The sequence below is a fragment of the Rhizobium sp. FKL33 genome, from assembly GCF_005222915.1.
In the GTDB taxonomy this organism is placed as follows: Bacteria; Pseudomonadota; Alphaproteobacteria; order Rhizobiales; family Rhizobiaceae; genus Rhizobium_E.
Genome location: NZ_STFX01000038.1, coordinates 57,672 through 141,672 on the forward strand (window position 1 = coordinate 57,672; position 84,001 = coordinate 141,672).

Genomic DNA, 84,001 nt, shown 5'->3' on the forward strand with positions numbered 1-84,001 from the left:
GCGATCCGGTGCATCGAAAGCACCACCACAACGAGCTGACCTTCGGCCTGCTCTACGCTTTCTCGGAAAACTTCGTGCTGCCGCTCAGCCATGACGAGGTGGTGCATGGCAAAGGCTCGCTGATCGCCAAGATGGCGGGCGACGACTGGCAGAAATTCGCCAATCTGCGCGCCTATTACGCCTTCATGTGGGGCTATCCCGGCAAGAAGCTATTGTTCATGGGTCAGGAATTCGCGCAATGGAGCGAATGGTCCGAAGCCCGCGGACTGGATTGGGGCCTTCTCGATTATCCCAACCACGCCGGAATGCGGGATCTCGTGCGTGATCTGAACCATCTCTACAAGGACAAGCCCGCGTTGCACGCTCGGGATTGCGAGCCGGAAGGCTTCGAATGGCTGATGGCCGACGCGCATGAACATTCGGTCTATGTCTGGCTGCGAAAGGCGCCGGGCGAAAAACCGATCGCGGTCATCACCAATTTTACGCCGGTAGTCCGGGAGAACTACCGGATCCCGCTGCCTGAAACGGGCACGTGGCGGGAGATCATGAATACCGATTCCGAAGTCTATGGCGGCTCCGGCATCGGCAATATGGGCGCGGTCGAGGCCGGGCCCGGGGAACTCGGACGGGCTGCGGCGCATTGCACGCTCCCGCCGCTGGCCACGCTGTGGCTGGAATTGGCAGACTGACGAAATAATACGGGAGGACTTCAAATGGCGGAAAAACGCATTCAACCCCTGGCGCGCGACGCCATGGCCTATGTTCTCGCCGGCGGCCGCGGCAGCCGGCTCAAGGAATTGACCGACCGGCGCGCCAAGCCCGCCGTCTATTTCGGCGGCAAGACCCGCATCATCGACTTCGCTTTGTCCAACGCGCTGAATTCCGGTATCCGCCGCATCGGCGTCGCCACCCAGTACAAGGCGCATTCGCTCATCCGCCACCTGCAGCGCGGCTGGGACTTCTTCCGTCCCGAGCGAAACGAGAGCTTCGACATCCTGCCCGCCTCCCAGCGCGTCTCCGAGACGCAATGGTATGAAGGCACCGCCGATGCGGTCTATCAGAACATCGACATCATCGAGCCCTATAACCCGGAATATATGGTCATCCTGGCTGGCGACCACATCTACAAGATGGACTATGAGCTGATGCTGCGCCAGCACGTCAATTCCGGCGCCGACGTTACCATCGGCTGCCTGGAAGTGCCGCGCATGGAGGCCACCGGCTTCGGCGTCATGCATGTCGACGACAAGGACGTGATCATCGACTTCATCGAAAAGCCCGCCGATCCGCCCGGCATCCCCGGCAACGAGGAATTCGCGCTGGCCTCGATGGGCATCTATGTCTTCCACACCAAGTTCCTGATGGATCTCCTGCGCCGCGACGCCGCCGATCCCAATTCCAGCCGCGATTTCGGCAAGGACCTGATCCCCTACATCGTCAAGAACGGCAAGGCCGTGGCCCATCGCTTCGCCGAATCCTGCGTGCGCGCCGAGACCGAGACGCATGCCTATTGGCGCGACGTGGGAACGGTGGACGCCTATTGGCAGGCCAATATCGACCTGACCGACATCGTCCCCGAACTCGATCTCTATGACGGCAACTGGCCGATCTGGACCTATGCCGAGATCACCCCGCCGGCAAAATTCGTCCATGACGAAGAAGGACGCCGCGGCGCCGCCGTCTCCTCGCTGATTTCCGGAAACTGCATCGTCTCCGGCGCGTCGATCAACCGCACGCTGCTGTTCACCGGCTGCCGGGTGAATTCCTACTCGCATCTCGACCACGCCGTGGTGCTGCCCGAGGTCACCGTGCATCGCAATGCGCGGCTGAAGAACTGCGTCGTCGATCGCGGCGTGATCATTCCTGACGGCCTCGTCGTCGGCGAAGATCCCGAACTCGACGCCCGCCGCTTCCGCCGCACCGAAAGCGGCATCTGCCTGATCACCCAGGCGATGATCGACCGACTTGGCTGAGGCGCAGATGAAGGTCCTTTCGGTCGCTTCGGAAGTCTTTCCGCTCATCAAGACCGGCGGCCTGGCCGATGTCGCGGGCGCGCTGCCGCTCGCGCTCGCGCCGCTCGGCGTGGAGATGCGCACGCTGCTGCCCGGCTATCCCTCCGTGCTCGGCAAGATCGGCGAGGCGACGGTCGTCGCCGAGCTGCCGAGCCTGATCGGCGCGCCGGCGCGGATCCTGTTTGTGCGCCATGCCGGGCTCGATCTCTATGTGCTCGATCAACCCGTCTATTTCGACAGGCCGGGCGGTCCCTATACGGATGCTGGCGGTCGCGATCACGAGGACAATTGGCGGCGCTTCGCGGCGCTGTCCATGGCCGCGAACCGGCTCTGCAACGGGCTCGACCCGGATTGGACGCCCGAGCTGCTGCATGGCCATGACTGGCAGGCGGGCCTCGCCCCGGTCTATCTGAAATACAGCCCCGCGAGCGCCCGCGTGCCCTCGCTGATGACCATCCACAACATCGCCTTTCCCGGCCGCTTCTGGGGCGGGATCTTCGGCGGGCTGGAACTGCCGGCTGAAGCCTATCATTCCGGCGATGTCGAATATTACGGCGACGTCGCCTATCTCAAGGCCGGGCTCCGCACCGCCTGGGCGATCAATACGGTCAGCCCGACCTATGCGGAAGAGATCAAGACCCCGCAATACGGCATGGGCCTCGAAGGCCTGATGCAGGCCCGGGAAGCCAATCTGAGCGGCATCGTCAACGGCATCGACCCCTTGGTCTGGGACCCGTCGAGCGACGGCGCGATCGCGGTGAACTACACACCGTCGACGCTGGAGCGGCGAACCGAGAACCGGCTGAAGCTCCGCAAACGTTTCGGCCTGTCGCCGAGCGAAGGGCCGCTCTTCTGCGTGATCTCGCGCCTGACCCATCAGAAGGGCATCGACCTCATCGCCGCAGCGGTCGACCGCATCGTGGCGGACGGCGGCTCGCTCGCCGTTCTCGGCGCCGGCGACAGCGCGCTCGAAGCGCAGTTGCGCGACGCCGCAGAACGCCATCCCGACAAGGTCGGCCTGGTGCTGGGCTACGACGAGCCGCTTTCGCATCTGATGCAGGCCGGCGCCGACGCGATCCTCATTCCCTCGCGCTTCGAACCCTGCGGACTGACGCAGCTCTATGGCCTGCGCTACGGCTGCATTCCCATCGTGGCGCGCACCGGCGGGCTTGCCGATACGGTGATCGACGCCAATGGCGCGGCGCTCACCGCCGGCGTCGCCACAGGCATCCAGTTTTCGCCCGTCACCGAGGCGGGCCTGAACGGCGCGCTGACCCGGGCCTTCAAACTTTTTGCCGACCATCCACTCTGGACGGGCATGCAGCGGGCGGCCATGCGGTCGGATGTCTCCTGGATCGCCAGCGCCCGCCAATACGCCCATATCTATGAAACCCTCCGAGCGAAGGTATGACCGCGATGATCAAGACCGTTGCCACCACCCCCTATTCCGACCAGAAGCCCGGCACATCGGGCCTGCGCAAGAAGGTGCCGCATTTCCAGCAGCCCAATTACGCCGAGAACTTCATCCAGTCGATCTTCGACTCCCTTGAAGGCTTTGAGGGCAAGACGCTGGTGATCGGCGGCGACGGCCGCTATTTCAACCGCGAAGTCATCCAGATCGCCATGAAGATGGCCGCCGCCAACGGCTTCGGCAAGGTGATGGTCGGCCAGGGCGGCATTCTCTCGACGCCCGCCGCCTCCAACATCATCCGCAAATACGGCGCTTTCGGCGGCATCATCCTGTCGGCCTCGCATAATCCGGGCGGTCCGACCGAAGATTTCGGCATCAAATACAACGCCTCCAATGGCGGTCCTGCGCCGGAAAAGATCACCGACGCGATCTATGATCTGTCCAAGAAGATCTCCAGCTACAAGATCTCCGACGCAGCCGACGTCGATCTCGACACGGTGGGAACCGTGACGCTCGAAGGCATGCAGATCGAAGTCATCGACCCGGTCGCCGACTATGCCGAACTGATGGAGAGCCTGTTCGATTTCCCGGCCATCCGCGCCAAGATCGCCTCGGGCTTCCGCGTCGTTTTCGACGCGATGAGCGCCGTCACCGGCCCCTACGCCAAGGAAATCATCGAAGGCAGGCTCGGCGCGCCGGAAGGTTCGGTGCGCAACTTCATTCCTCTGCCCGATTTCGGCGGCCACCACCCCGACCCGAACCTCGTCCACGCCAAGGAACTCTATAACGAGATGATGAGCGGCGATGGCGCGCCCGATTTCGGCGCCGCCTCCGATGGCGATGGCGACCGCAACCTGATCATCGGCAAGGGCATTTTCGTCACCCCGTCGGACAGCGTCGCCCTGCTGGCGGCCAACGCCCACCTCGCTCCCGGCTACGCCAAGGGCATCGCAGGCATCGCCCGCTCCATGCCCACCTCCGGCGCCGCCGACCGCGTGGCCGAGAAGCTGGGCGTCGGCATCTATGAGACGCCGACCGGCTGGAAATTCTTCGGCAACCTGCTCGACGAGGGCATGGCGACCATCTGCGGCGAAGAATCCGCCGGCACCGGCTCCAACCATGTGCGGGAAAAGGACGGCCTCTGGGCCGTGCTGCTCTGGCTCAACATTCTCGCGGTGCGCAATGAACCGATGAAGGACATCGTCACCAAGCATTGGGCAGCCTTCGGCCGCAATTACTATTCGCGCCACGACTATGAGGAAGTGGCGAGCGACGCCGCCAACGGTCTGGTCGACAATCTCCGCGCTCAGCTCGCCAGCCTCCCGAGCAAGAGCTTCGGCGATCTCAAGGTCCAGGCGGCAGATGATTTCGCCTATCACGATCCGGTCGACAATTCCGTCTCCAAGAACCAGGGTATCCGCATCCTGTTCGAAGGCGGCAGCCGCGTGGTGTTCCGTCTGTCCGGCACCGGCACGTCGGGCGCGACGCTGCGCGTCTATATCGAACGATACGAACCGGACGCCAGCCGCCATGATATCGACACGCAGGAAGCGTTGGCGGATCTAATCGCCGTCGCAGACGAAATCGCGGAAATCAAAAAGAGAACCGGCCGCGATGCGCCGAGCGTGATAACCTGAGGCCACGTTTAAATCCCAATATTGAGGGGCGCTGAATGCGCCCCTCAATTAGCGCAAACTAAACGATCTCCATCTAAGATCCCTGCTCATTGATGGGGGAACGTATGCAGGACGAAAGCGAAGCAACAAGCGCCGAGGAACTACGGCTTCAGGCGCTTGCCAGCTATTGCATCTTGGACACCGAGCAAGAGGCTCATTTTGGCAGGATCGTCGAGCTCGCGCGCGACATTTTCGACATGCCGATTTCACATATTTCCCTGATCGACCGGGACCGCCAATGGTTCAAGGCCGAAAGCGGCACGGCGCTTTGCCAGACCAACCGCGCGGATTCATTCTGTCGCTTGACGATCCAGGAGAAATCGACGCTGGTTTTTCGAGATCTGAGCCTCGATCCCCGAACGGCGTCGAACCCCTTCGTGACAGGGGACCCACATATGCGGTTCTATGCCGGCGCGCCGCTGATTTCGCCGGATGGTTTCGCGCTCGGCGCGCTCAGCGTGATGGACTACAAGACCCAGGAGTTCACCGAGGCCAATGCACGAGTGCTTGCAGGGCTTGCCGCAATCGTCATGGACCAGATGGAGCTTCGCCTGCGCTCGAGCCTTGATTGGCTCACGGGCGCGGCCTCAAAAGGCGCATTCTACAGTTTCGCGCGCGAACTCATGTTGCCCAGCCCCGGCGCGAAACCCTTCGTGGCCCTCATTTCCTTCGATCTCGACCATTTCAAGCAGATCAACGACCGGCACGGACATCTCGTTGGCGATCAGGTTCTGACCCGCGTCACCCAGGCCTGCCGGCGGACGCTCCGAAACCGAGATGTGATCGCGCGGATGGGGGGCGAGGAATTCGCCGTCCTGCTGGAAGGCGCGACGCCGCAGGTGGCCATGGCCGTGGCCGAACGCTTGCGCCAGGCGATCTCCGCCATCGATTTCGGCGATCTCGATGTCGATCTCACTGTCAGCGCCAGCTTCGGCGTCGCCATGGCCTCGGCTGCGACCGCCCATATCGACGATGTGCTGAACGAAGCCGACAAAGCCCTCTATCAGGCCAAGGCGGCAGGACGAAACCGCGTTCATTTCGCCGGCGACGACGGCCATATCCCGGACATCCGCGGCGTCAGCGCCGCCTGAAACCCTTAGCCTCTTGGCTAATGGCGAGCCATGGCCTCCTCTGCTAAATTCATGGTGGAGGAGGACCGCATCGTGCTGATCGCGCTGTTGTCGGACATACATGCCAATCGCGAAGCCTATGAAGCCTGTCTTGCGGCCGCAGACCGGCTGGGCGCGGAGCGTCTGGTAATCCTGGGCGACATTGTCGGCTACGGGCCGGATCCGGAATGGTGCGTGGAGAAGACCCGCGCGCTGCAGGACGCCGGCGCGCTCGTCATTCGCGGCAATCACGACCAGGCCTGCAAGGAGGCCTCCGAGACCATGACCGACGCCGCCCGGCGCGCCATGGACTGGACGCGCAACCAGCTCTCGGACGACGCCCGCCGCTATCTCGGTTCGCTGCCGATGAGCCTCAATGACGAGGACCGTCTCTACATTCACGCCGAAGCCAGCGAGCCGGCGCGCTGGCGCTATGTGCTGTCATCAGACGAAGCCGCCCGGCATCTCGGTGCCTGTAAAGCGACTGTGAGCTTCTGCGGCCACACCCACCGCCCGGCCCTCTATTCGCTGTCCCCAACCGGCAAGGTCACGCATTTCACGCCCTGTTCGGATCAGGCGATTCCGCTCTCCGCCTCCCGCCGCTGGCTGGCGGTGATGGGCGCGGTCGGCCAGCCGCGCGACGACAATTCCAAGGCCGCGATCGGGCTCTATGACACCGAGGCCCGCACGCTGCGCTATCTGCGCGTCAGCTACGACATCGACAAGACCGTGGGCAAGATCCACGCCGCCTGCCTGCCGGAAAGCCTCGCCGGACGATTGATGGCGGGACGCTGACATGGCGAAATCCGCCCTTGTCCCCGGCGACATCATCGACGGTTTCGTCGTCGGCGACCTCAAGCACAATGGCGGCATGGCGCGGCTCTGGAGCGTGACGCATCCTGATCAAGCCTTTCCCATGCTGATGAAGACGCCGAAGATGAGCGAGGGCGACGACCCCGCCGCGATCGTCAGTTTCGAGATGGAGCAGATGATCCTGCCGCGCATCTCCGGCCCGCATGTTCCGAAATTCGTGGCCAACGGTGATTTCGCCCGTCAGCCCTATATCGTTCTGGAGCAGGTTCCCGGCCCCTCGCTCTATCCGATGCTGGAAAAACTGCCGCTGCCGCCGCACGAGGTCGCGGATCTCGGTCGCCGGATCGCGCTGGCGCTCGACGACCTGCATCGCCAGAATGTGGTGCATCTCGACATCAAGCCGTCCAACATCCTCTTCCGCGACACGGGCGAAGCGGTGCTGATCGATTACGGGCTAGCCTGCCACACGCAATTGCCGGATCTGATGGCCGAGGAATTCCGCCTGCCCTATGGCACCGCGCCCTATATGGCGCCGGAACAGATCCTGGGCAAACGCACTGATTTCCGCAGCGATCTCTTCGCGCTCGGCGCGCTGCTCTATTTCTTCGCCACCGGACGGCGTCCGTTCGGCGATCCGCAACGGCTGAAAGGGCTCAAGAAGCGGCTCTGGCGCGATCCCTATGCGCCCCGGACGTTGAACAAGGACATCCCGCCGGCGCTGCAGGAGATCATCCTCAAATGCCTCGAGGTCAATCCCGCCTGGCGCTATCAGACGGCGGCGCAACTCGCCAATGACCTCAAGGATCTCGGCCAGGTCAAACTGACGGCGCGATCGGAGAGGATCAAGCGCGACGGCCTCGCCGCCGTGCTGCGGCGGCGTTTCAATCCAGAGCCCTGGGATCGGGTCGAGCCGCAGGTGGTCGCCGGCCAATATGCCGACGCGCCGATCGTGCTCGTCTCCATCGATCTGGCCCGCGCCGACCAGGATCTCCTCGACGCGCTCCGGCTGAACGTCTCCCGCATCGTCGAGAAATCGCCGGGCGCGCGCATCGCCTGCCTCAATATCCTGCGCATCAACCGCATCAGCCTCGACACCACCCTTGATGAAGAGGGCAACAACAAGCATGTGAGCCGGTTGGTGGAGCTCAAGGGCTGGGCAGCGCCGTTACAGGCGCGCGATGGCGCGATCACCTATCACGTGCTGGAAGCGGTCAATCCGGCCGACGCCATTCTCGACTTCGCCCGGGCCAACAATGTTGATCACATCGTCATGGGCGCCCGCGCCGCCTCCGCCATCCGCTCGCTGATCGGCAGCGTTTCGGGCGAAGTGGCGGCGCATGCGCCCTGCACAGTGACCGTGGTGCGCAAGCGCGCGCTCAAACCGTCAGCGGATCAGGCTTGACGTCAGAAAAACCGAGAAGGCGGCCAGGATGACTGCGCCCAAACGGCGCATATGCGCGCGCTTGAACCTGCCGCCAGCGCTCAGCGCAAAAGCCCCGAAGGCGATCCATGACAGGGACGCCGCCGCCACCAGCCCTGCGAACAAGGCGAGACGGGGTCCGATGTCCAAAAGCGTCCCATGCGGCATGATCACCAATCCGATGATGACCGCCTTGGGATTGAGAAGCGTGGTGATGAACACATGCCGGGCGCCGACGGCGCGCGCCTGTCCGCCTTCCGGCAACCACAGGCGGATGGCGAGATAGAAGATCCACATCGCCGCCCCCGCCTTGAGCGCGGCGGTCGCCATCGGATAGTCCGACAGTAAAGGCGCGGCCACGGTGGCGAGCGGAATGACCACGATGAGATAGGCGAGGACTTCCGCGACCATATAGGGCAGCGAGGCGCGAAAGCCGCCCGCTGCGGCGCCGACGGCCAGCAATGTGTTGGTCGGCCCCGGCGTCAACAAAAGGGCGAGAATCGCGAAGATGAATTCTATCGTGGTCATGTCGATCACCTGAAAGCCTATGCCCCTCGCTTTTCGCGCGCGAAACTGCCTCCCGCCTTGATCGACGTCAAGCTTCGCCTGTTTGCCGGGCCCGATCACGCACTCGTATTTTAACGCATGTCTCGTAAGATAGGATCAGGAATCGCAGGGACCGCCTCATGACCCACCATCCACTCGGAGCCACGCTGACTGAGCACGGCGCGCATTTCAGCGTCTTCTCGCGGCATGCCGGCAAACTCGACCTCTGCCTGTTCGACAAGGAGGGAGCCGAGCGTCGCGTGGACATGGTCTGCGGTCACGACCATGTCTGGCGGTGCGATGTCGAGGACGTCCGCGCCGGCCAGCGCTACGGCTTCCGCGCCCATGGCGACTACGCCCCCGGCCACGGCCTCTGGTTCGATCCGTCCAAACTGCTCGTCGATCCCTATGCGCTGGAGCTCGACCGGCCCTTTGCGCAGGACCGCCGGCTGGCGGCCTATGGCGTCGACACTGCAGACATCGCGCCGCGCGCGGTTCTCCAGCATCTGTCGCCCATCCATGCCCAGCCGCCGCATTGGAAGCCGGGCGGGCTGGTCTATGAAGTCAATGTCCGCGCCCTCACCATGCTGCATCCGGATATCCCCGCAGCAGAACGCGGCACGATCAAGGCCCTTACCCACCCCGCCATTCTCGCCCATTTCGAGACGCTCGGCGTCGCGGCTCTCGAGCTGATGCCGATCACCGCCTGGCTCGACGAACGGCATCTGCCGCCGCTCGGATTGAGAAACAGCTGGGGTTATAACCCGATCGCGCTGATGGCGCTTGATCCCCGGCTCTGCCCCGGCGGCGTGCGCGAACTCGCCGAAACCGTGGCGACGCTGCACAGCCATGGCCTCGGCGTGATCCTAGATCTCGTCTTCAACCATACCGGCGAAAGCGACGCCGAGGGCGGCACGCTCTCCATGCGCGGGCTCGACAGCCTGACCTATTACAGCCATCCGCCGGGAAAGCCGGGCGAATTGATCAACGACACCGGCTGCGGCAACACGCTGGCCTGCCATCACGCGCCGGTGCGCAATCTCGTTCTCGACAGTCTTCGCCATTTCGTGCGGCACGCCGGCATCGACGGCTTCCGCTTCGATCTCGCACCGATCCTGGGGCGCGGCCCCCAGGGCTTCACCTCTGACGCTATGCTCTTGTCGGACATGCGCGCCGACCCGATCCTGAAGGATCGCATCCTCATCGCCGAACCCTGGGATATCGGCCCCGGCGGCTATCAACTCGGCAATTTCCCGCCCTCCTTCCTGGAGTGGAACGACCGCGCCCGCGACGACATCCGCCTTTTCTGGCGCGGCGACAATCATCGCATCGGCCCGCTCGCCACCGCGCTATCAGGCTCGTCGAACATTTTCAGCCGGCACGAGGGTCGCCGCACCCGCACCGTCAATTTCGTCGCCGCGCATGACGGCTTCACGCTCTGGGACCTCGTCTCCCACGCCCACAAGCACAATGAAGCCAATGGCGAAGCCAATCGCGACGGCCACAACGAAAACTATTCCTGGAACAACGGCGTCGAGGGCGCGACCAACGACGCCACGGTCAACGCCAGCCGACGCGCGGATGTGATGGCGCTTCTCTCAACCCTGTTCCTGTCCCGAGGCGCGATCATGCTGACGGCGGGCGATGAATTCGGCCGCAGCCAACAGGGCAACAACAATGCCTATGCCCAGGACAATCCACTCAGCTGGATCGATTGGGACAGCCTCGATCGTAACATTTTCGAGCATGCCTGCTCACTGTCAGCGCTGCGTCGTCGCTTCACCATCTTCGAGGGCCAGGAATTCCTCACCGACCTCGACGTCTCCTGGCTGACCGCGAAGAGCGAACCGATGCAGGTGGCGGATTGGGAGGCCCATCACGCCGACCAGCTGATCATGGCGCTGCAGACCAATGACCGCGTCACCGGTCGCCCCGCGACACTGGCCGTCGCTTTCAATCGCGCCAGCGAAGCGAAACCCATCCGTCTGCCCGGCGGCGCGCGGCTTTGGAAATGCCTTGTCGGTGACGGCATGACTGTGGCTCCCCGCTCGGTGAGCCTCTATCTCGGTCCGTCCGCCTGAGCGTTTCGGCGCCAAAGTTGCAAGACGCCGGCATAGAAGCCGCCGTCAATCGGCTCTATCCTCGGTCGGTGAACACAGGGACATCTTGCATGACCATCAACGCCGTCCGCCACGCCTTCGAACGCCAGTCCGTCGCCTGCGAGGCGCTGGGATCGCCTTTCACCGCCCGTCTCTGCCGGCTGGCCGCAGCGCGTCTGACGCTCGGGGACACGGTTGCCGATCGCGTGCTCGGCTGGCCGGGCGACCCCTCGCCCCAGGCGGATTCCGTACCGCTGCGCCTGGCCGGTTGCCTGCATGCACTGGTGCTGGAAGGGCTCGCTCCGGATCTCATCTCCGTCTACCCGCCGCACGACGTGGCGGATGATCGGCTGTGGGACGCCGTCGAAAAGGCCCTCACCGATCATGCCGACTTCATTCTCGCGCGTCTTCAATCCGCGCCGCAAACCAATGAAGTGAGCCGCTCCGGCGCGCTGCTTCCCGGTTTCCTGACCATCGCCGAACTCATGGGCAAGCCGCTCGTCCTGTCAGAAGTCGGCGCGAGCGCCGGGCTCAATCTGCAATGGGACCGCTATCGTTACCGCCTCGGCGACCTTGCCTGGGGCGATCCGGCCTCCCCCGTCGAGATCGCGCCGGACTGGCATGGCGAAACGCCGCCCGAAGCGCGCATCTCGGTGCTGGAGCGCGCCGGCTGCGATCTCGCGCCCGTCAATGCCGCCGATTCCGCCCACCGCCTGCGCATGCTTTCCTACATCTGGGCGGATCAGCAGGATCGTCTGTCGCGCACCCGCGCCGCGCTTGACATCGCAGCAGGCCATGGCGTGACTGTCGAACAGGCCGACGCTATCGACTGGCTTGGAACCCGCCTCGCCTCACCGCGCCCCGGCGCCGTTCATGTGATCTTCCACACCATCGCCTGGCAATATTTGCCGGCTGCGTTGCAGGCGGAGGGAGAGGCCCTGATCGCCGCCGCCGGCGGGCGCGCCACCGATGACGCGCCGCTGGCCCGTCTTGCGCTCGAAGCCGACGACAGATCCCATGACGGCGCCGCCCTCACGCTCGAGATCTGGCCCGGCGGCGCAAAAAAAGAAATCGGCCGCGGAGATTTCCACGGCCGATGGATCAGGTGGGCGGGGTGGTGAATCGTATGCCTCCGGTGAAAGCCACAGGCAGGCGGCCTATGCTTCGAAGGTCCGTTTCGTCGTCAGTTTGATTGATGACAAGCGGACGCAATGAAGCCTTCTACTTACTTTTTTGCCGCCACTTCAGTATCAATTTGCGCTCAATGCCACTCATCCCAAAGGCGAGATAGAGCGCCATAATTATCACGAATATGTAGGGGTTTGAGGGAAATAGAACGCCATTGATGAGTGCCGCAACAAGCGCTGCGATAATCGTTCGATATCTGAATCCAAGTGGCCCCAGCAGAAAGTGGTATATAATTTTATCTCTACCAATCTTCATGATGAGACTTCCATTTTGGTTGCTTTCGTATTGAGCTTTACAGACCCCAAAATCAGGTTATACGCCCTCTTTCTGATCTGGACTCAATGCGTGGAAAAACAGTTGATATCCGCTTCCGGCGGAGGCAGCTCATCCGCCGTCCCCCAGCTGTCCACCCATGCATGCATCTTTGCTTGAGAAACGAAATAGCCCTTGTCCGCCTCCGCCGCAGCGGCGCGGGCGGAATTCAGGCGGACCTCCCGGAGATCCAGATAGTGCTCGACGGCGCGCGCGACGATTTCCGGGGCCGTCGTGTCGGTCTCGTCGGCGGCGGCTTTCAGCCGCTCTTCCAATTCGCCTGTCAGCGTCAGTGAAATCATTGAGCTTCGCCCCACGCAAGAATGTCGTCAGACAATAGCGCAGGGCGATGCCTATGCAAAGCGATCCGTCAGATCGCCGCGTCTTCCGCGCCTTCATTCAGCATGCCGAAGCAATAGTCGCCGAAGGAGCGCCAGCATTCGAGCCGGAAGCTTTCCTCGCCGGTGCGGTAGATCACCACTTCGGCCTTGCCGAACACCGTGCGCGAGGCCGCGCCGACCGGGAAGATCGCGTCGCCGAGATCCAGCGGGCAGGCCGAGGCCAAAGTGGCGCGGGCGCCCGGGCCGGAGATGACGAAGGCGACATTGCGATGCGACACATCCACCGCCGAATGCAGCGCGCCGGATTGGCCGGCGAGCGCCACGAAATCGACGCCGTCGGGACCGATCAGCAGCCATTCGTCTGGACCAAGCCACAGCGCATGCTTGCCATCGGCCGAAGCCGTGCCCTTGGGCCTGGTCGGTAGTTCCAAGCCGAGCGCCGAAGACAAAGCGGGGACGGCGTCGGCGCCGGCGCGCAGCGAGGCGCGGGAGGCGGCCGGAGCAAAAGTCACGGACGCGACCGCCGAGCCGCCATGGCCCGCCTTGATCGGCGACTTGCGGAGAGCAGAGAGAGCGTCAGCCATTGATGCGGCCTCCTTCCTTGTCATAGAACACGGCGTCGCAGACTTCGACGGCGACCACGCGGTCAGCCATCGGCACATACAGCGTCTGCCCCATCTTGGCGCGACCGTCGATAACAACGGCCATGGCGATCGAGCGTTCGCAATTTTCCGACCAATAGGACGACGTCACATGGCCGAGCATGGTCATCGGCTTCGGCTGGTTGGGATCGGCGACGATCTGCGCGCCTTCCTCCAGCACCTCGCGCGGGTCCTTGGTCTTGAGACCGACCAGCTGCTTGCGGCCGCTGCGGACGAGATCCGGGCGCTTCAAGCCGCGAATACCGACGAAATCGGTCTTCTTCTTGCCCACAGCCCAGGCGAGGCCGGCGTCATCGGGCGTCAGCGTGCCGTCCGTGTCCTGACCGACGATGATATAGCCCTTTTCGGCGCGCAACACGTGCATGGTTTCCGTGCCATAGGCGCAAGCGCCCATCGGCTCGGCGCCTTCCCAGATCGCTTCCCAGACGGCCTGGCCATAATCGGCCGGCACGTTGATTTCGAAACCGAGTTCGCCCGCAAAGGTCATGCGGAAGAGACGGGTCGGCACGCCGGCGATCTTGCCTTCAGCGACGCTCATATGCGGGAAGGCCTCGTTGGAAAGGTCGATGCCTTCGACGAGGGGCGCAATGATCTCGCGCGCCTTCGGGCCCTGTACGGCGATGACGGCCCACTGTTCGGTGGTCGAGGTCAGCCACACCTTGAGATGCGGGAATTCCGTCTGCAGATAGTCTTCCATGTGATGCATCACGCGCGGCGCGCCGCCCGTGGTGGTGGTGACATGGAAACGATCCTCCGCCAGACGGCCGACGACGCCGTCGTCATAGACGAAGCCGTCCTCGCGCAGCATGATGCCGTAGCGGCAGCGGCCGGGCTTCAGCGTATCCCAGGAGTTGGTGTACATCAGGTTCATGAAGGCGGCGGCGTCGGGGCCGACCACTTCGATCTTGCCAAGCGTCGAGGCGTCGAACAGGCCTGCGACCGAGCGCACCGTCTTGCATTCGCGATTGACGGCCTGATGCATGTCTTCGCCCGGACGCGCATAATACCAGGCGCGCTTCCAGTTGCCGACATTTTCGAAATCCGCGCCCTGGGCTTCGTGCCAGGCATGGATCGGCGTCTTGCGGGCCGGGTCGAAATGCGGCCCGCGCGAATGGTTGATCAGCGTCCCGAAAGTGACCGGCGTATAGGGCGCGCGGAAGGTGGTGAGACCCACTTCCGGCATCGCCTTGCCGAGCGCTTCCGCTGCGATCGCCAGACCGTGGATATTGGAGGTCTTGCCCTGGTCGGTCGCCATGCCGTTTGTGGTGAAGCGCTTGACATGCTCGATCGAATGCATGCCTTCGCGAACGGCGAGACGGATATCCTTGGCGCAGACATCGTGCTGGAAATCGACGAATGCCTTGGCCGAGGTATCGTCAGGGCCGGCGCCTTCGGCGCTGCCCGCCATGCCGCCGGTCCATTCAAAGGCCTGGGTTGCGGCGATGGAGAGGGTGGACTTGCCCTCGGCTCCGGCGGCGCGGGCGAGCAACTCGCCGACGCCCAACGCCTCGTCGATCGTGGCCTGGATGCCGTTCGTGCCGTTGCAGGCGCCGACCGACATGCAGTCCTCGAGATAGGTTCCCGGCAGGAAGCGTTGGTTGTCCGCATCGAAGGCCAGCTTGCCGCGCGACTGCGAGAAGAGATGCACGGACGGCGTCCAGCCCGAGGACATGATCAGCGCGTCGACGGCGATCTTTTCGCCGCTCTTCTGGCCGCGGCGCGCCACGACCATGGCGGAGACGCGCAACTTGCCCTTGGTGGTCAGCACCGCATGCCCGGTCAGCACATTGATGCCCATCGAACGCGCTTTTGCGAGCACCGCTTCGCCGGGCTTGTCGCGGCTGTCGACGATCACGGGAATCTCGACGCCGGCGGCCTTGAGGTCGAAAGCGGCTTCATAGGCGGAATCATGGGCGGTGTAGACGCCGACCTTGGCGCCGACGGCCACGCCGTAATGATTGAGATATGTCCGGGCCGCCGACGCCAGCATCACGCCGGGACGGTCATTGCCGTCGAACACCATGTGGCGCTCAATCGCGCCGGTGGCGATGACCACGCGCTTGGCGCGGACCTGCCACAGACGCTCGCGCGGCAGATGCGGCGCGGGCTTTGCCATGTGGTCGGTGACGCGCTCGGCGAGACCGATGAAATTGTGCTCATAATAACCGAACACGGTGGTGCGCGGCAGCACGGTCACATTCGGCAGGGCCTTGAGCCTGGCGATCGTCTTCTGCGCCCAGACGTAGCCGTCCTGGCCATCGATGGTGACGTTGGTGTCGAAATGCAGGGCGCCGCCGAATTCGGCGCGCTCGTCGGCGATGATCACGCTCGCGCCGGTTTCAGCTGCTGCAAGCGCTGCGGCGATGCCGGCCGCGCCGCCACCCGCCACCAGCACGTCGCAATGGGCGAAGCGGTTGGCGTAGTGATCGGGGTCGTCCTGCGTCGGCGACACGCCGAGGCCGGCGGCCTTGCGGATCTGCGGCTCGTAAAGCTTGTGCCAGGCGGCCTTCGGCCACATGAAGGTCTTGTAATAGAAGCCGGCTGCGAAGAAGGGCGCGAACAGGTTGTTGATGCCGCCGATGTCGAAGGCGAGCGACGGCCAGCGGTTCTGCGACGACACGGTTAGGCCGTCATAGAGCTCCTGCATAGTGGCGCGCACGTTGGGCGTCTTGCGGCTCGGATCGCGCGACACGTCCATCAGCGCATTGGGCTCTTCCGGACCGGCGGTCAGGATGCCGCGCGGGCGGTGATACTTGAACGACCGGCCGGCGAGATGAATGCCGTTGGCGAGCAGCGCCGAAGCGACGGTGTCGCCTTCGAGACCAGTCAGGATGCGGCCGTCATAGGTGAAACGGGCGGTCTTGGCGGGGGTCAGGCGGCCCTTGCCTGCGATACGGTTTGCTCCGCTCATTTCTGGCCTCCAATGCCGGCGAGTTTGGCCTGGACGGTCGCCTCGTCAGGACGCGGCTCTTCCTGCCGGTAGGTCATGACGAATCGATCGCTGACGGTGTGGCGAATGGCGCGGAAGAAGCGCCCGCAGCCATGGATATGGCGCCAGCGCTCGTAGATCAGGCCTTTCGGATTGTCGCGCATGAAGAAATACTCGGCGAATTCCTCGTCCGAAATTTCGGTGATGTTCTGCGCACGGTCGATATGGGCGTCGCCCACGCCGCGGAACTCGAGTTCCGAACGGTCTTCGTTGCAATAGGGGCAGTGGATGAGAAACATGGTCTTGACCTAACCTGTCAATGCGCAACGGCGGCGGCGGCGGCTTCGTCGACCAGGCGTCCGGAGCGGAAGCGGTCGAGCGTCAGGCCGGCGGCGAGCTTGTGCGGTTCGTCGCGCGCGATGAGATGGGCGAAGAGATGGGCCGAGCCCGGCGTGGCCTTGAAGCCGCCGGTTCCCCAGCCGCAATTCACATAAAGGCCCTTGACCGGTGTCTTGGACTGGATCGCCGAACGGTCGGGTGTGTTGTCGGTGATGCCGCCCCACTGGCGCATCATCTTCACGCGCCGGAAGATCGGGAAGATTTCGCAGATGGCGTCGAGCGTATGCGTGATGATCTGCAGACCGCCGGTCTGCGAATAGGACACATACTGGTCGGTGCCGGCGCCGATCACCAGTTCGCCCTTGTCGGACTGCGAGATATAGGCGTGAACCGTGTTCGACATCACCACGCAGGGGAAGATCGGCTTCATCGGTTCGGACACCAGCGCCTGCAGCGGGTTGGAATGCAGCGGCACGCGGACATCGGCCATGGACATGATCGCCGTGTTGTGGCCCGAGGCCGACACGCCGATCTTCTTGGCGCCGATAAAGCCGCGCGAGGTCTCGACGCCGATCACGGCGCCATCGGGTCCGCGGCGGATGCCGGTGACTTCGGTGTTCTGGATCACATGCACGCCGCGATCGGTGGCGGCGCGGGCGTAACCCCAGGCGACAGCGTCATGGCGGGCCGTGCCGCCGCGACGCTGCAGCGCTGCGCCATTGATCGGGTAGCGGGCGGAAGCGGCGATATCGAGCGGCGGGCAATAATCCTTGGCCTGCTCGGGCGTCAGCCACTCATTGTCGATGCCGTAGAGACGGTTGGCGTGGACATGGCGCATGAAGGTCTGCTTGTCATGCACCGTATGCGACAGCATCATCACGCCGCGCGGCGAATACATGACGTTGTAGTTCAGCTCCTGGGACAGGTTCTCCCACATCTTGAGCGAATGCTCATAGATGTCCATGCTCTCTTCATAGAGATAGTTGGAGCGAATGATGGTGGTGTTGCGGCCGGTGTTGCCGCCGCCGAGCCAGCCCTTCTCGATCACCGCGACATTGGTGATTCCATGCTCCTTGGCGAGATAGAAGGCCGCGCCGAGGCCATGACCGCCGCCGCCGATGATGATGACATCATATTCCTTTTTCGGCTCGGGCGACGTCCATTGCTTTTCCCAGCCCGTGTGCCCGCGAAGGGCCTCGCGGGCGACGGCGAAAACAGAATATTTGCGCATCGCGAATTTGCTCCAGATACCGGCGTCAGCAGCCTTGATGAGCCTGAGGAAATCGCAAAAAAGATGTTCTGACAACGTCCATTTTGCGACGCAGTCGGGCGGGTCTCCGCCAAAGCTGCGACACGCTGTATAACCGGCGCATGCGGTTCAAAATATGACGCGAACCACTGGACTTGCCGCGTTCGATCTGGTAGGTGCTTGCCTCAATCGCTTGGCCAGCCGGCCCAGCGAATTTATTTTGCTTGCTCCGCAGCCGACAAGGCCGGACTCAACTCGAGATAAGGAACGGGATTAACGTGCAGGTACTGGTTCGCGACAACAATGTTGATCAGGCTCTCCGCGCTCTGAAAAAGAAGATGCAGCGCGAAGGCATTTTTCGTGAAATGAAGATGCGCGACTACTACGAAAAGCCGTCGCAGAAGCGCGCTCGCGAAAAGGCCGAGGCTGTTCGTCGCGTCCGCAAGCTGGCTCGCAAGCGCGCCCAGCGCGAAGGCCTCGTGACGGGTCGCGCTGCTGCGCGCTAATCCGCCGTCGTCTTGACGAAATTCGATGCTGTCTGGCGGGGGCGATATGATTCGCCGCCGCCTTTTTACTTGTCCCCTGCTCCGGCAGCTTGCGCGAAGAACCGATCATGCTCCGACACAATAGCCTCGCCACTTCCCTCCTCGCACAGGCCGGCGGCCTGGGTCGAAAGGTCCGTATCGGCCTGGCCATGACGGGGCTGTCGCTGGCGCTCGCCGCCTGCAACACCACCGATACGACGGATACGATCCGCATCAACAAGGCGCAGGGCGGCGAAGAGAACATCGCCTCGCTGACCGCCGTGATCGACAGCAATCCGCAGGATCCCGAAGGTTACAACACCCGCGGTTCGGCTTACGGCCGCGCCGGCGAGTTCAAGCGCGCGCTGTCGGATTTCAATCAGGCTCTCACGCTCAACCCGCGTTTCTTTCAGGCCTACGCCAATCGCGGTCTGATCTACCGCAATATGGGCCAGCCGGAAGCGGCGCTGGCCGATTACAACATGGCGCTGAAGCTCAACCCGCGCTACGACGTCGCCTTCATTGGCCGCGGCAATGTCTACCGCCAGGCCGGGCAGCTCGACGCGGCGATGAACGATTACAACCAGGCGATCGGGCTCGACACCACCGATCCGCGCGCCTATCACAATCGCGGCCTGATCTATCAGAAGCGCGGCAATCACGCCAAAGCGATCGAAGACTTCTCGACCGCCATCTCGCTGTCGCCGAGTTCCGCCGAACCGTATAACGGCCGCGGCATCTCCTACGTGGCGATGAACGACGACGACAACGCCTTTGCAGACTTCAATCACGCCATCGAACTCGACGGATCGCTCGCCGAATCCTGGGCGAACCAGGCGCTGATCTACGAGCGCAAGGGCGACATGCGCCGCGCCTATAAATCCTACGCTCACGCCCTGTCGCTCGACCTGAAATATCAGCCCGCCCGAGACGGCGTCGCGAGAACGCGCGCAGCGACGGGCATGCCCGCGCAGTGATCGAATGAGGCCGCCGCGAGCGGCCTTTTTCATGCAGGCCCGTTCGAAGGAGGATCGGCGTGGCTGACAGCGTTGTCCAGACGCAACACCGACGGCTCTCGGCCGATCAGAGTTGCGCCGTCCATATCTTCGACGCCGATCGCGGCCAGACGACCGAAGTTTACCGCACCCGGAATCTCCTCCTGGAAGCGCCCAACTGGCCTTGGCCGGACCGGCTGCTTCTCAACGGCGACGGGCTGCTCTGGACGCTCGATCTCGACGGTGGAGAACTTCTACAACTCGACACTCCCGGTCTGCCCTTCGTCAACAATGATCACGTGCCAGCGCCGGACGGCGATACGGTTTACGTGTCCTGCTACGACTGGCGCATCTACGGCCTGTCGCTCTCCACCGGACGTTTCTGGCCCGTGAGCCGTCCCGATCCAGACAGGCCGCTCCGGCATTTCCTGCATGGCGTCAGCCCTGATGGGACCGAACTCGCCTTTGTCGGCGTTGCGCCCGGACCGCATGGCCCCTGGGGCGCCGCCAATATCTACGCCATGAATGCCGACGGCGGCGATTTGCGACAGCTGACCTATGGCGACAAGCCGGCCGACGGATGCGAATATTCTCCCGACGGCGACTGGATTTTTTTCAACACCGAGCGCTTCAGCGCCATGCCGGGCCATGCGCAGATCGCGCGGATGAGGCGGGACGGTTCGGCGCTTGAGCAGCTGACCTTCAACTCCCGGGTCAACTGGTTTCCCCATCTCGCGCCCAGAGGCGACCTCGCCTGCTACCTCTCCTATCCCGAAGGAACCCGAGGCCATCCGGAGAACCGTCCTGTCGAGTTGCGCCTCGTGCGCAAGGGCGACTGGGCGGCTCCGGAAACAGTCGCGAAGATCTTCGGCGGTCAAGGCACGATCAACGTCAACAGCTGGTCGACGGATGGCCGGCGCTTCGCCTTCGTTTCCTATCCCATGGAAAGCTAGACCTTCCCTTCTCCTCCTCCGGCGATAAGTTGGCGGCGCAACAGAGGGAATCGGGATGTCGGGCAAACAGATCATCGTCATCGGCGGCGGCGTCATCGGAGCCTCCATCGCCTGGCATCTCGCCAAGGCGGGCGCGCGGGTCACGGTGTTCTGCGGCGAGCCCGGCGGCGTCGCCACGCCCAATTCCTTCGCCTGGATCAACGCCAATTGGGGCAATCCCGAACCCTATTTCCGTCTGCGCATCACGGCCATGACCGGTTGGCGCAGGCTTGCCGCCGCCGTGCCCGGCGTTGCCCCCGAATGGTGCGGCTCGATCTGCTACGTCCTGCCCCCGGAAGAGCTCGAAAAATTTGCGGTGGAACAGACCGGCTGGGGATACGGCGTTAAGCGAATCCTGCGTGAGGAAGTCCAGCGGATTGAGCCGGCGATCAAGCACGCTCCGGAATGGGCGCTCAAGATCGATGAAGAAGGCATGGTGGAGCCCCGCCCCGTGGCGCTTGCGCTGCTGGCGGATGCCGAACGGCTCGGCGCGAAGATCCGCACGGGCGTCGAGATTTCCGCGCTCGCTTTGCGCGATAGGCGGGTCGTCGGCGTCGTGACAGAGGAAGGCGTGACGGAAGCCGACGAGATTATCCTCGCTGCCGGCGCGGCAACGGCCGATCTGGCCGCCACCGCAGGCGTCCGGATTCCGATGAGCGCCTCGCCCGGCCTGATCATCGACACCAAACCCGCGCCACCCATGCTCGAGCATATCGTCGTCGCGCCGCAAATGGAGATGCGACAGGCGCCGGACGGCCGCATCATCGCCTCCACCTCCTTCAACGGCACGGACCCCGGCGCAGATCCCGCCGCCACCGCCAGGCGCGTGTTCGACGACATGTGCTCGCGCCTCGTCGGTGGCGAACAGCTGGAACTCGAAGGCTACCGGATCGGCTATCGCCCGATCCCGGAGGATGGTTTCTCGATCGTTGGCCGCGCCGACGGGGTTGAAGGTCTATACGTCGCTGTCACCCATTCCGGCATCACGCTCGCCCCCGCGCTCGGTGAATTCGCGGCGAAGGAAGTGTTGGACGGAATATCCGAACCGCTGCTGGCTTCCTACCGCCTGTCGCGCTTTTCGTGATCAGAGACCGAGCGCCTTGCGGAGATCCGCATTCATGCGGCTCTGCCATCCCCTGCCGCCCGCCTTGTAGCGCGCCACGACATCGGCATCGAGCCTCAACGTCACCTGCTTCTTGGGGTTTTCGGACACCGGACGCCCCCGGCTGCGCTCGATCTCTGCGGCGAGTTCCGGAAACACCTCGCGGAACGGCCGCGCCAGCTTGAAATCTTCTTCCGTCCATTCGGGATTGTCGGACACCTCTTCCCAGATTTCCCGCGGGAAACCGTTGATCATGTCATCAGCGAGAGCTTTCTTGCCGTCACTCATCAAGCAGTCTCCTTTCACGCAAGCTGGCCGGACGCATGGAAATCACCGAGATGCCCTCACGCCCGAGATAAGCGAAGATGACCGCCACTGACCCATCTTCCAGACGCCCGATCGCCCTGTGACGACCGTGTTTCGCCGGCCGGATCACAGCAGTGAGGAAAAAACCTACATCCAACCCGGCGAAATCAAAACCGTGCTTGCGCAAATTCGCCTGCCGCTTCACCTCGTCCCAAACGATCTTCATTTAATGTAACTACATTTAATGACGAAAACAAGCGTATCGATGCTATCGGGATCGCGCAAAACGTGCAAATGAAAAACCCCGCCGTTGCGGGCGGGGTTTTGAGCAAACCGCGATGTCGGAACGTCAGTGGGCCAGCGCCTTGACGATGTCCTCCGTCACTTTCTTGGCGTCGCCCAGCAACATCATCGTGCCATCCTTGTAGAACAGCGTATTGTCGATGCCGGCATAGCCGGAGCCGAGCGAGCGCTTGACGAACAGGCAGGTCTTGGCCTTGTCGACGTCGAGGATCGGCATGCCGTAGATCGGCGAGGACTTGTCGTCGCGCGCCGCCGGATTGGTGACGTCATTGGCCCCGATGACATAGGCGACGTCGGCTTGGGCGAATTCCGAATTGATGTCCTCGAGTTCGAACACGTCGTCATAGGGAACATTGGCTTCGGCGAGCAGCACGTTCATATGGCCGGGCATGCGGCCCGCGACCGGATGGATCGCGTATTTCACCTCGACGCCGGCTTCCTTGAGCTTGTCGCCCATTTCGCGCAGCGCATGCTGGGCTTGGGCCACCGCCATGCCGTAACCCGGCACGATGATCACCTTGGAGGCGTTGGCCATCAGATAGGCGGCATCGTCGGCCGACCCCTGCTTCACCGTCTTGTCGGAATTGTCGGCCGCGGCGGAAGCCCCCGCATCGCCGCCGAAGCCGCCGAGGATGACCGAGACGAAGGAGCGGTTCATGCCCTTGCACATGATATAGCTGAGGATCGCGCCAGACGAACCCACCAGCGCCCCGGTGATGATCAGCGCCAGATTGCCGAGCGTGAAGCCGATGCCGGCCGCCGCCCAACCCGAATAGGAGTTGAGCATCGACACCACCACCGGCATATCGGCGCCGCCGATCGGGATGATCAGCAACACGCCGAAGGCCAACGACAGGGCCACGATCAGCCAGAATACGAAATGGCTTTCGCTCGCCACCAGCACGCCGATCAGCACCACGATCGCCGCGAAAATCGCGATGTTGATCAGATGCCGCATCGGCAGCATGATCGGCTTGCCGCTCATGCGCCCGTCGAGCTTCAGGAAGGCGATGATCGAACCGGTGAAGGTGATCGCGCCAATCGCGACGCCAAGCGACATTTCCACCAGCGCCTGGCCATGGATCTGACCCACTTCGCCGATGCCGAACGAGGACGGCGCATAAAGCGCCGCCGCCGCCACCAGCACCGCGGCCAGACCGACCAGCGAGTGGAAGCCCGCGACGAGCTGCGGCATCGAGGTCATGGCGATGCGCCGGGCGATGACCGCGCCCAGGCCGCCACCGATGGCGAGGCCGAGAATGATCAGCGCCAGCCCGCCGAATGTCGGCTTGGCGAGCAAAAGCGTGGTGACGATGGCGATGCCCATCCCCACCATGCCGTAGAGATTGCCTTGCCGGCTGGTGGAGGGATGGCTGAGCCCCCTCAGCGCCATAATGAACAGCACGCCGGAGACGAGATAGAGAAAGGCTGCGAAATTGACGGACATGGATTTCGCCCCTTACTTTTCTTTTTTCTTGTACATGGCGAGCATACGCTGGGTGACCAGGAAGCCGCCGAAAATGTTGATCGAAGCGAGGATCAGCGCCACGAAACCGAAGCCGGTGGCGAAACCGCTCGCCGACAGACCGACTGCGAGCAGCGCGCCCACCACGATCACCGAGGAGATCGCGTTGGTTACCGCCATCAGCGGCGTGTGCAGCGCCGGCGTCACCGACCAGACCACGTAATAGCCGACGAAGATCGACAGCACGAAGATCGCCAGCCGAAAGACGAAGGGATCGATCGCCCCGCCCGACAGCGCATGCGCCGCATCGGCGATGGACGGCTGCGTTTCGACGGCCTGATGCACGGCTGCCACCGCCGCGTCGAGATTCTGTAGAGCTTTATCCAGAGTTTCCGTCGCCATCTCAGCCTCCCTGCGCGCCGCCAAAATTGGGGTGAACCACCTTGCCGCCATGGGTCAGCATGGTCGCCTTGACCAGTTCGTCCTCGATATTGAGGTCAAGCGTCTTCGTCTCCTTCGACACCATGGTCTCAAGGAAGGTCACGAGGTTCTTGGCGTAGAGCAGCGAGGCGGACGCGGCGATGCGGCCGGCGACATTGAGGTGGCCGATGACTTTCACGCCCTCGACCTCGACAACCTCGCCCGCGACAGCGCCCTCGATATTGCCGCCGCGCTCGACGGCGAGATCGACCGCCACAGACCCCGGCTTCATCGCCTTCAGCATCTCGCGGCTGACGAGCCGCGGCGCCGGACGCCCGGGAATGAGCGCGGTGGTGATGACGATATCCTGCTTGGCGATATGCTCGGCGACCAGCGCGGCCTGCTTGGCCTGGTATTCCGCAGACATCGGCTTGGCGTAACCGGCCGCGGTTTCGGCCGCCTTGAACTCCTCGTCCTCGACGGCGATGAACTTAGCTCCCAGCGAGGCGACCTGCTCCTTGGCGGCGGGACGCACATCGGTGGCCGACACCACCGCGCCGAGGCGGCGAGCAGTCGCGATGGCCTGCAGACCCGCAACGCCAGCGCCCATCACGAAGACTTTTGCGGCCGGAACGGTGCCGGCGGCGGTCATCATCATCGGCATGGCGCGATCATATTCCGCCGCAGCGTCGATCACCGCCTGATAGCCCGCCAGATTTGCCTGGGACGACAACACGTCCATGGATTGGGCCCGGGTGATGCGCGGCATCAGTTCCATGGCGAAAGCGGAAACGCCGGCAGACGCCATGGCCGCGATCGCTTCGTCGGCGCCGTAGGGATCCATGACGCCGAGCACGATGGCGCCGGATTTGTAGCCGGCGAGTTCCGCTGTGGTCGGCCGGCGGACTTTCAGCACGACATCGGCGGACGCGGCGTCAGACCCAGCGCCGATCCGCGCGCCCATCTTCTCGAATTCCGCATCCGGGATGCGCGAGGCCGTCCCTGCGCCGGCTTCGACGATCACGTCGAAACCGAGCGACTTCATTTTCTTGACCGTATCGGGAGACGCCGCCACGCGCGGCTCGCCTCCCTCGATCTCCTTGGCCACAAACACCAGACTGCCCACGCGCCGGCTCTCCTCTTCACCAGATGATAGGCGCGCGAAAGGGTCCAGCCGCAGTCACGGCCGGCGAGATTTCGCGCGGATCGAAATGTCAGATCAAAAAGAAGCCGGCCAGCGTGAGCACGATGAACAGCAGGAGGGAGAAGAAGACGCCCGCGCCGGTGAAGAAACCGACCGTCATTGCGATCAGCAGCACGACAATGGCCATCGTGCCGAATTTGGCGGCCCAGAGGAAACCCTTATAGGTCTTCTCATGTTCGGCGTAATCCATGGAGGCGCCAACTTCTGCCGGTCCGGAATGATGTTCGGCCATTCAAATTCTCCCATTCATAAGGCGCTGAAACCTGTTTCACGCGCCTTGTCCTACTCCCCTGGGGCCACAGGCTGAACCTAGGCTCTGACTCTGGCCTTACACAAAGGTCTAGGGGCGCGCAATCTCACGCAGGCCGCCAGGCGACATAAAATCGATTAAACGCGACGCCGAAAAACAAAAAAACGGCCCGGAACCGCGAAGGCTCCGGGCCGGATGAATTCTCGCTTGAGTCTTTAGAGTTTGCCGGCGCGCTGCTGGATCATCATGAAGGTGTCGAAGGTGTATTCGCCGATCTGCGCCCAGAGATAGGCGTCCTTCTTGAAGGCCAGCTGGTGATCGTAGATCTTCTTGAAATGCGGGCTCTTTTCGCTGAGCTCGGCATAGGTCGTCAACGCGGCTTCATAGGCGGCATTGAGGATTTCCTGGCTGTAAGGCTTCAGCACCGCGCCGCCGCCGACCAGCTCCTTGAGCGCAACCGCGTTCTTGGCGTCGTATTTGGCGAGCATGATCGAATTGGCCGTCGCGCAGGCGTCGGAGAGAACAGCCTGATAATGCTTTGGCAGTTCGTTCCACTTGGCGAGGTTGACCACGGCGTGAACCACCGGGCCGCCTTCCCAGAAACCGGGATAGTAATAGTATTTGGCGACCTTGTTGAAGCCGAGCTTGGCGTCGTCATAGGGGCCGACCCACTCGGCCGCATCGATCGTGCCCTTTTCAAGCGCCGGATAGATGTCGCCTCCGGGGATCTGCTGCGGCACGACGCCGAGGCGCTCCATCACCTTGCCGGCCAGGCCGCCGATGCGCATCTTGAGACCCTTGAGATCTTCGAGCGTGTTGATCTCCTTGCGGAACCAGCCGCCCATCTGCACGCCGGTATTGCCGGCGGGCATGCCGTAGAGGTTCTGGGTGGCGAGGAACTCGTTCATCAGATCGCCGCCGCCGGCATAGTACCAGGAATTCTGCATGCGGGCGTTGAGGCCGAAGGGGATGGCGGCGCCGAGCGCATAGGTCGGCTCCTTGCCATAATAGTAGTAAAGCACGGTATGGGCCATTTCCACCGTGCCCGCGCCGGCGGCGTTGGCGGCTTCAAGGCCCGGCACGATTTCAGCTGCGGCGAAGACCTGGATGTCGAAGGCGCCGTCAGTCGCCGCGCGCACATGGTTGGCGACATCGACGCCGCCGCCATAGATCGTGTCCAATCCCTTCGGGAAGGACGACGTCAGGCGCCAGGTGATCTTCGGATTGGACTGCGCAATCGCGGGCGCAGCGAGCGTTGTGGCCGCGGCAGCGCCTGCGGCTGTAACACCGGCCTTCTTGAAAAATGAACGACGATCCATGTGACACCTCCCAGTAGAACGGATCTTGCAGTTTGGCTTTCCCCAGCGAGGTGGCCCTCGCCCGACGCGGATGTTAAGCATGGCCCCTCGGCGCCCGCAAGACGCGAACTCCTTATTTTCCTAATGCTTCCGTCGAAGTAAGATAGTGCTTACCGATAGTTAGGGTCTGGGATTTAAAATCGGACAATTGACATCGCAGAGCCGACGCGCCACTTGATGGCCGTTCAAAACGTCTTCGGAGACAAGCATGCCCAGCCCGATCATCGCCATTCCCGCCGACACGCGCGAAATCGAAGGTTATTACTGGCATGCGACGCCGCAGCAATATGTCAATGCCGTGGTGAAGGGCGCCGGCGCAACGGCGATCGTCGTTCCCGCGCTGGAAAGCGGCAACGACATCGACGCCATCCTCGACCGCGTCGACGGCGTGCTGATTTCGGGCTCACGCTCCAACGTGCATCCGTCGCTCTATGGCGGCGACGCCTCGGAAAAGAACGGTCCTTATGACCCGGCCCGCGATGCGACGAGCATGGAGCTGATCCGCCGCGCCATCGATCGCGGCGTGCCGCTGCTCGCCATCTGCCGCGGCATTCAGGAGCTCAATGTCGCGCTGGGCGGCACGCTTGAAACCGAAATTCAGGAAAAACCAGGCGTCTGGGATCACCGCCGTCCCGACGTGCCGGAACGCGACAAGATGTATGCGATCCGCCAGACGGTGAAGGTCAAGGAAGGCTCCTGCATCGCCGCCGCCCTCGGCGCCGGCGAATTCCAGGTCAATTCGCTCCATCGCCAGGCAATCGGCGTCACCGCGCCGCGACTGACTGTCGAAGCCGTCGCCGAAGACGGCACAATCGAGGCGGTCTCCGTGATCGACGCCCCGAATTTCGCCATCGGCGTGCAGTGGCACCCGGAATACTGGGTGGAAAGCGACGCCACCTCCGCCCGCCTGTTCAAATCCTTCGGCGACGCCGTACGGGCCTATGCCGAAGCGAAAGGCCGCTGAGCGGCGGTATACTTCGCCAGCCGATAGAGCAACAACACGGCGATGATCGCGATATAGACCAGCGGTCGCGGCGGCCAGCTTTTGACCGCCATGATGAAATGCGTGACGCCGAGAATGGCGGCCGGATAGATCAAGAGATGCAGCCGGCCCCAGTTGCGGCCCATCCTACGGATCGACCAGTTGTTCGACGTGACCGCCAGCGCGATCAGGCCCACAAACGCCGCCATGCCCACCATGATATAGGGCCGCTTGATCACGTCGGCGACGATCTCCGGAAACACCAGGGCGCGGTCGAGGATCGCATAGACCAGCACATGCATCAGCGCATAGTAGAAGCTCATCAGCCCGAGCGCCCGCCTGAACCGGAAGAGATTGACGCGGGTGAAATCCCGGATCGGCGTCACCAACAGCGTCGCGATGAGAAAACGCAGCGTCCATTCACCGAGCAGATGCTCGAAGGCCTGAACAGGATTGGCGCTGAGTCTCCCGGTCGCGCCGAGCCAGAAATACCAGGCAGCCGGGATAAAGCCGAGCCCGTAGATCCACCAGGGCGAAATCTTGGCGGCGACGCGGTTGATGCGTCGCGGCAGATCGACCGGCGCGTCGCTGGCGGGGGCCGCCATCAGAAATTCGCCTTCAGATCCATGCCGGCATAGAGCGAGGCGACCTCGTCGGCATAGCCGTTGAACATCAGCGTGTCCTTCTTCGGCGAATTGAAGAAGCCGCCGCCCTCGCCGATCGGCCGTTCCGTGGCCTGGCTCCAGCGGGGGTGATCGACCTTGGGATTGACGTTGGAATAGAAGCCGTATTCGTCCGGCGCCGCCGTGTTCCACGCCGTCGGCGGCTGAGCCTCGACGAGCGTAATGCGCTCGATCGACTTGATGCTCTTGAAGCCGTATTTCCAGGGAACCACCAGCCGGATCGGCGCGCCGTTCTGGTTGGGCAGGAGATCGCCGTAGATGCCGACCGCCATCAGCGTCAGCGGATGCATGGCCTCGTCGAGCCTGAGACCTTCTTTGTAAGGCCAGTCGAGAATGGGCGCAAAACCGCCCACGCCAAGCATTTCATCGGGCCGCAGCGCCGTCTGGAACGCCACATATTTGGCGCTGGCGAGCGGCTCCGCCATCTTGAGAAGATCGGCCAGCATGAAGCCGCTCCAGGGCAGCACCATCGACCAGGCCTCCACACAGCGGAAGCGATAGACGCGCTCTTCGACCGACATTTTGGAGATCAGCTGATCGACGTCGATTTCCAGTGGCTTGGACACGAGGCCGTCGATCTTGATCGTCCAGGGACGCGGCTTGAATTTGTCGGAATAGTCGGCCGGATCGCTCTTGTTGACGCCGAATTCGTAGAAATTGTTGTAGGTCGTGGCGTCTTCCTTCGGGGTGAGCTTATCGCTCACCTTGTAGGCGGAAGGCTTGGCTGCCAGCGCCGCAACGGACGGCGAGGCGCTCGCGCCTACCAAGCCGGCCGCCGCCGCGCCCGCCAGAAATTCCCGTCGGCGCAGGAACACGGAATGCGGAGTGATCTCCGAGGCTGCGATCTTGGGAAAGCGATAAGCCGGCATGACGGATCCTCTTCAGGTCAGGTCTCGCAAGCTTATACGGACAAGCGCGGCTTTTGTTACAGCGCCGCGCGTAAAATCACCGTGAACGGCGTTTTTGCCAGCGTGCGCGCAGCCAGAAGATCGCGAAGAAAGACAGGATGATCGCCACGCCGGCGGCAAAGCCGAGCCAGGGCGACACATTGCCGAGCCTCAGCACGATCTTGGGCATGAGAGCGAGAACGAGGCCCGCCCCCAGAAGAATGATGGCGGCGGCGATGGCGTTCTTGCGCGTCTCGCGCTTGTCTTCTGGCTGGGACACGTCAACCTTCCGTGATGGTTGTGCGAAGTTCGGAGAGACCATGCAGTTGCCGGCCTTCCGCATCGAAATTGGAGGGGGCGAGCCAGGCTTCGAACGCCATTTTCAGGCGCGGCCAGTCGTCGTCGATCATCGCATACCAGGCGGTGTCGCGATTTTCGCCGCGCGAAATCATATGTTTGCGGAACACGCCTTCGAAGGAGAAGCCGAGCCGCTTCGCCGCTTCATGGCTGGGCGCATTGTCATTGTGGCATTTCCATTCATAGCGTCGATAGCTGAGATCCTCGAACACATGCCGCGCCATCAGATAATGAGCCTCGGTGGAGATCGGGCTGCGCGCCATGGCGAGCCCATGCGCCACGCCGCCGACCTCGACCACGCCATTGGCGGGATCAGGACGCATGTAATGCGCCATGCCAACCACATCGCCGGTCTTGCTGTCGATGAAGACCTCACGCAGCCATCCGGCTTTTTCGACGGCGTCAAGCCAATCGGCGAAGGCTTCGGCCGTCTGGAAATCCGGCGCGGCGAAATATTTGAGCCGCGCATTGACGCCGGTTTCGCCGAGCGCTGTCCACAAAGCCAAACTATGCTCATCCCGCTTATAGGGCACGAGCGTCACATATCGCCCTTCGAGCCGCACCGCCTTCGGCGCGGGTCTGGGTGTCCAGTTGCTGAGATCTTCCTTTTTCATCCCCGTCTCCTTAACAGAACCGGGGATGATGTTCATCACCACGCCGAGAGATCGACAAATAAATTTCGGTGATGGGCGGAGGGTCAGCCGACCTTGGCGGAGGCCACGGTCGCCTCGATATGGTCGATCAATCCGTCCGCGAGACCCAAACGACCCGCTAGCAGATCGAGATAGCCGCGTTCGGCGCGGGTGTCCGGATCAATCGCGATCCGTGAGGCGGTGTAGAGCTCCACCTTCTGGCTCTCGGTCTTGGCCGCGCCGATGATGGCGTCGAGATCGACCGGATTGGAAAGTTCAGCGCTGAGGAAGGCTTCGGCGTCTGGATCGAGCCCCGCGAGCCTGACCTTGCCGAGGATCGCCTGGCGTTCGGCGTCGTCGATATGACCGTCAGCCCGGGCCGCCGAAATCATCGCCCGCACCAGGATCAGCGCGAAATCGTCATTATTTGCGTGATCTTCCAGCGAAAAGCCGGTGCCGGCGGGCGCGGGCAGCAGTTCCGGCGCAGGCTGGCCCTGAGCAGGCGCAGGCGCCCCGCCCACGGGCTGCGGCTGATTGCCGTCCTGCCAGTTCTTGTAGGCCTGGTAGCCGAGGCCGGCGATGGCTGCGAGACCACCGAGCTTCAGCACCGAACCGGTCAGTTCGCGGCCCGTGCCAGTGCCGAGCAGCACCGCGGCGATAGCGCCGGCGGCCAGAGGATTGTCCTTCGCCATCTGGGTGACCTGTCCGGCCCGGTCCTTCACCGACCCGCCGACCCCAGGCATGTTGGAGCCTAAAAACTGGTCGAGAATTTTCTTGGCGTCGAACATTCCATATCCTCCGGTTGAGATGATCTCGTCAGCAGATAGGTATGACGCGCCAATTATGCAAAGGGGATGACGCCGATCCGCCAATCGCCGAAAATTTTGCGCAATTTTCGGCATGAGCCTCTGGAAAAATCGAGACATCGGCGCAACCATGAAGGGATACTCACCACAACCGAAAAATTCTTCCGTTGAAAATTGATCCAAATATGGTACAAATCTCAAAAAGGATTGTTGCGAGGTTTTTCACGACCGAGACCGGCATGCAGCCTGTGAAAGAATGGCTGATGTCCCTCGGCAAAATAGATCGACAGGTGGTCGGGATCGATATCGCCAGGGTCGAATTTGGCTGGCCGATCGGCATGCCGACATGCAGACCGCTGCGCGGCGGAGTGCTCGAAGTGCGATCGAGCATCAAGAATGGTCAAGTCGAAGCAAGAACCTATTTCGGGATCGATGACGGCGTCATGCTGCTGCTTCACGGCGCGGAAGGCAAAGATGGCCAGCAGGCGGCAATCAAAGTCGCGATGAAGCGATGGAAAGAATATCAAATTCGCAAATTGAACTGAGGAACATCGAGATATGACGACAAAGGATGATGTTATCGGCGGCTCGTTAGAAGACTTTCTCGACGAACTCGGCGAGAAAGAGGCGGTGTACGGCGCTGCGATCAAGCAGGTTTTGGCGTGGCAGATCGAGGAAGAGAGAAAGTCTCAAGCGCTGTCAAAATCGGACATGGCAGCAAAAATGGGAACCAGTCGCTCCCAGCTGGACCGTGTTCTTGATCCATCCAATATCGGCATTTCTCTCGACACGCTGGAGCGCGCCGCGCGGTCGCTCGGCAAGCGACTAAAGATCGAACTGGTCGACACCTGACGCCGCCTCCCGTCCATGGGACATAAGAGACGGCGGCAGGCATTTCACTCCGGGATCAAGCAGAAACCCTGCGCGTCACCCAGCCAATGCCGCAGCTTCCGCCGCGAGCTTGGTGATCCCGGCCCAGTCGCCTTCCGTCACCATCGCCTTCGGCGCGACCCAGGAGCCGCCGACGCAGACGACGTTGGACAGGCTGAGATAGTCGCGGGCGTTCTTGAGCGAGACGCCGCCGGTCGGGCAGAAGCGGATGCCGGCCAGCGGAGACGCCAGCGCGCCGAGATAGGCGGCGCCGCCGGCCTGTTCGGCGGGGAAGAATTTCAGCACGCTGTAGCCGCGGTCACGCAGATGCATGACTTCGGTGGCGGTGGCGGCGCCCGGCAGAAGCGGCACGTCGCTCTGGTCGGCGGCGTCGAGCAGCGACGGGCCTGCGCCCGGAGACACGACGAATTTCGAGCCCATCTTCACCGCCTGTTCCCACTGGCGGGCGTCGAGCACCGTGCCGGCGCCAGCGACAGCGCCTTCGACTTCCTCGGCCACCGCCTTGATGGCGTCGAGAGCGGCGGGCGTGCGCAGCGTGATTTCGATGGCTTTCAGGCCGCCCGCGACCAGCGCGCGGGCCAGCGGCACCGCCGATTTCACATCGTCGATCACGATCACCGGCACGACCGGCTGCAGCTTGAGCGTGGAGAGAAGGTTCTCGGTCTTGGCGTTCATGTCGCCGCTCCCTTAAAACGATTGAATTTGATGCAGACCTACTAAACTCGGCTGTCGGTGTCGAGCAAAAAGGATATGACAGACGTGATCCGCAGGCGTCCCGACGGCGGTCAAACAGGTAATCCGATGTCCCGTTCCGCCCTTCCCCGTTCAGAGCGGCTGATGCAGCTGTTGCAGGCGCTCCGGCGTCACAGGCGGCCCGTCACCGGCCAGGCGCTCGCCGAGGAAACCGGCGTCAGTCTGCGGACGCTCTACCGCGACATCGCCACGCTGCAGGCCCAAGGCGCCGATATCGAGGGCGAAGCCGGTCTCGGCTATGTGCTGCGCCCCGGTTTTCTCCTGCCGCCGCTGATGTTTTCGGAAGACGAGATCGAGGCGCTGGTGCTCGGCGCCCGCTGGGTAGCGAGCCGGGCCGACGAAGGCCTGTCGGATGCGGCAGGCCATCTCCTCGCCAAGATCGGCGCCGTCTTGCCCGCCGATCTCGCTGAGCGCCTGGAGACGTCGAGCCTATTGGTCGGCCCCCCTCCCCGCGCCGGGTCGAGCGCCGATCTCAAGCTGATGCGCCGGCTGATCCGCGAAGAACAAGCCGCGGAAATCGACTATGCCGACGCGCGCGGTGCGGCCACTCGCCGCGAGATCTGGCCTTTTGCGCTGGGCTTCTTCGAAAATGTCCGCGTCGTCGTCGCCTGGTGCACGCTCAGGGATGGCTATCGCCACTTCCGCGCCGACCGCATCCACCATATGCGCCCGCTCGACCGTCGCTATCCGCGCCGCCGCGCCGCCATGCTCAAGGACTGGAAAAGCCGACAGGGGGTTGGCCCAAACGCTGCTGACAAAAACTGACAGCAGGCCGGGCTACATCGTCCGTCGAGGCCACGGGATGGGCCGAGGCTCAGACACCGGAAAGGACGACATCATGACCCCGAGCTACATTCTTCTCTACGTCGCCGATATGGCCGCCAGCCGCGCCTTCTATGACGCGCTGTTTGGTCTCGATGCGGTCGAAGCCGCGCCGACCTTCTCGCTCTATGTGCTGCCGAATGGCTGGAAGTTCGGTCTCTGGACCAAAGACGGCGTCATTCCCGCCGCCACCGCGCCGGGCGGGTCGGAAATCGGCTTCCCGCTCGGCACCGACGCCGAGGTGGACGCCACCGCCGAAAGCTGGGCTGCGCGCGGCGTCGAGATCATCCAGCCGCTGGCGGAGGCGGATTTCGGCCGCACCTTCACCGCCGTCGATCCCGACGGTCACCGGCTGCGCGTTTTCCACGTCTCGCGCTGAGATCAGGCGAGGCCGCCGGACTGGACCACGACGCGCGTTCCCACAGGCGTGCGGCCATAGAGATCGATGATGTCCTGGTTGAGAAAGCGGATGCAGCCCGAAGACACCATCGTGCCGATCGACCAGGGCTCGACCGTCCCATGCAGGCGAAACAGCGTGTCCTGGCCATCGACATAGAGATAGAGCGCGCGCGGGCCGAGCGGATTCATCGGCCCGCCCTCCATACCGTTCTGATATTGAAGATATTTTTCCGGATCCCGCGCGATCATGTCGGGCGTCGGCGTCCAGCGCGGCCAGGCCGCCTTGCGGCCGATCCGCGCCTCGCCCTGAAAGTTCAGGCCTTCCTCGCGCCCGACGCCGACGCCATAGCGGATGGCCTCGCCATTGCCGAGCACCGAATAGGCGAAACGTTCCTGAATATCGACGACAATGGTGCCGGCGGGCTCGTAGGTGTCGTAGACCACCTGCTGCCGCCAGAACCTTGGATTGACCTTCCGCAGATCGACGGCGGCGACAGGATAAGGCTCGTTGAGCACCGGCCCGTACATCGCCTGATAATAGGGATCGATGCGCGGCCCCGCCGGCCTTGCAATGCCGGTCACCCGTCTCTCGGTGGCGCAACCCGCCAACAGCAATGGCGCGCCCAGGATGAGGCTGCGCCGGGAAATTTTGGTCGTCATATACACCTCGTCTCGTCTGACACGCGCTTTGACGCTATGTCTCCGCCCGAGCAGGCAAACGTATGACGGTCGTTAGGGTTCCCCGTTCACGACTGGGTGAACAGACTCAATTGGTCAACCGGGTGGCGCGGTCGGAGACCTTCTTGGCGATAGCCTCGAATGCCGAGATCAATTCAGACGCATTGTCAGCCGTATAGGAATTGCTGGACGAACCCGAACACGACAGGAGCAGCGTCTTGCCGCGCGTCGGCGCCATGAAGGCGACGGTGTAAATGGTGATGCCCGCGTCCTTGGCCTTGGTGCAAGCGGTCAGCGTTTTGGTGTCGAGCGACGGCTTGTGCTTGTTGCTCGCGCCGGTGTTTTCGCCATCGGTCATCAATACGATGAACTTCTGCACATGGGTGTTGCCGTGGTTGGCGTGTTCTGTCGTTTCACCGGCGTCGGACAGCGCCTCATAAGCCGTGTTCATGGCGTCGGACATATCGGTTCCCCCAGAGGGATAGGCCGGTAGCGCATTGATGTAGGCGCGCGATGTGGTAGTGCCCCAAGCGAGGTTCGACGCCGTCTGCTGCTTGTCGGTAAACGTCACCGATCCCGTGCGCGTGACGAGATTGGTCGAATCGAGCGCCTCGATCGTGTCTATCGTATCGAAAAGGCTGGATGCGGCGTTTTTCAGCGCGCCTATCTTGTTGAGATAGCAGGGCGAAGTGAAGCCGATGTCCGGATAGTATCCCCAGTCGTCCAGGTCGACATAGTTCTGGCAGCTGACGGGTGTCGGCAACACGGAGTTGGTCACCCAGGACATCGATCCCGAACGGTCGACGACGAGGTAGAGCGACAGGGCGTTGCCGACCACCACGGACGACGTGGACGAACGTGCTGCGACCTTGCGGTTGGCGATGCCGAGTAGCCGCGACAGAGGCGTCATTTCAACCGTAATGCGCGCCGACATGGAGACCGTGTAGGTGATCTTCGTGCCGACCGTCTTCTTGTCGGGCGTCACGGTTGTGGAGGTCTTGAGTTCTTCGACCACATCGCTCGGCAACTGGCCAGACAGCTGCGCGACGAGAAAGTCGACGGCATAGCTGCGAACATTCGCGGTGGTCTTGTCCTTGGCCGCGAGCGCGCTGACCGACGAGAGAGACGCGGTGTCGAGTCCGTTCTGCAGCACCGTCCGCTGATTGACCATCGTCGCCATGTCGAAGGCCACGCCGACGCCGCCGACAAGCACAGGCAGCACGATCGCCGCCGTCAAAGCAAAATTACCGCCGCGAGCGCGGAAAAAACGACGAAACAAACCACACAGCATCGACAACACAGGCATCCGGCATTCACGCGCATCATTGCGCACCACCGATCTAACATGCTGACCTTTATGCCGTATTAACAAATACTAATGTGAATATGTGTCAGAAATTCAGGGCATCAACCTAAACTGTAAAGGGGATCCGCGCCGCCCTTCGCAAGGGGCGGCGCGGCGCGCATTACTGACCCAGCGCCGCGGCCAGCACCGTCTTCAGCGACGTGGTGGGGCGACCGATGATGCGGCTCAAGGCTTTGCCTTCATCAAACAAACCGCCCTTGGAAGCGCCGACATCCGAATCGGCCAAGAGGCCTGCGAAGGCTTCGGGAAGACCGACCTGCACCAGCATCGCCTTGTAGGCTTCTTCCGGCATATAGGCGTAGACGACGGGCTTGCCGGCGAGGTCGCCGATCGTGGCGGCGAGACTGCCCAGGGTGAAGGCTTCGTCGCCCGCAAGTTCCAGCACGGCGTTGATGTACTGATCGGAATTCACCAGCACCACGGCGGCGGCTTCCGCATAGTCTGCGCGGGACGCGGCGGAGATGCGTCCTTCGCCGGCCGCGCCGGCGACAGCGCCATGCTCCAGGGCGGGACCGATCGAGCCGAGATAGTTTTCGAGATACCAGGAATTACGCAGGAATGCGTAGGGGATGCCCGAGGCGGCGATGCTCTTTTCCGTGGCTGCATGTTCGACGGCGAGGCCCAGCGGCGAGGAATCGGCGCGCAGGATGCTGGTGTATGCGATGAATGCAACCCCGGCCTTCTTGGCGGCGGCAATGACATTTTCATGCTGCGGCAGACGCTTGCCGATTTCACTCGAGGAGATCAGCAACAGCTTGTCGACACCCGCGAAAGCGGCATCAAGGCTGGTCGGGTCGTCATAGGAGCCGATCCGCACTTCGACGCCGAGGGCAGCAAGCTCAGCTCCGGCTTCCGGCTTGCGGACGAGCGCGATCACCTGCGAAGCGGGGACCTTTTTGACCAGGCTTTGCACCACGAGTTGGCCGAGCTGGCCGTTTGCGCCGGTGATCAGATATTTTTTAGCGTCTTGGGACATCACATTCTCCTTGGGGATGGTCTAATTATGAAGACAGGTCTATAATAGAGACCACAATCCGCAATGAAAAGGAGGCAGTTTGCAATGCCCAGGTTACTTTCAAAGAACCAACCAGGACCGCTGCGGTCCGGCGACCGCGTGGAAAAGTGGCAAGCGCTCGGTTTCAGCCGCGAGAATTGTCCGGTCCGTGACGTGCTCGACCATATCGGCGACAAGTGGACGGTGCTCATCCTTCTGTCGCTTGCGACCGAGAACCGGCGCTTTTCGAGTTTGGCGCGCGATATTCCCGACATTTCCAAGCGCATGTTGACGCAGACGCTCAGAGATCTCGAACGCGACGGCCTCGTCAGCCGACAGGTGTTTCCAACCAAGCCGCCCAGCGTCGAATATGGACTGACCGAACTTGGACGCGACGCGATGATCCCGATTTCGGCGTTGATGGACTGGGCGGAGCGTCGCCACCCCGATATCCGCATCGCCCGCGCTAAATTCGATTCCGCGCAGGCCGTCGCGGCCTGATTTCGGCTTTTTCGGGATCTGCTGTCGCTTGGCGCGAAAAAAACTTAGCTTGAATAGGTTTTCCAGATTGACAAAAGTCTGGCGGGCCCCATGTAATGCGCCAATAAAAAGAACGATCGTTCGCAATCCTGCATGGACCACCGATGGCAAAAACGCGCAAAATTTCGATCGACGACGTGCTCGACGCGGCAGAGCGCGTGGTCGTGCGTCTGGGCGCGGTCGGCCTGTCGATCGACGAAGTCGCCCGTGAAGCCGGGATCAGCAAATCCCGCGTGGTCTATGACTACAAGACCAAATCCGGTCTTTTGAACGCGCTGGTCGAACGCCGCATCCGCATCGACCGGGAGCGTATCGCCGAAAGCGAGCGCCAGCAGCAGCAAACCGACAATCCGCCCCTTTTCGGACGGCTGGCCGTGGCCGGCGCCCAGACGTCCGATAGCGAAAGGGCGGTCGCGCTCGCCATCTGCGCCGCAAGCTCGCATGATGAAGGCGTACAGGCGCTGTTTCGCCAATGCACGGCCGAAGATCTGGCCGCCGTCACCCGGGACGCCCGGCGTCCGCGCGCCTCCCTCGTCGCCTATCTCGCCTATTACGGCATGACGATCATGGAATATTTCGACCTCTATCAATGGAGCGAGGCCGAGCGCGCCGGACTGCTCCGTGACATCGGGGTGATGTACGCTGCTTTTCCGGAACCCTGACCGCCTTTTCGGGCGCGCGCCCAACCCCAGAATTTCACTCTTTCAGACAAACGATTGAAGGTAAGACGATGAAAAAAATCGCCCTCGGACTGACGGCTTTCGCCATGTCCGCCATGATCGCCTCGCAAAGCTTCGGCCAGGCGCAGCAGATGCCGCCGGCCGCCGTCGGCGTCATCACCCTCAAGACCCAGCCCGTGCCTGTGATGAGCGAACTGCCGGGCCGCATCGCCGCCACCCGCACGGCGGAAGTGCGCGCCCGCGTGACCGGCATTCTGCAGGAACGCGTCTTCGAACAAGGCAGCCTGGTCAAGGCCGGCGACGTGCTCTACCGGATCGACCCGAAGCTCTTCAAGGTGCGCGTCGCCAGCGCCCAGGCCACGTTGCAGCGCGCCATCGCCACCGAGAAGAACGCGCGTCAGCAGCTCGAACGCCAGGACCAGCTGCGCAAGCGCAACGCGGTCTCCGAAGTCGAATATGACAACGCCGCCGTCGCCGCAGCGCAGGCCGCGGCCGATGTCGCCTCCGCCCAGGCCGCGCTCGATGAAGCGTCGATCAACCTCGACTATACCGAGGTTCGCGCGCCGATCACCGGCATCATCGGCGGCGCGCTGGTGACTGAAGGCGCGCTGGTGACCGCCGACAGCACCCAGAACCTGGCGCTGATCCAGCAGATCGACCCCGTCTATGCCGACTTCACCCAATCGGTCGACGAGATGCTGTCGCTGAAGCGCGCCGTCGAGGCCGGCCGGCTCGAAAGCCCCGCTCCCGGCCAGGCGCGCGTCGAGCTCGTCTTCGACGGCGGCGACATGTATGCCGAAAAGGGCAAGCTGTTGTTTTCGAGCGCCAGCGTCGATGAAACCACCGGCCAGGTGACGCTCCGCGCCGAATTCCCCAACCCCAAGGGCGACCTCCTGCCCGGCCAATATGTCCGCATCCGCATCGAACAGGCCGTCAACAAGGATGGCATCCTCATTCCGCAGCGCGCCGTCATCCGCACCCAGGATGGCCGCGCCCAGGTCTATGTCGTCGGCGAAGGCGATGTCGCCCAACTGCGCGACGTGACGCTCGGCCCGGTGATCGATGCGCAATGGACAGTCGAAGGAGGCCTAAAGGGCGGCGAACGCATCGTTGTCGACGGCGTCTCCAAGGTTCAGCCCGGCGCGAAAGTGGCTACCGAAGCCGCTGCCCAGCCCAAGAACTAAAGGCTCGTCCTGATGGCACAATTTTTCATTCAACGACCAATTCTGGCCTGGGTGTTCGCAATCTTCATTTCGATTGCCGGCCTCATCGCCCTGCCCTTCATGCCGATTGCGCAATATCCGAACGTCGCGCCGCCGCAATTGTCGATTTCCACGTCTTATCCCGGCGCTTCGCCGCAGGAAATCTACCAAAGCGTCACCCAGCCGATCGAAGAGGAGCTGAACGGCGTCGATGGCCTGCGCTATTTCGAATCGACGTCGGATTCGTCCGGCCAGATCTCGATCGATGCGACTTTCGTCTCCGGCACCAATATCGACCAGGCGCAGGTGGATGTGCAGAACGCCATCCGCCGCGTGGAGCCGCGGCTGCCGCAGACCGTCACCCAGCAGGGCATCGAGGTGCAGCAGGCCGGCTCGGGCTTCCTGATGGTGGTGGCGATCACCTCCACGGACGGCAAGCGCAACGCCGTGGCGCTCGGCGACTATTTCAGCCGCAACGTGATGGGCGAACTGCGCCGCATCGAAGGCGTCGGCAACGTCCAGCTCTTCGCCGCCCAGCGCGCCATGCGCATCTGGATCGATCCCGAGAAGATGGTCGGGCTGAAACTGACCGCTGACGACATCACCGCCGCAATCAGCGCTCAGAACGCCCAGGTCGCCGCCGGCCAGATCGGCGCGGCTCCCAATCCGATCAACCAGGATCTGACGGCGACCGTCCTCGTCAAGGGCCAGCTCACCGATCCCAAGGAGTTCGCCAATATCGTGCTCCGCGCCAATGCGGACGGCTCGACGGTGCGTCTGCGCGACGTCGCCCGCGTCGACATCGGCTCGGAAAGCTACAACTTCTCGAGCCGCCTCAACGGCCAACCCACCGCCGCCGTCGGCATCCAGATGAGCAGCGGCGCCAATGCGGTGGCCACCGCCAACGCCGTCAAGGCCAAGATGGAGCAGCTCAAGGGCTTCTTCCCGGCCGGCATCGATTACGCCGTGCCCTATGACACCAGCCCCTTCGTCTCCGCCTCCATCGAAAAGGTCGTGCATACGCTGATCGAGGCCGTCGCGCTGGTCTTCGTGGTGATGCTCATCTTCCTGCAGAGCTTCCGCTACACGGTCATCCCGACGCTGGTGGTGCCGGTGGCGCTGCTCGGCACGCTGTCGATCATGTATGTCAGCGGCTTCTCGGTGAACGTGCTGACCATGTTCGCCATGGTTCTCGCGATCGGCATTCTCGTCGACGACGCCATCGTCGTGGTCGAGAACGTCGAGCGCATCATGGCCGAGGAAGGCTTGTCGCCCAAGGAGGCCACCAAGAAGGCGATGAGCCAGATCACGGGCGCCATCCTCGGCATCACGCTGGTGCTCGCCTCGGTCTTCATCCCCATGGCGTTCTTCCCGGGCTCGACCGGCATCATCTATCGCCAGTTCAGCCTGACCATGGTCGTGTCGATCCTGTTCTCCGCCTTCCTGGCGCTGTCGCTGACGCCGGCGCTCTGCGCGACGTTCCTGAAGCCGATCCCGCAGGGTCATCATGAGAAGAAGGGGCTCGCCGGCTGGTTCAACCGCGGATTCGGTCGCCTGACCGACAGCTATGGCCGCGGCGTCACCGGCATCGTCGGCCGCGCCGGCCGCATGATGATCGTCTATCTGGCGATCGTGACCGGCCTCGGCTACCTGTTCATCCAGCTGCCGGGCAGCTTCGTGCCGAACGAAGACCAGGGCTTCCTGATCGTCAATGTCGAAGGTCCGGCTGAATCGAGCAGCAATCGCACGGTGGCGACGCTCGAACAGGTCGAGAAGATCTTCCGCGCCGAGCCGGCGGTCGAGAACATCGTCGCCGTCCAGGGCTTCAGTTTCTCGGGCAACGGCCCCAATGCGGCGCTCGCCTTCGTGACGCTCAAGGACTGGTCCGAGCGCGGCCCCGGGAACTCTGCCGAAGAGATCGCCGGCCGCGCCAATATGAAGTTGTTCGGCCTCAAGGACGCCATGGCCTTTGCGCTGTCGCCGCCGCCCATTCAGGGTCTCGGAACGGCGAGCGGCCTGTCCTTCCGCCTGCAGGATCGCGGCGGCAAGGGCCAGGCGGCGCTGCAAGCCGCAGCCGGCCAGTTGATGGGTCAGGCCGCACAGAGCGGCATGCTGGTCGGCGTTCGTCCGGAAGGTCTGCCTGACGCCGCGCAGGTGCTGCTGCAGATCGACCGCGAAAAGGCCAACACTTTCGGCGTCACCTTCGCCGACATCAACGACACGATCACCGCCAATCTCGGCTCGTCCTATGTCAACGACTTCCCGAACGAGGGGCGCATGCAGCGCGTCGTGGTGCAGGCGGGCGAGCGGAGCCGATTGCAGGCCGAAGACCTGCTGAAGCTCAATGTCCGCAACTCCAGCGGCGGCATGGTGCCGCTGTCGGCCTTCGCCGACGTCAAATGGCAGCGCGGTCCGGCTCAGATCATCGGTTACAACGGCTACCCCTCAGTCCGCATTTCGGCAATGGCGGCGCCGGGCGTGGCGTCTGGGGCCGCCATCGAGAAGATGCAGGAACTCGCCAAGCAATTGCCGGAAGGGTTCGGCTATGAATGGACGGGTCAGTCGCTGGAAGAGCTGGAATCGGGCTCGCAGGCCCCCTACCTCTACGGTTTCTCGCTCCTGTTCGTCTTCCTGCTGCTCGCAGGCCTCTATGAGAGCTGGTCGATCCCGCTGTCGGTGATGCTGGTGGTGCCTTTGGGCGTCATCGGCGCGGTGCTCGCGGTCTTCCTCCGCGACATGCCCAACGACATCTATTTCAAGGTGGGCCTGATCGCCATCATCGGTCTCAGCGCGAAGAACGCGATCCTGATCGTCGAATTCGCCAAGGACTATTTCGCCGAGGGTCGTAGCCTCAAGGATGCGGCGGTGGATGCGGCCAAGATCCGCTTCCGCCCGATCATCATGACCTCGCTGGCCTTCGCGCTCGGCGTCGTGCCGCTGGCGATCGCGACCGGACCGAGCGCCGCGAGCCAGAACGCCATCGGCACCGGCGTTCTCGGCGGCATGATCTCGGCGACGCTGCTGGCGATCATCTTCGTGCCGGCTTTCTTCGTCTTCGTGCTCCGGCTGTTCAGGACCAAGCGGCCGACCCACGTTTGAGACGATTGCGCAATGACTGCCGAAGGGCCGCCGCACAGGCGGCCCTTCGCATTTTTACCATTCGACAAGAATTGCTATGCATGCAATGCATATTTGCCGCGCGCTAGCGTCTGTTCATTCCTTGGGCGCCGGCGCCTATATGACAGGCGTTGGATAAATGCCGAAAAGGCCAAGGATAACAAAATGAGCATCATGAAAAGACTGAACGACTGGCGCAAATATCGCCAGACCCTCTCCGAACTCGGCCGCATCAGCGATCGCGAATTGCAGGATCTCGGCCTGCGCCGTTCGGATTTCGAAGCCGTCGCGCGCGGTGAAATCCGCCGCTGACGCCAGTACCGTCTTCGGATCGCCCTTTCAGACAAGGGCGATCCCTTTAAAACCTTCCATCCGTGCCTACTTGCCCGTGATCACCGTCTCGGTACGGGCAATGGCGGTCTGCCCGGCGCTATAACCGCCGCTTGCGGCGTTTGCCGATACCTGCTCGCGCCCCCAGGCCTCGATCCATCCCGCCGCCGCGTCGTCCTTCTTTTTGAGGATGACGGACAGGGTATAGGAATCGTCGCAGCCCTTCTTCCCGCAATTGAAATGCAGAACGCCGGCCGCACGGATCTTGCCGCTTTCGTCGACCACCACCGCGCCGCGCTCTATCGCGCTCTGATAGCGGGAGGCGGAAAACCGATAAACGCCGGCCGCAGCTTCCATGCGATCGTCGGGCACACCACTCATGGCCTCGCTGACGACCTCCCACAACGGCTTGGCCCGTCCCAGCCATGTGACTTTCTTTTTCCCTGCAAAGGCCTTCAAAGCCGGCTCGAAGTCCTTGGCCCAGACCAGCTGGTTTCCATCCTGACAGTTCGAGACGGAAGACAGGCGGCAATCGCCTCCAGCCTGGGCAGTTGATGCAGCGGCCAAAAGGCCGAATACCAGAACGAAACGTCGCATGAGGGGTCTCCGAAAAAGTGTAGAGTGTCTGACGAGCGGCGTTATCCTAGCCAAGCGTTCTGCTACGGCTACGGTCGAGACCAAAACACCTCGGATTTCATAGAAAAAAGAGGCCGCCCGATCAGCCGCCGGTGCACACCACACCTTAGGCCAATTCATCACCCTCGCCGACGACGGTTGATATGAGGGATATTTGACAATCAAGAATGAGACCGGCGATTTCCTCCCGGCTAACTTGCCAGTTGCGAGGGTTCGCCTGTATCCTCTTGTCCGGGAGGAAGCGAACGGCGGGGAGGCCGGGCGCGAAACATCATATGCTGGCAGGCCACAATCCCTATCTCGTGGCGCTTTCCCTGGCGATCGCGGTTCTGGGCGGGTATACCGGTCTCGGCCTCGCGGGCCGCATCCTGGGAAAGACCGATCTGCAACGTCGCGCGCTTCTGGTGGGCGCGGCCGTATTTCTGTCGACGGGCATCTGGACGATGCATTTCATCGGCATGCTGGCGGCGCCCTTGCCCGCCGATATCGCCTATCTGGTCTTGCCCACCATCATCTCCTATCTGATCTGCGCGCTGGTGGTCGGGGTGTCGATCTTCTTCGTGGTCGGCAGCCGGCCCGGGACGTTCGGAACCGGACTTGCGGCGCTGCTGCTCGGCGTCGGCATCTGTTCCATGCATTATGTCGGCATCCATGGGCTGGCGGGGCCCTTCGCCATCGAGCACGACCCGTTGAAGGTGCTGCTGTCAGTGGTGATCGCGATCGCCACCGCCTATGGCGCGCTGCGCATCTTCCTCGATCCACAAGTGGGCCTGCGGCTGGCGATTTCCGCCGTCGCTTTCGGGCTTGCGGTGTCGGGCATGCATTATACCGCCATGTGGGGCATGCATGTGGTTCCCGCGGGCTCCGGCCATGACATGGCGGCGATGGGGGCGAGCTTCCAGATGTCGTCGCAATTCGTGTCGCTGGTCGTCGCCTGTCTCTGTTTTCTCGTCACGGCGGGCTTCCTGTTGTTCCTGCTGCCGGAGCAATGGGGCCGCGCCGACACGCCGCCCCCGCTCGCAGCCACCGAGGGGCCTGAGATCGCGGAGGTTCCGGCGATCGAGCCCGACCCGGCGCCCGCGCCGGCGCAACGCGGCCGGATCGAGCGCATTCCGGTGCAGAGCGGCGGGGCGACTCAATTCGTCGCAATCCGCGAGGTCAGGTCCATTCGTTCGGACGCGCATTACACCTGGGTTCACGACGGCAATCGCGAGCGCATGTGCGGCTGGTCGATCTCGGAGGCCGAGGCTGCGCTCGACCCGACCATTTTCATCCGCGTCCATCGCAGTCATATCGTCGCCATGCCGCATGTGACGCTGGTGCGGAAGGAAGGCGACGCCGCGGTGGTGGAGCTCGACGGCGCTCATCCGCATCAGGCGCCGGTGAGCCGCGCCCGCGTCGCCGAGGTCAAGGCGCGGCTCGGACTGACCCGCAGCAGCGCCGGATGATCGAGCCTGCAGGATAGGTAAGAGAGACTGACGCAGTTCGTGCGCCAGCAACCGCATTTCGTGCGAAAAGTCGCGTTTCGTGACGTCGGCCGCCTGCCTGTCTTGCCGAAATCAGGGATGCGACACAGGCTCCTCCAACACCCGCGTCGGGAGCGCGGCGTGCCCATCATCTGGAGGAGAAGATGATCCCGGGTTCTTTCGACTATCACCGCCCGTCGAGCGTGGCGGACGCGATCAAGCTATTGGCCGATCTCGGCGAGGAGGCGCGACCGCTCGCGGGCGGCCACAGCCTCATCCCCATGATGAAGCTGCGCATGGCCTCGCCGGAACATCTGATCGATCTCGGCGGGATCGCGGCGCTGAAGGGCGTCTGTCGTTCCGGCGCCGACATCGTCATCGGCGCCATGACCACCCAGCACGAGTTGCTACAATCCACCGACATCGCGCAATCGCTGCCGATCCTGCATGAGGCGGCCAAGCTGATCGCCGATCCGCAAGTGCGCTATTGCGGCACGATCGGCGGCAATGTCGCCAATGGCGATCCCGGCAACGACATGCCGGCGCTGATGATGACGCTCGGCGCCCACTACCGCCTCGAAGGGCCGAACGGCGCCCGCGACGTCGCCGCCCGCGATTTCTACGAGGCGGCCTATTTCACCGCGCTCGAGCCGGGCGAGATCCTGACGGGTGTGTCGATCCCGTCGCCGGCCGCAGGTCATGGCTACGCCTATGAGAAGCTGAAGCGCAAGGTGGGCGATTACGCGACCGCCGCCGCCGCCGTGGTGTTGACGATTGAGGGCGGAAAGATCGCAACCTGCGCGATCGGCCTCACCAATCTCGCCGACACGCCGCTGCTTGCGGAAGAAGCAGCCGCTTCGCTGATCGGCTCCGGCCTCGACGAGGCGTCGATAGCCCGCGCCGCAGACCTCGCCCGGTCGATCATGGCGCCGGCGGCCGATGGCCGCGGCCCGGCAGATTACAAGATCCATGTCGGCGGCGTGATGGTCGCCCGCGCGATCAAGCGCGCCGCAGCGCGCGCGGCCTGAGGAGGACACAATGGCGAAAACCCATATCAAGATGACCGTCAACGGCGCCGAGGTGGAGGGACTGGCCGAGCCGCGCATGCTGCTCATCCATTTCATCCGTGAGACGCTGTCGCTGACCGGCGCCCATATCGGCTGCGAAACCTCCCATTGCGGCGCCTGCACCGTCGATATCGACGGGCGCTCGGTGAAGAGCTGCACCGTCTTCGCCGTTCAGGCGAACGGCGCCGACATCACCACGATCGAAGGCATGGCCAATGCCGACGGCACGCTGTCGGCGCTGCAGGAAGGCTTCCGCATGATGCACGGCCTGCAATGCGGCTATTGCACGCCGGGCATGATCGTGCGCGCTCACCGGCTGCTGAAGGAAAATCCGAACCCGACGGAGGAGGAAATCCGCTTCGGCATTTCAGGCAATCTCTGTCGCTGCACCGGCTACCAGAACATCGTCAAAGCGATCCAATACGCCGCCGCCAAGCTGAACGGCGCCGAATTCCAGGAGGCCGCGGAATGAACGACATGACACCCACGCGCGAACAGCGCGAAGCCCGCCTCGAAGGCATGGGCTGCAAGCGCAAGCGGGTCGAAGACATCCGCTTCACCCAGGGCAAGGGCAATTATGTGGACGATGTGAAGCTGCCCGGCATGCTGCATGGCGATTTCGTCCGCTCGCCGCACGCGCATGCCCGCATCAAGTCGATCAACACCGAAGCCGCGCTGAAAGTGCCGGGCGTTCTGGCGGTATTGACCGCCGAGACGCTGAAGACGGTCAATCTCGCCTGGATGCCGACGCTCGCCGGCGACGTGCAGATGGTGCTGGCCGACGGCAAGGTGCTGTTCCAGAACCAGGAAGTCGCTTTCGTGGTCGCCACCGACCGCTACGCCGCCGATGACGGCATCGCCGCCGTCGAGGTGGAGTACGAGCCGCTCGACGTGCTGGTCGATCCCTTCCAGGCCATGGCCGAGGACGCCATCGTTCTGCGCGAGGATCTCGCCGGCAAGACCGTGGGCGCCCATGGCCCCCGCAAGCATCACAACCATATTTTCGAATGGGCGGTGGGCGACAAGGATCTGACCGAAGCCGCCTTCCGCAAGGCGGATGTGACGGTGAAAGAGATGATCTCCTATCACCGCACCCATCCCTCGCCGCTCGAAACCTGCCAATGCGTCTGTTCCTTCGACAAGATCAAGGGCGAACTGACGATCTGGGGCACCTTCCAGGCGCCGCATGTCATCCGCACCGTGGTGGCGCTGATTTCCAAGATCCCGGAACACAAGATCCATGTCATCGCCCCCGATATCGGCGGCGGCTTCGGCAACAAGGTCGGCGCCTATCCCGGCTATATCTGCGCGGCGGTCGCCACCATCGTCACCGGCAAGCCGGTGAAATGGGTGGAGGACCGGATGGAAAACCTCACCACCACCTCCTTCGCCCGCGACTATCACATGACCACCGAAATCGCCGCCACCAAGGAAGGCAAGGTCACCGGGTTGCGGGTGCATGTGCTCGCCGATCACGGCGCTTTCGACGCCTGCGCCGATCCGTCGAAATGGCCGGCCGGCTTCTTCAACATCGTCACGGGGTCCTATGATTTCCCGGTCGCGCATCTCGCCGTCGACGGCGTCTACACCAACAAGGCGCCGGGCGGTGTGGCCTATCGCTGCTCATTCCGCGTCACGGAAGCCGCCTATTGCATCGAGCGCGGCATGGATATCCTCGCCCAGAAGCTCGGCATGGACCCCGCCGAACTCCGGATGAAGAACTTCATCAAGCCCGAGCAATTCCCCTATCACTCGGCGCTCGGCTGGGAATATGACTCCGGCGACTACCACACCGCCATGGCCAAGGCGATGGAGACCATCGACTATGCCGGCCTCCGCCGCGAACAGGCGGAGAAACGCGAAGCCTTCAAGCGCGGCGAGACGCGCGAGATCATGGGCGTCGGCGTGTCCTTCTTCACCGAAATCGTCGGCGCCGGCCCGTCGAAGAATTGCGACATTCTCGGCATCGCCATGTTCGACAGTTGCGAGATCCGCCTGCACCCCACCGGCGCCGGCATCGCCCGCGTGGGCTCCAAGAGCCAGGGCCAGGGACATGAGACGACCTGGGCGCAAATCATCGCCACCGAAATCGGCATCCCCGCCGACGACATCATGGTCGAGGAAGGCAATACCGACACCGCGCCTTATGGGCTGGGCACCTATGGCTCGCGTTCGACGCCGGTGGCCGGCGCCGCCATCGCCATGGCGGCCCGCAAGATCAAGGCCAAGGCGCAGATGATCGCCGCCTATCTGCTCGAAGTGCATGAGGACGATCTCGAATTCGACATTGACGGCTTCCGGGTCAAGGGTCTGCCGGAAAAGTTCAAGTCGATGAAGGAGATCTGCTGGGCGGCCTATCATTCCGTGCCGCCGGGCATGGAGCCGGGCCTGGAGGCGGTCAGCTATTACGATCCGCCCAATATGACCTATCCCTTCGGCGCCTATTTCTGCGTGATGGACATCGATGTCGACACCGGCGTCTACAAGGTCCGGCGCTTCTATGCGCTGGATGACTGCGGCACCCGCATCAACCCGATGATCATCGAGGGCCAGGTGCATGGCGGCCTCACCGAAGCCTTCGCCATCGCCATGGGCCAGGAGATCCGCTACGACGAGATGGGCAATGTGATGGGCGGGTCCTTCATGGACTTCTTCATCCCCACCGCCGTGGAAACCCCGCATTGGGAAACGGATTTCACCATCACGCCGTCGCCGCATCACCCGATCGGCGCCAAGGGCGTCGGCGAAAGCCCGAATGTCGGCGGCGTGCCGGCCTTCTCCAACGCCGTCAACGACGCCTTCGCCTTCCTCGGCGCGACCCATATCCAGATGCCGCATGACCACTGGCGCAACTGGAAGGCCGCCCGCGATCTCGGCGTGGCGGCGTAGAGTGCGGCCATGACTTGGCGGTCCGTCAAGATTATCGGGGGCCGGCTGGAAAAGAACCCCTCCCCAACCCCTCCCCACAAGGGGGAGGGGCTAAGCCCGCCTTGTCAGTGTCACTCATTGGCGGGAAAGACGCAGATGCAGGGTCTCTCCCCCCTTGTGGGGGAGATGGCCGGCAGGCCAGAGGGGGTTTTATCGCCCTGTTTTGCGTCATGACCCCACCCACCCGTCCCGACATCGCCTCGCGCCTCGCCGCCGCCGGCTACATCCCCGACGCCGATCTCACGACCGCCATCCAGCTGATGCAGATGCTGGGTCGTCCCTTGCTGCTCGAAGGCGAGGCCGGCGTCGGCAAGACGTCGGTCGCCACCGCGCTCGCCGAGGTCCACGGCGCGGAGCTCATCCGGCTGCAATGCTATGAGGGGCTCGATCAGGCCGCCGCACTTTATGAATGGAACTATCAGCGTCAGCTGCTGGCGATCGAGGCCGGCCGCGGCCGCGATGTCGACGCGCTCGCCGACGATGTGTTTTCCGAAAAATATCTGTTGGAGCGGCCGCTGCTGAAGGCCATCCGCAGGGCCTCGCCGCCGGTGCTGCTGATCGACGAGATCGACCGCGCCGATGAGGAATTCGAAGCCTTCCTGCTGGAACTGCTCTCGGACTATCAGGTGACGATCCCGGAACTCGGCACGATCAGGGCCACGTCCGTCCCGCTCGTCGTGCTGACCTCCAACGGCACGCGCGAACTGTCGGATGCGCTTCGCCGCCGCTGTCTTTATCATTATGTGGATTATCCCGATGTCGATCGCGAGGCGCGGATCATCCTCGCCCGGGTGAAATCCGCCGGCGCCACGCTGGCGCTCGCCATCGCCCGCATGGTCGAAGCGATCCGCAAGGAGGATCTGCGCAAGGTTCCCGGCGTCGCCGAAACGCTGGATTGGGCGGTGGCGCTCGTGGGCCTCGGCGTCGAAACCCTCGGCGACAATCCCGAGATCGTGCATGAGACGCTGCTCTGCCTGCTCAAAACCCGCGAGGACCGGGCGCGGATCACGCCTGAGGTCACCGCGCGTCTGCTCGGGAGGGTCGCATGAGCTGTTGCGGAACGCCCCTGACCTCAGACGAATCCGATCATGTCGACCGCGTGATCGCCGAGCGCCTCGCCGCCTTCCTCGCGACCCTGCGCGACAACGCCTTTGCGATCGGCCTCAGGGAAGCGCAGGATGCGGCGCTGCTGATCGCGAAGGGTTTCGCGGCTGCGCCCGGGCAATTCCGATCCGCGCTCAAGCATCTGCTGACCAGTCGGCGTGAGGAATGGCAGCGGTTCGACGGTCTGTTCGACGCCTTCTGGCTGGGCAAGCGGGTCAAACGCCGGAGCCTCGTTTCCGCGAGCCATGGCCCTGAGGCCAATCCGGCGATGAAATCGCTCGCAGACCGCGCCGCAAGCGCTTCGCAGGCGGGCGGCGCCGACCAGGTCCCCGCATCGGGAGAAACAGAAACGAAGGATGGCGCGACGGGCCGCATGGAGGGCGCGTCTTCGGTCGAGACAATCGACCGCATCGATTTCCGCAAACTCTCCGACCCCGACGACATCGCCCGCGCCCACGCCATCGCCGCCCGCCTCGCCCGGGTGATGCGCACGCGGCTGACGCGGCGCGACGAGATGCGGGCCAAGGGCAGGCGGATCGATCTCCGCCGCACCATCCACGCCAATATCAGCCATGGCGGGGCCGCGCTCGATCTCGTCTGGCGCCGGCGCAAGGTCAAGCCGCTCCGGCTCGTGGTGCTGCTCGACGCGTCGGCCTCCATGCAGGCCTATACCGGCGTTTTCCTGCGCTTCATCCATGGCGTGCTCGATGAATTCCGCGAGGCCGAAGCCTTTCTGTTCGACACCCGTCTCGCCCATGTCTCCTCGGCGATGCGCGAGCGCAATCCCGCCCGCGCGCTCGATCGTCTCGGCCTGATGGCGCGCGGCGCGGGCGGCGGCACCCGTATCGCCGAGAGTCTCGGCACCTTCAATCGCTGGCATGCGGCCCGCGTCATCCATTCCCGCACCTGCGTGATGATCGTCTCCGACGGTTACGAGACAGGAGACGCCACGGCGCTTGGCCGGGAGATGGCGCAGCTCGCGCGCCGCTGCCGCCGCATCGTCTGGCTCAATCCGATGCTGGGCTGGGACGGCTACGAGCCGCGCGCCGCCGGCATCAGGGCCGCGCTGCCTTACGTCCAGCTGCATGCGCCGGCCAATACCCTGGCCTCGCTCGCCGATCTCGAACCCTATCTCGCCCGCCTGTGAGGACAAACAGATGACCGTTCACGTCGACGTCATGGACATCATGTCGAAACTGAAGGCCGCCGAGGAGAGCTTTGCGGTGGCGACCGTGGTGCGCACCGTCTCCGTCACCGCCGCCAAGGCCGGGGCCAAGGGGGTGATCCGCCCGGATGGAACCATCGTCGCCGGCTGGATCGGCGGCGGTTGCGCTCGCGCCGCCGTGCTCAAGGCGGCGCGGCAGGCGCTGGCCGATGGCCAGCCTCGGCTCGTCTCCATCCAGCCCGAGGATCTGCTCGCTGATCAGGGCCTGAAGGGTGGGCAGGAGCGTGATGGCGCGACCTTCTTCGTCAATGGCTGTCCGAGCAAGGGCTCGATGGACATTTTCATCGAGCCGGTGCTGCCCAAACCGGCGCTGGTGATTTTGGGCGCGAGCCCGGTGGCCTTGGCGCTCGCTGCGCTCGGCCGGCAATTCGGCTATCATGTCGATCTCGCCGCGCCGCATGCCGATCTCACTGTAATCCCAGACGCCGACCGCGTGACCGATGGCTTCGCCCCTCCCCCGCCCGAACAGAGCAGGCGTTATGTGGTGGTGTCGACACAAGGCCGCGGCGACCGCGCGGCATTGGAAGCGGCGCTGTCCATGGAGACCTACTATTGCGGCTTCGTCGGCAGCAGACGGAAATTCGCAACGCTGACGGAGGCCATCCGTCAGGCAGATCCAGGAATGAACGAGGAGCGGGCCCGGCGGCTAGGCGGCGTCAAGGCCCCCGCCGGGCTCGATATCGGCGCCATCGCGCCCGATGAAATTGCACTCTCCATCCTCGCCGAAATCGTCGCCGTCAGGCGCGGCCGCCAGCGGGCGGAACTCGACAGTCACACACAGGACGCCAACAGGGAGGAATAGACAATGGATATGAACGGCAGCGAGATCATCGCCGCGCCCGTGGACACGGTCTGGCAGGGGCTCAACGATCCCGACATCCTCCGCCAATGCATTCCCGGCTGCGAGGCGCTGGAAAAAAGCTCCGACACCGAGATGAGCGCCACCGTGGTGCTGAAGATCGGCCCGGTGAAGGCGCGGTTCGAAGGCGCGGTGCAACTGTCCAACCTCAACCCGCCTTATTCCTACACCATCTCGGGCGAAGGCAAGGGCGGCATGGTGGGCTTCGCCAAGGGCGGCGCCGATGTGACGCTGACCGCGCAAGCCGATGGCACCACGCTTTTGAGCTACACGGTGAAAGCCGATGTCGGCGGCAAGATCGCCCAACTCGGCGGCCGCCTGATCGATTCCACCGCCAAGAAACTGGCGGCGCAGTTTTTCACCAGTTTCGGGGAGAAGGTGGCGGGGGCGGCCGAGGCGGCGTAAGCCCGCTCACGCCGCGCGGCGGAAGGCGAAGTGTTTGCCGTCGGAGGTGGAGACCAGCCCCATGCGATATAGAGCTGCGAGCACCGCCTGAACCGGGCCGACGCATTTGCGGCCCTGCTTGAAGGCCGAGGCGATCGTCTCGGCGTCGACAAAACCCTCCGCCGCCATCAGCTGATGCAGCACCGCCGGGGTCTGGTCGCGTTCGTCGCTCGGGAAAGCGGGCTTGGGGCCTGATATCTCGGCCAGAATGGCCTCGCCGAGATCGGCTTCCAGCTGCTCGTGCTTTTCCTTTTCCGAACCGAAGCGCGGGATCTGGTAATCCGGCCGCAGCCAGCGCACATGGCCACGCTTTTCCTCTTTGGCCCGCTCCTTGTTGAGCGCCACCAGCCGGGCGAGAAGGTCCTCTTCCGGCAGATCTGCGGGCCAGCCATAGGCCTCGGCCACCGCGACATCGAGCTTCTCGTGCAGCTCCTTCAGGATCAGCACCAGCCCGTCGTCGAAAATGCGGCGCTCCTTGTCGGTCAAGTCGTCGGGACGCGCGCCCGCCTTCAGCCGCTCCAGCACATTATAGAGCCCGGTCAGCGTCAGGTGCTCATGCGCCGCCAGCACCCGCTTGCGATGGGCGTCCAGCTCCTCGGCGATCGCGCCGATGGCGGCCTTTTGGGCGTCGGTGGCGTCGGGGAATGGGAATGGGTCGAAGCATTCGGTATGATTGTAAGTATGATCATTGCCGGCCCCTAACCATCCACCAGTCGCAAAAGAGAATACACGATGTATTTTTGAGCTCAGTACGCCCAATGAGAAGGGCCCATCCAAGCATATTACTATCACTTTGCTCTCTGATATCACGTTATTGTTTACAAACTGAAAAATCCGATGCTTAGCTGTACGAGTTGTGGCTATGTATCGATCTAATTGCTCTATGCCTTCTCGCATGCGCGGAGCAGGTTCTCCATATCTCCACCATTTCAAACGCCTTACGTCACGCCTGTTTTCGTCCCGCTCGGGCTTCACGCGATTCAATATGATTTGGTAAAGAGTAGGGTAGAGCGCTCTTAAATTATCGGCGTCAAAACCAAATGTGTCGATAACCTTAACCGAGCGGGGTTGCTGCACTAAATCACGCCCGTTAACAAAACTCTTGATGATGCCAAATTCGTTGGGAGCACGTTCGGCAATAAAATTCAAATCATCCTCAGTTAATACGAATCCCATTCCATTAAGCTGCACGCCTTTATGAGCTAAACCACTAGATGCTTCGAGTCTCGCTACTGAAATTACATCCACCCCAACCGTCAAATCCGCGTTGATCTTGCCCTGCTTCTCCGCAAACAGGATCACCGGACTGTCGGTCTCGACAGCCTCTTCCGCCGTCACCTCCAGCAACCGCCCGTCCTTCTTGCCGGCTTCCGCCACCGTCATGGCGATGCGCACGGCGGCGCTGTCGCGGGTCAGTTTGGTCCAGGGATGATCGGCAATCGCCATCACCAGCGACAGCGGCTTCTTGGCGGCGAGATAGGGCTCCATCACCCGGCGCTGAAACACCTGGCTGATGGAATTGGTGGTCACGAAGCCGAAGCGTTTCAGCGGGCTCTTGGCCTTGAGCAGGATCTCGGCGGAGCGATCCCACCAATACATCACGAAATCGGCGCTCTCGTTCATATGCTGATGCGCCTTCCACAGCGCTTCGGCATAGCCAGAGCCCATGCGGGCGCGGATATCCTTGCCGCCCACGAAAGGCGGATTGCCGACGATGTAATCCGCCTTGGGCCAATCCGGACGGCGCGGATTGGGATAGGTTTCCCGCCCCTCGACCACTTTCGGCAGCGGATAGCCGTCCCAGGTCAACACCGCATCCATGGTCTGGATATTCTTGAACGCCTTGAGGATCGGCTCGGACGGGGCGACGCCGCGATTGCGGTAATGCCATTGCAGATGGCCGATCCACAGCACCAGTTCGGCAATGGCCGCGGCGCGCGGATTGACTTCGAGGCCGAGAAACTGGTGCGGATCGACCGTATGGCTTTCGAGCGCCAGCCCTTCCTGGCCGCCGAGATCGTTGAGCGCTTCCAGCACCTCGCCTTCCAGCCGCTTCATCAGTTCGAGCGACACATAGAGAAAATTGCCGGTGCCGCAGGCGGGGTCCAGCACCCGGATCTCGCAGAGCCTGTCGTGAAAGGCCTGCACGGTCTTGATCGCCGCATCCGCCTTGCCCTCGGCCTTCTGCCGGTCGGCGGTGGAGCGGGCATTGTCCCATTCGGCCCGGAGCGGATCGATGACGGTTGCGATCACCAGCCGCTCGACATAGGCGCGCGGCGTATAATGCGCGCCTAACTTGCGCCGGTCGTCGGGATCGAGCGCCTGTTCCAGAAACGTGCCGAAGATCGCCGGCTCGACATCCTTCCAGTCATAGCGGGCGGCGGCGGCCAATTCGCCGATCTCCTCCTGCGCGAGCGGCAGCGCGCGGCGCTTTTTGAAGAACTCGCCGTTGAATTTCTTGACCTTGTCGCGGATCGTGGCGGAGAAGGCGCCCTCGTCCATCGCCTTCCACAGCTCTTCCATCATGCCCGGAAAGATCGCCGGCTTCCTGGCGCAATCCTCGAGCAGCGTCTTGAAACTGTCCTTGGGCAGCAGTTCGACATCCTCGGCGAACATGGTGAACAGCGTCCGCATCAGAAACATCGCCACCTCTTCGGTGCGATGGCCCTGCTTTTCCAGCGCCTGGCTGACCTTGGCGATGCGGGCGGCGATCTCCCGCGTCACCTTCGCCGCATGGCGGGAAGGGTCAAGCGAGATCGGGTCGAGCCAGATGGCCTTCAGCCGCTCGCGCACTTTTTCGTCGCGCAGGTCTTCGAGATAGATGCGGAAGGAGCGGCGATCGGGAAACTGGTCATAGGCCTTTCCGTCGCGGCGGAAATTGGCGTAGACCTCGATGGCGTGGCCGACATCGCAGACCAGCACGAAAGGCGGCGGCTCATGGGCAGTGGGCAACAGCCGCACATAATTCTCGGCCTGGGCGCGGGCGTTCATCATCAGCACGTCCCAGGACCGGTTCGCGCCGGCGCGCTTTCCGCGCGGCGCCGTATCCTGCGGGGCGGCAAGGCCGGGCAGCTGCGGCGCGCTCGTGAGCTTCTTGTCGCCCGCAAGCCGGCTCTGCTTGGCTTCCAGCACGAAACAGTCGCGCTTGTAGAGATCGATGCGCTTGAGCGACGTCGCCCCATCGCGCGCCGTCTCCGTCACCGCCCGTTCGAAGACATAGTCGTTGCTGGCATGCGCCGCCGACGCCGGCTGGGGATGCGGCAGGCCCAGGACATCGCAAAGTTCGGTGAGGAACAACGCGTAATTCGCCCGCTCCTGGCCGCCTTCCTGCCCCTGCCACCGCTTGATAAACGCCTCAACCAAAGCCTGCACGCCGCCGAATCCCCGCCCTGTAGATGAACGGATCATAAACCCTGCCGCAGGCCGCGCAACACGCCGAATGAATGGTTATCGTGGAACAAGGCAAAAAGGCGCGGGCCTGACATCGCCTTGAAAGGTCAAAGAAAAGGCCATGCGGCGAAGGCCGCCCCACCCGGCCCGCCTCAGGCGGCCCTTTCCCGGGCGCCCTCGTCCTGGCGCAGCGTCAGTTCGACGGTGACGCCCGCCGGATCGAGGCCGCTCAGGGCGCCCGTGTCGGCGTTCGGCGTCAGCACGCGCCGGGCGCTTTCGAACACGTCCGCATCCGCAGTTTCGAGACTGTAGCGCAGAAGGCGCGCCATGCTGGATGGCGCGGGCTTGGCATGCGGGCCGGCCCAGAGATTCATCGCGAGCCGATGCGTATAGGCTGCGCCCGCGCCCATATCGGCAATGCCCATTTGCGGCAGATAGAGGTTGCGGGCAAAGCCGAGGCGTTCGAACCAGACCAGCGCCGCATCGAGCCCCGGCACATGAAAATGCAGATGCGCGAGCACGGTTCCGTCGGCGACCGGCGCGGTGATATCCGCGTCCCCCGCCATGGCGAGTTCGGCCGGGATATCGAGCGGCTCGCGTCCGCTATGCAGATTGCCGTCCGCATCGAGCATGGCGAAATGGCGGGAGTCCTGCAGGAAACGCCCGAAACGTTCGGGCGTCTCGAAGGCGATCTCGATGCCGTGGCCATCGGGGTCATTGAGGTAGATGGCCTTGGACATCAGATGATCGACCGGCGCATGCGACATGCCCAACCGGCGCAGGCGCAGCATCATGCGCGAAAACTCGGCCTGAGTGGGCATGCCGAACGCGGCATGATAGAGGCCGATATAGCCCTTCGCCGCCGGGACCGACGCTCCCGGATGCAGCACGACCAGCGTGCGATCGGCGGCGCCGAGAGCGACGCCCGGGCCGGAATGCGGGCGGGGAACAAATCCGAGCGCCGTCGTCCAGAACCGAACGGCCCGATCGAGATTGGTGACCGACAGTTCGATCGGGCCGTAGCTCAGCCGTTCGGGGAGGTTCCTCGCTTGACGCGAGCGGGCGAGAGCCAGGGCTTCCGTTTCCATGTCGGTCTCCTGCGTCAGGCGTGGATCAGCGCGGGGTAATCGGCGACTTGCGGGCGCGGCCCCACAGCACTAACAGGCCGACCGCCACATAGATGAGATTGAAACCCAGGAGATTGGCTTCGCCGCGGAACAGGTGGAAGGGGATCGCTAGCGCCTGGATGGCCAGAAGGCCCATGGCGGCCCAGACTGTCAGTTCCGGCTTGATCCGCGTTGCCGCCGGCAGGATCACGCCGACGGCGCCGAGGAATTCCATCAGGGCGATGCCGCGCACCAGCGCGATCGGCGCATTGGGCGCCCAGGTCATGCCCATGGTGGCGAGATCGGCGACGGGCATCAGGCCCTTCATATAGGCCGCCATCAGATAGAGCGCGGCGAGAATGATCTGGCCGGCCCAGATGGCGATGTTCCAGCCTTTGCCGGCGGATGCGGGTTGCGAGGACGAGGTCATGGACATGTCGATCTCCAGTGCATTGCGATTGACTGAAGCCTAACCAGTTCTCAGGCGTTGATCATTGGGCGCGCCGTTGATACAAGATTTACTGAGAGGGAACGATCATGGACAGGCTTCTGGGCATTCGCGTGTTCGCCGCCGTGGCTGAAGCCAGGAGCTTCACGGCCGTGGCCGATCGTCTGGGCCTTTCCCCGGCCATGACCAGCAAACATGTGCAGCATATCGAAGCTCAGGTCGGCGCCCGCCTGCTCAACCGCACCAGCCGCAGCGTCAGCCTCACTGAAGCGGGCGCCATCTATCTTGACAGCGTCCGCGCCTTGCTCGACGGACTGGACGAGGCCGAGGCCCGGATTTCACAGTCTTCCATCAAGCCTTCGGGCCGGTTGAGGATCAGCGCTCCCGTCTGGATGGCGACGCCGAAATTCGCGCGGCTGGCGGCCGAATTTCACGACCAGTGCCCGGATGTCGTGCTGGAGCTCGATTTCAGCGCCCGCACGATCAATATGGTGGAGGACGGGTTCGACCTCGCCATCCGCGTGGCGATGTCGCTGGAGCCCGGCCTCATCGCCCGCAAGCTGGGCGACATCCATTTCCGCATGGTGGCGGCGCCCGGCCTGCTGGACAAGATCGGCCGACCCAAGAGCCTGACAGATCTCAACGGCGCGCCTTTTCTCGCCTATACCCAGGTGACGCGGGACGGAAAGGTGAAGCTTCCATCTCCCGACGGACCGACGGAGATCAGCTTCAGGCCGGCGATGCTGAGCGGCAATGAGAGCCTGTTGATGTTCGCCGCCCGCGAAGGCCTCGGCTTCACCTTCATGCCGCATTGGGTCGTCGACGAGGAACTCGCCGCCGGCCGGCTGGAGCATGTCCTGCCGGATCTTGCGAAACCCGTGGCCCCCCTCTTCGCGGTCTATCCCGACCGCAGCTATCTGCCGGCCAAGGTGCGCAGCTTTCTCGATTTCCTCGTCGCCTCGGGCTTTCCTGAAGCCGTTTCCTGACACCCGCCCTGGCGCCGGCATGGCGCGACAACGTTTCCTAATTCGAAATGCTGGATCAAATCGCGCGGCAATGATCTCCGCCTGAGAAAGACATAGCTTCTCCTGGCCGGCCCGCTCACCCTTTCGCGGCCAACACGGCAACCGAAGCAACACTGAGGAGATCGACATGACCATCACCCGCCGCGCCACATTCGCTCTTGCCGCCGCCGTCGCGCCCGCGCTGATGCTCGGCGCAAACACCGCCCGAGCTGAGGCGGACTACAAGACCAAGATCCAGATCTTCTACGATGTGTTCAGGAAGAACGATCCTTCGCTGCTCGACCAGATCATCGCGCCGGATTGGGTCCGCGTTCCGACCCAGCCGAATGTGGAGCCGGGCCGCGAAGGCTTCAAGAAGCTGGTCCCGGGCTTCGCCGCCGTCTTCAAGAACGCCACGCTGGTGACAGAAGACACGATCCAGGAAGGCAACAAGGTCGTGGTCCGCTCGACCTACACCGCCACCCAGGCCGCTCCCTTCATGGGCTTCCCCTCCAAAGGCCGCACCTTCACCATCATGACCATCGACGTCCACGAATTCAACGAGCAGGGCCTCGTCCAGACCACCTGGCACCTCGAGGACTGGGTCGGCGCCCTGTTCCAGATGGGCGCTTTCGAGAAGTAAGCCCCACCGCTTCCTGATCGACGCGACATGCGGCCCGGACGCCCCCGGGCCGCACTGCTCAGGCGACGCGGGACAGGCTCATAGCCCGCAGAACAACGTCGCATGTCATGCGTTCCACAGAACGCGCAGTTTGCCGGATTTGATGATTGATGGCGGAGAGGGTGGGATTCGAACCCACGGTACCCGTAAAGGTACTCCGCATTTCGAGTGCGGTGCAATCGACCACTCTACCACCTCTCCGCAGTCCGCAGTCGCCCGGGTGGAGAGCTGGTCGAGGGCTCAGGGGCGAAGCGTGGGCGGGATATAGCGACGATTTTCTGGGATGGCAAGATGGAAAAACGGGGATTTGGGCGGTTTCTTCAGGCCGCTCTCCTGCGCGCCTTGCGGAGTCCATAGTTGCTCAGTGTGGCGCGGCTGCGCCTAGTCCTCGCTGGGCGGGGTTGGCGTGGCGAGACCAAGAACCGCGCCTAGCTGCAGGCCGTCGCCTTCTCTCAGCCAGTCCATGTAGCCCGTAGAGCTGCGGCCATTGACCAGGGCGGACGCCGGAGAGGGCTTTGAGAATGGAATGTCGCGCATCAGTTCCATATAGTCGCCGCGATCGATCAGCTCGCCATTTTCGATTGACTGCTCTCGCAATCTCTTCACGTTTGCCGGCAAGGTGTCGGTCGTCTTCGCACTGATCTTCGACCCTCGCAGCAGAGTGTATGAGCCGTTGGCATATGTGAGAAAAGCCTTGTCTTGAGGACGCTTGGGCAAAGGCGAATAGAGCTTCAGCGTGGGGCTGGCCGCTTCAGTAACGGGCTCATCAACCAGGCGAGACACTTGCGGCGACGCCGATGTCCGCTCCTCCACGGAGAACAGATCATATCCCAGCGCCTCGAGGACATAGATCAGATTTCCCAGATAGGTCCGCATCGTCGCAATATCGGCGCGCGGGAGATTTGATCCTGTCGGCTTGTTGCTGTTGGCGACCAGCGCCTTGCCGCTGTTGCCTTTGAGGATCATCCACAATTCGCGTTCCAGCCACAACTTTTGATTAAAGTCCTGGTTCTCAGATCGGGCTCAGATTATTGATTGATACGCACGCCTAAAGCCGGGACATGCTACACTGCACAGCAGCGACAATTTTTTATAAGTAGGGATGCCGACATTGACCAACAGCGCAGCAGTCGTCGGGGGCGACCTCACAGGCAACGTGAAAGAGGACGAGATTGTCTCGGCATCTGGCCAGTTGACCATTGATGACGTTGATGGAGAGCGGGAGTTCAAGCCGCTTGCCGACGTCGACATGACCTATGGCGTCTTTTCGCTGACAAAGGACGGCGCATGGACCTACACGTTGAATACGCTTGATGCACTGCCTGCCAGTTGGAACTACGCTGACAAGATCGCAGTCGAAACCCTGGACGGGACATTCACCTGGCTCACGATCACGGTCAAAGGGACCAACGACGCGCCGGCGTTCACGACCGGTCAATCGCTCTTCGGGACGGCGCTTGAAGAAGGCACGATCACACCGACAGTCTCAGTCACAGATGTCGACGACAATGCTTCCTTTCTCAGCTTTTCGTTCAGCGCCGAGCATGGCACGGCTGTTTCACTGTCGAATGGTGAGTTCCAATACACTGCCGCTACCGATTTCTATGGAACTGATACGGTGACTGTCACCGTCACCGATCAAAGCGGCGCGTCGGCAACGACGACCTACAGCGTTATCGTGTATAACCAGTCGGATGCGCCGTTCGGAGCCGACAAATCGGTGACAATAGCGGAAGACGGCAGCCATACGCTTGCGGTGGATGACTTCGGCTTTTCCGACTCCAAGGATGCGGGCTCACAGATCAATGCCTTCGATACGGCCATCATCTCTGCGGTGAGCGGCGATGGCGAACTCTGGCTTGGCGACGCCGAAATCGATCTATCTGACGGGCCGGTCAGTGTATCGAAAGCCGATATTGAAGCCGGCAAGCTTGTTTGGAAGCCGAGCGCCAACGCGACTGGCGAGGCGCAGATCACATTCAACGTGAAGGATGACGCTTCCCCCCTGGCGCAGGCGGACACCACCTCGGCAGACGCGAATACGCTGACGATAACTGTCGCCGCGGTCAACGATGCCCCGACCTTCACGGTCGGCGCCAACCAGACCGTGGACGAGGACAGCGGCTCGCACACGGTCGCCAACTGGGCGACCGAGATATCCGCAGGCCCGTCCGACGAAAGCGCCCAGACGCTGTCGTTTACGGTAACCAATAACAACGCGGCCATGTTCGCCGAGGCTCCAACGATCTCCTCCGATGGCGCGCTGACCTACAAGCTTGCGGACAACGCGTTTGGCGTGGCCACCGTGAGCGTTGTGCTCGAGGACAATGGCAGCAGCGCCGGCGACAACGACAACAGCTCCGCGCCGGTGACATTCACGATCACCGCCGCGGGCAGCGCCGATGCCCCGAAATTGACCAAGGCGAATGCTGACGCCGAGGTCCGCGCCGGTGAAAGCCTGTCGTTGAAGATCGGCGATACGCATTTCCTCGATCCTGATGGCGACGACCTGACCTATGCGATCAAGGTAAATGGCAAGACCATGCCGTCCTGGATGACGTTCAACACGGAAACCGGCGCGTTCAAGGTCAAGCCGGGCGCGCAACACGTCGGCGATTATGAAATCACCGTCACGGCGTCGGATGGTTCGGCCAAGGCCCGCGATACGTTCGAACTCACCGTGCTGCATGCCGCCACATCCGGCGACGCCATTGCTCTGTCGAGCAAATCAATCGCCGAGAATTCCAAGGCCGGCGCCGTGATCGGCGCCCTCTCCGGCAAGGGCGGCGATGGCCATGACTTTGCGTCCTTCGCGCTCGGTAGCAATCCGGACAAGATGTTCAGGATTGTCGATGGCGACCTCGTCGTCAACAAGGGGGCAAAATTCGACTTCGAGACCAAGTCAGCCTATGCCGTCAAGATCCTGGCGACCGACGACGAAGGCGTCACAGTCCACAGGACATTCACCATCGCTGTGAAGGATGTCAGGGAAGACCCGCAGGGCACCAAGGGCAATGACACGCTGTATGGCGACGCGAAGAACAACATCATCGACGGCGGCCGCGGCAATGACAAGCTGACCGGCGGCGACGGCGCCGACACATTCGTGTTCGGCAAGGCCTATGGCAAGGATGTCATCCTCGACTTCCATCGCAAGGAGGCCGATGTCATCGATTTGTCCGATGCTGTCGGTATCGACAGCTACAAGGATCTCCTTGCTCATCACGCCAAGGAGGTCGGCGATAGCGTCAGGATCACCGCTGGTGACGGCTCGGTGTTGACAATTGACAACATGGACCTCGACGAACTGACCAAAGACATGTTCCAGATCTGAATGTGCGGCAGTGCTTCTCCGCAGCGGTAGCATCTGGTAGCGCACGATTTTCAGCAGGAAGATAAATAGGTCCTTATTCGTCGGCGATAGTCGTTGTAGCTGAAAACGGAATCTCTCAAGAGGCCTGCGTCTATGTCCGCGCCCGTTCCACGATCGTGGCTGATGGGCGCCGAAGAGGTGCGGTCTTTACGATCCACTGCGTTGAAAGTCATGCATCAAACTCTACGAGCTCGAATTTTCGGTGCTATTGCCGCCAATCTGGGGCGGCGGCAAATCTTCAGGTAAGCGTTCCAAATGCGTTGAACCCAGCGGCTCCCAAATTGGCAATTCCTTCTCGTCGAGCATGATGTTGCGATGACCTAGTTGAGCTCTTCAAATTCCGAGCCCAAATTATGCATGCGACCGCTCAATCAGGGAGTATTTGTATTGCAACTGACACGGAGGCAGATATACGATCTGGTCTGGGCGAAGCCTCTGAACAAGATCGCGGCCGAGCTCGGACTTTCCGACCAAGGGCTTGCAAAAGCATGCCGGCGCTTTGACATAGCAGTGCCCCCTTTGGGTTATTGGCAAAAGCTGGCACACGGAAAAGCGGTGCAAAAGCCTGCTCTAGCAGGCTGTTGAAAAAGTCCGCCTAAGGGGCGGATTTATTCCCTCAGGGACCGATCAGCACGAAACTGCAAGAAGGGCCTAACTGAAAACATTGACTTTTCGAGAGGGGCGTACGTGAACAGTTTCGTATCGAAAGCCCCCAAAATGCTTTTTCAACAGCCTGCTAGCGCCAGCGTTCGATCTTGCCTTAAGTCTCGTGATGGCCGGAAGCGCCATGAACCGGGTCGATCCTGTATTTCTACAGCCATTTGCCGAGGTCGGAGGACGTCGCACGACCCGTCATCGGACAGCGGGCGCGGTCGGTGTTCGACCTTGACCTTGTCGCAGCCTAGGCATGCGCTCCAATGACTATACGCTTGGCGGCACGTCCTGGAATTTTAGCCCGAACCGCCCGAGATATTTCACCAGCCGATCGGCATCGTTGCTGCTCTGCTTCTCCATCCGGGACTGTGCAAAAAGAGCACGGCCGGCTGAGCTGGCGGATGCGTGCTGGCGGCAGACGCGCAGGACATCTGCGAGTTGGACGGCATCGAAGCGGTCGAGGCGGGAGGCGGCTTCCTCTCCGAGCGCCTCTTCGAGGATAGAGACCCAGCCGTCGCCCGCCACCCGCCACAGCATCCTCAGCCTGCGGATTTCGTCATCCACGGCCTCCGCGGTGATGCGACCCTGCGGCGCAAGCGTCGCCATGCGGGTGACGGAGGCGGAGAGATCGCGGAAATTGGCGGTCCAGGCAGCGTCCGGTCCCGTTGCGAAGGCGAGATAGCGCTCACGCGCCTCCTTGTTGAAGGTGACGTTCTGGCCCTCCCTGTCGAGGTAGCGGCGAAGTTCGAAGTCGAGATTGGGTTCGATATCCTCCTTGCGGTCGCGCAGCGCGGGCAGCTGAAAAGTCCAGAGATTGAGGCGGGCGTAGAGATCCTCGCGAAACTTGCCCTTGCGCACATCCTCGCCGAGATCGCGATTGGTGCCGGCGAGCAGTTGGAAATCGGCCGACGCCTCCTTGTCGGCGCCGACGGGCAGGAAACGCTTTTCCTCGATGGCGCGCAGGCACATCGCCTGCTCGTCGAGCCCGAGTTCGCCGATCTCGTCGAGAAACAACACGCCCTTATCGGCGGATTTGAGCAGCCCCGCGCGCTCGGTCGCAGCGCCGGTGAAAGCGCCCTTCACATGCCCGAACAGCGCCGACATGGCCTGGTCGCCGCGAAGCGTCGCGCAGTTGACCTCCACAAACGGGCCGCTGATCTTGTGCTGGCTCTTCTTGAGTTCAAAGATCCGCCGCGCCAGTTGCGATTTGCCTGCGCCGGTCGGCCCTGTCAGCAGCACCGGCGCCGTCGAGCGGACCACGACCCGTTCGATCTCATCGATCATGCGGTTGAAAGCGGCGTTGCGGGTCGAGATCCCGGATTTGAGGAAGGACGCAGCCTCGGTCTGCTCCGCTGCGAAGCGCTTGGCGATTTCGTCATAGCGCGAGAGATCCAGGTCGATGACCGTATGCGTGCCGGCGAAATTGTCGAACTTGCTCCGCTCGCGCGGCGGCGACAACTGCAATAGGCGCGCCGGGATGATGCGCGCTTCGGTCAGCAGAAACCAGCAGATCTGGGCGACATGGGTGCCGGTGGTGATGTTGACGATATAGTCCTCGCTGTCGGGATCGAAGGCGTAGCCGCGGGCGAAATCGCGGAGCTTCGTATAGACCTCTGAAAAATCCCAGGGATCGCGGAAGTTCAGGACGGTCGGGCGCACTTCTGTCGCGGGCGAGACGATCTCGATGTCGTCAACGATCCGCGTGCACAGGGACTGGGCGTGGTCATCGTGAATGAGCTCCAGCCGATCGATGAACAGACCCGACTGCTGACACAGCGCGACATTGGGCCGCCAGCGGCTCCAGCGGTCCTCGCGCTTGCCCATGTCGAGCGTGGTTCCCAGAATGCTGATGGCGACCCGGCGTTTCACGGCTTATCCAAACTTATAAGATCCGATATATTTAGATATAATATTTTGATTGAACACAATGCGCAAGCGCACGCCGCGCCCATTGCTGTAAAAGATAAAACCACACAATATCAATTTGATAGGAGAAATTGTCTCGAAGGCCGCGCGATTGTCGGCAAACTGGCACACGCCCTGCAAAGTATCTGGCATGAACAAGCAGAGGGGCTCCGTCATGGCAAACAAGGCGATCTTCAAATCCTACCTCGGCAAACTGCTTCCGGGCATGGACGCACGCAATCACGAAGGGGCTGCGGCTTATGCGCTGTCGGCGCGTGAGGCGCTGGCGCAATATGCCGTGACCGGAACCTTCAACAACACCTTTTACGCCGATGGAGCAGACCAGCTTGACGCGGTGCGTAAGCTCGCGCTTGAGGTGGAGCCGGAATTCCTGGCCAAACTGGCGATCCATGCGGCCGAGAAGGGCCAGATGAAGGATATGCCGGTAACCTTGCTGGCGATCCTGTCGGGCCTTGAAAGCGACGCCTTCGCCCGCGCTTTTCCGCGCGTGGTGAAAAGCGGCAAGATGCTGCGCGGCTTCGTGCAGGTCATGCGCTCGGGCGCTGCGGGACGGAAATCGCTGGGGACGCGGCCGAAGAAGATGGTCCAGGCCTGGCTCGAACGCGCCAGCACGGAGCAGATCCTGCGCGCCATGGTCGGCAACGATCCGTCGCTCGCCGATGTGATCAAGATGGTGCATCCGAAGCCCGCAAGCGAAGAACGCCGTGCGCTCTACGCCTGGGCGATCGGGCGACCCTACGATCACGCAGCGCTGCCCGACCTCGTCAAGGCGCTGGAAGCCTTCCGGCGCGACCAGACCAATCCGATTCCGGACGCGCCGTTCCAATTGCTGACCTCGCTTTCCTTGACGCGGGAGCATTGGGTCGAAATCGCCCGCAAGGGCGGCTGGCAGATGATCCGGCAGAACCTCAATACCTTCGCGCGCAATGGGGTGTTCGAGGTCGACGGTGTGGCCGAGGACATCGCCGGTCGGCTTTCCGACCCGGCCGAAGTTCGCAGGGCGAAAGTCTTCCCCTATCAGTTGATGGTGGCGTGGAAGATGGTCGACCCGACGGTTCCGGCTGTCGTGCGGGACGCGCTTCAGGACGCCATGCAGACGGCGATCGCCAATGTGCCGGCGGTTGCGGGCGATGTCGTGCTCTGCCCCGACGTGTCGGGATCGATGAGTTCGCCCGTGACGGGCTTCCGCAAGGGGGCAACGTCGTCGGTGCGTTGCATCGATGTGGCCGGCCTGATGACGGCGGCGTTTTTGGAGCGCAACCCGAAGGCGCGGGTGCTGCCGTTCGAGAACCACGTGGTGAAGGTGGATCTCAACCGGCGGGACTCGGTGATGACCAATGCTGACAAGCTGGCGGCGATCGGCGGCGGCGGAACGAACTGCGCAGCACCGCTGAAAAAGCTGGCCGACGAGAGAGCCAAGGTCAACCTCGTCGTGTTCATCTCGGACAACCAGTCCTGGTTGGATGCGCGGCCGCAAGGCCAGGCGTCGGCGATGATGACGGAATGGGCGCGGATCAAAAGGCGGAACCCGGCTGCGAAGCTGGTCTGCCTGGATATTCAGCCCTATGGGACATCGCAGGCTCCGACTTCGGCCGATGTGCTGAATGTCGGCGGCTTTTCCGACGCGGTGTTCGACGCCATCGCCGCCTTCGCCTCGGGATCGTCCGGGCCAGCTCTTTGGGTGAAGACGATTGAGGACACCGTCCTCTGAGAGAATGCTCCCCGCCGGGTCGTGACCGGCGTGGGGCGCCGTGACGAATGCCGGAGAAACTACAGGCTATCACCCTCCAGGTCGCGGGTTCGAATCCCGCCGGGTCCCCCAAATTTATTTGCGCGCAGCCGCCACACCAACCCTGCGCGCGCATCATGGACCCGTAGCTCAGCGGATAGAGCAGGACGTTTCTCCAAACCTTGTCGTCACGGCAAGAACATGGATGGCGAATGCATGAGAAACTACATCTCTGTCTCGGGTTCGACTCCCGGCGGGACAAAAGTTCCGAAGCTCACGGCGAGCAAGATGTTTCTCAACCCTTGTCGCCATGGCTGGTTGAAAAATGGAGAATGATGAGACGACGTGACGAATGCATAAGGGAACTACATCTGGGTAGCGGGTTCGAGTCCCGCCGGGGCAGACGCCCTGTAGCTCACCGGGTAGAGCAAGACGTTTCCATTGAAAACTCGTCGTCACGGACTGAATTGCAGCGGCGAATGCCGGACGGAACTACAGCCACCAACTCTGGGATGGTCTGGCAGGTTCGACTCCTCCTGGGCATACGCTCTCTGGCACGAGCGGGGCCATCCGGTTTCGTCCATTCTCGTCGCCGCTGCAAGCAGGCGCTTCGGCGAATGCCGACAGGACTACAGGTAGCGCGCCTTGCCCGGAAGAACGGGTTAGGAGGCCGGATGTTCAAATCATCCCATGGTCGTATTTGCGAGCATGTGGCGCAGGTCGAGTCTTGTCCCGCCTCGTCGCCGAGGCCTTGAATACCCCCGGCGAATGCCGGCAGGACTACAAGGAAAGAGCGCTCACTTCAGTTTCGAAGTGAGAGGTCGGATGTTCAAAGCATCCCGGCTCCTGCAACGGAGCGCGTAGCTCAGAAAACGTCTTGCCAACCGTCGTCGCCGGGGCCGGAAGACGCAAACCACTTTGAAAAGGACTGCAAACGCAGAAAAGAAGATGATTGAGATAGTGAGCGGACAAGATTTGATCAACGCCGGCATGAGCCAGGGCAAATGGTTTCGCCCCGCGCTCGAGGCGGCCAACACGGTCTTGGCGCAAGGTGGTTCGATGGCGGATGCGCTTGACGCCGCCCGACGCTTCGCGCCGGCCCCGGCCCTGCCGCTGCGGTCGGAAAATGACATCGAAATCCACATGAACATCCGCGCCGAGGACGAGTTCGAGCGCGACAATATCGAAAAGGTCAACGCCACCATGCGCGCGCTCGTGCGCACGCCGGGCATCCGCGCCGCCGCCATCATGCCGGACGCCTGTCCTGCGGGTCCGGTCGGCTCGATTCCGGTCGGCGGCGTGGTGGCCTCCGAGCATATCCATCCGGGCATGCATTCGGCCGATATCTGCTGCTCCATGGCGATCTCGATCTTTCCGGGCGTCGCGCCGAAGGACCTGCTCGACGCGGTTCATGCAGTGACGCATTTCGGCCCGGGCGGACGTCCGCGCGGCGCGCAGATCAAGCCGTCCGAACAGACGCTGACGGCCTTTCAGGACAACCCGTTCCTGAAGGACGCCGTCAGCGCGGGAATCGAGCATTTCGCAACGCAGGGCGACGGCAATCACTTCGCCTATGTCGGGCAGATGAAGTCCACAGGGGAGACGGCGCTGGTGACCCATCACGGCTCCCGAGCACCGGGCGCGCGGCTCTACGACAACGGCATGCGGGTCGCCAATCGCTATCGCGCAGAGCTTTCGCCGGAAACATTGAAGGACAATGCCTGGATCCCCGCCGACGGCGAGGACGGCGAGCTCTATTGGACCGCCCTGCAGACGATCCGCCAATGGACCAAGGAGAACCATCTGGCGATCCACGACATGGCGGCGGAGAAGCTGTCGGCCAAGATCGCGGACAGATTCTGGAACGAGCACAATTTCGTGTTCCGGAAGTCGGACGGCCTGTTCTATCACGGCAAAGGCGCGACGCCGGCCTTCGACGGCTGGGCGGAGGACGCAACCGATCTGACGCTCATTCCGCTCAATATGGGCGAGCCGATCCTGATCGCACGCGGGTCCAACGCAGTCAACGGACTGGGATTTTCGCCGCATGGCGCGGGCCGAAACTTCTCACGCAGCGGCCATATCCGTCGCCTCGGCGCCGAATATGGCGCCGATAGCCGCGGCTTGAGTCCGAACAACATCGCCGCGATCCTGGCCAAGGAAACGGCGGGGCTGGATGTCAGGTTCTTCTCCAACGCTCCCGACGTGTCGGAACTGCCGAGCGCCTACAAGAACGCCGCCAATGTCCGAGCCCAGATCGACCATTACGGCCTTGCCGAAATCGTCGACGAGGTCATCCCCTATGGCTGCATCATGGCCGGCGACTGGCAGAGGGACCCGCCGTGGAAAAGGAAGAAGAGCCGAGAGAAGTGAAGAGGCTCGTGGCGAGCTTTCAAGGTTCGCCACGGCGGCCCTCGTCCTGGTATTCATCGCGACGCCCGGGAGTTGGGCCAGTCAGCCCCGACAAAACACACTTAATCGATTTTCATCGCTGGCATGAACGACCACAGCCAGCCCGAGCCAGTTTGGCTGTCTTTACCGGGCCGTGGCCATCATTCTCGTTATAGGAGAGATCACCGATCAACCTATGGATGGACTGGCTAAGCAGGAAAACTCAAGGCCTTGATATGCCGACCAACGGCCCATCAACATTGAAGAGCGACGACGAAGCCTATTCTAACTCATAGCGAAATGGAGACCGAGATGTCGGCGGTATCGCGCCGCTGCTCTAGCGTTAAGCTGTCGAAAGCATTAAACGCCATATCATGACCGAAGGCTCCACAAATAGCGCCTGATAACAAGCGATTGCGTGTGAGCCGATCGAATGTTGAAAAGCGCGACCGCGACCGATCCGGTGCAGATTTCGGGTGCGGTGCAATCGACCACTCTACCGCCTCTCCGCAGTCCGCATTCGCCCCGGTTGAGAACCGGTCGAGGGCTCATGGACGATGCATGGGCGGGATATAGCGAGGAAGATCGGCGGCGCGCAACAGAGAAAATCGGCCTTTTTCGCTTTTGCCGCCGCAGCTTGCCTTGACACCTCCAAGCCCCTCGCGTACACGCAGGTCACGAATGCTGCGGATAGCCATATCCTCGGCCAGAAATAGGCTTTGCCGAAAGGCTAGCCACCACCGGCGGATATCCGCCACACGCAACCGACTGACAAAAAGACCGCACGGGCGGCGTTCGCGAGAACTTTTCCCGATGTGCGTACAAAGAACATGAAAGGAAAAATAATGTTCGCAGTCATCAAGACCGGCGGTAAGCAGTACCAGGTTTCCGCCAACGACGTCATCGCCGTCGAAAAGCTCGAAGGCGAAGCCGGCGCTCAGATCGAATTCAAGGAAGTCCTCGTTGTCGGCGAAGGCGCCGGCGCCAAGATCGGCGCGCCCTTCGTGGCTGGCGCCGTCGTGACCGCGGAAATCGTCGAGCAGGGCCGTTCGCGCAAGACCATCGCTTTCGTGAAGCGCCGCCGTCAGAATTCCAAGCGCAAGAAGGGCCATCGCCAGGCCTTCACCAAGGTGCGCATCGTCGCGATCGCGGCTTGATCGGTTAAAGAGGACCAAGGAGAACTACTATGGCACACAAAAAAGCTGGCGGCTCCTCGCGTAACGGCCGCGATTCCAATTCCAAGCGCCTCGGCGTCAAGAAGTTCGGCGGCGAGAACGTCATTCCGGGCAACATTATCGTGCGTCAGCGCGGTACGCAGTGGCATCCGGGCGCCAATGTCGGCCTCGGCAAGGATCATACCATTTTCGCGCTCGTGGAAGGCAATGTGGACTACCGTACGAAGGCCAACGGCCGCGTTTACGTGTCCGTAATGCCGAAAACGGCGGCCGCAGCAGAGTAAGCCGGCGCTCTTTAAACAGCCGGCGCCTCATCGGCCCGGCTGACGCTACAGGTTGCAAAACCTCCAGGTTTCAAAAGGGAAGATGGGGAAAATCCATCTTCCCTTTTCGCATTTGACCAAGGAGGTTGTCATGCAAAGCCCAATCTTGAAGGAAAGCCAAAGTGGTTTTCCCAGCGACGCGCGGCCAATGCCGCAGGAGTTGTTAAGTCCGCAATTGCAAAGCGAGCGTCTGACGCTCCGCGCGCCCGAAACGGCCGACGCCCACGCAATTGCCCATCTCGCCAACAACATCAACGTCGCCTCCAAACTCTCCCGCATGCCGCATCCCTATACGGTGGCCGACGCCGCGAACTTTATCGCCCGTGTTGCCTCCGGCGCGATGGGCAAATGCGTGTACGCCGTGACCCGAACCGACAACCGCGCCTTCCTGGGCGGCTGCGCCCTCGAGGAGACGGATGGCGGCCGAGGTCTGGAGATCGGCTACTGGCTCGGCGAGCCCTATTGGAACCGGGGTTTTGCGACGGAGGCCGCGCAGACCCTGATCGACCACGGCTTCCACACCTTCGACGCCGATTACATTGACGGCCGTTGCCGGGTGATGAACACCGCGTCCCGCCGGGTGCTGCAGAAATGCGGCTTTCAGTTCCAGGGCACGGGCATGGCCTCCTCGCTCGCGCTGGGTGGTCGGGTCGCGGTGGAATGGTTCCGTCTCGATCGCAAGACCTGGGATTCGCTGAGACATTGGGGAGGAGCGAGATGAACGCGCTCGTCCATGATCTCCTGCTCGGAACCCGGCCCTTGCCGCCCCGCACCAACCCCGCCTGCCCCGATCTCGGCGAACAGCCGCTGATCCGCACCGGGCGCCTGACGCTTCGTCCGCTGGCCGGAGCCGACGCGCCGGCCATCCGGGCGGGTCTCGACAACTACCGCGTCGCCAAGATGCTGGCCCGCGTTCCCCAGCCCTATCACCTGGAGGACGCCGAGGACTGGCTGGCGGCGGGGCCGCAGGGCGGCTGGAGCTTCGCGGTCACCCAGGGCGGCATCGGCGCGATCCTGTCGCCTTCGACCCGGGCCGCCAACGCCAATGTCGATGACCGGCTGATCGGCGTCGTCTCGATCGAATGGACCGAGAGCGCCGGCCGCAAGGGTTGGCATCTCGGCTACTGGCTCGCCGAGGAGCATTGGGGACGCGGCTTGATGACGGAAGCCATCAATGCGGTTCTGGCCCGCTTCTTCTCCGCCCATATGGGCGAGACGCTCTATTCCCAAGTGATGGCCGACAATCCGGCCTCGCTGAGGATCCAGGGCAAGCTGGGCTTCGACGTGACCGGCGTCTCCGATCTCTATTCGGAAGGCCGCTCGTCCATGGTCAGGACCATCCTGACCGAAGTCACCTTCGGCGGCTACATGCCGCACTGAAAAAGAAAGGCCCGGGACGCGTTCCGCCCGGGCCTTTCGCATGGAGGCAAGCTGCGTTCACGCCGCCCTGCGCGTCCGCGCCGCCCCGCCATGTTGCGTCTGCGCGAAGGTGAACCGTTCGACCAACGTCTTCAGCTTGGCAGCCTCCATGGCGAGCGCCGAGGATGCGGCGTTCGATTGCTCCACCAGCGCCGCATTCTGCTGCGTGGTGTGATCCATGGAATTGACCGCCTTGTTGACTTCGACCAGCCCGCTCGATTGTTCCTTGGTCGAGACCGCGATCACGTCCATATGCGCATTCATCTCGACGATGAAACCGCCGATCGTCCGCAGCGCCTCGCTGGCCTGACGCACCAGATCGACGCCGTTGGCCACTTCCGCGCTGGAATTCTGGATCAATTGCTTGATTTCCTTGGCGGCGTTGGCAGAGCGTTGCGCCAGTTCGCGCACTTCCTGCGCCACGACGGCGAAGCCCTTGCCGGCCTCCCCCGCCCGCGCCGCTTCGACGCCGGCGTTCAGCGCCAGCAGATTGGTCTGGAAGGCGATCTCGTCGATGACGCCGATGATGTTGGAGATCTGCTGCGACGAGGACTCGATCTTGCGCATCGCCTCCTCTGCATGTCCCACCACTTCGGAGGATTGTTCGGCCGACTGGTTGGCGCGCGAGGCGACGCCTCGCGCCTCCTGGGTGCGCTTGGAGGAGTTGGCGACATTGGCGGTGATCTCCTCGATCGCCGCCGCCGTCTGTTCGAGCGCAGCGGCCTGCCGCTCCGTGCGGCGGGCGAGATCGTCCGCCCCCTCGGCGATTTCCCGCGTGCCGATATCCATTGTGGCGATGCTCTCCGCCACCGAGCCGAGCGCGGCCCCGAGTTGCGCGACCGAACTGTTGAAGTCCTTGCGCAGGCCCTCGAAATTCTCGTCGAAAGCGTTGTGGAGCTGCACGGTGAGATCACCCTGCGACAGGCGCTTCAGGCCCTCGGCCAGGCCGGAGGTGGCCTGACGCAGCCGTTCGTTGGCCTGTTCTTCGGCCTGGAGCCGGGCGAGGCGCTGAGCTTCTTCGGCTTTCAACCGGTTGCTTTCCGCTTCGGCCTGCAGCCTTTTGTTGGTGAGCGCCGCCTCGCGGAAGATCTGCATAGCCCGCGCCATCCGGCCGATCTCGTCTCCGCCGCCGGCGGGAATATCCACTTCGGTATGTCCGGCCGCGAGCGCTTCCGTCGCCACCGAAAGCCGCTGCAGGGGACGGGAGACGAGCCGGTGATTCATCAGCGTGAGGCCGGCGGACATGGCGGCGACGACGACCGCAGCGATCAGGCTGATCTGGCGAACATCGGCCAGCGCGTCCTTCTGCATCTTCGCCGCAAGAGCCGACTTCGCCCGCACGGATTTGGACAATGCGGTCATCGTCTTGACGAAAGATCTCAATAGTCTTGCGCTCTCGCCGTCCAGTTCGATGGCGCGCGCGAGATCGACCGTGTCGGTCGACCGCATATACTGGATCTGCTTCAACACGAACTCCATCTCCCAGCGGTGGATGGCGGTGGAAGCCTGCTCGAATTTGGGAAGATCGTCCGGGGTCAGCGTCGTGATCATGCCGCGAAGAATCTCGACATCGCCGTCGAGATGGCTCAGCATGCCCTCCACGTCCTTGACATAGACCCGGTCTCCAGTGAGCAGGAAATTCTTGAGCGCCAGCCCGGCTTCGCTCACGTCGGCGCCGAGGTCGTCAGTCCGGCTGACCAGCAACATCAACGCTTTGTCGTTTTCGGCGAGCGAGGCGACGATCTGAACCCGTTCGAATATGAACACGCACACGCATATTGAGATGAACGCCAGCGCGGCGAAGGCGATCATGCCCTTCTTACTGACGGAAAGATTGTTCAACATGATAGGTCTCCAAGCGCGCCGGCTGTCCCGGACAGGCGCCGATTGTCAGGCGTTGTGAGGTCCGCATCGTCGTTCATCCGCCCACGCCCCGCCGTCGCGCCAGTTCGGTCAGATTGAACTCAATGGTGACGGCGCCGATCTTGCCGCCGCCATCCTTGTCCGACAGGGTCATGCTGGCCTGGCTGCGCCAGATCTTGAATTCGTCGTCCCATTCGGGTTCGTCGATGAACAGCGCGTCATTGCCGACGTCGAACGTTTTCTGAAACTTGTCTTCGTCTCCCTGCCAGAAATCGCTGGTGATCGAGCTCTGGCCGACATTCAGTCCGTGTTCGTCCATCACGAAGATTTCCGCATAAAGGCCGAGCGATCGTCCCTGGATCCGGCTCAGATAGATCGACAGCGGACTGGACATGGTCGCCGCAATCAGGGGCTGATCGTCGGCCTCTCTTTCGGCGCGCCAGGACTTGTCCAGCTCATCAATGCCCGTCTGGTCGAGATCACCGCCGTTCTTGTTCCGGGCCTTCACCGACAGCTGAACGATTTCGGTCTGCAGCCAGCCCTGCACCTCCTTGATCACTTCAGGGGAGATGAGGGCTTTGGCGTCGGGTTTTGGCGGCTCCGCATGGGCGGCGGCGGTCGTCATCAGCAAGATGGCGGCGATAGTTTTAAGTTGCATGTCTCTCTCCACTTCCCGAATAAGGATTGGCGAGGATAGCTAAAATTTTATGAATTATAGCAACTATTATTCACCCAGCGAAATTCACACCCGCATTGCGCGCGCAATCTTTAGTTTATAGAGAATATTGTAATTTAGATACACCGCGAACTACCGCCACGACTCAGCCGAGCTCCAGCCAGACCGGCTTATGGTCGGAGGCGATGCAGTCCATGTCCGTCCAGCCGCGCTTGAGACGGGACGTCAGCGTGGCGCTCGCGAAGATATAATCGAGATATTGCCTCACTTCGGGCCTGCCGGGCTCTTCCCAGGAGTAATCGCCAGTCTGCCGCCCGCCCAGAAAGGCCAGCACGTCCACCGGCATGGTGGCCCGAGGCGTGCGCCCGTAATAGGGATCGACGCGTCCGGCCATGGCGACATATTCAGGCGTTTCCGGCATCATGTTGAAATCGCCGAGGATCAGATAGTCGTCGGTATGCGGCAAATCCGGAAAGCCGAATTCGCAGCCGCCCGTCACCCCGCCGCCTTCGACGCCATAGAGCGTCGCTCTGTCCTTGAGATAGACGATCTGACCAATCCGCTCATCCGGATCGCGATGATCGAGATGCGTGGAATAGACGCGGATCGGCCCCTCCGGCGCGTCGATCAAGGCTTCGAGCGCCGCCCGCTGCAGATTGAGCTCGCCATAGGTGCGGCTGCGCGGCAGGAGCAGATTGCGCAGCGACAGGATCGGATAGCGCGACAACACCATATTGCCGAATTGTAGGCGCCCGACATGCCCCGCCCCCGCATTGGCCGGTCGGAAATCGACATCGGCGCCGGGACCGAAGGCCTGGTGAAAATCGGGAAGCAATTCCATCAGCCGCGCCGGCATGTCGAGAAAGCCGTTTTTCGGCAGGTTCCGGGTCACTTCCTGAAAGCCGACGATGTCGGCGTCGCGCACGACATCGGCGATGCGTTCGAGGTCGCAGACGCCGTCGAGACCGAAACCATATTGAATGTTAAAACTGACGACTTTCATGATACTCTTTGACCTTTCCGGCTTAGCCGCTATATCGAACACGCGAGGCGGCCAGAGAGCAAGCCCGAGACAAGAAGAACGGCAAAAAGATGAAGTTTCTCGACCAATGCAAAATCTATGTCCGAGCCGGCGACGGCGGCGCGGGCTCCGTGTCATTCCGGCGCGAGAAATTCATCGAATTCGGCGGCCCTGACGGCGGCGACGGCGGTCGCGGCGGCGATATCTGGATCGAGACCGTCAACGGGCTCAACACGCTGATCGACTATCGCTACCAGCAGCACTTCAAGGCCGAAACCGGCGTGCACGGCATGGGCCGCAATCGCCATGGCGCCAAAGGGTCGAGCGTCACGCTTAAGGTGCCGGCGGGAACGCAGGTCTTCGAGGAAGACGGCGAAACGCTAATCTGCGACCTGACCGAAGTCGGCCAGAAATTCCGCCTCGCCAAGGGCGGCAATGGCGGTTTCGGCAACGCCTATTTCAAGAGCTCCACCAATCAGGCCCCCGACTGGGCCAATCCCGGCCAGGCCGGCGAGGAAAAGACCCTCTGGCTTCGCCTGAAGCTGATCGCCGACGCCGGTCTCGTCGGCCTGCCGAACGCCGGCAAGTCGACCTTCCTGGCAACCTGCACCCGCGCCCGGCCGAAGATCGCCAATTACCCCTTCACCACGCTGCATCCTAATCTCGGCGTCGCCACCGTCGACGGCAAGGAATATGTGCTGGCCGACATTCCCGGCCTGATCGAAGGCGCGCATGAGGGCATCGGCCTCGGCGACCGCTTCCTCGGCCATGTCGAGCGCACCCGCGTGCTGCTGCATCTCGTGTCCGCCCAGGAAGAGAATGCCGGCAAGGCCTACAAGACCGTCAAGGCCGAACTCGACGCCTATGGCGCGGGTCTCGGCGAAAAGCACGAAATCGTCGCGCTGTCGCAGATCGATACTGTCGACGCTGAAGAACTGAAGAAGAAGAAGGCCTCGCTGAAGCGCGCTTGCGGCCAGACTCCCTTCGCCATTTCCGCCGTCAGTGGCAAAGGCATGCCGGAAGTGTTGCGCGAGCTTGCCCGCATCATCGAGACCAGCAAGGCCGAAGATCCCAATTTGCCCAAGGCCGAAAGCGCCATCGACTGGAAGCGCAAGGAAAAAATGGCGCCGATGGCCGACGAAGACGATGAGGACTTTGACGACTATGACGACGAATGAGCGCCTCAAGCTCGAAGACTGCCGCCGCATCGTCATCAAGATCGGCTCCGCGCTGCTGGTGGATCGAAAGACTGGCCTGAAAAAGGCCTGGCTCGAGGCGATGTGCGACGACATCGCCCAGCTCGCCGCCAAGGGCGTCGAAGTGCTTGTGGTGTCTTCGGGCGCCATCGCCATGGGCCGCACGGTGCTCGATCTGCCCTCGGGCGCGCTGAAGCTCGAGGAGAGCCAGGCCGCCGCCGCCGTCGGCCAGATTTCGCTCGCTCGCGCCTGGTCTGAAAGCCTGTCGCGTCACGACATCGTCGCCGGCCAGATCCTGCTGACGCTGGGGGACACTGAGGAGCGCCGTCGCTATCTCAACGCCCGCGCCACGATTTCCCAGCTGATGAAGCTGAAGGCCATTCCCGTCATCAACGAGAACGACACGGTCGCCACCAGCGAAATCCGCTACGGCGACAATGACCGGCTCGCCGCCCGCGTCGCCACCATGGTCGGCGCCGACATGCTGGTGCTGCTGTCCGACATCGACGGTCTCTATACGGCGCCGCCGCATCTCGACCCCGAGGCGCGTTTCCTCGACTTCATTCCGGCCATCACGCCGGAGATCGAGGCCATGGCGGGCGGCGCCGCGTCCGAACTGTCGCGCGGCGGCATGCGCACCAAGATCGACGCCGGCAAGATCGCCACGTCTGCGGGCTGCGCGATGATCATCGCCTCCGGCAAGGTCTATAACCCCCTGGCCTCGATCGCCAAGGGCGTCCGCCACAGCTGGTTTGCGCCCTCGCCCGAACCCGTGACAGCCCGCAAGACTTGGATCGCCGGGCAACTCTTGCCCGCCGGCCGTCTCGTCATCGACGAGGGCGCCGAACGTGCGCTCCACAGCGGCAAGAGCCTGTTGCCCGCGGGCCTCCGCGACATCGAGGGCGACTTCTCGCGCGGCGACACAGTAGCCATCCTGTCGCTCGACGGTCGCGAGATCGCCCGCGGCCTCGCCGGCTACGACGCCCAGGAAGCCCGGCAGATCGCCGGCAAGAAATCCGCAGAGATCGCCGAGATTCTCGGCTATTCCGGCCGCGCCGCCATGGTCCATCGCGACGATATGGTGATGACGGCCGCCCGCCAAACCCGGAGCAAGACGAAGGACAAGATCGATGCTTGACATGGCCAAGGACGATATCAAGACACTGATGCTGGAAATCGGTGCCCGCGCCCGCGCCGCCAGCCAGCCATTGTCGATCGTCCCGACGCCAGCCAAGAACGCCGCCCTTCTCGCCATGGCCGAGGCCATCGTCACCCGCAAGGCGGAGATCCTCGCCGCGAACGCGCTCGATCTCGACGCCGCCCAGGCCAACGGCATGGCCGCGTCCTTTGTCGACCGCCTGCTGCTGAACGACGCCCGCATCGACGCCATCGCCCAGGGCATCCGCGAAATCGCGGCGCTCCCCGATCCCGTCGGCGACGTCATCGCCGAATGGGACCGTCCGAACGGGTTGCATATCGAACGCGTCCGCACACCGCTCGGCGTCATCGGCGTGATCTATGAAAGCCGTCCCAATGTGACCGCCGACGCCGGCGCGCTGTGCCTGAAGGCCGGCAACGCCGTGATCCTGCGCGGCGGCTCCGATTCCATCCATTCCTCCTCGGCGATCCATGCCTGCCTGGTCGAGGGATTGAAATCCGCCGGCCTGCCCGAGCATGCGATCCAATATGTGCCCATCGCCGACCGCGCCGCCGTCGGCGAAATGCTCTCGGGCCTCAATGGCGCGATCGACGTCATCGTGCCGCGCGGCGGCAAATCGCTGGTCGCCCGCGTCCAGTCTGAAGCCCGCGTCCCGGTCTTCGCCCATCTCGAAGGCGTCAACCACATCTATGTCGACGCAACCTCGGATGTGGAGATGGCCAAGAACCTGGTGATCAACTCAAAACTCCGCCGCACCGGCGTCTGCGGCTCGGCCGAGACGCTTCTGTTCGACAGCGCAGCCCTCGGCACCCATCTGATGCCGATCCTCGAAGCGCTCACCCATGCCGGCTGCGAGATCCGCGCCTCGGCCACCGTGCTGAAGGTCTTCCCGGCCTTCAAGCCGGCGACCGACGAGGACTGGTCGACCGAATATCTCGACGCCATCATCTCGGTGGCCGTGGTCGACGGCATTGGCGGCGCGATCGCGCATATCAACCGCTATTCCTCGCACCACACCGAAGCGATCATTTCGGAAGATCCGGACGCCGTGGCCCGCTTCTTCAACGAGATCGATTCCGCCATCCTGCTGCACAACGCCTCGACGCAATTCGCCGATGGCGGCGAATTCGGCATGGGCGCGGAAATCGGCATCGCCACCGGCAAGATGCATGCGCGGGGTCCGGTTGGCGTCGAGCAATTGACCTCGTTCAAATATCGCGTCCGCGGCAGCGGCCAGATCAGGCCCTGACGCCGGTGGATGCAGGGGGGATTGGCCGGCGTCATCTGATCATGCCGCATGTCGAGCCCGGCATGCTGGTGGGCCTGTTCGGCGGATCCTTCAATCCGCCGCATCAGGGGCACCAGCTGGTGGCCGATATTGCGCTGCGCCGCCTCGGGCTCGACCAGCTCTGGTGGATGGTGACCCCCGGAAATCCGCTCAAATCCCGCCGCATTCTCGCTCCGCTCGCCGAACGCCTGGACCTCTCCGAGGCGATGGCGCATGACCCGCGCATCCGCGTCACCGCCTTCGAGAAGAGCCTGAACTCCACCTACACAGCCGAAGTGCTGGCCCGCGTCAAGGCTCGCAATCCAGCCGTCCGCTTCATCTGGATCATGGGCGCGGACAACCTGCGCGATTTTCACCGCTGGCAGAACTGGCGCAAGATCGCCATGACCTTCCCCATCGCCGTCATCGACCGGCCCGGCGCGACCCTGGCCTTTCTCTCCTCCGTCATGGCCAAGACCTTCGACTATGCCCGCATCGACGAGCATGACGCGGGCGCGCTCGGCGCGCTTCCCGCCCCGGCCTGGACTTTCATCCACGGCCCACGCTCGCGGCTGAGTTCGACCGCCATCCGCAAGGGGGCTAGGACCAGCTGAGAGCCGGGCTTGGAGCGTATCTCAGCTCTCGATGCGCCGGGCTTCCGATTCCAGCATGATCGGCACACCGTCGCGGATTGGAAAAGCGAGCTTGGCTTTCTCCGAGACGAGTTCGTTGCGGTCGCGGTCATAGATCAACCGGCCTTTGGTGACGGGGCAGACCAGAAGCTCCAGCATTTTCGGATCGGGGCGGGCGAGATCGAGATCGGTCATCGCGAGCTCACTGCAGCGTGCGGGCGGCGTCGCCGAAGGCTTTGGCGAGCACGATTTCGGTCATGGCGACCAGCGTTTCGGCGCGCGTCTTGAGGTCGGGAGCTTCGAGCAGCGCCTGCTTTTCGCGAGGTCCGAACGGCGCCATCATCGACAGCGAATTGACCAGCGTGCGGTTCGACGTCTTGCCGACCGCTTCCCAGTCCACTTCCAGCTTGTTGGCGTCGAGATAATTGCGGAAGGCGGAGAGCAGCGCGTCGCGATCCACCGCCGGATCATCGTCGGGCTCGATGAGATCGCCCATGAAAGGCTTGATCGCAAAGCGACGATAGGGACAGTGGCTCTGAGCCAATTCATTGAGCAAACGGATGCGGCAGATGCCGGAGACATCGATGACATAGCGGCCGTCGCCGGTTTCGCCGAAGGTGGTGATGCGACCGATCGTGCCGACCTTGCAGAGCTCGGGAGTGCCTGCCGGACTTTCATCGGTCTCGGTGAACACCGGCTGTGCGACGCCGATCAGACGGTTATGCTTCAAGGCGTCGTCGATCATGGCGAGGTAACGCGGCTCGAAGACATTCAGCGGCAGATGCGCGCCGGACAGCAGCAACACGCCCGACAAGGGAAAAATCGGAATGCTCTCCGGCAGATCCGCCTCGGTCAGATAACGCGCATTGCCAACCTGCATAGACCAACCTCTCTCGCAACTCGACAAGAATATGGGGGGCGAAGGCCCCCCATTCAAGCAAATGGATCAGGAGAACAGGATCGACGACAATTTGCGCCGTGCGGCGATGGTCGCGGGATCCTTGAAGCCCCAGACATCGAAGAACTGCAACAGCTGACGGCGGGCGCCGTCGTCGTCGTAAGCGCGGTCCTTCTTCATGATGTAGAACAGATGCTCGGCGGCGCCGTCGCGGTCGCCCTCGACATTGAGGATCTTGGCCAGCTTCATGCGAGCGTCGTGATGATCGGGGTTGAGCGCCAGTTCATGTTCGAGCGCGCGGGGATCGCCGAGCTTGCGGGCTTCCTCGATCTGGGCGAGCTTGGCGAGAAGGGGCGCGACGACGGCGTCCGTCTTCTTCTCCTCGGGGAGGCTCGCGAGCAGATCGCGGGCGCGCTCCCACTGGCCGGCCGCGATCATGCAATTGGCCATGCCGGCCAGCGCCTTGAGATTGTCGGGATCGGCCTGCAGCACCGCGCCATACATATCGGCCGCGCCGCCGAGATCGCCTTCGGCGAGCGCCGCCTCGGCTTCGGTCAGCACCGCTTCGATTTCCGCCGCTTCATCCACCGGACCTGCGCCCGGCCCGGCAATCTTGTCGATGAAAGCGCGAACCTGCGTTTCGGGCAGCGCGCCCATGAAACCGTCGACCGGACGGCCATTGACGAAGGCGACGACGGCGGGAATGGACTGGATGCCGAGCTGTCCCGGAATGGCCGGATGATCATCGATATTGAGCTTGACGAGCTTGACCTTGCCGCCCGCCTCGTTGACGACCTTTTCGATCACCGGCGTCAACTGACGGCAAGGGCCGCACCAAGGCGCCCAGAAATCCACCAGCACCGGCTGACGGGTCGATTCTTCCATCACGTCGCGGCCGAAGGCTTGGGTGGTGGTGTCCTTGATATGCGCCGATGCGCCGCCATTGGTTTTGGATGCGGGCTGGCCGCCGAGACCGCCGAATGGATTGCTGAAACCCGTCATTCTCGTCACTCCGATTTTTCCGCCCTGATGTCGTGGGTCAGACGGTCACTTTCAAGATATGGGCCTTGTGTCCGGTCGCTTCGATGAAGCGGATCAGGTCGTCGCGGCCGATCGAGGTCGTGGCGTCGTTTCTGAGCGGGTGGCAATTGATGATGTCATTCTTCATCAGTTCTTCGTCGAGCACAATCGTCACATTTTGCCCTATGTCGTTGATCACGCCGAAAGCGGTGACCGAGCCCGGGACAACGCCCAGATACTCCATCAGCTTCTCCGGCTTGCCGAAGGAGAATTTCGATGCGCCGCCGACGATCTGATGCACGGTTTTCAGATCCACCGTCGCATGCTCCTCGACCGTCAGCAGGAAAAACTGGTCCTTCTTGTCCTTCAGGAACAGGTTCTTGGTGTGGCCGCCGGGAATCTCGTCGCGCAACGCCGCCGATTCGGCGACCGTGAACACGGCCGGATGGGTTTTCGTCTGATGGCGCGCCCCGAGCTGATCGAGAAATGCGAACAGATCCTCATCGGTTTTCGGCTGGGCGTCGGCCATTCTTCTTCTCCTTGCTGACTCGATCCGGAGCCGAGTGATACGCTGCTTCCGCGCCGGGAGCAATGGCGGCGGCGACGGCGAACCGTTCAATTTCCGACGTGATTTCAAGGAGATGTCATTTTTCTTCTCTTTGCTGTCATTTCCCTGTTGCAATCTCCGGAGCCTTGAGCGATATAGCGCCCGTCGCCGCCGGAAGGCAGCGGCTCACGGTTCCAACCTACCCCAGGAACGTGAATGATGAGCGGGTGTAGCTCAGGGGTAGAGCACAACCTTGCCAAGGTTGGGGTCGAGGGTTCGAATCCCTTCGCCCGCTCCAATTTCTCCCAGACTGTGAATTGCTTTTGTTATTGCCTCAGGATTGCCATCCGTGCAGCCTTTCGCGCTTGCCGCCAGCGTTCGGGCATAGCTCGAAAAACAATCCACAAGCTTGATTTTTTTCGCCAAAAACCTGTTGCATTTCATCTCCGGCTGGGGCATATCGCCCTCGTCGACGGCTTCGGCGACACCCGGTCCACACTACCCCAGGGCCGCGGGTTTTGAGCGGGTGTAGCTCAGGGGTAGAGCACAACCTTGCCAAGGTTGGGGTCGAGGGTTCGAATCCCTTCGCCCGCTCCAGTTTTCCTAAAAACGACCACGCATGACAAATCGCTCCGCCGCGTCCGTTCGCCCGAAGTTTTGCCTCATTGTCTCGCTTCGCCCATGAGGGCTCGGCCGGGGCGCGAAGAACGCCTCGTTAAGTTAATTTTATAGTGACGCTCGTCGCGCCCCGCATTCGGCGGTTTGTGCCTCGAACTTGACGCTCGTCGCCGCAGATCGAGCCTGCGGGTAATCCGCCTCTAAAGCGGGCCTTACTGTAACGTCCCTTGCGAGACGCCACCCTGGGGGACGCTTTCACGTCCAGGTCCCCAGTGTTCGGGGGTCGTCGTTTCTCGAAGCCCCGGAGAAAGAGGGTTCACGTCGTCCCTCTTCCCCCAGCGCCGGCCCCATCTCGCCGCGACGCCTCGCGGTGTAGCCGATGATGGGACGAGAGACAGGATAAGGGGCGTGGGATGGTGGGGGATGAAAAAAATTTCGTGACGGTGATTTTTTTGGAGAAGACCCTCCCCCACCCCTCCCACAAGGGGAGGGGCTTAACCTGGAACTGCCGCCGGCGTCCCACAGTTCAGCCTAGAGCATCGTACGATTAATCCGGGGCACATCCTGCCGCTTTGAAGAAGTTCCAGCATTCGGCTCGATTGAAGAGGTTG

General features: G+C 62.7%; 78 protein-coding genes, 3 tRNA genes and 1 pseudogene (1 of these 82 running past the window's edge). 46 read left to right on the forward strand and 36 right to left on the reverse strand.

All coding sequences use genetic code 11. The features are described 5' to 3' along the window. From glgB to E8Q41_RS21560, 7 genes are all read left to right on the forward strand, one after another. A protein-coding gene (gene glgB, locus E8Q41_RS21530) for a 1,4-alpha-glucan branching protein GlgB (protein ID WP_137157626.1) crosses the window boundary here: on the forward strand, nucleotides 1–689 show its 3' portion. It extends 1,552 nt beyond the left edge of the window; only the last 689 of its 2,241 coding nucleotides appear in the window; its start codon lies beyond the left edge, outside the window; it ends in the stop codon at nucleotides 687–689. A gap of 24 nt (nucleotides 690–713) precedes the next feature. Further along, nucleotides 714–1,973 carry a glucose-1-phosphate adenylyltransferase gene (gene glgC / locus E8Q41_RS21535; RefSeq protein ID WP_137157627.1) on the forward strand — a complete coding sequence of 420 codons (1,260 nt, stop codon included), beginning with the start codon at nucleotides 714–716 and terminating at the stop codon, nucleotides 1,971–1,973. A 7-nt stretch (nucleotides 1,974–1,980) separates the two neighbouring features. Beyond that, on the forward strand, nucleotides 1,981–3,423 hold the full coding sequence (gene glgA / locus E8Q41_RS21540; RefSeq protein WP_137157628.1) for a glycogen synthase GlgA: 1,443 nt from the start codon (nucleotides 1,981–1,983) through the stop codon (nucleotides 3,421–3,423). A 5-nt stretch (nucleotides 3,424–3,428) separates the two neighbouring features. Further along, nucleotides 3,429–5,060: an alpha-D-glucose phosphate-specific phosphoglucomutase gene (locus tag E8Q41_RS21545; protein ID WP_137157629.1), complete on the forward strand. Its 1,632-nt coding sequence runs from the start codon at nucleotides 3,429–3,431 to the stop codon at nucleotides 5,058–5,060. 104 nt (nucleotides 5,061–5,164) lie between these two features. Continuing rightward, nucleotides 5,165–6,190, forward strand: a complete 1,026-nt coding sequence (locus tag E8Q41_RS21550; RefSeq protein WP_170976571.1) for a sensor domain-containing diguanylate cyclase — start codon at nucleotides 5,165–5,167, stop codon at nucleotides 6,188–6,190. A gap of 30 nt (nucleotides 6,191–6,220) precedes the next feature. Next, nucleotides 6,221–7,003, forward strand: a complete 783-nt coding sequence (locus E8Q41_RS21555; RefSeq protein ID WP_246660279.1) for a metallophosphoesterase family protein — start codon at nucleotides 6,221–6,223, stop codon at nucleotides 7,001–7,003. A 1-nt stretch (nucleotide 7,004) separates the two neighbouring features. Beyond that, nucleotides 7,005–8,423, forward strand: a complete 1,419-nt coding sequence (locus tag E8Q41_RS21560) for a bifunctional serine/threonine-protein kinase/universal stress protein (protein WP_137157631.1) — start codon at nucleotides 7,005–7,007, stop codon at nucleotides 8,421–8,423. Here E8Q41_RS21560 and E8Q41_RS21565 read toward each other — a convergent pair. After that, nucleotides 8,406–8,969, reverse strand: a complete 564-nt coding sequence (locus E8Q41_RS21565) for a hypothetical protein (RefSeq protein WP_137157632.1) — start codon at nucleotides 8,967–8,969, stop codon at nucleotides 8,406–8,408. The two genes, E8Q41_RS21560 and E8Q41_RS21565, sit on opposite strands and share 18 nt — an antisense overlap. Nucleotides 8,970–9,127: 158 nt before the next feature. Between E8Q41_RS21565 and glgX the strand changes: the two genes are divergently transcribed. Both glgX and E8Q41_RS21575 read left to right on the forward strand, forming a co-directional pair. Beyond that, entirely contained in the window at nucleotides 9,128–11,068 is a 1,941-nt protein-coding gene (gene glgX, locus E8Q41_RS21570) for a glycogen debranching protein GlgX (RefSeq protein WP_137157633.1), read from the forward strand. An 89-nt stretch (nucleotides 11,069–11,157) separates the two neighbouring features. Continuing rightward, on the forward strand, nucleotides 11,158–12,207 hold the full coding sequence (locus E8Q41_RS21575; protein ID WP_137157634.1) for a DUF2332 family protein: 1,050 nt from the start codon (nucleotides 11,158–11,160) through the stop codon (nucleotides 12,205–12,207). 405 nt (nucleotides 12,208–12,612) lie between these two features. Here E8Q41_RS21575 and E8Q41_RS21580 read toward each other — a convergent pair whose 3' ends face one another. The 5 genes from E8Q41_RS21580 to E8Q41_RS21600 all read right to left on the reverse strand — a co-directional run bounded on the left by E8Q41_RS21580 (nucleotide 12,613) and on the right by E8Q41_RS21600 (nucleotide 18,088). Next, nucleotides 12,613–12,888: a hypothetical protein gene (locus E8Q41_RS21580; protein WP_137157635.1), complete on the reverse strand. Its 276-nt coding sequence runs from the start codon at nucleotides 12,886–12,888 to the stop codon at nucleotides 12,613–12,615. A 68-nt stretch (nucleotides 12,889–12,956) separates the two neighbouring features. Next, the gene (locus tag E8Q41_RS21585) at nucleotides 12,957–13,511 is read right to left on the reverse strand and encodes a sarcosine oxidase subunit gamma (protein WP_137157636.1); all 555 of its coding nucleotides are present in this window, start codon (nucleotides 13,509–13,511) and stop codon (nucleotides 12,957–12,959) included. Next, nucleotides 13,504–16,500, reverse strand: coding sequence for a sarcosine oxidase subunit alpha (locus E8Q41_RS21590; RefSeq protein WP_137157637.1), 2,997 nt, complete (start codon nucleotides 16,498–16,500; stop codon nucleotides 13,504–13,506). The genes E8Q41_RS21585 and E8Q41_RS21590 overlap by 8 nt, the downstream gene beginning before the upstream one ends. Beyond that, the gene (locus tag E8Q41_RS21595; RefSeq protein ID WP_137157638.1) at nucleotides 16,497–16,817 is read right to left on the reverse strand and encodes a sarcosine oxidase subunit delta; all 321 of its coding nucleotides are present in this window, start codon (nucleotides 16,815–16,817) and stop codon (nucleotides 16,497–16,499) included. Before E8Q41_RS21595 ends, E8Q41_RS21590 begins: the two co-directional genes overlap by 4 nt. 17 nt (nucleotides 16,818–16,834) lie before the next feature. Next, a complete protein-coding gene (locus tag E8Q41_RS21600) occupies nucleotides 16,835–18,088 on the reverse strand; it encodes a sarcosine oxidase subunit beta family protein (RefSeq protein ID WP_137157639.1) in 1,254 nt (417 codons plus the stop codon). A gap of 296 nt (nucleotides 18,089–18,384) precedes the next feature. Here E8Q41_RS21600 and rpsU point away from each other — a divergent pair, with 296 nt between their 5' ends. The 4 genes from rpsU to E8Q41_RS21620 all read left to right on the forward strand — a co-directional run bounded on the left by rpsU (nucleotide 18,385) and on the right by E8Q41_RS21620 (nucleotide 21,701). After that, entirely contained in the window at nucleotides 18,385–18,612 is a 228-nt protein-coding gene (rpsU, locus tag E8Q41_RS21605; protein ID WP_137157640.1) for a 30S ribosomal protein S21, read from the forward strand. 188 nt (nucleotides 18,613–18,800) lie between these two features. Beyond that, nucleotides 18,801–19,607, forward strand: coding sequence for a tetratricopeptide repeat protein (locus tag E8Q41_RS21610; protein WP_246660284.1), 807 nt, complete (start codon nucleotides 18,801–18,803; stop codon nucleotides 19,605–19,607). Between the two features lie 59 nt (nucleotides 19,608–19,666). Then, on the forward strand, nucleotides 19,667–20,578 hold the full coding sequence (locus tag E8Q41_RS21615; protein ID WP_137157642.1) for a PD40 domain-containing protein: 912 nt from the start codon (nucleotides 19,667–19,669) through the stop codon (nucleotides 20,576–20,578). Between the two features lie 55 nt (nucleotides 20,579–20,633). Next, nucleotides 20,634–21,701 carry an FAD-binding oxidoreductase gene (locus tag E8Q41_RS21620; RefSeq protein ID WP_137157643.1) on the forward strand — a complete coding sequence of 356 codons (1,068 nt, stop codon included), beginning with the start codon at nucleotides 20,634–20,636 and terminating at the stop codon, nucleotides 21,699–21,701. Here E8Q41_RS21620 and E8Q41_RS21625 read toward each other — a convergent pair whose 3' ends face one another. The 7 genes from E8Q41_RS21625 to E8Q41_RS21655 all read right to left on the reverse strand — a co-directional run bounded on the left by E8Q41_RS21625 (nucleotide 21,702) and on the right by E8Q41_RS21655 (nucleotide 26,986). Next, a complete protein-coding gene (locus tag E8Q41_RS21625; protein WP_137157644.1) occupies nucleotides 21,702–22,007 on the reverse strand; it encodes a BrnA antitoxin family protein in 306 nt (101 codons plus the stop codon). It abuts the gene before it with no gap. Further along, on the reverse strand, nucleotides 22,000–22,251 hold the full coding sequence (locus E8Q41_RS21630) for a BrnT family toxin (RefSeq protein WP_137157645.1): 252 nt from the start codon (nucleotides 22,249–22,251) through the stop codon (nucleotides 22,000–22,002). The genes E8Q41_RS21625 and E8Q41_RS21630 overlap by 8 nt, the downstream gene beginning before the upstream one ends. 123 nt (nucleotides 22,252–22,374) lie before the next feature. Then, the gene (locus E8Q41_RS21635) at nucleotides 22,375–23,775 is read right to left on the reverse strand and encodes an NAD(P)(+) transhydrogenase (Re/Si-specific) subunit beta (protein WP_137157646.1); all 1,401 of its coding nucleotides are present in this window, start codon (nucleotides 23,773–23,775) and stop codon (nucleotides 22,375–22,377) included. A gap of 12 nt (nucleotides 23,776–23,787) precedes the next feature. Further along, nucleotides 23,788–24,195 (reverse strand): proton-translocating transhydrogenase family protein, encoded by a 408-nt coding sequence (locus E8Q41_RS21640; RefSeq protein ID WP_137157647.1) that lies wholly within the window; start codon nucleotides 24,193–24,195, stop codon nucleotides 23,788–23,790. A 1-nt stretch (nucleotide 24,196) separates the two neighbouring features. Then, nucleotides 24,197–25,339, reverse strand: a complete 1,143-nt coding sequence (locus E8Q41_RS21645) for a Re/Si-specific NAD(P)(+) transhydrogenase subunit alpha (protein WP_137157648.1) — start codon at nucleotides 25,337–25,339, stop codon at nucleotides 24,197–24,199. An 88-nt stretch (nucleotides 25,340–25,427) separates the two neighbouring features. Next, nucleotides 25,428–25,649: an aa3-type cytochrome c oxidase subunit IV gene (locus tag E8Q41_RS21650; RefSeq protein WP_137157649.1), complete on the reverse strand. Its 222-nt coding sequence runs from the start codon at nucleotides 25,647–25,649 to the stop codon at nucleotides 25,428–25,430. Between the two features lie 233 nt (nucleotides 25,650–25,882). Continuing rightward, a complete protein-coding gene (locus E8Q41_RS21655) occupies nucleotides 25,883–26,986 on the reverse strand; it encodes a TRAP transporter substrate-binding protein (protein ID WP_137157650.1) in 1,104 nt (367 codons plus the stop codon). A gap of 247 nt (nucleotides 26,987–27,233) precedes the next feature. Here E8Q41_RS21655 and E8Q41_RS21660 point away from each other — a divergent pair, with 247 nt between their 5' ends. Beyond that, nucleotides 27,234–27,989 (forward strand): gamma-glutamyl-gamma-aminobutyrate hydrolase family protein, encoded by a 756-nt coding sequence (locus tag E8Q41_RS21660; protein ID WP_137157651.1) that lies wholly within the window; start codon nucleotides 27,234–27,236, stop codon nucleotides 27,987–27,989. On the opposite strand, the gene msrQ is transcribed toward E8Q41_RS21660, so the two are convergent. The 5 genes from msrQ to E8Q41_RS21685 all read right to left on the reverse strand — a co-directional run bounded on the left by msrQ (nucleotide 27,965) and on the right by E8Q41_RS21685 (nucleotide 31,354). Continuing rightward, nucleotides 27,965–28,612 carry a protein-methionine-sulfoxide reductase heme-binding subunit MsrQ gene (msrQ, locus tag E8Q41_RS21665; protein WP_137157652.1) on the reverse strand — a complete coding sequence of 216 codons (648 nt, stop codon included), beginning with the start codon at nucleotides 28,610–28,612 and terminating at the stop codon, nucleotides 27,965–27,967. The two genes, E8Q41_RS21660 and msrQ, sit on opposite strands and share 25 nt — an antisense overlap. Further along, on the reverse strand, nucleotides 28,612–29,559 hold the full coding sequence (gene msrP, locus E8Q41_RS21670) for a protein-methionine-sulfoxide reductase catalytic subunit MsrP (RefSeq protein WP_137157653.1): 948 nt from the start codon (nucleotides 29,557–29,559) through the stop codon (nucleotides 28,612–28,614). The genes msrQ and msrP overlap by 1 nt, the downstream gene beginning before the upstream one ends. Nucleotides 29,560–29,635: 76 nt before the next feature. After that, complete coding sequence (locus E8Q41_RS21675; protein WP_137157654.1) at nucleotides 29,636–29,857, reverse strand: hypothetical protein; 222 nt, start codon at nucleotides 29,855–29,857, stop codon at nucleotides 29,636–29,638. Nucleotide 29,858: 1 nt separating this feature from the next. Next, entirely contained in the window at nucleotides 29,859–30,548 is a 690-nt protein-coding gene (locus E8Q41_RS21680) for a GNAT family protein (RefSeq protein ID WP_137157655.1), read from the reverse strand. A gap of 83 nt (nucleotides 30,549–30,631) precedes the next feature. Further along, a complete protein-coding gene (locus E8Q41_RS21685) occupies nucleotides 30,632–31,354 on the reverse strand; it encodes a tellurite resistance TerB family protein (RefSeq protein WP_137157656.1) in 723 nt (240 codons plus the stop codon). A gap of 257 nt (nucleotides 31,355–31,611) precedes the next feature. On the opposite strand from E8Q41_RS21685, the gene E8Q41_RS21690 reads away from it, so the two are divergent. Together E8Q41_RS21690 and E8Q41_RS21695 are read left to right on the forward strand one after the other, a co-directional pair. Next, nucleotides 31,612–31,917 carry a type II toxin-antitoxin system RelE/ParE family toxin gene (locus E8Q41_RS21690; protein ID WP_170976572.1) on the forward strand — a complete coding sequence of 102 codons (306 nt, stop codon included), beginning with the start codon at nucleotides 31,612–31,614 and terminating at the stop codon, nucleotides 31,915–31,917. 13 nt (nucleotides 31,918–31,930) lie between these two features. Next, a complete protein-coding gene (locus tag E8Q41_RS21695) occupies nucleotides 31,931–32,224 on the forward strand; it encodes a helix-turn-helix transcriptional regulator (protein ID WP_137157658.1) in 294 nt (97 codons plus the stop codon). Between the two features lie 75 nt (nucleotides 32,225–32,299). On the opposite strand, the gene E8Q41_RS21700 is transcribed toward E8Q41_RS21695, so the two are convergent. After that, nucleotides 32,300–32,938, reverse strand: a complete 639-nt coding sequence (locus E8Q41_RS21700) for a 2-dehydro-3-deoxy-phosphogluconate aldolase (RefSeq protein WP_137157659.1) — start codon at nucleotides 32,936–32,938, stop codon at nucleotides 32,300–32,302. A gap of 126 nt (nucleotides 32,939–33,064) precedes the next feature. On the opposite strand from E8Q41_RS21700, the gene E8Q41_RS21705 reads away from it, so the two are divergent. Then, entirely contained in the window at nucleotides 33,065–33,781 is a 717-nt protein-coding gene (locus tag E8Q41_RS21705; protein WP_137157660.1) for a YafY family protein, read from the forward strand. A gap of 73 nt (nucleotides 33,782–33,854) precedes the next feature. Next, on the forward strand, nucleotides 33,855–34,217 hold the full coding sequence (locus tag E8Q41_RS21710; protein ID WP_205910406.1) for a VOC family protein: 363 nt from the start codon (nucleotides 33,855–33,857) through the stop codon (nucleotides 34,215–34,217). A 2-nt stretch (nucleotides 34,218–34,219) separates the two neighbouring features. Here E8Q41_RS21710 and E8Q41_RS21715 read toward each other — a convergent pair whose 3' ends face one another. The 3 genes from E8Q41_RS21715 to E8Q41_RS21725 form a co-directional block, all read right to left on the reverse strand. After that, nucleotides 34,220–34,897 carry a L,D-transpeptidase gene (locus E8Q41_RS21715; protein ID WP_137157661.1) on the reverse strand — a complete coding sequence of 226 codons (678 nt, stop codon included), beginning with the start codon at nucleotides 34,895–34,897 and terminating at the stop codon, nucleotides 34,220–34,222. A gap of 106 nt (nucleotides 34,898–35,003) precedes the next feature. After that, on the reverse strand, nucleotides 35,004–36,221 hold the full coding sequence (locus E8Q41_RS21720; protein WP_137157662.1) for a TadE/TadG family type IV pilus assembly protein: 1,218 nt from the start codon (nucleotides 36,219–36,221) through the stop codon (nucleotides 35,004–35,006). Nucleotides 36,222–36,381: 160 nt separating this feature from the next. Then, nucleotides 36,382–37,257 (reverse strand): SDR family oxidoreductase, encoded by an 876-nt coding sequence (locus E8Q41_RS21725; RefSeq protein WP_137157663.1) that lies wholly within the window; start codon nucleotides 37,255–37,257, stop codon nucleotides 36,382–36,384. Between the two features lie 120 nt (nucleotides 37,258–37,377). On the opposite strand from E8Q41_RS21725, the gene E8Q41_RS21730 reads away from it, so the two are divergent. The 5 genes from E8Q41_RS21730 to E8Q41_RS21750 all read left to right on the forward strand — a co-directional run bounded on the left by E8Q41_RS21730 (nucleotide 37,378) and on the right by E8Q41_RS21750 (nucleotide 43,126). Beyond that, nucleotides 37,378–37,776 carry a helix-turn-helix domain-containing protein gene (locus E8Q41_RS21730; RefSeq protein ID WP_246660285.1) on the forward strand — a complete coding sequence of 133 codons (399 nt, stop codon included), beginning with the start codon at nucleotides 37,378–37,380 and terminating at the stop codon, nucleotides 37,774–37,776. 143 nt (nucleotides 37,777–37,919) lie between these two features. Next, complete coding sequence (locus E8Q41_RS21735) at nucleotides 37,920–38,477, forward strand: TetR/AcrR family transcriptional regulator (RefSeq protein WP_137157665.1); 558 nt, start codon at nucleotides 37,920–37,922, stop codon at nucleotides 38,475–38,477. Nucleotides 38,478–38,581: 104 nt separating this feature from the next. Then, entirely contained in the window at nucleotides 38,582–39,679 is a 1,098-nt protein-coding gene (locus E8Q41_RS21740; RefSeq protein WP_246660286.1) for an efflux RND transporter periplasmic adaptor subunit, read from the forward strand. Nucleotides 39,680–39,691: 12 nt separating this feature from the next. Further along, the gene (locus tag E8Q41_RS21745) at nucleotides 39,692–42,796 is read left to right on the forward strand and encodes an efflux RND transporter permease subunit (RefSeq protein WP_137157667.1); all 3,105 of its coding nucleotides are present in this window, start codon (nucleotides 39,692–39,694) and stop codon (nucleotides 42,794–42,796) included. Between the two features lie 183 nt (nucleotides 42,797–42,979). After that, the gene (locus tag E8Q41_RS21750) at nucleotides 42,980–43,126 is read left to right on the forward strand and encodes a DUF1127 domain-containing protein (protein ID WP_137157668.1); all 147 of its coding nucleotides are present in this window, start codon (nucleotides 42,980–42,982) and stop codon (nucleotides 43,124–43,126) included. A 66-nt stretch (nucleotides 43,127–43,192) separates the two neighbouring features. On the opposite strand, the gene E8Q41_RS21755 is transcribed toward E8Q41_RS21750, so the two are convergent. After that, nucleotides 43,193–43,741, reverse strand: coding sequence for a hypothetical protein (locus E8Q41_RS21755; protein ID WP_137157669.1), 549 nt, complete (start codon nucleotides 43,739–43,741; stop codon nucleotides 43,193–43,195). Nucleotides 43,742–44,055: 314 nt separating this feature from the next. On the opposite strand from E8Q41_RS21755, the gene E8Q41_RS21760 reads away from it, so the two are divergent. From E8Q41_RS21760 to E8Q41_RS21795, 8 genes are all read left to right on the forward strand, one after another. Beyond that, nucleotides 44,056–45,228, forward strand: a complete 1,173-nt coding sequence (locus E8Q41_RS21760; RefSeq protein ID WP_137157670.1) for an MHYT domain-containing protein — start codon at nucleotides 44,056–44,058, stop codon at nucleotides 45,226–45,228. A 182-nt stretch (nucleotides 45,229–45,410) separates the two neighbouring features. Further along, on the forward strand, nucleotides 45,411–46,274 hold the full coding sequence (locus tag E8Q41_RS21765; RefSeq protein WP_137157671.1) for a xanthine dehydrogenase family protein subunit M: 864 nt from the start codon (nucleotides 45,411–45,413) through the stop codon (nucleotides 46,272–46,274). Nucleotides 46,275–46,284: 10 nt separating this feature from the next. Continuing rightward, nucleotides 46,285–46,785, forward strand: coding sequence for a (2Fe-2S)-binding protein (locus E8Q41_RS21770; RefSeq protein ID WP_137157672.1), 501 nt, complete (start codon nucleotides 46,285–46,287; stop codon nucleotides 46,783–46,785). Then, entirely contained in the window at nucleotides 46,782–49,202 is a 2,421-nt protein-coding gene (locus tag E8Q41_RS21775; RefSeq protein WP_137157673.1) for an aerobic carbon-monoxide dehydrogenase large subunit, read from the forward strand. The genes E8Q41_RS21770 and E8Q41_RS21775 overlap by 4 nt, the downstream gene beginning before the upstream one ends. Nucleotides 49,203–49,411: 209 nt before the next feature. Then, nucleotides 49,412–50,290 (forward strand): MoxR family ATPase, encoded by an 879-nt coding sequence (locus E8Q41_RS21780; protein WP_137157674.1) that lies wholly within the window; start codon nucleotides 49,412–49,414, stop codon nucleotides 50,288–50,290. Continuing rightward, nucleotides 50,287–51,492 carry a VWA domain-containing protein gene (locus E8Q41_RS21785; RefSeq protein WP_137157675.1) on the forward strand — a complete coding sequence of 402 codons (1,206 nt, stop codon included), beginning with the start codon at nucleotides 50,287–50,289 and terminating at the stop codon, nucleotides 51,490–51,492. Before E8Q41_RS21780 ends, E8Q41_RS21785 begins: the two co-directional genes overlap by 4 nt. 10 nt (nucleotides 51,493–51,502) lie before the next feature. Further along, complete coding sequence (locus E8Q41_RS21790) at nucleotides 51,503–52,372, forward strand: XdhC family protein (protein WP_137157676.1); 870 nt, start codon at nucleotides 51,503–51,505, stop codon at nucleotides 52,370–52,372. Between the two features lie 3 nt (nucleotides 52,373–52,375). Then, nucleotides 52,376–52,834, forward strand: a complete 459-nt coding sequence (locus E8Q41_RS21795) for a carbon monoxide dehydrogenase subunit G (RefSeq protein ID WP_137157677.1) — start codon at nucleotides 52,376–52,378, stop codon at nucleotides 52,832–52,834. Nucleotides 52,835–52,840: 6 nt separating this feature from the next. On the opposite strand, the gene E8Q41_RS21800 is transcribed toward E8Q41_RS21795, so the two are convergent. The 3 genes from E8Q41_RS21800 to E8Q41_RS21810 all read right to left on the reverse strand — a co-directional run bounded on the left by E8Q41_RS21800 (nucleotide 52,841) and on the right by E8Q41_RS21810 (nucleotide 57,805). Continuing rightward, nucleotides 52,841–56,245, reverse strand: coding sequence for a DNA methyltransferase (locus E8Q41_RS21800; RefSeq protein WP_137157678.1), 3,405 nt, complete (start codon nucleotides 56,243–56,245; stop codon nucleotides 52,841–52,843). 170 nt (nucleotides 56,246–56,415) lie between these two features. Then, entirely contained in the window at nucleotides 56,416–57,351 is a 936-nt protein-coding gene (locus tag E8Q41_RS21805; protein ID WP_137157679.1) for a VOC family protein, read from the reverse strand. A 25-nt stretch (nucleotides 57,352–57,376) separates the two neighbouring features. Continuing rightward, nucleotides 57,377–57,805: a DoxX family protein gene (locus E8Q41_RS21810; protein ID WP_137157680.1), complete on the reverse strand. Its 429-nt coding sequence runs from the start codon at nucleotides 57,803–57,805 to the stop codon at nucleotides 57,377–57,379. 101 nt (nucleotides 57,806–57,906) lie between these two features. On the opposite strand from E8Q41_RS21810, the gene E8Q41_RS21815 reads away from it, so the two are divergent. Then, on the forward strand, nucleotides 57,907–58,803 hold the full coding sequence (locus E8Q41_RS21815; RefSeq protein ID WP_137157681.1) for a LysR family transcriptional regulator: 897 nt from the start codon (nucleotides 57,907–57,909) through the stop codon (nucleotides 58,801–58,803). A gap of 166 nt (nucleotides 58,804–58,969) precedes the next feature. Beyond that, a complete protein-coding gene (locus E8Q41_RS21820) occupies nucleotides 58,970–59,464 on the forward strand; it encodes an ester cyclase (RefSeq protein ID WP_137157682.1) in 495 nt (164 codons plus the stop codon). 150 nt (nucleotides 59,465–59,614) lie between these two features. Here E8Q41_RS21820 and E8Q41_RS21825 read toward each other — a convergent pair. Beyond that, a tRNA-Ser gene (locus E8Q41_RS21825) sits at nucleotides 59,615–59,704 on the reverse strand. 180 nt (nucleotides 59,705–59,884) lie between these two features. Further along, nucleotides 59,885–60,469, reverse strand: a complete 585-nt coding sequence (locus tag E8Q41_RS21830) for a DUF4357 domain-containing protein (protein WP_137157683.1) — start codon at nucleotides 60,467–60,469, stop codon at nucleotides 59,885–59,887. Nucleotides 60,470–60,614: 145 nt separating this feature from the next. Between E8Q41_RS21830 and E8Q41_RS21835 the strand changes: the two genes are divergently transcribed. Further along, on the forward strand, nucleotides 60,615–62,837 hold the full coding sequence (locus E8Q41_RS21835) for an Ig-like domain-containing protein (protein ID WP_170976574.1): 2,223 nt from the start codon (nucleotides 60,615–60,617) through the stop codon (nucleotides 62,835–62,837). 960 nt (nucleotides 62,838–63,797) lie between these two features. Here the strand turns inward: E8Q41_RS21835 and rtcR are convergent. Continuing rightward, complete coding sequence (gene rtcR / locus E8Q41_RS21840; RefSeq protein WP_137157685.1) at nucleotides 63,798–65,399, reverse strand: RNA repair transcriptional activator RtcR; 1,602 nt, start codon at nucleotides 65,397–65,399, stop codon at nucleotides 63,798–63,800. A gap of 211 nt (nucleotides 65,400–65,610) precedes the next feature. On the opposite strand from rtcR, the gene E8Q41_RS21845 reads away from it, so the two are divergent. From E8Q41_RS21845 to E8Q41_RS21870, 6 genes are all read left to right on the forward strand, one after another. Then, nucleotides 65,611–67,167, forward strand: a complete 1,557-nt coding sequence (locus E8Q41_RS21845) for an RNA-binding protein (RefSeq protein ID WP_137157686.1) — start codon at nucleotides 65,611–65,613, stop codon at nucleotides 67,165–67,167. A gap of 978 nt (nucleotides 67,168–68,145) precedes the next feature. Beyond that, nucleotides 68,146–69,558 carry an RtcB family protein gene (locus tag E8Q41_RS21850; RefSeq protein WP_137157707.1) on the forward strand — a complete coding sequence of 471 codons (1,413 nt, stop codon included), beginning with the start codon at nucleotides 68,146–68,148 and terminating at the stop codon, nucleotides 69,556–69,558. 863 nt (nucleotides 69,559–70,421) lie between these two features. After that, nucleotides 70,422–70,733 (forward strand): 50S ribosomal protein L21, encoded by a 312-nt coding sequence (gene rplU / locus E8Q41_RS21855; RefSeq protein WP_137157687.1) that lies wholly within the window; start codon nucleotides 70,422–70,424, stop codon nucleotides 70,731–70,733. A 29-nt stretch (nucleotides 70,734–70,762) separates the two neighbouring features. Further along, entirely contained in the window at nucleotides 70,763–71,035 is a 273-nt protein-coding gene (gene rpmA / locus E8Q41_RS21860; RefSeq protein WP_137157688.1) for a 50S ribosomal protein L27, read from the forward strand. A gap of 130 nt (nucleotides 71,036–71,165) precedes the next feature. Then, nucleotides 71,166–71,795 (forward strand): GNAT family protein, encoded by a 630-nt coding sequence (locus tag E8Q41_RS21865; RefSeq protein ID WP_137157689.1) that lies wholly within the window; start codon nucleotides 71,166–71,168, stop codon nucleotides 71,793–71,795. Further along, nucleotides 71,792–72,454 (forward strand): GNAT family N-acetyltransferase, encoded by a 663-nt coding sequence (locus E8Q41_RS21870; protein WP_170976576.1) that lies wholly within the window; start codon nucleotides 71,792–71,794, stop codon nucleotides 72,452–72,454. The genes E8Q41_RS21865 and E8Q41_RS21870 overlap by 4 nt, the downstream gene beginning before the upstream one ends. A 57-nt stretch (nucleotides 72,455–72,511) precedes the next feature. Here the strand turns inward: E8Q41_RS21870 and E8Q41_RS21875 are convergent, their stop codons facing one another. From E8Q41_RS21875 to E8Q41_RS21885, 3 genes are all read right to left on the reverse strand, one after another. Further along, the gene (locus tag E8Q41_RS21875) at nucleotides 72,512–74,338 is read right to left on the reverse strand and encodes a HAMP domain-containing methyl-accepting chemotaxis protein (protein ID WP_246660280.1); all 1,827 of its coding nucleotides are present in this window, start codon (nucleotides 74,336–74,338) and stop codon (nucleotides 72,512–72,514) included. Between the two features lie 73 nt (nucleotides 74,339–74,411). Further along, entirely contained in the window at nucleotides 74,412–75,014 is a 603-nt protein-coding gene (locus tag E8Q41_RS21880) for a hypothetical protein (RefSeq protein ID WP_205910408.1), read from the reverse strand. A gap of 163 nt (nucleotides 75,015–75,177) precedes the next feature. Further along, the gene (locus E8Q41_RS21885) at nucleotides 75,178–76,035 is read right to left on the reverse strand and encodes an endonuclease/exonuclease/phosphatase family protein (RefSeq protein WP_137157691.1); all 858 of its coding nucleotides are present in this window, start codon (nucleotides 76,033–76,035) and stop codon (nucleotides 75,178–75,180) included. Nucleotides 76,036–76,124: 89 nt separating this feature from the next. On the opposite strand from E8Q41_RS21885, the pseudogene obgE reads away from it, so the two are divergent. From obgE to E8Q41_RS21905, 4 genes and pseudogenes are all read left to right on the forward strand, one after another. Next, a pseudogene (gene obgE / locus E8Q41_RS21890) lies at nucleotides 76,125–77,153 on the forward strand (GTPase ObgE); the annotation flags it as partial. A gap of 64 nt (nucleotides 77,154–77,217) precedes the next feature. Continuing rightward, on the forward strand, nucleotides 77,218–78,387 hold the full coding sequence (gene proB / locus E8Q41_RS21895; protein WP_137157693.1) for a glutamate 5-kinase: 1,170 nt from the start codon (nucleotides 77,218–77,220) through the stop codon (nucleotides 78,385–78,387). Beyond that, on the forward strand, nucleotides 78,380–79,657 hold the full coding sequence (locus tag E8Q41_RS21900; RefSeq protein WP_137157694.1) for a glutamate-5-semialdehyde dehydrogenase: 1,278 nt from the start codon (nucleotides 78,380–78,382) through the stop codon (nucleotides 79,655–79,657). Before proB ends, E8Q41_RS21900 begins: the two co-directional genes overlap by 8 nt. Before the next feature lie 41 nt (nucleotides 79,658–79,698). Further along, on the forward strand, nucleotides 79,699–80,289 hold the full coding sequence (locus E8Q41_RS21905; protein WP_137157695.1) for a nicotinate-nucleotide adenylyltransferase: 591 nt from the start codon (nucleotides 79,699–79,701) through the stop codon (nucleotides 80,287–80,289). A gap of 21 nt (nucleotides 80,290–80,310) precedes the next feature. Here E8Q41_RS21905 and E8Q41_RS21910 read toward each other — a convergent pair whose 3' ends face one another. From E8Q41_RS21910 to E8Q41_RS21925, 4 genes are all read right to left on the reverse strand, one after another. Further along, the gene (locus E8Q41_RS21910) at nucleotides 80,311–80,502 is read right to left on the reverse strand and encodes a Trm112 family protein (protein WP_137157696.1); all 192 of its coding nucleotides are present in this window, start codon (nucleotides 80,500–80,502) and stop codon (nucleotides 80,311–80,313) included. Between the two features lie 7 nt (nucleotides 80,503–80,509). Further along, nucleotides 80,510–81,187 carry an LON peptidase substrate-binding domain-containing protein gene (locus E8Q41_RS21915; RefSeq protein WP_137157697.1) on the reverse strand — a complete coding sequence of 226 codons (678 nt, stop codon included), beginning with the start codon at nucleotides 81,185–81,187 and terminating at the stop codon, nucleotides 80,510–80,512. 66 nt (nucleotides 81,188–81,253) lie between these two features. Then, nucleotides 81,254–82,207 carry a thioredoxin gene (gene trxA / locus E8Q41_RS21920; RefSeq protein ID WP_137157698.1) on the reverse strand — a complete coding sequence of 318 codons (954 nt, stop codon included), beginning with the start codon at nucleotides 82,205–82,207 and terminating at the stop codon, nucleotides 81,254–81,256. 37 nt (nucleotides 82,208–82,244) lie between these two features. Continuing rightward, nucleotides 82,245–82,754 carry a prolyl-tRNA synthetase associated domain-containing protein gene (locus E8Q41_RS21925; protein ID WP_137157699.1) on the reverse strand — a complete coding sequence of 170 codons (510 nt, stop codon included), beginning with the start codon at nucleotides 82,752–82,754 and terminating at the stop codon, nucleotides 82,245–82,247. Between the two features lie 241 nt (nucleotides 82,755–82,995). Here E8Q41_RS21925 and E8Q41_RS21930 point away from each other — a divergent pair. Both E8Q41_RS21930 and E8Q41_RS21935 read left to right on the forward strand, forming a co-directional pair. Further along, nucleotides 82,996–83,070: transfer RNA gene (locus E8Q41_RS21930), tRNA-Gly, on the forward strand. A 224-nt stretch (nucleotides 83,071–83,294) separates the two neighbouring features. Further along, a tRNA-Gly gene (locus E8Q41_RS21935) sits at nucleotides 83,295–83,369 on the forward strand. Nucleotides 83,370–84,001: the final 632 nt, after the last annotated feature.

Bases quoted from the DNA above. Each gene is read 5' to 3' on its own strand.
- glgC (WP_137157627.1), top strand. From the start codon at position 714: ATGGCGGAAAAACGCATTCAACCCCTGGCGCGCGACGCCATGGCCTAT.
- glgA (WP_137157628.1), top strand. From the start codon at position 1,981: ATGAAGGTCCTTTCGGTCGCTTCGGAAGTCTTTCCGCTCATCAAGACC.
- E8Q41_RS21545 (WP_137157629.1), top strand. From the start codon at position 3,429: ATGATCAAGACCGTTGCCACCACCCCCTATTCCGACCAGAAGCCCGGC.
- E8Q41_RS21550 (WP_170976571.1), top strand. From the start codon at position 5,165: ATGCAGGACGAAAGCGAAGCAACAAGCGCCGAGGAACTACGGCTTCAG.
- E8Q41_RS21555 (WP_246660279.1), top strand. From the start codon at position 6,221: ATGGCCTCCTCTGCTAAATTCATGGTGGAGGAGGACCGCATCGTGCTG.
- E8Q41_RS21560 (WP_137157631.1), top strand. From the start codon at position 7,005: ATGGCGAAATCCGCCCTTGTCCCCGGCGACATCATCGACGGTTTCGTC.
- E8Q41_RS21565 (WP_137157632.1), bottom strand. From the start codon at position 8,969: ATGACCACGATAGAATTCATCTTCGCGATTCTCGCCCTTTTGTTGACG.
- glgX (WP_137157633.1), top strand. From the start codon at position 9,128: ATGACCCACCATCCACTCGGAGCCACGCTGACTGAGCACGGCGCGCAT.
- E8Q41_RS21575 (WP_137157634.1), top strand. From the start codon at position 11,158: ATGACCATCAACGCCGTCCGCCACGCCTTCGAACGCCAGTCCGTCGCC.
- E8Q41_RS21580 (WP_137157635.1), bottom strand. From the start codon at position 12,888: ATGATTTCACTGACGCTGACAGGCGAATTGGAAGAGCGGCTGAAAGCC.
- E8Q41_RS21585 (WP_137157636.1), bottom strand. From the start codon at position 13,511: ATGGCTGACGCTCTCTCTGCTCTCCGCAAGTCGCCGATCAAGGCGGGC.
- E8Q41_RS21590 (WP_137157637.1), bottom strand. From the start codon at position 16,500: ATGAGCGGAGCAAACCGTATCGCAGGCAAGGGCCGCCTGACCCCCGCC.
- E8Q41_RS21595 (WP_137157638.1), bottom strand. From the start codon at position 16,817: ATGTTTCTCATCCACTGCCCCTATTGCAACGAAGACCGTTCGGAACTC.
- E8Q41_RS21600 (WP_137157639.1), bottom strand. From the start codon at position 18,088: ATGCGCAAATATTCTGTTTTCGCCGTCGCCCGCGAGGCCCTTCGCGGG.
- E8Q41_RS21610 (WP_246660284.1), top strand. From the start codon at position 18,801: ATGACGGGGCTGTCGCTGGCGCTCGCCGCCTGCAACACCACCGATACG.
- E8Q41_RS21620 (WP_137157643.1), top strand. From the start codon at position 20,634: ATGTCGGGCAAACAGATCATCGTCATCGGCGGCGGCGTCATCGGAGCC.
- E8Q41_RS21625 (WP_137157644.1), bottom strand. From the start codon at position 22,007: ATGAGTGACGGCAAGAAAGCTCTCGCTGATGACATGATCAACGGTTTC.
- E8Q41_RS21630 (WP_137157645.1), bottom strand. From the start codon at position 22,251: ATGAAGATCGTTTGGGACGAGGTGAAGCGGCAGGCGAATTTGCGCAAG.
- E8Q41_RS21635 (WP_137157646.1), bottom strand. From the start codon at position 23,775: ATGTCCGTCAATTTCGCAGCCTTTCTCTATCTCGTCTCCGGCGTGCTG.
- E8Q41_RS21640 (WP_137157647.1), bottom strand. From the start codon at position 24,195: ATGGCGACGGAAACTCTGGATAAAGCTCTACAGAATCTCGACGCGGCG.
- E8Q41_RS21650 (WP_137157649.1), bottom strand. From the start codon at position 25,649: ATGGCCGAACATCATTCCGGACCGGCAGAAGTTGGCGCCTCCATGGAT.
- E8Q41_RS21655 (WP_137157650.1), bottom strand. From the start codon at position 26,986: ATGGATCGTCGTTCATTTTTCAAGAAGGCCGGTGTTACAGCCGCAGGC.
- E8Q41_RS21660 (WP_137157651.1), top strand. From the start codon at position 27,234: ATGCCCAGCCCGATCATCGCCATTCCCGCCGACACGCGCGAAATCGAA.
- msrQ (WP_137157652.1), bottom strand. From the start codon at position 28,612: ATGGCGGCCCCCGCCAGCGACGCGCCGGTCGATCTGCCGCGACGCATC.
- msrP (WP_137157653.1), bottom strand. From the start codon at position 29,559: ATGCCGGCTTATCGCTTTCCCAAGATCGCAGCCTCGGAGATCACTCCG.
- E8Q41_RS21680 (WP_137157655.1), bottom strand. From the start codon at position 30,548: ATGAAAAAGGAAGATCTCAGCAACTGGACACCCAGACCCGCGCCGAAG.
- E8Q41_RS21685 (WP_137157656.1), bottom strand. From the start codon at position 31,354: ATGTTCGACGCCAAGAAAATTCTCGACCAGTTTTTAGGCTCCAACATG.
- E8Q41_RS21690 (WP_170976572.1), top strand. From the start codon at position 31,612: ATGCAGCCTGTGAAAGAATGGCTGATGTCCCTCGGCAAAATAGATCGA.
- E8Q41_RS21695 (WP_137157658.1), top strand. From the start codon at position 31,931: ATGACGACAAAGGATGATGTTATCGGCGGCTCGTTAGAAGACTTTCTC.
- E8Q41_RS21700 (WP_137157659.1), bottom strand. From the start codon at position 32,938: ATGAACGCCAAGACCGAGAACCTTCTCTCCACGCTCAAGCTGCAGCCG.
- E8Q41_RS21705 (WP_137157660.1), top strand. From the start codon at position 33,065: ATGTCCCGTTCCGCCCTTCCCCGTTCAGAGCGGCTGATGCAGCTGTTG.
- E8Q41_RS21710 (WP_205910406.1), top strand. From the start codon at position 33,855: ATGACCCCGAGCTACATTCTTCTCTACGTCGCCGATATGGCCGCCAGC.
- E8Q41_RS21715 (WP_137157661.1), bottom strand. From the start codon at position 34,897: ATGACGACCAAAATTTCCCGGCGCAGCCTCATCCTGGGCGCGCCATTG.
- E8Q41_RS21720 (WP_137157662.1), bottom strand. From the start codon at position 36,221: ATGCCTGTGTTGTCGATGCTGTGTGGTTTGTTTCGTCGTTTTTTCCGC.
- E8Q41_RS21725 (WP_137157663.1), bottom strand. From the start codon at position 37,257: ATGTCCCAAGACGCTAAAAAATATCTGATCACCGGCGCAAACGGCCAG.
- E8Q41_RS21735 (WP_137157665.1), top strand. From the start codon at position 37,920: ATGGCAAAAACGCGCAAAATTTCGATCGACGACGTGCTCGACGCGGCA.
- E8Q41_RS21740 (WP_246660286.1), top strand. From the start codon at position 38,582: ATGTCCGCCATGATCGCCTCGCAAAGCTTCGGCCAGGCGCAGCAGATG.
- E8Q41_RS21745 (WP_137157667.1), top strand. From the start codon at position 39,692: ATGGCACAATTTTTCATTCAACGACCAATTCTGGCCTGGGTGTTCGCA.
- E8Q41_RS21750 (WP_137157668.1), top strand. From the start codon at position 42,980: ATGAGCATCATGAAAAGACTGAACGACTGGCGCAAATATCGCCAGACC.
- E8Q41_RS21755 (WP_137157669.1), bottom strand. From the start codon at position 43,741: ATGCGACGTTTCGTTCTGGTATTCGGCCTTTTGGCCGCTGCATCAACT.
- E8Q41_RS21760 (WP_137157670.1), top strand. From the start codon at position 44,056: ATGCTGGCAGGCCACAATCCCTATCTCGTGGCGCTTTCCCTGGCGATC.
- E8Q41_RS21765 (WP_137157671.1), top strand. From the start codon at position 45,411: ATGATCCCGGGTTCTTTCGACTATCACCGCCCGTCGAGCGTGGCGGAC.
- E8Q41_RS21770 (WP_137157672.1), top strand. From the start codon at position 46,285: ATGGCGAAAACCCATATCAAGATGACCGTCAACGGCGCCGAGGTGGAG.
- E8Q41_RS21775 (WP_137157673.1), top strand. From the start codon at position 46,782: ATGAACGACATGACACCCACGCGCGAACAGCGCGAAGCCCGCCTCGAA.
- E8Q41_RS21780 (WP_137157674.1), top strand. From the start codon at position 49,412: ATGACCCCACCCACCCGTCCCGACATCGCCTCGCGCCTCGCCGCCGCC.
- E8Q41_RS21785 (WP_137157675.1), top strand. From the start codon at position 50,287: ATGAGCTGTTGCGGAACGCCCCTGACCTCAGACGAATCCGATCATGTC.
- E8Q41_RS21790 (WP_137157676.1), top strand. From the start codon at position 51,503: ATGACCGTTCACGTCGACGTCATGGACATCATGTCGAAACTGAAGGCC.
- E8Q41_RS21795 (WP_137157677.1), top strand. From the start codon at position 52,376: ATGGATATGAACGGCAGCGAGATCATCGCCGCGCCCGTGGACACGGTC.
- E8Q41_RS21805 (WP_137157679.1), bottom strand. From the start codon at position 57,351: ATGGAAACGGAAGCCCTGGCTCTCGCCCGCTCGCGTCAAGCGAGGAAC.
- E8Q41_RS21810 (WP_137157680.1), bottom strand. From the start codon at position 57,805: ATGTCCATGACCTCGTCCTCGCAACCCGCATCCGCCGGCAAAGGCTGG.
- E8Q41_RS21815 (WP_137157681.1), top strand. From the start codon at position 57,907: ATGGACAGGCTTCTGGGCATTCGCGTGTTCGCCGCCGTGGCTGAAGCC.
- E8Q41_RS21820 (WP_137157682.1), top strand. From the start codon at position 58,970: ATGACCATCACCCGCCGCGCCACATTCGCTCTTGCCGCCGCCGTCGCG.
- E8Q41_RS21830 (WP_137157683.1), bottom strand. From the start codon at position 60,469: ATGATCCTCAAAGGCAACAGCGGCAAGGCGCTGGTCGCCAACAGCAAC.
- E8Q41_RS21845 (WP_137157686.1), top strand. From the start codon at position 65,611: ATGGCAAACAAGGCGATCTTCAAATCCTACCTCGGCAAACTGCTTCCG.
- rplU (WP_137157687.1), top strand. From the start codon at position 70,422: ATGTTCGCAGTCATCAAGACCGGCGGTAAGCAGTACCAGGTTTCCGCC.
- rpmA (WP_137157688.1), top strand. From the start codon at position 70,763: ATGGCACACAAAAAAGCTGGCGGCTCCTCGCGTAACGGCCGCGATTCC.
- E8Q41_RS21865 (WP_137157689.1), top strand. From the start codon at position 71,166: ATGCAAAGCCCAATCTTGAAGGAAAGCCAAAGTGGTTTTCCCAGCGAC.
- E8Q41_RS21870 (WP_170976576.1), top strand. From the start codon at position 71,792: ATGAACGCGCTCGTCCATGATCTCCTGCTCGGAACCCGGCCCTTGCCG.
- E8Q41_RS21875 (WP_246660280.1), bottom strand. From the start codon at position 74,338: ATGTTGAACAATCTTTCCGTCAGTAAGAAGGGCATGATCGCCTTCGCC.
- E8Q41_RS21880 (WP_205910408.1), bottom strand. From the start codon at position 75,014: ATGCAACTTAAAACTATCGCCGCCATCTTGCTGATGACGACCGCCGCC.
- E8Q41_RS21885 (WP_137157691.1), bottom strand. From the start codon at position 76,035: ATGAAAGTCGTCAGTTTTAACATTCAATATGGTTTCGGTCTCGACGGC.
- proB (WP_137157693.1), top strand. From the start codon at position 77,218: ATGACGACGAATGAGCGCCTCAAGCTCGAAGACTGCCGCCGCATCGTC.
- E8Q41_RS21900 (WP_137157694.1), top strand. From the start codon at position 78,380: ATGCTTGACATGGCCAAGGACGATATCAAGACACTGATGCTGGAAATC.
- E8Q41_RS21905 (WP_137157695.1), top strand. From the start codon at position 79,699: ATGCCGCATGTCGAGCCCGGCATGCTGGTGGGCCTGTTCGGCGGATCC.
- E8Q41_RS21910 (WP_137157696.1), bottom strand. From the start codon at position 80,502: ATGACCGATCTCGATCTCGCCCGCCCCGATCCGAAAATGCTGGAGCTT.
- E8Q41_RS21915 (WP_137157697.1), bottom strand. From the start codon at position 81,187: ATGCAGGTTGGCAATGCGCGTTATCTGACCGAGGCGGATCTGCCGGAG.
- trxA (WP_137157698.1), bottom strand. From the start codon at position 82,207: ATGACGGGTTTCAGCAATCCATTCGGCGGTCTCGGCGGCCAGCCCGCA.
- E8Q41_RS21925 (WP_137157699.1), bottom strand. From the start codon at position 82,754: ATGGCCGACGCCCAGCCGAAAACCGATGAGGATCTGTTCGCATTTCTC.